The following is a 115,343-nucleotide window of genomic DNA, read 5'->3' on the forward strand; positions in this document are numbered from 1 at the left end:
AGAGTACTCAGGGAATTGCAAAGAGGACTGCGTTGAAAAGCCGCTCCCTATTATAACGAATTGTCCCTACAATTTCGCCCCCGTGTGCGGCTGCAATAAGGTAACCTACCGGAATTCCTGTTTAGCTCAGGCTGCTGGCATTAAAGTAGAGTACTCGGGAAATTGCAAAGAGGACTGCGTCGAAAATCCGCTTCTTCCTCTAACGAATTGCTCCTTTAATAGCGCCCCCGTGTGCGGCTGCAATAATGTAACCTACCTGAATGCCTGCTTTGCTCAGGCGGTAGGTATTAGAGTGGTCTATTCTGGGAGTTGTAGACAGTAGAAATAGTTGTACCACCTAAAACGCCCGGTCATTAGTTGACCGGGCGTTTTAGGTTAAATCATCGTCTTTTTGCCGCTTTTTTTTCATCTCCTCACTCTTCTGGAGTTCCCCGGCTACCCGGTGCTCGTCCGGACGGCCATAGACCTCCAGTCCTTTATCGAACTTTCTGTCTGGCACCACTTTGACCGAGTCGGTACTTAGCAAGAAGGTATTGAAACACAGTTAGTAAAGGTTTTTCGACCAGCCTTCGAACGTAAATTCTCTAGAAGGTTCAGCTCTGTTGCCATCAGCTTTAACCAATAATTGAATTTAGCCAGGGAGAGAACTAATAATTTCTCCCAACCATCGTATTTAGGTTCGCTACGGCAACGGCAACCGAGAGAATTACGCGGTAGGCTTCAAGCCGGATAAGGATAGTTACGCCCTACGCTCTGAGGGCTTTTTTGACTTTCTCTCTGCCCTTACCTACAAAAAGCAACTACGGCCCGAATGCACGACCATTATCCTGAACTCAACAACCAATCTGGTGCAAGCCTTACCGGGCTTAGAAGGGGCTAACCGAATCCATACCTACTTCGATAACGATAAAGCAGGACGTGCGACCTACGGGCAATTACGAAGCGCAAATTTTCCCGTCTATGACCGCTCCTGTCTATACGCAGACTACAATGATTTCAATGATATGATACGGCAACGTCCTGTACAAAATCCTCTATAGGCTAAAATGTGGCTTTTTGAAGGCTTTCGGCGGGCTTTTGCCGGACTATTGAAGGCTTACCGGAGGTCTATCGGAGAGCTTTTAAAGAACTATCAGAGGACTATCGAGTCCAATTCAACACTTAACTTTTGACAAATGGAAGAGCAACACAAAACCAAACCAGTACGGAATTTTAAATATCAGAGAGCCGAACGCTACGGAGCGCGTGTATACTATCATAAGCTTTGTTTACACTGCAACTGCCAATACGAGAGTATACGGATGGATTCGGCTTTCTGCTGTTATCGGTGTGCTAAAGCAGCTCGGAGGAGAAGAGGTGTGAAAATTTGAAATTTGTTAGAATTGTTGATTGAAATAAAAAAGCTTCAATGGAACCATTGAAGCTTTTTTATTTCAATTTTATTGCTAGTTAACTTTAATTCCTTAATATCTGAAGATGGAATAATGATAGATGTTTTACTTTTTTTGTTATATAAGAAATGATAATTTATGCTTGACCCAAGATATAAGTTTAATGAGTCAATTTTATAGATAGTGCTATTTGTTATAATTGTTGAGCCTTTTCTATAGTTTCCTTCTGTTAAGTTATATTTTATCAACAACTCTAGGATTAAATAAAAAATTAAAATTGATAATATATTAGAATAAGCATAAATAGTGATTGACAAATTTTTAGGAAATATTTCCTGTAATTGAAATAAATAACTAAAAAGAGGTGTAGTTGAAGCAATTATGATTAGTATAAATACCATCAAAATTGGTAATTGTATAGTTTTGTTTGCCTCAATACTATCAATAAATAAAAATAACGGTATGATTGCCCCTAAAATCGCCAATAAGTAGAGTGAATAATATCCTACTACTAACCACAGGGCTTTGTTTCTAAATATATAATTGAATATAGAGTTACTAATTTTTTTTGTTACAATTCTTTGCAGAATTGTAACAAAAAATAATATAATAACTAATAAAAAAGGGAGATCATCAAGAAAAGATAAGAGTATTTCGGAAGGTTCAAAGTAGCCAGTTACTTCAATATTATAAATCGAATAAAATAATTTAATTTTTATTGCACTAATAATTGAAATTAGAATAGGTAAAATAGGTAAGTATTTTACAAAATACTCCCAACGATTTTCTGTTTCGGTTGAATGCATATTATACTTTGGTAACAGGGTATACGTTTCTACAATTTGCTAGACTTTATCTGTAGATTGTTACGCATTTAGACTGTATCCTAGCAGAAAATACTAAGTAGGATACTAACTCGGATACAAATCACATAAAAAAAGGCACTCAAATCATTGATTATGAGTGCCTTAGCTTTTCTTTTGCAGAGAGAGAGGGATTCGAACCCCCGGACCTGTTACAGTCAGTGGTTTTCAAGACCACCGCAATCGACCACTCTGCCATCTCTCTTTCTGGGTGCAAATATACGAGTCTTTCGATATTTGTCAACCCACTGCGGGCCATTTTCGGCCAAAAACCGTAGTTTTGCCAATATTCAATGAGCGAATGAATGCATTCGTACCGGCGTAAAATACGGCACTCGCCTATACCAACCAGTATTAACTCATTCATTCACAATTCGCTAACATGGACGCTACTGAATCGCTACCCTCGCTTGAAACGGCCCGGAAATTGGGCGTGCTGCCCGAAGAATTTGACCGGATTGCCGAAATTTTAGGTCGTCGGCCCAATTTTACCGAACTGAGTATCTTCTCGGTGATGTGGTCGGAACACTGTTCCTATAAGAACTCCATCCTCTGGCTGAAAACACTCCCCCGCGATGGCGATCGGATGCTGGCCAAAGCCGGTGAAGAAAATGCGGGTCTGGTCGACATTGGCGATGGGCTGGCCTGTTCGTTCAAGATCGAGTCGCACAACCACCCGTCGGCACTGGAGCCCTATCAGGGGGCGGCAACGGGCGTTGGGGGTATCAACCGCGATATATTTACCATGGGTGCCCGGCCCATAGCCCAGTTGAACTCGCTCCGGTTTGGCGATCTGACTCTGGCCAAAACCAAACGGCTGCTGCGGGGTGTCGTAAAAGGCATCGGCGATTATGGCAATGCCTTCGGTATCCCAACCGTGGGTGGTGAGCTGTTCTTCGACGAGTGCTACAACACCAATCCGCTCGTGAATGCCTTCTCGGCGGGTATCGTAGAAGTGGGTAAATCCGCTAAAGCAACGTCCTACGGGGTGGGTAATCCCGTGTTCATTGTGGGATCGGCCACCGGGAAAGACGGAATTCACGGCGCTACCTTCGCGTCGGAAGATATTTCGGCCGCTTCGACCGACAAGCTGCCAGCGGTACAGGTCGGCGATCCGTTCATGGAAAAACTACTGCTCGAAGCCACCCTCGAAATCATTGCTACCGGCTACGTGATCGGGATTCAGGATATGGGTGCGGCTGGTATCATCTGCTCCACCTCTGAAATGAGCGCGAAGGGCGAGCACGGAATGATCATCGACCTCGATAAAGTACCCACGCGTCAACCCAACATGGCCCCGTTCGAGATCCTGTTGTCGGAGTCGCAGGAGCGGATGCTGGTGGTTATTGAGAAAGGGAAAGAGCATATTATTCAGGGTATTTTCGATAAGTGGGATCTGAACTGCGCGCAGATCGGGGAAGTAACGGCCAAAGGAGAAAATGACCTTGGTCGGCTGCATTTCTACCGCTACGGTCAGCTCGTGGCCGATGTTCCCGCCTACGACCTGGTGTTAGGCGGTGGCGCACCCCAGTACGAGCGGGCGTACAAAGAGCCCGCCTATATTAAGGAGTATGCCAAATTCGATGTGGAGGAGGTTGACGATATCGAAACCGACGACATCAAAAAAATAGCCCAGCACCTGCTGACCCACCCGAACATCTGCTCGCGCAAGTGGGTGTACGAACAATACGATTCAATGGTGGGGACGGCCAACCGCAGTACCAACGCCCCCTCCGATGCGGCCGTTGTGCGGGTGAAAGGCCCCGGCTTACCCGCTACCGATAAATCCATCGTCATTACCGTGGATTGCAACAGCCGCTATGTGAACGCCAATCCGCGTCAGGGGGCAATGATCGCCGTGGCCGAAGCCTGCCGCAACATCGTTTGCTCGGGTGGCGAGCCACTGGCCGTAACCAACAACCTGAACTTCGGGAATCCGTATGTGCCGGAAGTGTACTGGCATTTTGTGGAAGCCGTGCAGGGTATGGGCGAAGCCTGCCGTCGGTTCAGTACCCCGGTTACGGGCGGTAACGTCAGTTTCTACAACCAAAGCTCCGACGATGGCCCCGTTTTCCCGACGCCAACCATCGGCATGCTGGGCCTGATGGAAAACCCCGACGATCTGATGACGCTGAACTTCAAGAACGAAGGCGATCTGATTTACCTGGTGGGCCCATCAACCAACGATATTGCGTCCTCGGAATACCTGTATTCGTACCTGGGCATTAAGGCATCGCCCGCGCCAACCTTTGATTTTGAAACCGAATGGCGCGTTCAGGAAGGTATCAAAACCATGATTCGGCACGGCTGGCTTCAGTCGGCGCACGATGTATCGGATGGTGGCCTGTTCGTAACGCTGGCGGAGTCGGCCATGGCAGGTAACACGGGGTTTGCAATTGCGACCGATACCCGTCACCGCACGGATTCCTTCCTGTTTGGCGAAAGCCAGAGCCGGGTTGTTATTTCGATTTCGCCCGAGCAGCACCAGCATGTGGTTGGTTATCTGGAAGATAGCGTATTGCCGTTCGTGCTGTTAGGAACCGTAACGGCCCAGGACTTTGTGATCGACGAGAACCTAATCCTGAGCGTATCTGAAGCGAAAGGGCTGTACGATACTGCATTAGGGAAAATAATGGCGTAAACATCTAAAAAGGAGTAACCACAGAGGCACAGAGATCACAAAGAACCCAACGACTAAAATCTGGAAAACTCTGTGTTCTTTGTGCCTCTGTGGTTAAACCTCTTTTTCTATTAGGGAGAATTCGCAATAATATGGCAGTTGATTTAGTCGAGATCACCAAAGAAATCTGTACCATCGCCACCGAAGCCGGGGCGTTTCTGCTTCAGGAACGGAGCAAGTTTCAACGCGAATCCATCGAATACAAGGGACTGAATAACCTGGTTTCCTACGTCGATAAAGAAACCGAAAAGCAGTTAGTTGAGAAACTGAGCAAGTTACTGCCCGAAGCGGGGTTTATTACCGAAGAGGGAACCACCGGGCAGGAAGCCGACAAAGAGGCCCTCAACTGGGTGATCGACCCACTGGATGGCACGGCCAATTTCATTCATGATTTACCCGTGTTTTCGGTTAGTATCGGACTCGCCCAGGGCAAAACACCCATTGCCGGCGTCATCTACGACCCCAATCGCAACGAGTGTTTCTCGGCCTGGCAGGGGGGAGGTGCCTATTGCAATGGCAATCGAATTTCGGTTTCGCCCGCTACCCAACTGGGTGAGAGCCTGATTGCGACTGGATTTCCCTACTATCACTTCGAACAGATGCCACAATACCTGCGCATTCTGGAATCACTCATGAAGCAAACGCACGGCCTGCGTCGGTTGGGGTCGGCCGCCATCGATCTGGCCTATGTAGCCTGTGGACGGTTTGAAGCCTTTTATGAATACAACCTCAATTCCTGGGATATGGCAGCGGGTGTGTTGCTCGTTCAGGAGGCCGGTGGCGTGGTAACTGATTTCGAAGGGGGCAATGAGTTTCTATTCCGGGGCGATGTAATAGCCGGTTGCGGAGTTCACCCGGAGTTGATAAAGGCAATTCAGGAATATTGGGGATGATAATGTCTGGGCCAGGCTCAGGCCTGGCCCAGACTGCAAAACCGGACTAGCCAAATTCTGAAAATCGGACGATTTTACCAGACCGACGCCCTACGTTATTTGTGTCCACCATCTTTTGAAAAGCTATGCAGGCTATTGATACCCTCCGTTACCCGATTGGTGATTTTGTGTATGGTCAATCGTTCTCAGTTGACGATACGAACCGGCATATTGCAATCATTGCTGCCCTCCCCCATAAACTAGCTGAACTGGTTAGTGAGTGGGAAGATGATCGGCTCGATACACCCTATCGTCCCGGCGGCTGGACTGTTCGTCAGTTGGTTCATCACATGGCCGATAGCCATATCAACGCCTACGTCCGAACGAAACTGGCGTTAACTGAACCGCATCCAACCATCAGCCCGTATGAAGAAGGCGAATGGGCTAAACTCCCGGATGCCAAACTCGCTATTGCCCCATCGCTGGCTATTCTCAAAAACCTGCATTTACGTTGGGTAACCGTCCTTGAGGCACTTTCGGAGGCCGAATTACAGCGAACGTATTACCACCCCGGTAGCCAGCGCACCTTTTTACTGGCCGAAGTAATTGCCCTGTACGCCTGGCACAGCGAACACCACTATCAACACGCCTATCGGCTAGCGGAAAGGAACGGTTGGGTGTGAAATAATGTATAGCAGGTAGTGTAGAGTGAAAAGTGAAGAATGAATAATAACGCTTTCGTAGGCTATTCTTCACTTTTCACTCTACATTCTTAACTTCTTTAGCTATGCAGGAACTCATCATACTTCTCGTTTTTGCGGCTGCGCTGGCCTATTTAGGTCGACGGGTGTACCGAAGTTTTTCGAAAAAACAGGCGGGTTGCGGAAAAGGATGCGGTTGTGCTACGGATGCGAAACCGACCCTGCACACGACCGAAAAATGAATATGATTATTGGGAGATAACATTTTAGTATTCCGATGGTTCTTGTAGCAATGAATGCTCAACGAATCATCGGTTTTTTAGTTTTACTGACCATAGGTATCGGGTTCATGGGATGTAAGCGTGTTAAACCCACTGCACCCACTGCCGAAGCCTTCGATCCTCCCGTAACAGATCCCGTGTCGTATATGGCCGGGAACCTCACCTTCAACATCCGCGACCTGGAACGAAAGGTCAATAAGGGTCTGTCGACCACACTGGTTACCGAAGAAACATTCGAAGGAAAAAAAGGGGAAGCCTGGCGACTTCGGGTTGAGCGAACCGGCCCCGTGCAGATTCGCTACGAAAATCGACGGGTGTTTTTTTCGGCTCCCCTGCAGGTCTACTACACCAATCCAATTGGTCTTCGTAAAAGCAAGGATCGAAAAAGCCGACCACTGTGTGCGCTGGCGGTAAATTTTACCAGTCCGGTGGGGATAGGACCAAACTGGCGGTTGCAAACAAAAGTCAAATTTGAAGAATATCACTGGACTCTGGAACCCAAGGTTCGGTTGCTGGGGATAAACATCAGCGTGAAAAACATTGCCGAAACGATCCTCGATAAGCGTCGGGCCGATATCGAGCAGGCCATTGATAATGCCGTTCATCGGGGGCTACGCCTGGATAAGGAGGTAAGTAAGATCTGGCGGGATATGCAGAAACCGCTGCGTGTTGCCAAAGTCCCCGAAAATATATGGCTGATTCCAAGGCCGTTTAGCATTGCAGCCGCCCCCGTTTATGGCAATACAAAACAGATTACGGTACCCATTCAAATTGCCTTTCGGGTTGATACGCGCTTAGGCCCCAAACCCGTAGTGGATTCCCTGGAACGCCTTCCCCAACTCTTACGCCGGAATGCATTGCCCGAAGCCTCGCGCCTGGAGGTGTTGGCCTTTATTCCCTATACCGATGTGAACCAGGTGCTGGCCAAGACGCTGGACAAACAGAAGCTGAAGCTAATAGGCGGCAACATAATGATAAAAAATACGACCATGTACGGGAGTGGGAAAAAGCTGATCCTGAAAGCCGATGTGGGCGGAAAGGTGCATGGAACGCTCTATTTTCATGGTACACCGGCCTATGATACACTGACCAACACCTTGCGTATTCAGAACGTAGATTTTGACGTGGATACGGAGGAGCGTCTATTATCTACGGCCGACTGGCTCCTGCATGACCACCTGCGCGATACGATTCAGGCGGCCATGGTTATTCCACTTCGGCAGCCGATTTCATCCATTCCCGAAAAAATAGAAACCGCTTTTTCTAAGGCTAAAGTTGGCCAGAAAACGGCACTCGATATTGATACGTTCAAATTAGTGCCCCAGCGAATCGTTGTCCAGCCCAAAGGGGTTCAGATCCTGATTAAAGTCCAGTCCAAAGTAGCCGTGCAGGTGAAGCGGTTTTAATGTACCGGTTTCCACCGCCATAAATAACGACTCGCTGTGGTGCGGTGCGGTCGCCAGGCATCGGCTATTTCGTGTAAAATTTTGTATAGCGCTTTGCCCGTCAGGCCACTGGTTTGTTCGGGATACGCCAGCAGCATCCGTTGCCGGATAACCAGATCATCAATAGGGAAAACGTCTGGGCGGTCGAGTACGAACATGAGCAACATCTCCACGGTCCATCGGCCCACACCTTTGATCGGAAGTAAATATTGCACCACTTCCTCGTCTGACATAGGATCCAGATGCGCCCGGTTGACTGGATGCTGGAGCGAGAACTCCGCAACACTTTGCAGGTACTTAATTTTCTGGAAGGACAGCCCCGCGCTCCGTAGCTCGTCGGTCGTTTTTAAAAGTAGTAACGAAGCGTCAGGATAGTTTTCGGGGAACAACGCCCGGAAACGGGTAAAAATGGCATCGGCGGCTTTAACGGAGATCTGTTGCGACACGATACTTTCGAGTAGCGCCAGATACACATCATCGGCGTAGTCGTTAAAGACTTTAGGATTGGCCGTCTCGGCAATCAGACGGGCCATAATCGGGTCCTTCGCGAGGTGGGCGAGGGCTGGAGAATTGGTGAGTTGCATGGACGGTTGTTCTTGCCTTACTGAGCAGGCGCTACCTGAACAACAAAGATAACCAGGCAGGTTGAGAGACCCTATTCATGCACTCTGGTCTGTTTTTTCGACAGTTCAGAAACCATTCACTTTCGGTTGAGTGCGGGTTATTGCATCTTTACCGACGATGGAAAAACTGAACGACCGATGGTTGCGACTGGTGGGTGTACCCCTGATTTCAATCGTCTCGAATTTTATATTCTTTCAACCCGATAACGATGCCCGACATATCAGCCGCTGGGTGGCGCTTGGGATAAGCCTGGCCGAATGCGTCCTGATCTGGGAGGTCGCCCGGCTGGGTATTATCCAGGCGCGCCGTCGGTATCCCCGACTGAACCAGACAACAGCGCGTGTGTGCAGGCAACTGGCCTGGTTTGTAATCATAACTGTTGTGCAGCGGGTTGCCCTGGTTTACCTCTATGATGTGACTCAATTTTGGGGCTACCCGATGTCCACCCGATCCTATTGGGTCAATACCCTGATTCCCTTCTTATTTGTTGTTCCACTGGCCGTAATCTACGAGGCCCATTACCTGTATCGACAGTGGTGGGCAACGTATTACGAAGCGGAGCAGCTTAAAAAGGAGGCCCTTCAAAGTCAGCTCGATTCGCTGAAAGCACAGATCAATCCCCATTTTTTATTCAATAGCCTGAGTACACTCTCGTCGCTGGTGACTGAAAACCCGAAACAGGCCGAAACGTTTATCGAGGAACTGGCGTCGGTCTATCGGTATGTGCTTCAAACCAACGAGCAACTGTTAACGTCTTTGGCGAGTGAACTGACGTTTATTCAGGCGTATTTTCATTTGCTGCAAATGCGTTTCGGGCGAAGTGTTGAACTGGACGTTACCGTCGATGAGTCGTATCTCGCCTTTTTTATTCCTCCGCTGACCTTGCAGTTGCTGGTTGAAAATGCGGTTAAACACAACACGGCACTCCCAGCCAAACCGCTGGTCATTCGAATTTATACCGATGCCGACAAGCATCTGGTTGTCAGTAATACACGCCGTCCGAAACAAAACAGAGTCCCGTCGAACCGAACCGGGCTAGCCCATATTACCGCCAAATACCGGTTGCTGGGACAGCCCGATGTGGTGATCAACCAATCAGACGATTGTTTTCAGGTATTGGTGCCCCTCATTCAGGAAACCCGCTATGACTATTCTCATCATTGAAGACGAAGAACCCACCGCCCGAAAGCTACAGCGGTTACTGGGTGACATTGAGCCTGCCATTCGGGTGGTGGGCATGACAGTTAGTGTCGACGAATCGGTGGAGTGGTTGCGGGCGAATCCTCAGCCGGATCTGATCTTTATGGACATTGAACTCGCCGACGGGCAGAGTTTCGATATTTTTAACCAGGTACCTGTAACGAGTCCGGTTATTTTCACAACGGCCTATGATGAATACGCCATTAAGGCATTTAAAGTCAATAGTATCGACTACCTCCTTAAACCTGTAAAAGAAGCGGAGTTACGGCAGGCATTGGCTAAACTACAGTCGATGAAGCAGATTTTGTTGGGTTTGCAGGGGGCAGGGGGCGCGGAGCAGGGTGAAAAAAGCCTGCAGGCATCACTGGTAACCTTGCTTCAACACCTGCAACTATCGTCTCCGTCAGACTCAGTGCCCCCTACTCCGCGCCCCCAGCCCCCCGCAGTTTTCAAAGACCGGTTCCTGATTAAACAGGGGCAGCGTTTGTTTTCGGTGCCAGTAGAGGAGGTTGCCTATTTTTTCAGTCGGAATAAACTGACATTCATCAAAACCCACGACAATCACGACTGGCTCCTTGATCACACCCTCGATGAACTGGCACAACTGCTCGATCCCCGTCATTTTTTTCGGCTTAACCGGCAGGTGATTGCCGACCTGAAGGCGGTTCATAAAGTTTACCTGTATTTCAATGGCAAGCTCAAGATCAATTTACAGCCGGGCTTTGAGGAAGAAGTGGTGGTTAGCCGGGAAAAAGCCAGTGAGTTGAAGCGTTGGTTGGGCGAGTAAAATCGACGTTTCAGTCAGAAAAACCCCCTTTTCGGTCGTTGCTTCGTTTCGGTCGAGTTTTGTTTGGGCCAATTTTGCTTCGTACAAAAAGCAACAGCTAATGAAACGACTCCTGATTATTTCCTTCCTTTTTCTAGCGCAACACCGGGTGCTAATTGGGCAAACTCTGACACCGGAGCAACTCCAAACGGATTTTACCCGCTTCCGAACAGCCCTTAACGAAGTGCACCCGGAGATGTACCGGTACACACCGAAGCCCGTATTCGACTCGCTGTTTTCGGTAACGGCCGCTCAGCTGAACCGCCCCATGGCCCAACAGGAATTTTACGTGACCATGAATCCACTGCTGGTGGCTTTGCGCGATGGGCATATTAAGTGGATTGTTTCGGGAAAAGATGAGCATTACCCCTTTTACGCCGATAAACTGTTTCCGGTAAAGCTTTATGTTCTGGGAGAGAAAGCCTGGGTGACAGGTAACTACGGCTCCGTTACCGTACCGGATGGGGCAGAGGTAACCGCAATAAACGGTAAGCCGATGGCGGATATTATTCGGACGTTACTGCCCAGGATGACCTTTGCCGATGGGAATCGAATAGGTGGAAAACTGGAAGATCTGAATCGGTATTTTTCGGGATACTACGCTACGTTCATTGAGGCTCCAACTACGTTTAACCTGGCCTACCAAATCGGCGGGGAAGCGAAAACCATAACACTCCAACCCGTAACGGAACAGACGATTAAAGCCTATGCCGAGACGCACAAAGCCAGTCCGCAAAAGCCCTTTCGCCTGACGTTTACTGATCCGCAAACGGCCCTGATGACCATCGAACGGTTTATGGGCGATAAAAAAGAGCAGGATTATACTCAGTTTCTGGCCGATTCGTTCCGGGAAATCAAACAGAAAAATGTACAGAACCTGGTACTCGATCTGCGGGATAACGAAGGCGGGGAAGAATCGTGGGGTGTTCAGTTATACCGTTATTTTGCCGGGCAACCCTTCCGTTATTATGATCATATCCGTGTTCGGCAGAAAAAGAGTTACTCGTTCCCCGCCTGGACATCAAAGCTGTACCGAATGGCGAAAGGACTGGCCGTTAAGAAACGCGGAACCGACTATGTGTTTACCTGGCATCGGGGATTGCGTAAAACAAAACCTAAAGCAGATGCCTACCACGGTAACCTCTACGTACTGCTGAATGGTACTAGTTTTTCGGTCACGACGGAGTTTGCGGCCCGCCTTCACGCCGACCGACAACGGCGGCCGGGTGAGACCGTTTTTATCGGGCAGGAGAGTGGGGGTGGGTACAAAGTCAACAGTAGCGGTATTTTCACGATTACCCAATTGCCCAATTCTAAAATTGACCTCGGTATCGGTATGTTTGGTTTCAATATGGCCAACGTAGCAGCCTATCCATACACCGATCGCGGCATCATTCCCGACCATAGGGTTGAACCCACCGTTGATGATGTTCTGAACCACAACGACCGGGTCATGTCATATACATTGACGCTCATTCAATCGAAGAAAGGGGCATTGACCAAGAGCCAATAAATTTATAAAAGGCTTGTCAGGGGTCAGTTGTCAGATACGCCATATCTGCGAGATATGGCGTATCTGACAACTGACCCCTTTTTGCGAACAATTAATCATTTTTATACTTCGACAGGAGTCGCCGGACTACATCGCCGGCCAGTTCATCCCGCATGCTGTCCAGAAGTTGCCAGCGAGAAGGGGGGAACGGAGTGGCCGTTTTCAGCGACTGGCCGTTCAGGGCACGGTCGTCGCCACTGAAAGACTGCCACTCACTTTGCCAGGAACGGCTTTCCCAAACGGGTTCTTCCCACAGTATATTACCCGTTTGCGTGTCCAGGGCCCGCATCCGCAGATCCAGTCCAGCCTGAATTTCGTGCCGGTAGGTTGTCAGAGTGCCCGATACTTTTTCTTTGACATCGACTTTGGTGGAGTCGTTTATTTTCTTCTCACCGACTTTGTACTCCTGATGGCTATACACCGTTGTGGACGAAGAGGAATTGCTTTCGCGGAAGGGCGAGTAGTTGGTTACAACTAGCTGGATAGCCTGGTGAATCGGATAGCCGTCTCCCAACGTGGATTCTCCAGGCGAGTCCACGCCGGGGTGGTAAAGCCGTACAAATTGAGAGGGGGTTGTGTTTCGCCCCAACTGTTGTAAAATCAAACGTTCTAATTCCCGGTTGTCATCAGCGCTCAGTTCAGGGGTTGGGCTTAGGGGTTCAACTACCACACGAAGGATGGCAAAGGGGAGGGATTCAGCCGCTTTTGCATTCGCCTGTTGGTAATTGGGTATCCAGTCAGCCGCTTTTCTAAAGTTCAGGTAGGCATCTTTAGCGGCCAGTCTATTTTCCTGTCGGTAAGCAAATGCCTGTTCAGCAACCTGATAGCGATCAGCCGCGGCCAGCTCACGGGTGGCTTGCTGGCGATCCTGATAAGAGCTTGGGTAGGCCGATAGCCATTCGGCGCAGGTCTCGCACTGCTGGTCGAATCCACGACGGTCGAATCCACGACGGGCATTATCCGTGAGGGCCTGGAGCTGCTCGTATTCCTGATAAACACGTTCCCAGCGAAAAGCCTCGGTGCTGGAAGGGGCCGATAATCGACGAATGGCGGTCTGGTGCTGTTCGTAGGCCTGAACAAACGCCTGCTCCAGAACCTGCGAAGCCATCGTATGCCCACGCTTGCTCAACCCAGGCCGCTGCTGAAGTCGCTTCGATGCTTTTTGAACCGCTAAGTCGAAGTGGTTCCGATTCAGTGCACTTTTGCCGCTGCTACACGATGTAAGGATAGCGGTTGTAAAAAGGAGGAGTAGGATGCAGCGGAACATGGTGTTAAGATACGTTTTTTTGAACTTTTGACAACGCGCCGAGTAGTTGGTTTATCTTTGATGCCAAAAATCAGTGTAGCGTTGCTTCTGGAACAACAAACTACCTATGTCGAAACATAAACGGTACCGTTCTGCCGAGAAAACGCTGGGTACTTCGCCCGGTACGCTAACCTACGTAGGGGCGGAAATTGAGCATGCCACAAAAATTAAACGCATTGAATTCAATGCCTCAGACTATCGCATCGACGATAGTAGTAAACTAAGTGCCTGTCGGCTACCGGGCTTCGAAACACCTTATATCAACTGGATTGATGTGGATGGGATTCATGAGCCGAAAGTGGTTGCGGCTCTGGGGCAGCAGTTTCATTTGCACCCATTATTGCTCGAAGACGTTCTTAATACGGAGCAGAAACCCAAAATAGATATCTATGATGAACCAACACCCGGCAATGGCAATGGGGTTGCTCATCCGGCTGGTACAATTGTGTATGTAACGCTCAAAATGCTGCACCACAGCCGTCAGCGGCAGGAACTGGATGTGGAGCATGTGAGCTTAGTGTTGGGTAAAAATTACCTGATCTCGTTTCAGGAGGAGCGAACCAGGGATATTTTCGAACCCGTCATCGAGCGGATTAAAGCCTCTGCCGGAAAAACCCGGCGGAATGGGGCCGATTATCTGCTCTATGCCCTGATGGACGTCATTGTCGATCACTATTTTCTGATAACGGAACGTATTGGCGAGAAAATGGATGAGCTGGAAGACCAGATCGTACAGGAGCGGGCCAATCAGCAGACCCTGGCGATCCTGTACACCCTGAAGCGTGAACTGGCCTTTATTCGACGAACGGTCTATCCCGTACGCGACATCATCAATACGTTGCTTCGCGAGGAATCCGATGTCATTCAGCACAACACCCTGCCCTACCTGCGCGACCTGGCCGACCATGTTACGCAGGTTATTGAAACGCTGGAATCATATCGGGAATTAACGGCTGGGTTGATGGATGTCTATTACTCGATTGTGAGTAACCGGATGAACTCGGTCATGAAAACACTCACTATTTTTTCGGCGATTTTTATGCCACTGACGTTCATTGTGGGTGTGTATGGGATGAATTTCGATAACATGCCTGAGCTGCATACCCGCAACGGTTATTTCGTGGTGTGGGGGGGTATGTTTTTGGTAACCATAGGTATGGTTGTGTATTTCAGACGGAGACGCTGGATGTAATTTAAAACCTGGGTAACCGGTGGGTGGTCCAGACCGTAGTATGAAAACGAAGAATTTGCAGTTAATAAATCGTCAGTGGTTTACCGATTCCCGGCAAGTGACAGGGAATGCTACGGACGCTGTTTTTTTTGCCATACAGGGCGAACACCATGATGGGCACAACTTTATTGGGGAGCTTTACCAGAAAGGTGTAAGACAGTTTGTGGTGGAACGGTCGGCGCTGACACCCGAGCGCCGAACGGAATTCATTGCGTATGCCGATGCAACGTTCATTGAGGTCGATAGTAGTCTGCAAACAATGCAAACACTGGCCGCTGAACATCGGAAACGGGTTCAAATTCCGATTATTGGCATTACAGGGAGCAACGGCAAAACCATAGTTAAGGAATGGCTGGCTCAATTACTCGATGGAGGGCAGTCGCCGGACGAGTATGTGGTCGTTAAAAGTCCCAAGAGCTATAACTCGCAACTGGGAGTACCGCTGTCGGTTCACCAACTTACCGATAAGCATACCCTGGGAATTTTTGAGGCCGGGATTTCCAAGGTCCATGAGATGCAATCGCTGGAGGCTATTATCCGACCAACAATTGGCATTTTTACCAACATAGGCACGGCCCATGATGAGGGGTTCCGGACCCGGAAACAGAAAATAGCCGAAAAGCTCCGGCTATTTATTCACGCCAATACCCTCATTTACTGTTCCGATTACACCGATATTGACGAAGAAGTACATCTGCTGCTCAAAGCGGTCAATCCAACTATGAACGTCATTACCTGGTCGCTGAATGGGAAACCGGCTACGTATCAGGGTAAGTTGCAGCATGACCAATTGACCTTGACAAGCAAAGAGGGTACGGCTATTCAGCTAAAATTACCCTTTACAGACCCTGCTTCGGTGGAGAATCTGATGCATTGTCTGGTAACGCTCCTGACGCTGCATCCCTGGACTACCGAGGCCCTGCAAGCCCGGTTGAATCGCCTTAGACCGGTTTCAATGCGGCTGGAACAGAAAGAGGGTATCAATAACTGTGTACTGATTGACGATTCGTATAATAATGACGTTGCTGGCTTGCAACTGGCGCTCAGTTTTCTCAATCAACAGAGTACCCGGCCTCGTCGGGTGGTCATTCTGTCGGATGTACTACAGTCGGGTCAGGCCGAACACGATCTGTATGAACAGGTTGGGACACTGATCCGCACCAATGCAATTGACCAATTTATTGGGATTGGCCCGGTCCTGAGTCGGAATGCTCATTTTTTTGCTGATTCCAGTTTATTCTTCGCGACCACGGATGCCTTTTTAACTCAGTTCCCATTCCACGAACTGCGCGACAGTTCTGTATTAGTAAAAGGGGCAAGGCCGTTCTCCTTCGAGCGGATTGTGGCCCGCCTGGAGCGGAAAGTCCACGGGACTGTTCTTGACATAAATCTGGATGCGCTGACGCATAACCTGAACTATTATCGGGACAAAGTAGGGTCCGACACGAAGCTGATGGTCATGGTGAAGGCTTTTGCCTATGGCAGTGGCAGTACGGAAGTGGCACAACTCCTGCAATTTCACCGGGTCGATTACCTGGCGGTTGCCTACGCCGACGAAGGGATAGCGCTTCGGCAAAATGGGATCGAGCTACCCATCATGGTGATGAATCCTGCCCCTGAAACCTTCGATGCGCTGCTGGCGTACAACCTGGAGCCTGAACTGTACAGCATGCGGATTTTGCGGGAGTGGGGTAGGTTTGTGCAGGGAGCGGGGAGCATGGAGCGGGGAGCAGGGGGCAAGGAGCAGGGAGATGGGAGCGACCTAAACCCTGCTCCGCGCTCCATGCCCTCTGCCAAAACCTCCCTGCACCTGAAAATTGACACCGGTATGCATCGGCTGGGGTTTCTGGAAACGGAGCTGGCAGAGGTAGCGAACTACTTGAAAGGCCACGATAATCTGCATGTGGCAACGGTGTTCAGCCATTTGGTTGGTTCCGATGATGCCCGGTTCAATAGTTTCTCAACGCAGCAATATGAAACCTTTCTGCGAAGTACAGCTATACTCGAAGCGGCTTTAGGCTACCGTCCAACGCGCCATCTGCTTAACTCGGCCGGTATTGTACGCTTTCCGGACTATAAACTCGATATGGTTCGCCTGGGTATTGGTCTATACGGAGTTGAAGCCAGTGGGATCAATCAGGCGGCTTTACAGACGGTTGGCACCCTTCGAACGGTGATCAGTCAGATCAAAACCGTTCGGGCAGGGGAGTCGATCGGGTATAGCCGGCGGGGAGTGCTTGATCATGAAGCCCGCATCGCCACCCTGGCCATCGGTTATGCCGACGGTTTCGATCGTCGACTGGGCAATGGCGTTGGTCAGGTTTGGGTAAATGGAACGCGCTGTCCAACCGTTGGCAATGTGTGCATGGATATGACCATGATCGACGTCACGTCGGCAGTGGCTTCGGAAGGGGATGACGTCATAATTTTTGGTCCTGATCTACCCATTACGGAATTGGCAAAACAGATGGACACAATTCCGTATGAGATCCTGACGGGTGTTAGTGAACGGGTAAAACGGGTGTTTTTCAAGGAGGGAAACTAACTATACTGAACATCCTTTGACATACATCGATGCCCGCCAGCGTTTGCCAGGTGTACCATCAGCTAAGCAGGTAGTAAATGCCAAAACCACCTTGATACGAAGTGGCCTGAGTACAAACTTATCAGTAGGGTGGTCGTAGCGAATTGTGTCGTACGATTCGGGATATCCTAAATAGTAACCTTGTCTACACCCGACTCAGCGATACGCTGTACGCTCTCCGGCACATTCGACAATAAATTATACCCCGTCTGTTTCTCCACCTCATCGACGCTGACACGGTAGCTTCCCCAAGCCCCTTCGCCAGTGGTATTAGTATTCGGCATCCAGACTGCAATAACTCGCGTTTGTGCGTTTATCCGATTCACATCATCCGATCCTATCGGCAATACGACAATCACCTTCCAGAGCGCAGCAGGAACGGTTAGCTTGCCACTGGCAATAGTTATAGCCTTGCCGTTATCACCCTCACCACCTTTGCCCGCTGTTCCAGCAATAATATATAGCTCATTACCCTGAGCCACTAGATTACGGCAGTAGTCCTCCAGCCGCAGCCAGGATTGCCGATTCAGTTGAGGTGCCTGGGGCACGATGTTGGTCAGGATGAATGTGGTTTTGTTTTCCTCTGCCGTACTATCCCGATCATCCGAAGGGCATAGGTGTCCCCGGTCGAAGCCTGTATTTGTGTAGTCTGCATGCCTAGCCTGGTACCAACTAGCAGGCAATGACTGATCAGGAATAAAGTTGCCTGCATAACGAGAAGCAGAACCCTTCCAGGCTGAACTTAAATGCCAGCTACACCAGTTGGCAATCCCCGTCGATTGGTTGTAGGAAAGCGAATAAGTGGATCGGGTAATCAGATAAGTGTTCGGACTGAATGCTGACGGCTCAGCTCCATCAGGGTTACCCATTGCCATATTATCGTCACGGGTGGGTGTTGTACTGACTGCACTCCGTACGGACGGTTGCTTACACTGGCCGAGTGAAAAAACTAGAAGTAAACAGATAATGAGTTGTGAAAACGTTTTCATCTATCAAAGATAGATAGCTACGTTTAAGACAACTAGATATTATTTTCTTATCACTATTAACATAATTTGGATATTATTTGTATCCTGAATATGTGTAACGCAGTATAATATATTGACTAATAGTTAGTTAAAGTGATTAATTGCTTTCAAGGAGGAAACAAAGTATACTGAACGAATTTCGGGTTCATAATAAAGCATCCCCATCACCCCTAACAATACATAGTTCGTACGAAGCCATTTAATGAGCCTGCCTGATACAAAACCAGCCCCATCAATGATGATGGGGCTGGTTTTGTATTAATCGTACTGAATATTCCTTTTTCTGACTTGTGATTAGCTGTTGTTTTTCATGCTTTTATGCATTTTTTTCATCGCCTTTCCCGAATCAGCTTTCATCTCATTGCCTTCCTTTTTGCCCTCTTTTTTCATCGCTTTTGCGTCTTTCTTCAGTTGCTTTTGCTCCATTTTAGCTTCCTTCTTGGTTTCATCCTGAGCGAAAGCTGTACCAGACATCAGCAGTATAGCGACAGCAAAAATCATTGCATTTTTCATTGTTTATTCGGAGTAAAGTGACTATACATTACTCATAACTTGTTATAAACTAAATAGTTATTAAACATTCATTAAAGTTGATTTATCAAGCATTTTCCGAACCTTTTTAAAGGACAGGAATCTAACTGGCTTGTAAAATTTCGCATACCTCAGCAGCTTTGTGCTTAATCTGAATCAGTATCTGTTCCTTTTCTTCGTAATTGACCGATTCACTAAACTGTTTATACTCCTCATTAATAGCAGCCTGCATGAGGTTAAATGCGTTCGAATAAATCGCGCTCTCTTCAGCTACTTCGCTCTGCAAGTCTGTCACCAGCGTTTGAATGTGTCTGAACTTGTACTTGATCACTTCTTCATTATCAACCTTTAACGGCATCAGGGCCGTTGTCTCAGCTACGATTTTCTGTTTAATCTGTTCGTTATCCATACTCGTGAAAGGCCGTCAATTTGAGAAGAATAGAGCCTTAGTGGATTAACCCGAAGTACTCCTTAAGGTTTAGCAGGACCAGCCGTAAGTAAGGTAGGAGCTGGTATTCTACTCGTCTCAGTGTACATGACTGGGCAGGAAGGATCACCGACTCCAGGAAGATGGACGGTGCAACGTGTTTCATAAGGAGGTGGCTTCGTTTTACTGACCCTGAACGCAGTTGGTAATGAAATAAGGGCAATAGGTGAAAACTTACTTCACCTATTGCCCTTATTTCACTCACTGACCTACCCTAATTACTCTTCTTCGCCTTCACGGCTTCAACGTTCTTTTTGCGACTTTCCAGTTCAGTGAGCGCTGTAGCCTGATCAGTTTTATTCGTCTCAATATCTTTGTTAAGCTGCTCCAGTTCTTTTGCGTTATCGTCAATGCGCTTCAGAAGCTTCTCTTTTTCTTTGGCATTTTGCTCAATGGCACGTTGGAGCTGTTCGCCTTTTCGCACCATCTTCTGGTGATTTTTCTGAGCATCGTCAAAACTGACTTCCGCTGTTTTGACTTCCTGTCCATACAGGGTGCCGTCGGCAAATCCTTTTAGCAGGGCTTCGGCAGCGGAGTAACCAGTGCCTCCTGTAGTTACGAAGTTACCACTACCGAGGTCGAAGGCAGCAAAAATTGTAGCCGATGTTCTGGACGATTTTACCGTACTCACTAAGTTGATCGGCTCCGACGAAATAGCTGGAATATCAGCATTAGGAACCCGATAGGTACCGCGGGATGACGAGAGCTTGCCGTATTTCTGGAGCTGGGCTTCCCAATCCTTTTCAATCTGCTTTCCATCGCCTTGCAGGGTTAAATACAGGCCGGATACTTTCGCTTTATCAATTGTGCTTTCACCTGCGTAAACAGTTTGAGCATAGGTTGAAGTTGCTAGGGCTAGTAGCCCTATAATCAGGATGTAACGTACTGAAATGTTCATTGTAATAGTTGGTTTGTCCGGTTTATAAGCCGGGATAAAGTGAATTGTTACGATAGGGTTTGGTCAATTTTTCGGGTAATCAACAGGCGTTTTTCGCCATTGAGTAAGGTTGTGGCCAGAATATACACAGAACCACCTTCCCGTAAAGATAATTTTTTCCGCAACTCCGCTACGGTTTGCGGGAAGTTGCGCACGGTAAGGTTTGCTTTTAGGTCTGGAACGGCCATTTTGAGTGCTTTCTGATCGGGTTTGCAAATTTCCTGTAATAAGAATATCCGACCCGGGAAATCGGGCTTTAACTCATTGCTAGTGTATAAATGGCTATTGGGTGCCAGCTTGGTCAGGCCAAACCGGGAGGCTACTAACCGGAATGCACCCGCCTTTAATACGGCTGCGTTCGGCTCATATAGGTAACGTTGGGGATCTCCCAATTGAACGTTCGCTGTAAGTTCGTCCTGCCATTGAAATTGTAACAGAATATCCTTGTCATTTAATAGGTTAACAGTGTTAAATTTTATGTTGTCTTTTGTAATTAACTGATTACTAAGTGTAAACAGAATTTCTTTTACTTCTCCTTGTAGAGCTACAATATGCACAGATTCGACAAAACCGGACAACTGTCTGACGGCTAGATTGATGTCAAGTAACGGGGATGTCTTTATTAAAATTTTTCTGGCCAGCTTTAAGAGGGCGGAAACGGTGCCGGGTTGGGTTATGTCGGGCTCACAGTTTTCCAGACTGACCACCCGCCCGCCCTGTTCGTCGCGCCGATGTGGGTCCAGATAGATCCAGTCAGCCTGTTTTGTTGATGAGCTTACCTGGCTTGTATTCGGCGTGGGATTTTCCAGGAGAGCCAGGCCGTTTCCTGTCTGAACCGTTACATTCTCCAGCCCTAGCAGTGGCAGGTTGTGAGCCGCCAGAGCTGCCAATTCAGGTTGATGCTCTATGTACACTACTTGGTTGACCTGTTGAGCAAATGCCCAGGTATCTACGCCCATACCCCCCGTAAGGTCAACTAACAATTCTCCCTGAACGAGTGAGGCTTTATACCGGGCCGTTCGTTCGGAAGAAGCCTGTTCTACGGATAGGGCAGGTGGAAAAATCAGCTGATCGTTGGCGTACCAGCTAGGCAGTTTTTCTTTTGCTTTTTGCCGGGCTACAATTTGTGATGCGAGCTTTTTTAGGTCTAGTGCAGTCGGGTTCGGGCGTAGCAGTAAAGTCCGTACATCGTCGGTAATATGGGCTTTAATGAACTGACGTTCTGCGGGAGAAAGGAGAGTAGACAACCGTGTATTAATTTCTTTTTAACCTGTTTTTAATTTCTTTTTAATTTAGTGCAACGTTGCTGACTGCCTGAACGTTGCAGACGCATAACGTCGCTGACAAAACTACCGTTTATGAAACAAGTTAGTCCCATTCAAACCCTTACACAGTATAAACTAGCTTTCCTCCGTCGGGATCTGCCCGCCAGTTTATCCGTTTTTTTAGTGGCCTTACCGCTCTGTCTGGGTATTGCCCTGGCCTCGGGAGCCCCCTTGTTCTCGGGCCTGGTTGCGGGTATGATTGGTGGTATTGTGGTTGGCTTGTTGTCTGGTTCCGAAGTCAGTGTGAGTGGCCCGGCGGCTGGGTTAGCGGTCATCGTTGCCGACTCAATTGCAAAAATAGGTTCTTACGAGGCATTTCTGGTGGCCGTTGTGCTGGCTGGCCTGATGCAGTTGGTGCTCGGACTCATTAAAGCCGGTCGTTTCAGCAGCTTTTTCCCGGACAGTGTCATTAAAGGGATGCTCGTTGCCATTGGTATCGTCATTATTCTTAAGCAGATTCCCCATGCATTGGGCCGCGATAATGACTACGAAGGTGAATTTGAATTTCAACAACTGGCCGATGGCGAAAATACAATTTCGGAAATCTACCGCGCTATCGAAACGGCTAGCCCTGGTGCCGTAGTGATCAGCCTTGTTTCTCTGGCCTTTTTAATAAGCTGGGATGCGCTGGCCGGGCGAAGTACCCGAACCGTCTTCAAAAGTTTTCCGGCTGCGCTGGTCGTCGTATGCGGTGGTGTAGCCCTGAATGAGTTTTTTCGGGTGGCCATTCCGGAGTGGTATCTGGGGGATACGGCTCACCAGCACATGGTGCAGATTCCGACCATTGCACCCGGTAAAAGCCTGTTTTCCATTTTCTATTTTCCCGACTTTAGTGTCTTATCTAACCCAAGGGTTTATGGAATTGCAGCTACCATCGCGCTGGTTGCCAGCCTGGAAACGCTCCTAAATCTCGAAGCGTCCGATCGACTCGATTCTGCGAAACGCATCTCATCGACCAATCAGGAGTTAATGGCGCAGGGCGTCGGTAATCTGTTGTCGGGGATGATTGGCGGACTGCCTGTAACATCTGTGGTTGTCCGAACGTCGGCCAATGTCTATGGGGGGGCACGAACCCGGGTGTCGACAATCCTGCATGGGGTATTCCTGCTGCTGGCGGTGTTTTTAGGCGGTGCATTGCTCAATCTGATTCCGTTGTCTTGCCTGGCAACGGTGTTGATTATGGTTGGCTATAAACTAGCCAAACCCGCAATCTTCAAAAAAACGTACCGGGATGGCTGGAGCCAGTTTGTCCCGTTTATCGTCACGGTCGTGGGGATTGTATTTACCGATCTGCTGATTGGTATTGCAATGGGGTCGGTTGTGGGGATTATTTATGTACTCTATACCAACTTTCAATCTACGTTCCAACTGGTCCGTACTGGAAATAAAGTGACGATTGCGTTTGAAAAAGACCTGTATTTCTTAAGCAAGCCACAGTTGAAAGAAGCACTGAATTCGCTCCAGCCTGGCGATGAGGTACTCATTGACGGGACCAAAGCCCCGTTCATTGATCACGACATTTTCAACATGCTTCATGATTACCGGGAAACGGCTACAGTTCAGGGGATTAACTATGAATTGAAGAATGTGCAGTTGAATCGACGGAAGCGAAAACGACAGGCAGTCCATTGATAAATTCAGCACCCAGGGAATTTCAACAGTAGGTTTTGGCAAAATGCGATTTACAGACGGTAGGAGGTTGCCCTAAAACGTGAGCCTCCACATACGTATGTATACCTATTCAATACGGTTCTGGTCGATCAGTTTTTTACTCAGCCTGTTTGTCTCTATTTCAGCTACTAGTTATGGTCAGGTAGCTTCAACGAAACCCCGGTCAGGATCGCCTGAGTCTGGCAAGTCTAATGTAGGGGGTGTCGAGTTTTGGCTGACGGATCCGGTTCGCCCGGTGCTGTTTGTGCGGCAACCTTCGCTTTCCTTTACAGAAGGAAACGCAAAGACACCAACGATTCACATCGATGCCGCACAGACTTACCAAACCATTGATGGATTCGGCTACACCTTAACGGGGGGCAGCGCTATGCTCATCAGCCGAATGGAAAAGACTGCCAAGGCTAAACTACTAACCGAACTGTTTTCAACGGAAGGGAAAAGCATAGGGGTTAGTTATTTACGGCTAAGCATTGGTGCATCGGACCTTGATGAGCAGGTGTTTTCGTATGATGACCTGCCCGCGGGTCAAACAGATCCCACACTGGCTAAATTCAGTCTGGCTCCCGATCAACAGTACCTGATTCCGCTTCTTAACGAGATTCTGGCCATCAATCCGGCCATTAAGATTCTGGGATCGCCCTGGTCGCCACCCACCTGGATGAAGTCGAATGGCAACTCAAAAGGAGGGAGCCTGAAGCTGGAGTTCTATGATACCTATGCCCGCTATTTTGTCAAGTACATTCAGGGCATGGCGAAAGCGGGCATTCGGATTGATGCCGTCACTATACAAAACGAACCGCTGCATCCGGGTAATAACCCCAGCTTGCTGATGCTACCTTCCGAACAGGCATTGTTCATCAAAAAAAGCCTGGGCCCCGCGTTTAAAGCGGCTAAAATCAAAACAAAAGTAATTCTCTACGATCATAACGCCGACCGGCCGGATTACCCCATAACGGTTCTGAATGACCCAGAAGCCCGCCAATACATTGATGGTTCGGCTTTTCACCTGTATGGTGGTCCAATCAGCGCACTTTCGGAAGTACATAAGGCTTACCCTGACAAAAACCTGTATTTTACGGAGCAGTGGATTGGCGCACCCGGAAATCTGAAGGGTGACTTAGCCTGGCATGTTCGCGAACTCATCATTGGAGCCACCCGCAACTGGAGCCGGACGGTGTTACAATGGAACCTGGCCGCCGATCCGAAACAGAATCCACACACGCCCGGCGGCTGCGACCAGTGCCTGGGAGCATTAACGATTGATGGGAATACAGTTAAACGAAATCCGGCCTATTACAATGTGGCTGTAGCGTCTAAATTTGTGCGTCCGGGTTCGGTACGTATCGCATCCGACGAAATCAAAAATTTACCGAATGTCGCCTTCAAAACACCTGATGGACATATCGTGCTGATTGTTTTAAACGATAGCCCATCCGCCCAGAAATTCAGTATAGCTTATCAGGGCAAACAGGCCAGTGCAACCCTGCCGACCGGAGCCGTGGGAACGTATGTGTGGTGATGAAATTTTTAAAAGAATATGACTCGAATTACCTTTTTTCTATCCTGTCTGGTATCCTGCGGATGGGTGTTGTTGGATACTGTGCCAGCTATACCAACCGCTTCATCTGACTTTCCAGCGGAGATTACCCATTTTAAGCCTTATGCGGCCAATCCGGTTTTTAGTGGAACTGGTGCCGATACCTGGGATCAGAAAATTCGGGAGAGGGGCTATATTCTTAAGGAAGGGGATCAATATCATCTCTGGTATACAGGCTACCGGGATGGAAAGGATCAGACCCGGTCGCTGGGGTACGCTACATCTGCGGATGGTCTGACCTGGACACGCTACAAAGGAAATCCAATTCTACCATCAGTCTGGGTAGAAGATATGACGGTTCTCAAATCAGATGGGACGTATTACATGTTTGCCGAGGGAAAAAACGATATAGCGCACCTGTTAACCTCAACAGACCGGGTGAACTGGCAGGAGCGAGGCCCGCTCGATATCCGATATACCAACCACCAGCCCCTCAGCCAGGGACCCTATGGAACACCCGCGATCTGGAAGGAAAACGATACCTGGTATCTGTTTTACGAGCGAAAGGATCAGGCAGTCTGGCTGGCAACCTCCAAAGACCTGAAGGTCTGGACCAATGTACAGGACGAACCCGTTCTGGCGAAAGGCCCAGCCGATTATGACCTCTATGCCGTGGCTATGAACCAGATAATCCGTTACAAAGGCGCTTATTACGCCTATTACCATGCATCAGCCTTTTCGGATTGGCACGAGTGGTCAACTAACGTGGCCGTCTCGAATGATCTGATTCACTGGACCAAGTACTCGGGTAATCCAATTGTAAAGGGAAACAAATCAAGCGGTATTCTGGTGGACGACGGTAACCAGTTTCGGCTGTATACCATGCACCCAGCCGTCAATGTATTTCTACCAGCAAAGTAAAGACGCATCCTTTCGTCTTTACAAGAGCCCATCGGGCCCAACGGCCTCAATTTCAGGCGGTCCATCGGGGTAGTACCGGAAGCTGGTCTTTGCAATGAGGGATGGATAGGGCTTGAACGTAATCCATCGAAGCGGCCATTTACGTAGCCATAGCGCCCCTTCGGTCAGATTAATGAACCAGTCAGCTGGGCGTTGATAGCCAAAAGCCAGCCTGAGTTTGTCAGAAATAAGTGCAGCAAAAGTGGGTTGCACCAGTGGATGCAGAAATTGGGGAAACCAGCCCTGGACGATCTTCACGGTTGCATCGGCAATTTTGCGGTTGCTTTCCGTATAGCGAAAATGCTTGTCTTCATACGCATCCGTAAAGGCACGTAAGTCGGCCAGGGTTTCGGGGAGGTCGCTCAGGTTCATTCGCTTGCCAACCTCCCGAAAGAAATAAAACAAGGCCCGCTCCTCGGCCGCCGTTAGTTTCCGCCAGCCGAATCGATTTAGCCAGTCGATGGGGTAGAAGACAAACGTGGCCAGTACGAACAGGAAATCGGTATTGTCGATGCGATAATGGCCGTGAATCGTATTCATGTGCGCAATGGCCCGCTGGCCTTTGTCGCTGTCGTAACCCGATTCCATAAACTCCGAGATCAGTCGGCTGGTGTCGTCATAGCGTTTCTGTCCGTGGTGCTCAAATTCGCCCGTGCGGGCCAGCAAACCGGATACGCGAGGGCTGGCATAGGTATGAAACAGGGCTAGTTCCAGCGCACGGGTCATATCGAACGGAAATTCGTAGGCCGTTAACAAATGAACCATACGCTGGTGATCGCGAACGGGGTCGAGTGTTTGTAGTTCGGCACGAACCGCCGGGTTCCGGAATAATCCAAACCGTTTGCTGTAGGTATTCTTCATTGTTATTTACTCCGGTGCAATGGTCCCTTCGAAGTCGAGATCGAAAATATAGCGGAGTACTTAAATTTCATTCATTTTTAGAAGACAATGTAAGCGAGAGACCAGACTTGTGCAAACGGGGATTGAGTTGCCGGTAGTTTACCTGAACTTATCCCTTTTAACGTGGATGTTATGGATTGGTGATTAATACCAATTAGGATGCAAATTTCAATTGATTCTTGTATGATGCAAACTGCCTGGGCCAACCGATTTTTCTCGTTTCTCTCGATTTTTCTCTTGCTGATCAGGATCAGTAAAGCGCAAAGTCCCAAAGAAATGTTGCCACCCTGGAAAGCCGGGCATCTGGATATTCATCATATTAATACAGGCCGGGGGAATGCCACGTTTTTTATTTTGCCCGATGGGACAACGATGCTGATCGACGCCGGAGCTCTTGACCCCACGTCAGAACGAACCCTAAGCCCCCGGAATACACCCGCTGTACCCAGTGCCGAAAAGCAACCCGGCGAATGGATTGCCCGGTATATTACAAGGTTCATGACGATGAGCCAGCTTCAGCCGAAGCTGGATTATGCACAGATCACGCACTTTCATAATGACCACATGGGTAGCCCCTCCCGGATTTCGCCGAAATCGGAGAACGGTAACTTCGTGCTGACGGGCATTACGGAGGTGGCCGCGTATTTGCCCATCGACAAGATTATTGATCGGGGCTGGCCGGATTATGCCTATCCGTACCCACTGACCAACCAGATGGTGACGAATTATCGGGCATTTGCCGACTGGCAAACCAAACATAAGGGCACTGTCTTTGAGCGCAGCAAGCCTGGGCGTACGGATCAGATTGTCCTGACGAAAAATCCGAATCAATTCGCTAAAACGGTTGAAATCAGAAACATCATTGCCAACGGAGAGTTGTGGACGGGTTCAGGAACAGAAACACGGCAGCTTTTCCCAGCCCTAACCGGACTATCTCAACAGCAGCTCCCGTCTGAAAATATGTGCAGCATTGGCGTCCGGCTTCGCTACGGCCAGTTTGATTATTTCTCGGGGGGCGATATGCCTGGTGTCCTGCGGTTTGGTGCGCCCACGTGGCATGATGTAGAGACGCCGGTCTCTAAAGTGGTTGGCCCTGTAGATGCCCATATTCTTGATCATCACGGCAATCGGGATTCGCAAAACGACAATCTGTTGGCCGCGCTTCGTCCCAGGGTTGTTATCATTCCGGTCTGGTCGTCGGACCATCCCGGCCACGATGTACTCGACCGTATTTACTCGCAGGAGATATACCCAGGGGAACGGGATGTTTTCGCAACCGGCATGCTGGACGCGAACAAGCTGGTAATCGGGGAGTTACTGAACCGGCTCAAAAGCGATAAAGGTCATATTGTAATTCGTGTTGCACCAGGAGGGGAGCGCTATCAGGTTATAACGCTAGACGACAGTACCGAAAATTTCACAGTTAAAGCTGTCTTCGGGCCTTATCAGGCACGCTAAAAATAAACTCAGTTTAAGGTAAATGGAACCAGAAATTAGTCCTCCTGACCGGGTTTGGCCATTTTTGTCGATCAGTAGGGGGTATAATGATTAATGGCAATTTTGCTAACCTTTCCCTGCGTAAAATGCACCTGGACTTCGTCCTGCTGATCGGGTCCGGTTTTGTACATAAAATACCATTGGGGTGACTGGCTCATGCCCTGGTCATACATAGTTGACAGGTTTTTGGTCTGTAAGGAAATACGCTCAAATTTGTTCGAGTAGGTAGTCATTCCCTTGATAACAGCCAGCTTATCATATAACGTGCCAATCGGATCTCCAACACGAACTGCGGCATTTGCCATCAATAGGACAGGCCATTGAGTGAGCTTCACTCCGCTATTCAAATAGATACTTTTAACCGCTTTATTTTCAATTGTGATTTGTACGCCAGAATCGGTTCCCTGCTGTTGATCCAGGATAATGTATTGGTACAGGGGTATGCGATCCTTTAGCTTCGCGAGATCTGAAAAAATATTGCTGACTACGTTTAAGTACGTCACTCCTTTGGTTTGCTGGAGCGATTGAATAGTCGTATAAACGGGTTCAGCTCCTTCACCGATCGGTATACCCAGATAGGTTCCTGTTAAGACGCTGTCTCGGGTCATGCGAAATGGCACCGGCTCAGGACCCGTTGTTGTGGTAGGTGAAATGGATGGTTCTGTTTGACAACTGGTTATCAGGGCTATGAGTAGCAATACGCCAACTAGATTAGTTTTCATTGAGTAAAAGGGGGCTATTTTAACTGGACAGACCCTTTCTGGGCGGGTTAGGTTGGAAAGGATTGCTTAAACTAAGGGGAATTCTGATGTCGTACCGTCCGGGACGATGGTATGACCAGTAAAAAACCCTACTAGTCTGGAACGGTTAATGAGTTTCCCGATCAAAACAAACGTTGGGGGTTTGGCCACAAACTTGACACGATTTCCCACATTCATTTGCAGGCTAACCTAGCCTAAGGTTCTTTTGAATCAATAAACCCAACGTCTAGTTTATGAAACTCTTTATCTTACTCGCCCTTTTAGGAGCCTTCCCAGCCTGGAGTCAGGTAACGGATTCGACCAGCCAGACTCCCTTTCCGGCAAAAAGCAATTTTAGATCTGGGTTCCTGATGGAGCCTGGATATGCCTACGTGGCTACCCTGATTCCGACGATGAGATCATTCTTTCGCGACAATCATGTTAAGACTGAAAGTAATCTGGACAAGATTATTGTGGCTGGGTTCGGTTATCGCCTATACCGATTCAAAGGGATGATACACTCGTTTGTGGGGCTAGATCAGCGCTTATTACCGCCACCTGAGCCCGCCGGATCAAATCTGGTAGCTCGCCGACAGAACTTGAGCGGGTTAGACGTACACTTGGGCTACGACGTAGCCAATACCCGCAACAAACGTGTGTTTATCAATGCTGGCGTAGGTAGTATACGGTATGAATACAGTCTGTTTCGAACAACCAGTCAGATTGTTCCTTTTCAAACGATCTTCCAATATGCTCCTCCGGCAAGTGTACCATCGCTCTATTTAACCAGCGGGTACTGGGACGTTCATGTGGAAGTGTCTCAACGTGAAAAACGGAAGGATACCTTTCTATGGGTAAGCCGTATTGGCTACCGACGGGGTTTCCAACCCATTGCCTGGCAGTCTGAGGCCTATCAATTGACGGATGCTCCTCGGGACCGGATCAGCCAGTTTTACCTTCAGCTGGGTATTTACTTTTCCCGAAACCGTCTGGATCGTCGGAACCAATGATGCCGGTCCTAGTTGCGCTGCTTGTGTCGCTATTTACAGGAAACGAACAGCGCCCTGCCAACCAACCCGAATCAGCTCAATTGATTCTGTACCGCGAAAAGGAATTTATTTCGGGCCTTGGGAAAGCGTATACCTTCAAAATCAATGAACAGAAGCAGGGCAAACTTTCGCCCAACCGGTTTGTTCAAGTAACCATACCTGTGGGTCGAATTAAAGTGGAGTTTGATAATGATTATTTTACGCATAGTCGGCCACTTTGGTTATCGGTGCAGGCTGGTCAAACCTACTACGTGAAGGCGGCAGTCGAAGTCGATTTCCTGAGCAGTATGATGGTGATGGCACCCGTTGATCCGCAACAGGCCCGCCAGGAGCTTCGTCGTATGAAACCTGAGCAACCCGATTAAGCGAACCTGTTCATGAACCGACGACCTCCACGTTCATCGTTATACGCCAGACTCCTGTTTACAGGCGCTTTGCTAGCCCTGCTCGCCTATTGGGGGTGGCTCCTGTACCGCCTTGTTGGTCCGCACCTAAAGCAACTGATGCCTGATTTAGGTAGCCTGGTTCGCTATTTAACAGGTTTGCTTTTTTTGATCGCCTGCATTGGTTTACTGGGCTATCTGAATTATCGGCTGGCCTTTCGGCGATGGATGCATCAGGATCAAACGCGGCTCTATTACTGGAGCTGGCTATGTTTACTCGCGTATTTGTTGTTTGAGGGGCTGCAATTTCGCACCGACCAGGAACCTGACTTCGTCGACGAAAATATTCTGGTAACCCTGTTGCTGATCGGCATCGTTATCCTGTATGGGTTTATTGCGGATTCTCTGCAAACCCGGCGGCAACAACAGCTGTTGATTCAACAAAAAACGGAAGCTGAATTAACGGCATTAAAGGCGCAGATCAATCCTCACTTTTTGTTCAATTCGCTCAATACGATCTATAATGAAGCGCAGCAATCCGAAAATCAACCCGTTGCCGACCTCATTGAACAATTAGCCAGCATCTTACGATTCACCTTACAGGAATCGACCCGTCCGCTTATTTCCATTGAGCAGGAATTTCAGTTTCTGGAAAAATACCTGGCCCTGCAACGCGCCCGGCTACCTAAACTGGACTCCCTGCAAGTACGATCCCAACTGGACTGGGATGGGCACCCAGCGCAAGTAGCTCCTCTGTTATTAATCCCCTTCGTGGAAAACATGTTTCAGTATGGCGTCAGTCTGAACCATCCGACTACCCTGGAGTTGAATGTGTTGGTCGAAAATCAACGGCTTGTTATGCGGGCAGTCAATACAGTAGGGACCATTACGGGTGCTAAGGGTGGCTCCGGAACCGGGATCAGGAACGCCCGCCAGCGCCTGGCACTATTGTACCCAAACCGGCACGAGTTGCACATTGAACAAACCAGCCAGTTGTTTAGTATAACGTTACGAATAGACCTCTAAAACCCTATGCTTCGTGCCATTGCCATTGATGATGAACCCGCTGCGCTGGATGTGCTGAGCCGCTTTGCCGACAAGGTCCCATTTGTGGAACTGTCGCAAACCTTCATGAATACGACCGAAGCACTCACCTATTTGCACACCCAGCGCGTTGATCTGATTTTCCTGGATATCCGGATGCCGGATCTGTCAGGGACGGATTTTGCTCAGTTGGTGGCTCCACTCAAGAAGTCGATTGTTTTTACGACTGCGTATAGTGATTATGCGTTAGAAGGGTTTGCGCTGAACGCCCTCGACTATCTGCTAAAACCCATTGATTTTGGGCGGTTTCTGCACAGTTGCAATCGGGCGTATACCCAGTTCCTGCTTCAGCAGGGAGAGCCCTCGAGTATTTTTGTGAAAGATGGGTATGACTGGGTTCGGGTCAATCTGGGAGATGTACTCTATATTCATTCGGACACGAACCTGCTCTTTATTCATGAACAGCACCGGCAGGTCAGCACGCGAATGACCTTAGCCGAGATGGTTTCTATGCTGCCGGGCGACCAGTTTATTCGGGTTCACAAATCCTATTTAGTTGCGGTAAAGGCCATTCGAAAACTGGAGCGTCATCAGGTAACGGTTGGGAGCGGGGGGGCAGTCATTCCATTGGCAGCTAGTTACCGCCAACCGCTGGAGCAGCGTCTGTTGGGTAAGTAATTAGTTGGACAACCGTATTTCTACGGATTACGAACTACCTATAAAATTTCGACTTCCCGGTAACGGACCTCCGGTTTTAACCCCAAAATCAGGGCATTCCACCCCCGCAACCAGCCATTCAGCGTACTTAATTTTGAACTAAGATGTTGATTTTTGAAGTTCGAAACTAAATCTAAAAATGCGCATACAGGATGGTATATAGTCGGGAAGTACGTTTTGAAGGGACGCCACCTTCTATCCCTATAATCATCGAACGGGTTCGTCAGCTCACGGGTATTCAGGCAAACTACTTAGCCAACCAATGGCTTCTGGCCAACCCGGTTGATACAAATGACGTATTTAGCCTCTATCAGGAGGGCGAAAACTCGCTCCTGTTATTGGACGAGGGGAAGGAAACCGTTTTACTGCGAGCCACTTTATATACACTATTAGAACTGGGCGGCTATTACGATGATTGGCCTGAAGAAACCCCGAATCCAAATCTAACCAGCAACTAGCGGATGCTACTGTAAGGTTTGTGGTCCAGTAGAAGCGTCTTTCTGCAGATCATATCGTTCACTGAGTAAATTTCCTGGCCGCGTGTTGATTATCGGTTACGTATACTTGAGGAGGTTAGCAATTATTTTTTGTCCAATACAGGCACCACAGTTGACAATTCCCATAAATCCTCGCAATTTCACCTCAGAACATGAATAAGCTGAACCTTTACATGAAAGTGATTCGACTAATAGGGGTGATTTTGCTGCTGGTTGCCATGGGTTGGTTGATGCAAACACTAGAGCATCGCCGATTGGAACGAGTACGGCTGTCAGCCCGGCAGGATTCGATTGACTGGATGAGTACGCACCGAGTGCTGGCAAAATCAAACAGGAAACGTTAACCGCTACCAGGGTTATCTGGCAATCGCTATACTTGGGAGCTTAAACTGTTCAACCTTAGCTGGTAAATCGACATTCGTTCGTTTTAGAGAAGTCAGGAATGACTCTGTATCCGCTCCGTAACTTCGCTGGCTAACTCCGAATAAAAGGATCCCCTTTTTGCCCGATGGGTCGGTAAACGGTTTATATCGGTACACATTTCGTTCAACTATGCTCTGCGATTTCCCATCCGGCGTAGCCTGACTAAGCAAAAAATCGAGCAGGAACTCACCGGTCCCGGGCAGTTCTCTAAGCTGGTAGCTCACCAGCGGATTTTTTCTTTTAGTTTCTTTAATTCCGCCACTTTCGTTCCTACCGCTTCTTGTACAGTAAGAGTGCCTCTCAGCAGGTCAAAGAAAATCATGGATGTAAACCGGGATGGGTCAACACCAACGGCCAAATATTCCTGCTTGTAAAAGGCAGGTGTCGGGTGCGATGTCCAGGCTAAGTGATAGGCCGTTCGCTCGAAGAGAATGGGGCCGGGCACCTGTAAATAATCAATAGGTGATCTGGCGGTCTGCGCTGGTGAAACCAGTGGGAATAGGCAGGCCATCAGGAATAGAAAAAGGAACCGTTTCATGTGTGCTCGTGACGAAAAAATTGTATCCATGGGCTTTGGCCCGTATTTAATTTCAACCCTTCACGGGTAAAACCCATGGGCACAACCTGATCAGGCTTTCACTTTAGGATCGTTGCCGTATTCATTGGCACCCTGAGTGCCTTCTGTGCAGGCCAGAATCAAGTTGTAGATGGGGATCAGCGCATACCAGCCACTCTTGCCTACATCGTGCATACGCCGAACGGCAACCGAAACGGATGGCACCAGAATGGCTAGATTAACCAGCATCAGTAGCCAGCCAATCACCGTTGAGCCACCAAAGAGAAAAATGTTGGTGTAGTTTAAGACCTGGGTAACCACAACGTTAACCAGAAAAAAATACCAGTATTCAGTTCGGCGGGCGCGCCCCTGAAAGTCGCTGTACTTTTTTAGTACCGCAACATAATTGTCAACAATGGAAACACTGGTAGCGGAATTGATTGAGGTGTTCATGAGTAGTAATGAGTTGTTTTAGGATGATGGGTCAAAAATAGAACGTCCGTTGGGGGGTGAACAACTGCCAACTGGTAACAGGTAGGGAAATTCGGGTGGCAGGTAGTCACTTGCCGTTAATTGGCTGACAGGATCTGCTTCTATGGATTCTGCTAATCAGACGCCTAGAATCCCTTAGAATCAAAAGAATCTAGTCTGGGGAAACACTAGCTTTGTAAATTATCATTTTTATGGCAGCAAGCTTCGTATGTTTGTCATGCCTGTTTATAGCTAACTCTATATTCACGTTAACCAAGCAAAATACTGAACTAAAATGAGGAACAGTTTTCTAATGATGCTGGCAAGTACTTCGCTGGCATTAACAGCCTGTGGCCAGGCTACATCCGATAACTCAAAAACCCTTCCATCGGTAGAAACCAAAGAGCCCAATTCTGCTTATAAACCCGCTTTTGCGGGTCAAACCAGAATCGCTGCTGTGAAGTCGGCTACCAACTACGAAGGCAAGGTGCTGACCGAAGCCCTGAAGAGCCCCTGGGGTATTACCAGCCTGCCGGATGGGCGACTGCTGATCACGGAGAAGGAAGGAACGATGCGCATTGTCACCTCTGCCGGTAAGGTAAGTGAGCCGATCACGGGTATTCCGAAGGTAAATCCATCGGGCCAGGGCGGATTGTTAGGGCTTCGGGTTGACCCCGCTTTTCAGACGAACCGGATGGTGTATTGGGTGTTCTCTGAAGCGCTTCCCGAAGGAAATCTGACCGCCGTTGCCAAGGGTAAATTGTCGGCCGATGAAAAAAAGATCGAGGGCGCAACGGTCATTTACCGCGCCACACCGGCTTATAAAGGCAATCTGCATTACGGGGGGCGAATTCTTGTCGATAAAAGCGGTAACCTGCTGATCAGTACCGGAGAACGCTCTGATCTGGCAACCCGGCCACAGGCTCAGTCGCTCAATTCTGGCCTGGGGAAAGTAATCCGGATTACAAAAGACGGTAAACCGGCCCCCGGCAATCCATTTGAAGGTCAGGCCGGTGCCCGCCCCGAACTCTATTCCTATGGGCATCGGAACGTACAGGGACTTGCTATCGATCCGGTAACGGGCGATCTGTGGGAGAATGAATTTGGCCCACGGGGAGGTGATGAAGTCAATCATATTAAGCCCGGCAAGAACTATGGCTGGCCTACGATCACCTATGGCATTGAATACAGTGGCAAACAGGTAGGCGACGCTATCCAGCAAAAGGATGGACTGGAGCAACCGGCTTATTATTGGGATCCTGTTGTATCGCCCAGTGGGTCAACCTTCTACAGCAGTGATCATATTCCTGAATGGAAAAACAACCTCTTTATTGGCGCGCTGAGTGGCATGCACATCGTACGCCTTGTTATTAAGGATGGTAAGATCGTGGGCGAAGAGCGGTTGTTGCCTAATGAGTACCAGCGTTTTCGTGACGTTACAGAAGGAAAAGATGGGGCCTTGTATGCCATTACAGATCAGGGAAGATTGTACCGCATCGATAAAAAGTAAGGTTCGCTTTTATTGATAGCTTATACACAAGGTGCCCCTTTTCCCTGCTAAAACTAGCCAGGGAAAAGGGGCACCTTGTGTATAAACAACCGGGCTAGGCTAGTCTCAGCCAACTCTATCCAGCGCCGATACTACGCTGTTTTATCCCTACGGGTTAACTGGTTTTAAGGCTTGAGGCAATCAATTTTGGTAAGGTCAGAGCTATCAGACTAAAACCTGGGTTCCCAGACCAGATTCGTGTAGTACAGGCCACCAACCGCCGGTCCGCCAATGAAGGTATAATAGTATTTGTTGGTCAGATTAGTGCCACCCACTTTCACCAAAAGATGTATGGGCTGGATGCGGTAACTCACCTGAGCATCCACCGTATTGATGGCCGATACGGTACCTGTAGCCAGTTCCGATTGCCACAAAAACGCATCCTGATGTTTGTAGTTCACCGAGAAGCCCAGTCCACGCCACAGGTTTCCGTTCGAGACGCTCAGGTTCGTGATCCAACGGGGCGTATTGAATGAACTCTCCAATCCATCCCCATTATCGGCCCGGTCAAGTTTGGCAAAGGAGGCATTGCCACCTGCCGACCAGTTTTGGGTCAGGCTGTACCGAAGGCCTAAGCTGGCCCCGTAATTATACACCCGCGTTTGTGAATTGGTCCACAATCGGTACCGATCCTGGGTTGTTGCCGACGAAAAGTAATAAGCCAGCGAATCTGGATTTGATCCTTTTGCAAGGTTGGCATTCACCTGCGCAATGAAGTTCTGATAAGCCGTGTAGTACACATCGGCATCTACATAAAGCCGATTTTTGATTAACAATCCTTTATAACCCAGTTCATAACTATTGACCTGTTCGGGTTTCAGATAGGTATACGGACTCTGTTTCAGAAGCCCTTTGTTTTTCTGGATAGCCTGTTCTGTAGTGAGTTTGTTCGTATTGACATCCGTAGTGATGGCCGCCTGAAAGGCATTGATCGAGGTGACCAGATAGGCGTTTTCATAAATCCCATGCGACATGATCGGTAAGCCTCCAACGCGTTTTACACCGCCCGAGTTGATGTTTGTAAAGCCCTCGAACAAGGATGGAAACCGGTAGCCATTCTGGTACGACAGGCGAATGTTGTGCGTTTCCGAAGGGGAGTAGACCACTGATAATCGGGGATTCAGGCGGGCGTCGAAGTAGGTGTTTTTGTCGACTCGTACTGATCCGGCCACTTTCAGCTTATCATTAAAAAACGTGCGGCTAAGCTGGACAAATCCCCCTGTTTTGCCATAAACAAGGTTTTTTCCCTGCTCGGTGGGGTTGATAAAGTAATTGCCATCCGGGAAAACAACGTATCGTCGGAAATCAAAGCCAGCCTGAATCGTTAGGCCGGTCTGCTGCCGGAACCGCTGCCAGAGGACTTTTGTCGGTTCAACTTGTCCTTCGGCATGGTACATCCACGATTGTACCCGGAGGGCCGCGCCAATGTCCCAGTTGTTAATGTCCCGGAGTTTGGTAATCAGGTCGTTAAAGGTTTGCGTACCCGGAATCGGGCGGCCCTGATCCGCCACGGAGCGAGCATCCCGTAACGCGTCCGTCACCGCTAAACCGGTCTGCGTATCCAGATTAAACCGGTTGGTAAAATCGGTAAACCACTGGTTATCGGTTTTAAACGACTTGTCGATGTTTTCGGCCATTGACCGGATGTTGTAGGAATCGCCCGTGTTTTCACTGCTTCGGTAGGCCCGAATTTGTATTGAAGGTGTGGTAAACGTGATGCTGTGCTGATCGAGCCGGTAGTTATCGAGTCGAAAACGGTTGGTTCGCTGATAAACATTGTCCAGCGTGGCTCCCTGGTACGTATACGCCAGCTCGACGGTGGGCGAGAACCGATAATGCAGGGATAGATCACCCCGCAGATTTTGCAATCCGTAGTCCGTAGACTCCCGTTCATAATAGCCCGTTCGACCAATGCTATAGCGTTTCCCACCCAGTGTTAGCGTTCGGCGGTTGGCTGCTTCATTGCCATATCCGTTGACCGGATCATAGGCCGGATTATCAGCACCGAACAAACCAAGGGATGCATTGCCGTTGGGGTTGAGATCGTCGTGATTGTCGGCCACCCAGTCGTATCCTTTTTGGTAAACCATATTCACCTTGAAGGCGAAGTGGTTACCAAGTTGATGGGCATACCGGATACTGGTTTCATAATACACCTTAGCCGACACACCGGCATCGCCAACGTGATTGAGACCTGTTTTCTGTCCGATACTGAGTCCCTGGGAATCGAATGGGTTTCTCGTTAATATGTTAACTAACCCGTTAAGGGCATTCATTCCGTAAAGCGCCGAAGCCACGCCCGGTACTACTTCAACCTGTTGAATGTCCAGATCCGATGGTGCCAGCGCGCTCGCAATAGGCGCCCCAATGTGCGGAGCCTGGTTATCACGGCCATCTACGAGTTGCACAAAGCGGACGTTGGTGGTGGCGGCAAAGCCCCGGGTATTATAGACTTTAAAACCCAGGCTCGAGGTAAGCAATTGGACGCCTTTAAGATTTTCGATCGCATCAAAATAGGAGGGCTGGGCGGATAAACGGATGCGCCGGGCATCGATCACCTCAATACTAACCGGTGATTTCAGGATACTCTCCGATACGCGGGAAGCAGAGATAACGACCTCATTGAGTTGGATTTTTCGCAGCGAATCAATGGACGTACCCGTGGTGTCCGATTGGCTGATGGCCTGTACGGTTGTAGTAAGAAAGATTAGTAAAAAGAAGAGGTATTTCATGATGAGTCGTTGTATTCAAACAAATATAACGGTTCGCTATGTTTGTTTGAATACAACGACTAAATTTAAACCAGACATGAGATAAACTAACGTGAATTCGGCGTTAAAACAGGAAACCGGCGGCAATCAGTAGATAGGTAAAAACACACTGAAGATTGAGCCCTGGCCGGGTTGACTTCTGGCTATGATTGCGCCCCCATGATTGGCCACTACCTTGTCGCAGATGGCTAGCCCAATGCCGGTTCCGTCAAACTCGCTTTTGCTATGTAGTCGCTGAAAGACTGTGAATATGCGGTCCAGGTATTTCTCCTCGAAACCAATCCCGTCGTCGATGACATCAATGCGATGATAGGCGATGCCTTTTCGATCTGACTTAACAGCCTTTGGAACACTACTGGACGCTACCCATTCGTAGAGGATATGAACCTGAGGAGTAACTCCCGGTTTGTGAAATTTCAGGGCATTGCTCAACAAATTTTGGAACAATTGCTCTAATTGCGAAGGGTCGCCCTCTACCATGGGTAAGTCGCTCACGTGCACAACTGCATTCGTTTCGTCGATGACCCAGTCCAGATTTTTCTCCGCTGACCGAACGATTTCGGTCAGTGATACCATCCTGCTGGTATCCCGTTGGGTGGAAATTCGGGAGAAGCTCAGTAAGTCGCGAATCAGCGTAGACATCCGGTTGGCTGCGGATTGCATGCGTTCAATATAGGTTATCCCTTCGCCCAGCTCAGAGCCGAATTGGGTCTTAAGTAAATCCCCAAATTGCTGCACTTTGCGAAGAGGCTCCTGCAAATCGTGGGAAGCGATATAGGCAAATTGCTGAAGGTTAACATTGGATCGCTTCAAATCCTGAACTGAGTCTTCCAGTTGCTGGGTCCGTTCCTGAACCTGCTGATCGAGGTCCGCCGACAGTTGTCGATAGCGTTCTTCACTGTGTTGGAGCGCCTGGCGATCGGCCACCTGCTGGGTAATTTCGATACCTGTTGCGATGATCCCGTACACGACTCCCTGATGATTTCGGATAGGTTTGAAGGAAAAGTCAAAACAAACCGTCTTTGTGATCCCATCAACGACCATAGTTGCTGGGGTGTTATTGGATGCGAAGGGGATACCCGTCGTAAAAACGTCATCTAATATGCCCAGAAAGGGTTGCCCTTCCATTTCTGGAATGGCCCTGGCTAATGGCAGGCCGATTACTTTATCGCCTTTCCCCCATACTGCCAACTGAGGCTCGTTGGCCACTGTTATGATCAATTCCCGGCCAACCAGTAGGGCAATGGGAATAGGGGATTCCATAACAATGGAACGAAAAATAGCCTCGTCGTTTACTTCTGTCATGAAGGAATAGGTGTAATTTGTTAACTAGCTAACCAGATTTTTCAACTTGGGTTTCATAATAGAAGTGAATTGTGTTCCTATGGGCACTGTGAGGGCGAACGCGTAGCCAGATTCGACGTGTACAGAATCCTAATAAAAAACGGCTGACCTTAGCAAGGCCAGCCGTTTTAGCGATAATTGATAACGAAATTTATTTTTTTGCAGCCGCAATCAGGTCATTGGCCATTTTTACGTAATCTGCATTTTTAGCTTCGGTGGCCAGAGTTACCGTTTTCTCGGCGCTGGCAATAGCAGCCGCTTTTTGGTTTAATTTCTGTTCGATCCGGGCTTTCAGCAACATCACCCAGAAGGCTTTTGGATTTTGTTCGGTGGCCTTGGTCACCCAACCCAGTGCCTGTTTCAAATCCCGGTTAGTGTCGTAATAATAACTGGCTGCTTCAAAATAAGCTGGTTTGTCAGACGCTAACGAGGCCTCAATGTTCTTCACGATCGTTTGATCGATATCGGCAGTAATGGCAACGGGAACGCGGGTTTTATCCCACATGATTTCCAGCACAGCCGAGTTGGGTAGAATATCGGCTAGATTGATGGTAAAGGTTTCTACTTTGTTGGCCAGCGTAGTTGGTTTTACCTGAACCCGTACCACTTCGTTTTCTTTTTTATAATCGCCCACGTTTGCGCCCAGATTAAGGTCTTTGGACAGCATAACTTCCCAACTGGATTTACCCGGAATAGTGAACAGGCCGTAAGTGCCCGCTTTCACATCTTTCCCTTCCAGTTTTACGTCTGTTGAGAACGTAATTTTAGAGGTGGCATTGGCACCAGTCCGCCATACTTTATCATAGGGAACCAGATCGCCGAAGATGGTACGTCCTTTCACGGCGGGTCGGGAGTACTCAAGGGTAATGTCCCCTAAGCCAAAGCTTTGTTTGGTGGTTTGGGCAGGGCTGGCGGCTGGTACTTTAAGCTGCGCCTGCGCAATAGAAAATGAACAAATGGCAAGCAGCATGGCCAGGGCTATTGGCTGGAACTTTAGGCTCTTCATGATGAAGGAATGATGGAGTTAATTGTTGTGCGTTTAGTTAGCGAAACTCAAAGGTACAATTAGCAGACCAGATAGTCTTCTTCTTGTAAGCAAATAAGGACTGCCTATCAAAAGCAAGCAATAGCCCAGCACCATCATGCCTGAACGGCAATTGAAAAAATTAGTCCGTACCTTATTGATAAAATTTCAGGAACGAAAAGTCTGGATGGCGCATCTCCAGTTCGTTCCTGCCTGTTTCAAGCTGAGCTTCTGTAGCATAAACGAACATGTTCTGTTCATAGTCGCTGATCGCGGCTGCCAGGGTGTCAAATTTTCCACTAGTCAGGTTATTGGCTAGAATCATGGCGTCCATCAGTCCAATATTTACCCCCTGACCAGCAAAGGGCGGCATGATGTGCGCGGCATCACCAATAAGGGTTATCGGCAATGGTCGATTCGTTGTCCAGGGTTTATCCAGCGGTATTTTTCTCGTTGGCCAATTCACAAAAGAAGCCGTAGCGCGCACCAATTCTTTGTAGCTCGCATCCCAATCAGAGAGTCTATTTAAGAGGAATGTACGAATGCTGTCCGTATCCTGAAGGTTTACTCCATGTTCTGGACCCCATGCCGAAGGCTGTTTAAACATTACATTGTAGCTCAACAGGTTTCCATTCCTGGGGTTTGCCACGACTAAATTGCCATTGCTGGCGGTCATTAATATGGTATCGTTGCACAGTTGGTAGAACGCCGGGCAAGTCTTTTCCGGTTGAACTACTTCGCCCTGTATAATCAGGGTGCCGGTGTAGTCAATTTCGGCATCTGTAACATATTGTCTTGCCTTCGACATTCCTCCATTAGCACCAATGACAACATCGGTGGTTTCAATCCCATTCTTCTCGAAATGCAAAAGCCATTTTCCGTTCTGGTGGTCAAGTCCGGTAAATTTCCTGTCCCAGACAACCGTATTGGCGGTTAAGCTGTCGAGTAGTAGTTGCCTTAAATCGTTTCGGTTTATCTCCGGATTGTTATATTGCTCGTCGGGTGTCGGTTTTCTAGAGAACAATACGTTTCCCTGTTTGTCGGCCACGGTTCTTCCCATGGGGATGGCCAGTGCATAATAGCGTTCCAATAATCCTGCTTCGTTCAGGGCATCCTGTCCCGACCCTTTGTGCAGGTCAAGTGTACCACCCGAAATTCGGGTGCGGGCGTCTTTATCCCGTTCGTAAACGGTTACGTCTACGCCTTTTTGCTGTAGTAATCTGGCCATTGTTAGCCCAACGGGCCCTGCGCCAAGGATGGCTACTTTTTTATTCGTCAGTAACATGATATTGCCTGGTTGATGTACGATGCAAAATTCCGGAATGCTACTTCCCCAGGCTTGTACAAACGCGACAAAATCAGTGGGTCGGGATCAACAAATCCTCACCGGACCTGCTGCATTTGTTCAATGGCTGTCCATCCTTCCGGCGTTACACCCATGATCTCGGTGGCAACGCCCAGCGTTTGGTAAGTGTCGAAGAAAGCCATTCGTGCAATGGGGTGATCCACTTCGCTGATGAGTGCATACCCTTGTTCGTGCAGATCGCTGGTGATCCGGTCGAATTCGTTAACCGGCAAACGGAACGCAAGGTGCTGGGTGCCGCCTGCGGGATATTGGGCGAGGTAATCGTGGAACATGCTTTGGCCGGAAACAGGCTGGATGAGTTCGAGAAAGCTACCCCCGTTATAGGTCTGCGTGGTCAGCCATTCACCAGCCACAACCTGCCCATGATAGGTCATTCCCAGATCCTGTGCCCGAACATGTTCCGGTTGGGGAAAGCCAGTGATGCCCAGGGCGCTCGAAAGGAATGTTACAGCGACGTGAATGTCTGGGACCACCCAGCCGATTTGTGCGAATTCGAGTCCGGCGATGGTATTGTTGGTCGTGCTCATGGTTGTTTGCTGTCCAGTTATTGGTTGAGTAAAGTTAAGATAGGTGGGCTCCCCACAGCAGGTGCATTTGCGCCAAAAGGAAGGTGGTTTGCGACTAGTTACGCCTTCGGAAAATCGGGCGATTGAAACAAAGGCTCTAGTACAGCACGGTGTGATTCCCCCCAACGCGCAGCAATTTCGATTACCGGTATTAACGTTTCGCCCAGGGGTGTCAGCTCATACATCACTTTGGCTGGTCGCTGATCAAAAATTGTTTTGATCAGGATGCCTTGATCCGTCAGCTGTTTCAGTTGCGTATCAAGCAGCCGCCTGGAAGCTTTAGGTATATGGCGTTGCAACTCACCTGGTCTTTTGATACCACTGTGTATGCACCAGATCAAGTTGATCTTCCATTTCCCATTCATTACTTCCATGAACAGGTGCAGTCCGCAATCCAGTTCTATTGGCAATTTTCGTTCGTACATCCTGCAAATCTCCTCTATTCTGTCATTTTTTTGATACGGCTAAATTTAGCCGTACTTGATTCAACAAGTCTGGCAATCGAATTTTGGATCATGAACTATAAACTAGTTGGAACACACACCGGCTTACCGGCCAGCGAACTTGTATTGGGTGCCGCGAGTCTGGGTAGCCGTAAGGGGTATGGCGCTACGCCCGACGATAGTCAGAAAATTTTGGTAGCTTATGCCGAGGCAGGCGGCAATTTTATAGACGTGGCCGATCAATACCAACTTGGCGAAGCGGAAGAGATCATTGGGCGGTTTATAGCCTCAGAGCGCCACAATTTCATTATCTGTACCAAATACACCCGCAGCAGTGAAACTGAGCCGTTGCCCAGCAATGAGGGTAATCATCGCAAAGCGATGCGTCAATCTGTTGAAGCCAGTTTGAAACGTCTGAAGACAGATTATATTGACCTCTACATGCCGCACTATGATGATGGCCGAACGCCTGTTGAAGAAATTGCACGTGGGCTCGAAGACCTGGTTAAATCCGGTAAAGTGCTGTACACCGGCCTGGCAAATTTTCCGGCGTGGAAAGCTGCTGCCATTGCCAGTACAACTCCATTGAGCGCCTTGCAACTCGAGTATAACCTGGTGCAACGAACAGCCGATCGGGAATTGATGCCTATGGCCAGCTACTTTGGCCTGGGTACGATGCTTTATTCTCCCCTGGCAGGTGGGTTGCTTACCGGCAAATACCGCCAGGGGGCAACAGGGCGCCTGACACGTTCTGCCCCGGAAGGTTATCAGGAGAATATGGGCACCAAAGCCATACTGGACGAATTGGAATTGATTGCTGCCGAAGTTGACGCAACGCCCGGTCAGGTAGCCTTAGGGTGGACGCTGACCAAAAACTGTTTTCCAATCATCGGTGCAAGGGTCCTTGCACATATCACGGAAAGCATAAACGCGCTATCGATCCAACTAAGCCCTGATCAAATTACGCGTTTAGATGCTATCAGCGCTGTAAAAATGGGCTATCCGCATGAGTTGCTTAAAACAGTCCAAAAAGTCTACTAATACTTCATTGTATGACGGCTGGGCCGCAGCCGTCATACAAAATTTCTCTATTCTACTTCTGCTTAATTGGTTACATATTAAAAACCAGCTAGTTGTGTGTTTCGTTTCTGAATAGCTTCTTCGGTTCTTGGCACAAGCAGTTCTAAGCCAACATGAACGGCTTCGGCCTGAACTGCCTCAATAAACGGACGGAAATCGGTATTGTAAGCCTGAAAGGCGGCTTCATAATCTCCATGCTGTTTTTGAAAGGCATCCGCCAGCGCAGCCGCTCCATCTATGGCCAGCGATCCGCCCCGGCCCGCAGCCGGTGAAGCACAATAGCCGGAATCGCCCACCAGCGCCATTCGGCCTTTTGTCCACGATGGCATCTTTACCTGACAGAGTTTATCGAAGTAAAACGTTTTCGAACGCATTACTTCGTCCAGTAGCTCTGTTGTTCGCCAGCCTTCTCCGGCAAACTGTTCCAGAATGATTTTCCGTTGTTGCTCCTCATCCCGATAATCATACGGGATTTCGTTTTCGGAACGGAAACACAGCACAATGTCGGTCTTATTGTTGTACGCGTTCAGCATAATAGCTTTATCGGGCACATTATACATCTGAGCCGTGTCATCGTCGATCAGCAACTTGTTGACAATGGTGATCGAAAAATATTGCTCCAGAAAATGTACGTAGTCGGCTTCATGCCCGAACCAGATTCGTCGTACCGCCGAATGGATTCCGTCGCAGCCAAAAACCAGATCGAAGGCGCGTTGCGGACTATGTTTAAAGGTAGCCTGTACCGTATCCTCTGTTTCGTGTAAGGCTGTGATGCTATCGCTGAAAATAAATTCAACATCCTGTTTGACGAGATCGAATAAAATAGCCAATAACACATCTCGTTCGATTTCGTATTCGTCAGCACGAGTGGGATCGCTGTTTTCTTCCTGGAAGAAGCCCACGGTCAGATCGTCCGCATTTTTAAACTCCATCCGTTTCGGGGCCAATCTGTTTCGCTCAATTTGCGCAAAGATGCCCATGCGCTTAACGACATCTATGGTTTTGCCGCGTATGTCGACAGGCGTACCACCCTTTTTAAGTTCGTTTGAGATTTCAACAACCGTTACCTGATACCCCAATTTGTTCAGCCAATACGCCGTTGACAGGCCGGCAAAACTTGCCCCCGACACGAGGGCGGTTCGTTGGGCGACAGTGTTCCGCCCGATATGATTATCGTTTACTGATTCCATTTTTTATGTGCTTTTACTAGACGATGCAAAGCAACAGCGTCTGGCAGGGATAAAAAACGGCAATACAGCGTAAGTATTGGACTAATCGCGGTTTTTGGTTCGGAACGCCAAAGCCGTCATACCGGTAACTTTAGTAAACAGCCGTGAAAAATAGGGGTAATCGTCATACCCCAGTTCAGCGGAAATTTCTTTCACCGATTTATCGGAATAATACAGTAACCGTTTGGCTTCTAACACAACACGCTGCTGTATGTGATGGGAAACGGAATGGCCTGTTGTGTTTTTAACGCATTCGTTCAGGTAAGACGTAGAGATGTTTAGTCTTTGGGCATACTCAGCCGGGCGTTTGACCCTGGTATAGCTACGCTCCAATAATTCCCTGAAGGCTTTGGTAATCGTATCGAATCGGGAAAGCTTGTCTGTTGATGTTGCTTCGGCTGTATACAGAGAAATAACTAAGGCAATCAGGGCATTGGTACTGTCTTTGAGTAAGGAATGATAGAGTTTATCGGCTTTCCGTTCCGAAAATTTCAAGGCTAACGATACCGCTTCCGAAATAAGGGAAAACGTTTCGTTCGTTAACACCAAGGGTTTGGCAGGGGTGAGGCTTTCCAATAAGTTCAGGTAGTCGGGATTCAGGTTTTCGTTGTTGATGGCCCAACTGCTGACGGTGGCATGGTCAACGATCCGGGTGCGATGGACCTGATCGGGGTGCAGGTAAATAACCGACGAAGCCTCTAGTTTATACGTTTGAAAATCAATGTCGATGTGAACGGTTCCACGTTCGAGCAGAAAGAACGAATGACGGTCGTGCCGATGGGATTGTTCGGCTTCCTGAATCAGGTGTAGATCGTCGATGGTTGTTTTTTCAATGGCAATATCACCACCGAACTCATCAGTCATCGTATTAACAGGAATGGACGTCGTCTTTTTAGGCATTGAGGCTGGTTAAATCGAAGCTGTTTAAACGTTCATTTTCTAGCTATAATTTGCGTGTTTTTGTCATCCCGACGCCAGGAGGGATCTCAAGCTTCATAATAAACGGGCTTGAGATCCCTCCTGGCGTCGGGATGACAAAAACGATTCAGTTTTAACGAAATTTAGAACGTTTAAACAGCTCATTGATAACCTGATTAACACACGAAATTCCGGACTACCCTTGCATCAATCTTTTGTAAACGCGACGAAATCGTAGTTCACCGCCTGTTTCCTGGCCTTTCGGGCGAATGCCGCTGGCGTGGTGCCGCTATAGCGCTTAAACTCCCGGCTGAGGTGCGATTGATCCGTATAGCCCAGCTCATGCGCTAAGCCAGCGAGATTGGCATCTGGATGAAGCCATAAGTGGTTGCGTACCTGTTCAAAGCGAATCAGGCCCGACACGTCTTTCACCGTATAACCAGACGATTGCCTGAACTTTCGTTCCAGCGTACGAACCGTTGCGTGGGCGGCTGCCGCTACGTCGCTGACCGGTAGGGTGCCATTTGCCTCCCGCATGGCAACGCCCGCTTTGAACAGCGTACTATCGACCGCAACCTGCGACCGGGCATCCAGGAAATACTGATTTAGGTGGTTTACTGCTTCGGCTATGTTACCCGTATGGATGCACTCATCCAGCGTAGATTGAAGCCGGGCGATCGGATGCTCAACGATGCGCACGCCGTCTTGCCCGGACGGTAGCCCAAGCAGATCGAATATGGTCCAGGGAAAGCACCGGATACCAATGATTTCTAAGCTGTTTTTTGTGTAAAAAACAGCAGGCTGATTGAGTAACCCCATCATAAATGGGGAGGGCAACGGCTGCAAGCGTCCGTGGTGCGCAAGACTACAGCCGCTTCCGAAATAGAAAATCAATTCTGCGTAACCATCCGGCTGTACCTCGAAACTCGATTCGTGTTCTCCGACCTCTATTCGGTCGTACCAAAAGCACTTGATGGAATCCCGTAGTACTTCAGGAGGGTCAAATTCTACGTGTGCATCCATCCTTGCAATCAACTGCTTCAAAATCATTCATAGAGACACCCAAATCAACGCAGTTAAGCAACGACCTGATTGTTAATTTTGCTCGCGAAGCGCATTGGTAAATCATTTTTATATGGTTGGCAAACCCAACTCTTTTAAAAATTCATTGTGCTTTTCGGTATTCGCCAGAATGCTTTCATTGAGTAGAGCCAGTTTTGCATGTACGGCTTTTAAGTCAATCTGTACCTCGTCAATCGATGTGCTCACATATCTCGAAATGTTTAGGTTGTAGCCGTTCTTTTCAATTTCTTCCAGTGAAACCCGGCGGGCATAGCGCTCAATGTGTTCGGGCCGGTATTTGTACGTATCGACAATTCGACTTATGTGATTTTCGCTTAGACTGTTCTGCCGTTTTCCTTTGTCAAAATTTCCTTCTGAAGTTGCGTTGATAAATAACACATCATCCTGCTTTTTGCATTTTTTCAGGACTAAAATACAAACAGGAATACCCGTTGAATAGAACAAGTTAGACGGCAATCCAATGACTGTGTCAATGTGATTGTCTTTTAACAGTTTAGTACGAATTCGTTCTTCGGCACCGCCACGGAATAAAACGCCGTGTGGCAGGATGATGGCCATTGTTCCTTCTGTTCCCAGAAAGTGAAAGCCGTGTAGCAAGAAAGCAAAATCTGCGGCTGATTTGGGGGCTAAGCCGTAACTCTTGAACCGAAAATCTTCGGCCAAGGTGTCGTTTGGTTCCCAACGCAGGCTGAATGGCGGATTGGCGACAACGGCATCGAACTCGATCTTTTTCGACGGATTTGGCTCGTTGAGTAAATCCCACTGGTTTTCTAAGGTGTCTCCGTGAAATATCTCAAACTCGGTGTCTTTCATACCGTGCAAGAGCATATTCATTCGTGCCAGGTTGTAGGTGGTAATGTTCTTTTCCTGCCCGTAGAGTTTGCCGATATTACCGCCATTGTCCTTGATGCGCTTCCGGACGTTCAGTAGCAAAGAGCCTGAACCACAGGTAAAATCAAGTATCTTATCGAATTTCTTCTTTTTGCCCGAGCTAGGGTCTTGGCTGTCTAAGACGACAATTTCAGACAGGATGGTTGAAATTTGCTGGGGGGTATAAAACTCACCAGCTTTTTTGCCTGAACCGGCGGCAAACTCGCCGATCAAATATTCATAGGCATCGCCGAGGGTGTCTGAATCAGCCGAGAAATCGGCTATGCCTTCGGCAATTTTCTGAATGATGGTGCAGAGCTTTTTATTCCGTTCGGGTGACGTTTTGCCCAGTTTTTCAGAATTCAGGTTGATTTCTGAAAATAGCCCCTGGAAGGCCCGTTCAAACGATTCATTCTCGATGTAGCGAAAACCGGCTTCCAGCGTTACCAATAGCTCCGTGTTTTGCGTTCTGGCTAACTCGGTAATGTTGCTCCACAGGTGTTGGGGTTGTATCACATAATGCACCTTTCTACGCATTTGCTTTTCAAACTCCTGCACATCTGTTTCATTAGCTGCATACCAGACAGATAATGGTGTTCGCTTGTCGGTTCCATCCAATGTAGGATAGTCTGACCCTAATTCTTTTTTTGCCGATTCTTCATAGTTATACGACAGATACCGAAGGAAAAGAAACGAAAGCATATAATCACGGAAATCATCCGCGTTCATAGCCCCACGCAGTTGGTCTGCTATATCCCAAAGAGTTTTGCCCAGTTTTTGTTGTTCTTTAGTTGACATGGTTTGTTTTGTTAATCGGATTATATACGGAATGGGCGTTACCCATTCCTATGGTATTACGCCCTTTCAGGGCTATTATGTATAGCCCTGAAAGGGCCACATCTCTTAACACAGGGTGACAGCCCTGTGCCACGGCAGCTACGGCAAGCAAAACCTATAGCCCTGAAAGGGCGGTATCTCACAGCACAGGGCTGTCACCCTGTGCTGTGATCAATCCCAAACATATCGTTCATCATACTCTACAGCATACTTCTTTAAAAAAGCTCGATATTCATCTTGAAAGGTCTTTTTACTATGATGCTCATGCTGATTGGCGATATAAGCGATTACCGTATCCACTTGAGATGGATTGACCGAAAAAGCACCATATCCATCCTGCCAATAAAAATTACGGTAATCTTCTCCTTTAGTTTTTATCCATTTGGACGAATGTGACTTTACTTCTTCTACCAGTTTCATCAATGCTATTTTTTTGGAGAGTTTACAAAGGATGTGTATATGGTCGATGTAGCCACCCACTTTTATAGGTTGGCATTCCAGCTTATTGCAGATGCCTCCCAGGTAGCTATGTAATTCCTGTTCCACTGGTGGCTGGATGAATGGCAGCCTGTGTTTGGTGCTGAATACTACGTGGATATAATTTTGTACTAATGATTGTCCCATAATTTAGATAGTGTGCTCTATGTTATTACGCCCTTTTAGGGCTTTATGGATGCTGTTCGTTGTTATCGCAGATGGAATGGGTGTTACCCATTCCTATGGTATTATGCCCTTTCAGGGCTTGATGGGTGTTCGTTATTATCGGATGGAATGGGTGTTACCCATTCCTATGGTATTATGCCCTTTCAGGGCTTGATGGGTGAATAGCCCTAAAGGGGCGTAATCTGTTAGCGATGGGCATCGTCCATCGCTGATAAAACAATCCCACACGCGGTCAAGCCCTGAAAGGGCGTAATTATTAGGTAGTTGAATATCCATATTATGATTTTAGAAAATAGCCCTGCATTTTATGCAGGGCTATTTTCTAAAATTGTGCTGGTGGTTGGGATTATGGTCATTTATTTGACATTACGTTAAGCAAATATTTCAGGTAATTGAAAGTTGTGTGTATCCAAAAATGCGTTCAGTATTCTTTTAAATAGGTCTTTATTATCTTCATTCATTTCAGTAGGTTGATAAATGGAGTATTTTCCATGACTTAGCAAATTTAAAGCACGAGAGAACAGTACTTCATCATCCACACCATATATACATTTGGAAAAATCATCGTAACCAAAAAAGGTTGACGTCTTTTCTAAAACACTACGTAACATATTAAAATGATAGGTATTTATTTTTGCTGAATCTGATACCTTTTTTAGTTCGGTCAACAAAGCAACGTGATGAAAAAACGGGGTGTCGTCTGTAGCTCTCAATACATAACCATCTGCTCCATTTTTATGTAAAAAGTGACTTTTGTGTCCAGTACTCCTGAGTTCGTTATACATCACATTGAAAAATAACGAGTGGTGTGTAGAAATAACAACTCTGACTTTTTCTTTTCCTCTTTTTAGTAATTGAGCTAAATCACTGGCCACAGCAATAGCGTTGTTGTCATCAAGTGAAGAAATTGGGTCATCAATATAAATATGTCGAACCCAACTATACGACTCATCACCATCAATGGCTAACTCACATATAGCTAGAAAAATGCACCAAATGAAAATATTTTCTTCTCCTCTTGATACCTTGATATTATCCAGGATTATATATTCTGGCTCTTCTGCTTCTGGTCTAAACTTCGGATTTTTAATTTGCTTTCTAAAAACAATAGTCCAATCATCATAATTTATCGTAAAATTAAAATCGGTGTATCGTTCAAGAAAATTAAAAATCTTTTCTTCAAGTGCCAGTTCCCTGAATCCTTCAAAAAATCTAGAACTTTTGTTGATGATTAGATGCCTTTCGGAGTCATTTTCAAGATCATTGTTCCAATGAAAAAGGTCTTCTGTGTATGCATTGTAGTAGAGGGTATCTGTAACTGGGTTTTTCTTACGTTTCTTACTTATGTCTTTGAATTCCATGGAAAGGCGGGTTTTCCCCGTTCCATTGTAGGCATATAGCAAAACAAAATGATGATTATTTAAATCGTCTCGTAACCTGGTGGCTACTTTGGTTAAATCTTTGTATTTGTATAGTTTTTTTTGATCACTCATTCTCTAATCATTAATTTTTGGAAATAATCCTTGCATCAATCCCTTTTTATGCAACTTTAACTGCTCTATTTTCTCCTCTTGTGCCGTGATTAAAATATCTAACGAAGAAAGGCATTCAGCTATTTTTTGCTGTTCTTTTAGGTTTTCAGGATAAGCAAGAGAAAAACTTCCCATCTGTTCTAAATTCAGATTTGGTTGTGCTCCTACAGAAATACTTTTCTGAATATACCTTTGCATTATTTCAGATTTCAAAATATGTAAGATAAAGTTTTTATTTTCTTTTTCTTTCAATCTTACAATTGCTAGAGCTTGATTTGTATTGGCAGGTAAAATATCTTTTTTGACAATATTTACTTTTCCTATAGTTGCTCCTGCAATAGCGAATAGAATATCACCTTCCTTTAAAATAGAACGTTTTAATTCCTTAGTATGCGTATCTTCATCCACGAACATGCATTTGTCAAGAATAATATGGTTATTTTGAAATGCTTCTATTTTTATGAAGCGAATCCCTGCCTTTGAAAACTTTTGAGGTGTCGTGCCTTTTGTAATTACTTCGCAAATACTTCCCAACTTCTTCTCCTCCCAATCTCCATCCTTCTCAAACTCAGGAAAACGCCATTTAGGAACCGTTTCGCCTTCTTGCGGAAACAAGTTTTGCATCAAGCCTTTTTTGTGCTCTTTTAAGGCGTATAATTTTTGACTGTGAGCGGCAATTACTTCATCTAAGGAAGAAAGGCAATCAGCGATTTTTTGTTGTTCTTCGAGATTTCTAGGGGTTTTAAATTTAAGTTTATTTAAAGCAACCATTGTCAAAGCTTTTTGTGATGAACCAATTGCTGACGCTAAAATCTTTTCTTTTTCTACATCAAGCAAAACTTCTAAAAAGCCTGAATCTATTGTAATATTTTTCATCCAAATCAAATTCCCATCCTTAAAATAGAATTTGTCGTTGTTCTTAACACAATAAACATTAGCCAATGTTCCTACGGCAGTAATCAAAATATCTCCTATTACTGGAACACCATATTTCTCTCTAATTGTATCATATTGCTCTTCTGAGATATACAAAATATCTTCTGGAATATTATTATTTTTTAATTGAGATATTTCCTTTCCTCTGAAAAAGGGAATACCATTTGAAACGTAATCAGCTAAATGAACTCTTTTACTTGATGTTAATTCTGCAATTTCCCCCAATTTTTTCTCCTCCCACTCCCCATCCTTCAAAAACTCAGGAAAACGCAATTCGGGTATTAATTTATTCGTTTGGTTCTCCATTGTTTTGTTGAGTGGCGTTTAATTCGTTCAGTATCAACGTTTGTAAGGCTGCCTGGGGCAGCAGTAGTTGGTACTCCGCAACGCCGATGGGTTTATTGATGTCTTGCAGGGCAATTTCTACGTCGAGGTGGTCTTTATCGGCGCAGAGAATGATGCCGATGGATGGGTTTTCGGTTTCGCTTTTTTCCAGCCGGTCGAGCAGGGAGAGATACAGATTCATTTTCCCTACATATTCGGCTTTGAAGCTACCAATTTTCAATTCAATGGCCACCAGCGAACGAAGGCCCCGGTGAAAGAAAAGCATGTCGACAAAATAGTCCTTGCCATTGTATTCCAGTCGGTATTGGTTGCCAATGAAGCTAAACCCTTTGCCCAATTCTAGAATAAAGGCTCTGATTTTGGCGATGAGTCTGTTTTCTAATTCCAGCTCTTTAACGGGTTCGGTAATGCCCAAAAATCCCAGATTATAGCTGCTTTTGAATACTTCATTGGCATAATCGGCATGGGCCGCCGGCAGCGTCTGATCAAAATTGTGGGTTTTGATTTGTTGCTGCGCCTGCCCAAAACTGTCCAGTTTGATGGCATTGAGCAATAAATCTCTGGACCAGCCTTTCGTCAGGGTTTCGTTGGCGTAGAATTCGACAGCGTCAAGGGATTGTAGCTTATTAAGCAATAGTAAGTTATGACCCCAGGGCAAAACTGCGACAGCTTGTCGCAGTTTTGTATCGGCCTGATGATACCGCTCATAAAAGCGTTTCATGTCCCACAGGTTTCGCGGAGACAAACCCATATTCGGAAACTCGTTTTTCAGGTCTGTGGATAATTGGTTAATTACACCGCTGCCATAGCCCTCTTCCAGTTGTTTTTCAGAAAGCAGCTTTCCCAGATTCCAGTAAACCGATTGCGTACTGCTGTTTACCTGTCGGGCAATCAGGATACGGGCCGTGTGGATTTGGCTAATCGCTTGCTCTACTAGGTCGGCATACGCGGCTTCGGTCAAGGGCGGTGGGGTTAGTTTACTCATTTGTCAGAATTATGATTTTTTGGATTGAACGATTTTAGGATTTTGGGTCATTATTGAAGTTACTCCCGTTATCCCTTAATCATAAAGCTGACTTTTTACTATAGTACTTATTGTCAGGATGATTTACATTATACACTCTTTTAAATTCAAGGCTTTTTGCTCCAAAATTTATTAATAGTCCGATAGCTAAATTATAAGCCTGGCAATAATTCATTGCCTGTGCTAAATGCACATCTTCCAAACGTATTAAAGCTTTTAACTCAACCATTATAGTTTCTTCAACAAAAAAATCAACCCGTCGAGTACCAATATCAAACCCATCGTAGAATATGGTCATCTCCATTTCTCGTTGGTATATCAGTCCTTGTTTTTGCATTTCAATAGCCAGAGCACGTTAATAAATCACTTCCTGAAAGCCATTGCCTAACGTACTATGAACCTTCATCGCACAGCCAATAATTTTATGTGTTAATTCATCAAGTTTCATAGCAATCTTTTCATCCTGTAATCATAAAATCTTAATTCAGACATCATACGCGGCTAACCCGGCTATCTCACGCCCTTCGGCTATTTTCTTTAATTGGGGCACCAGGTCCTCCATTAGGGCCAGTTCTTTGAGTCGGCGTTGTTTCCAGCCAAGTTCCAGCGGCTCCAACAGATCGGTGAGTTTTTCGCCGTCGAAGATCATCCGGCTCATAATGCCATCGACAAAGGCTTTCAGGTCAGCCGTTTGCAAACCGTGTTTGTTGGCAATGACCGCCAGTTCCTTTTCGTTTTTCTCAACTTTAAACGTATCGTAGCCTTTGGTTAACGTAGTCGTATCCTGTCCGCTGTTCCAGTCCAGGCTGTTGATGTAATCCGTTAAGTCTTCCTGCTCGTCCATCAGGTTGGCATTGGCACTCAGCAAACTAATCACCTGCTCTTTGGTCATTTTTTGCCGGGCGGGTTTCTTCTGCGTACTGTCGGCAATCAGGCTCATAATGTAGTCGTAGTCGATCACGGCCGACGCAAACAGCACAAATTCAAAATCCAACTGCTGAATGTCGGGCGGTGCGAAGTCGCCTTCTTTTTGCTGTATTTCCTTAAGCTGTTTAGCGGTTTCCAGATACGAGCTTCTAAACTCCTGCAAGGTTTCTTTAGGCAAAATGGCTTCTATTTTAGCCTGCTGTACCTCGTCTAAATCGGTGTATTGGTCTAGCTGGGTTTTCAGCCGTTGGACTTCCTTAAAGTTTTTCACAAAGGCAATTCGGGCAGCATCTCCTTTCAGGTTGTACACTTCCTGCGGTTCGTTTACCAGATTATGCTGTTGCATGAAGCTGCCTAAGGCTTCAATGGCTTTCTGATATTTTTCAATCACCACAGGCGCAGGGTCAACGAGCCAAATCTCTTTGGCTTGCCCGTTGTCTTCACCAGAAAAGAGGGCAATAGCCTGGTTTACGGCGTCTTGTTGAGAGCGAAAATCTAAAATGTTGCCGTACGGTTTGGTATCGTTCAGCACCCGGTTGGTTCGGGAAAACGCCTGTATCAACCCGTGGTATTTCAGGTTCTTGTCCACATACAAGGTATTCAGGTATTTGGAATCAAACCCGGTTAGCAACATATCCACCACGATGGTAATGTCGATTTTGTTTTTGTGGGGATAGTCTTTGTTGCTGTATTTCTGGTCTTTTATCCGGCTTTGCACATCCTGATAATACAAATCGAACTCGTTGATCGAATGACTGGTACCATATTGCTTGTTGAAATCAGCAATAATTTCGATCAGTGCTTTTTTCTTCTCTTCAGGGTTATGTTTGTTATCTTCTTTCTCCTGCGTTAAATCTTCCTGTAATTGTTTTATATCCGCAGCATTCTTTTGGCTTTGCTGGTCGCCGTCTTTTGCAATGAGCTGCGCCGGTGGAGAGAACACACAGGCAATGTTTAACGGAACATACAGGTCGTCGGCTTCTTTCTTTTTCTTCTGACTATTTTTGAACAGCTGATAATACTCGATGGCGTTATTGATCGAAGCGGTTGCCAATACGGCATTGAAACGCCTTGAATTGGTAGCCGCATTGTGTTTGTTCAAAATAGCTTCTACGACAGCCTGTTGCGCAATCGGTTCACCAGGTTTGGCGTTTTGCGTGCCTTTGCCTTTGAAATAGTCGATATGAAAACGCAATACATTTTTGTCCTCAATGGCGTGGGTAATGGTGTACGCGTGTAATTGCTTCTTAAAAATATCCTGAGTGGTTATATTGGTCTTCTCTTCGCCATCAATTTGCTTGTAAGCCGCATTTTCATCAAAAATAGGTGTACCGGTAAAGCCAAAAAGCTGAGCATTTGGAAAAAACTCCTTGATGGCTTGGTGGTTATCGCCAAACTGCGAACGATGGCATTCGTCAAAGATGAACACCATCCGCTTGTTGCTCAACGGCTCCAGACGCTCTTTGTAATTTTTCTTGTACGTGCCGTCTAACGCTAACCCTAGCTTTTGAATGGTTGTAACTATTACCTTGTCGGCATAATCAGTAGATAATAAACGTCTTACCAATGTTTCTGTATTGGTGTTTTCTTCTACGCTGCCTTCCTGAAATTTATTGAACTCTTCGCGGGTTTGCCGGTCAAGGTCTTTGCGGTCAACAACAAACAAACATTTTTCAATATCGGGATTATCTTTCAGTAGGGTAGAGGCTTTGAACGAAGTCAATGTTTTACCACTGCCGGTCGTGTGCCAGATATAGCCGTTGCCCCGATTTTGATGAATGCAATCGACAATGGCCTTTACCGCGTAAATCTGATAGGGCCGCATCACGAGCAATTTTTGCTCGCTTTCTACCAGCACCATGTACTTGCTAATCATTTCGCCAAGAGTACACTTGGTTAGAAATTTTTCGGTAAATGAGTCAAGCTGCGTTATTTTCTTGTTTTTCTCATCGGCCAATTGATAGATGGGCAAAAACTGTTCATCGGAATTGAAAGCAAAATGCTGATTTTTATTGTTGGCAAAGTAGTAGGTATTGGTTCTGTTGCTCACGATAAACAACTGCATATAGCAAAGCAGCGAGTTTCCATACCCATTACCGGGTTCGTTTTTGTAGTCCACGATTTGCTCCATAGCCTTACGAGCCGTGATGCCTACGTTTTTAAGTTCGATTTGCACGATAGGCAAACCGTTGATTAGCAGAATAATGTCGTACCGTTGATGGCTGTTTTCTGTATTGATGCGTAACTGGCTAATTACTTCAAAATCATTTTTGCACCAGTCTTTATTATTTACCAGTGTGTAATGAAGTGGCGTTCCGTCCTCACGTTGAAAGTAGTTCCGTTCACGCAGAAGTTTTGACGCAGCAAACACATCAGGATTGATGATTTCTTCCCGTAAGCGTAAAAACTCATTCTCTGAAAGCCGGACACGATTAAGTGCTTCAAATTTAGTTTTGAAGTTTTGCTCAAGCGTTTTCCGATCAACAATCTCGGGTCGATAGATGTATTTAAGCTCTGTAAGTTGCTTAATCAGGCCTTCTTCTAGTTGGTTTTCTCTACTCATTCAAACTATAGTCACAAAGTCGCTCAAAGTTACTTTTTACATCTGTTAATCTGTCGGTACGCTGGCTAAAAGTTGCTCCATTTGTTTGAATGAGCGTCGGCTTCGTGTGTTGGGCCAGATATGCCACTTGTGAGGCTTGCTAAGAAGGTCACGAAGCAACTGATAAGCTGCTTGGCTATCTCCCGAAGCCCAAGAAGAAATGTTAGTGGATGTTCGGGAATCGAGAAAGGACGAGAGTCATGGTAATTTTTGGTCACCCAACTACGGAGTCATAACCAACTAGTAGAAACCACTGATACGAATTTATCTTGTTTATAAGTGTTTTTTGTCCTAGGATTATCATGTAATATGTAGATTCTCACTATGGAAATAACCAATTTGAGTACAGTTTACATACAGTAAAACGCAAAAAAGGCCCAAATTCAGCGAATTTGGGCCTTTTAGACAACGTGTCCCGGTAGGAAGTAGCGGGCTCGAACCGCTGACCTCTGCTCTGTCAAAGCAGCGCTCTGAACCAACTGAGCTAACCTCCTTTATTAATGGAAAATGGATAATGTAAAACGTATAATGACAGATCAAGCTCAAGTACATTACCCATTGTTCATTGTACATTATTCATTCCCGAAAGGGAGTGCAAACTTACAAAACTTCCTCTGTTTCCAAATGGGTATGGTAAACTTTTTGTGAGGGAATGCGCCATAACAGCACAAAACCGATCACGAAAAGCACCAGCAGGGCCAGAATACTGTTGCGCATGCTCCCCGTAATCTGTTCAATCAGGCCATACACTAGTGTACCTAATACGATGGAGGTTTTTTCGGTCACGTCGTAGAAGCTGAAATACGACGCGGTGTCGGTAGTTGCGGGAATGAGCTTGGAATAGGTGGAGCGGGAAAGGGATTGAATACCGCCCATGACCAGCCCAACCACGCCCGCCAGTACGAAAAACTGCGATTCAGTTTGTACGTAGTAGGCGGCTGCGCAAATGCCAATCCAGATCAGTACCGCCGTCATCAGTGCGTACGTATTACCAATGATTCCCGATAATCTGGAGAAGCCATACGCACCCGGAATGGCCACTAATTGAATGAGCAAAATGGTGATAATCAGGCTCTGTCCGGGGAGCCGTAACTCGTCGCTGCCAAAAATGGTCGCTACGTACATCACGGTTTGAACCGCCATGTTATAGACGAAGAACGATACCAGAAATCGCTTGGCTAAGGGGCGCTCCTGTAAGTCGTTCCAGACATGCCGCAATTCCTTAAACCCATTTAACAGGTAATTGCCCGACTGAGCCGCCTTTTTCGTGCCATCGGGCAGCCGGCTGAAGGGTATCTGAGCGAAACCAACCCACCACAAACCAACGGTCAGAAAGGCAATTCGAGACGCCATAGCTTCGGAGATATTGCCGAACCACTCGCGTTTCAGAATCACCAGCAGGTTAACCACCATGAGCAGAACGCTCCCCAAATACCCCATCGAAAAACCCCGCGCACTCACCCGGTCGTACTGGTCTTCGGTGGCAATGTCGGGCAGGTACGAATTATAGAACACGATACTGCCACTCCAGCCAATCAGGCTGATCCAGAAGCAGATAACAGCAAAGGTGGTGGTTTCCTTCGTGAAGAAATACAGCAGACTGCAACTGATAGCGCCCGTGTAGCAAAACACTTTCATAAATGTTTTCTTCTTCCCACTATAATCGGCAATGGCTGTACATAGGGGCGACAGCAGGGCCGTAAACAGAAAAGCTGCCGAAATGGTGTAGGAAAACAGGACCGAGTTTTTGATGGAGAGTCCCAGGAAATTTATAACGGGTCCGCCTTCACTATTGAGTGCAGTGGCCGAAAAGTAAACCGGGAAAATACTGGAGACAATAACCAGGGAGTGAACCGAATTCGCCCAGTCGTAAAATGTCCAGGCAGTCAGGGTACGGGGGTTGTTTTTCATTTACCAAGGTGTATTGGGTGGAGTGAGTTAAGTTGGTGGAGTAAGTTAACTAGGTGAAGTGAGTTATTCGTTAGCGTACAACAAACATACTACACATACAACACTATTTACCTACTCCACTAACTCCACTTAAAAACTCAATAACGGCTCGTGTAAACGCATGATTTGAATCTCCGGCTACCATATGGCCAGCGTCGGCTACGCTTACACTTTGCACATGCGGAACGGCATCTAAAAATTCTGCCATTACTTTTTCGCTCACCACATCGCTGATGCCTCCCCGAACAATGAGCGTTGGCACCGTGAGGGCATTGGCCGCCCGGTATAATCGCTCTTCATTTTGTATCTGTTTGTCAGGACTGGTTGTGTGTCGCCAGACGGAGAGCATGGTTGGGTCCCAGTGCCAGTAGTAGCGCAATTCGCCGGTTGGGCTTTGACGTAGTCGCAGGTTTTTCTCCAGACGACTGTGATCCGAGGGGCGTGGCCGGTGGGGGAGATAGGCCGCCACGGCTTCGGCCGCTTCGGTTAAACTGGCAAAGCCATCCTGATTATTGCTCATAAACGCAAATATCCGTTCAATGCCTTTCTGCTCCGTGCGGGGGGCAATATCGACCAGCACAATAGCGGTGCAGATCGATTCCGTTCCGGCTGGACGTTCGCCTTCCGCTATCAGGGCCGTCATACCGCCCATCGATGCCCCAACAAGGGCCGGTTTCTGATCGAGCTGGGCCACAACAGCCCGGAGGTCTTTAGCCAGGTAATCAATTGTATACTGCCCATCCGCCGACCAGTCGCTGTCGCCATGTCCGCGGGCATCGAGGGCTATGGCATACCAACCCGCATCGGCCAGCCAACGGGCGGTGTCGCCCCAGGAATGGCGCGTTTGGCCACCGCCGTGAAGGAGTAGCACAGGCGGATTTGAGGGATCACCCCAGGCATCGGCGGTTAGAAAAAAATTGGGTTCAGTTTCAAAACGAAGTGATTTCATATAGGGGATTCTCGTGTTCTCGCTTGGCTTAGCCGAGTGAGGACTATTGGTTCAAGGGCCTCTGGCCCGTTTTGGACATTTTTCTTTATTGCACCGGCCGGAAGCCGTTAAAAATATAGCCCTCACTCGGCTAAGCCAAGCGAGAACGATAGGCTATATTTTTGTCGTGGTGTCAGTTTCTTAAAACCGACACCACCAAACTACCCTACGAGCTTAACCTGACTAGTATGATGAGGACATAGACTGAGGATTCGAATCCAACTTGGTCAAACGTTACTTACGTGTTGGTTAACTCCGTAATAAGTTCCTGATTACGGAGAGGTTGCTGTTGCAGTAAGTGATAGTCAGAGGCCGTAAACAACTTGCCATAGGATTCCAGATCGGTGGGCCGGTGAAGATCTGATCCAATAAAATCGACCCATTTATTGGTTAAAAAACGATGTGCCTGCGCCTGTACCCGACGGCCATAACGTCCGGTCATTGATCCCCAGTTGAGTTGAAACAGACAGCCTGCATTCCGTAAATCAGCGAGTAGTTTCAGGTCACTGTGGTAATAGGTATAGCGTTCAGGGTGCGCCAGTAAAGGCTGGTAGCCCTGCCCCAGTAAATGAAAGACAATTTCATGCAGAAAATTTGGCGCGGCTGCCCAGCCTGTTTCAAAAAGCACGTACTTCTGTTTCCCGAAACTCGACAACTGGTCGGCACGGAGCAGGTCCAGGAATAAATCGTCGAGCAGATATTCCGCAGCTACCTGGATCGTTATCGGAATCTGATGTTCCTTTACCAGGTTCTGTAGCATACGCTGACCTTTTAAAAGATCCTCCTGCCTGTTTGGGTACCAGTCCTGACTAACGTGTGGGGTTGTAATAACCCGTTGAATACCCCAGGCCGAAAGCTGTTGCAGACAAACAAGGGCTTCTTCCGGGCTGGATACACCATCATCGACTCCCGGAAGCAAGTGAGAATGAATGTCGGCCTGCCAGTAACAGCCCGGTTGATCCGGTGGTTGATTGGACTGATTTCTGAACGGGGCAAGTAATCGGTTGAGTAACTTATTCACGCTAGTCATTGACGAAAACGATAACTACACCGTCAAGGGTTGTATTTATCGGTGTGTAAAGGTACGGGTAAACGGCTTTGAGATGGTTCGTTCGTACATGTTACTTTTTACCAATTCGGCGTCTACCAACTGACTGTTTACCGAACGGTTTTTGTTATGATTCTCTCCGGTGCCCCCGATTCACGATCACCTCAGTCTGTCCGAAAGAATGTTGTTAGCCTGGAGATAAGCCTCAGTTCATACCAACAGTTTATACAGGACATACTGCAAGCCGCTTGTCTGCGTAAGTCGGGTTACGCCTGTTTTGCCAATGCCCATATGATCGTTGAAGCGGTTCGCGATCCGGCGTTTGCAGAGATGGTTAACAGGGCTACCTGGACAACTGCCGATGGGGTGCCGGTAGCCTGGGCAATACGCCTGTTATACGGACGTCGACAGGAGCGTATTACAGGACTCGATGTATTACCTGCACTACTTCAGGAGGCACCCCGGCACGATGTTTCGGTTTATGTCTACGGGTCTACACCGGCAGTGCTCGAACGTTGTGCCGATTACTGTGCGCAACATCACCCGGAACTGTCCATTTCGGGTCTATATGCTCCTCCGTTTCGGGCATTGACAGCCGGGGAAGAAGAGGAGGTTGTTGAACGTATCCGGACGTCGGGTGCCGGGCTTGTTTTTGTCGCACTGGGTTGCCCCAAACAGGAGAAATGGATGGCTGCCCTGTCGCATCGGATTCCAGCTGTTTTGCTGGGCGTCGGAGGGGCGCTGCCCGTTACAGTTGGCGTACAAAAACGGGCACCCAACTGGATGCAATTTGCTGGTTTAGAGTGGTTGTATCGATTCTTTCAGGAGCCTCGCCGACTGTTCTCCCGCTATTTTAGTACGAACTCCCTGTTTGTATTTTACCTCACCCGGCAATGGATTCGTCAGTGGCTCCAGGCGGATAACTAATACATCATACACCTTACCTCATATATCTGGCATATGCCTGCTCCCATTGTTTTATTTGCCTATAAACGTGCCAGCGAACTTCAACGAACAGTAACCGCGCTTCAGGCCAACTACCTGGCGGACCAAAGCGAGTTGTATGTTTTTGTCGATGGGCCCCGGCCCGGACGTGCCGATGAGTTGGCTAAAGTAGACGCTGTACGGGCCGTTCTGGATAATCTTACTGGATTTCGACGCATCCACCGGCTATATCGGGAGCAGAATATGGGCTGCGCCAACTCGATTATTGCGGGGGTAACGGCTGTACTGCAAACCCATCCGTCTGTTATTGTGCTGGAAGATGACATAGTAACCAGTCGCAATTTTCTGGATTATATGAATCAGTGCCTAGAGCGATACGCCGATACGCCGACGGTTTTTTCGATTGGGGGCTACACGTTTCCGTTTCCACGACCTCAAGGCTATGAATCGGATGTGTATTTTTTCGGGCGGACCTGCGCCTGGGGGTGGGGCATCTGGGCCGATCGCTGGGAACAGGTCGATTGGGCGTTGAGGGATTTTGATACGTTTATTACCGATGAATCGGCCTGTAAAGCGTTCAATGCCAATGGCCAGGATCGGGTTCGCATGTTGAAACGAGCCTATACAAAAGAAATTGATGCCTGGGATATTCGCCTGTGTTACAGCGAGTTTAAATGGGGTGGCGTAACGGTCTATCCTACCATTTCCAAGACAATCAATATCGGCATCGACTCGGTCGATTCAACTACGGAGGTTGTATACAATCGGTATAAAACGGTGCTGGATAATAGCCTACCCCGGCGGCTTCAACTACCGGCCGATGTGTCGGTTAACCCAGCGTATGCACGGCGGTTTCGCCGGAAGTTTAGTGTTCCGGTGCGGATGTGGAACAAACTAAAAACCTTCCTGCTGGCAAGTCGTCTGGCTATCGGAAAGCGCGCAGGCGTTGGTAAACCGGTGGAACAATAGCCATGCGCGTATTACTGATTCATAATTTTTACCAGCAGGCGGGAGGAGAAGATACTGTGTTTCAACAGGAAGCAGCTATGCTTCGGGAAAACGGGGTAGACGTAGAAATGTTGACGTTTACTAACGAAAATTTCGAGGGAACATTACTCAACAAGTTTGGAGCAGCTACCCGGTCGATGTATAGTACGGATTCAGGCGACCGGGCCGGGCAGGTGATCGACCGGTTTCGACCCGATGTCGTTCATATTCACAACCTGTTTTATACCGCAACGGCCGCTGTCATTCGGGTGGCAAAGCAACGGGGCGTGCCTGTGGTGATGACCTTACATAACTACCGGTTAGTTTGTGTTAGCGGCCTGTTGATGCGCGAGGGGAAGATTCCCTGCGAAACCTGCCTCACCCAACTGGTACCGTTGGCGGGTATACGTCATGCCTGTTTCCGACAATCGCACCTGCAATCGGCGCAGTTAAGCCTGATTACTATGCTTCATAAACTATCTGGAATCTGGCGACGTGTAGACCGGTTTGTAGTACTGACGGAATTTGCACGCCAGAAAATTTTGTCGTCATCCCTGGATCTTTCACCCACTCAAGTAGTGGTCAAACCCAATTTTGTGCCCGATGCAGGCTACGCTGAGCCTGGGCAACGACAGGATCAATTTCTGTTCATCGGTCGACTTTCGCCTGAAAAGGGGATCCGAGTCATACTGGAAGCGGCCCGAAAAAAGCCGTTTAACCTACGAATTATTGGCGATGGTCCCCTGGCAGATGAAGTGAAAGAGGCCGTTGCTTCGTTACCGCATGTGGAGTTTACGGGCTGGCAGAATCGGTCCACTGTTCTGGCCGCTCTGAAAACCTGCCGGGCCGTACTGGTACCGTCCGTCTGGTATGAGGGATTACCAACGGTTATTCTGGAAGCTTTCTCGACAGGTACCCCCATCATTTGCTCCGATCAGGAAAATCTGAACCAGATTGTTAAGGATGAGCAGACCGGACTCCTGTTTAAAACCGGCAACAGCGACGACCTGAACCGGGTCATTGAGCGAATGAATCAGCAGCCGGAATTAGTCAGTCGATTGGCACAGGCCAGTAGAGGAGAATTCCCTCATTATTCAAAAGAAACGGCGTACAAGGCTACGATGAAGCTTTATGATGAATTGGTTAAGCAAAATTTATTGTCCACAGAGGCACAGAGAATACAGAGGTAAAAAAAGTTAAAAATTACCAATTTATAATCTCTGTGTTCGCTGTGTCTCCGTGGACAATAAATTTTGTGCGATTAACCATCGTACAGGCGCTCCTGTGCCCAGTTTATATTGTCTTTCAGTAGTTTAGCTGGGTTTCCTCCGATGATGATTCCCTCCTGATCGAACGATTTGGTTAGGACGGAGCGCGTAGCGACAATGGAATTTTTTCGGATGCGGACGCCTTTTAGAATGCTGCAATGGGCGGCTATCCAGACGTGATCATCAATAACAACATCTTTAGCATAGTTGATTCGTTGCCCGGTTGTGGCATCCAGAATCGAATGCGAATCGCCGGTACGCACATCTATATCGTAGGCCAACAAACAATCCTCGCCGATCCGTATGCTGGAACCAGGCTCCGTAACTGCCACATGAACATCTTCGATCATCGTGCGCGTGCCAATACTAATTTCGCCCCGTTCATCTTCGATCCACAGACTACCCCCTCGTTTAAACCGAACCTGTTTGGCAATATGAATCCGATTCGAATTGCCCCGGATGTATACCGTGAGTCCATGCAGACGGGCACCCTCTTCAATAAGAATCGTGTTATCATTACCATCAATATCGATCGTACAGTTTACACAAAATGCCGACCGGCTAATGGAGAGCTTATTCCGCTTACCTTGGATCGTTTTCGTAACGGTGGATTTGAAAAACGAACCTGACTTAATCACTAATGCCAGTTTCAGAAGCATCGGATGCTGCTTGATAAATTCGTAGACTCGTTGCTTCATGCCCTTAGTGTCATTGGATACTTGATTGGGGTAGACCTGTTGTTGAGATACGGATTAGTCGTTCATCAGTTTCCTGCGTACGTACCCGCCGAAGATCCGGGCCAAGTCAAAGGTCAGGTAGATTAGAAAAGCGGGTGCGTGAATACGGGCAAAGTGATACCTGGTCTTTAGGTTAATGGGTGATCGTGTCGTGAACAAAGCCCTTAAAAACTGTCGTATTGAGGTGGACTTGTTAAGGGCTAACCCAGTGGCCTCGGCATGTTCATAGACCACACAATTTGTGGCCACAAATAATGAAAAACCTGCTTTTCGGGCACGGATCGAAAAGTCGAGGTCGGCCATATGGTGCTGAAAATGAAGTTCATCGAGCAAACCGATTTTGCTAAATACTGAGATCGGTATCAGCATACCCCTGCCTGGCAGGCAATCGGAGGGAATATAGTGTGGGCCGGTTGCTAACAGAGCCTGTTGCTGTTTGAAACGGGTTTTGGCCAAATCCCGAATTTTCGCAAACGACATGTCAATATGGGTTCCTGCATACAGAAGTCGGCCAGGCTCCCGGATATCGACAGATACTGAGCCGATTATACAGGGTTGCTTAGCAGAATAGGCATTGAGCAGATTGGCCAGATAATTGGGGGCAATTTCCGTATCATCGTTTAAGGTCAACAGGAAGTCATTGGGTTGGCTTTTCAGGTGATCCAGTACATATTGAATACCCAGATTGGTGCCGCCCGCCCACCAGAGCGAGCCTGTACCCATGCGAACAAGTACGTTGGGAAATTCGGCCTGTATCATATCCGCCGTTCCGTCCGTTGATCCATCATCAACCACAACAACCTGATGAGCCTGCTCCGTTTGATCCCTCAAACAGGCCAGGCATTTTCGGGTATACTGCTTTCGATTATGGACCGGAATAACAACGTAAATCATACCCTCAGATTTCAGATTAGCGGATAGGAGCGTTGAGGTGTGATAGCCCATCCTGAGAAACATTGTTAACGGAGTCTATCGAAACGGTCAGACGAATCGTTGGTCTGGCCAGCCGTATTACGATGTGCAGATAGAACAAAACGGTTAACGAGCCTGCCGTAACGGAACTTTGCCCAAATACGGTGAGCATGAGCAGCGAAAAGATAATGATCAGCAGAATCATATTGGATTTCATTTTGGCATGGAGCATGGCATACGAGACATAGCTGACTACATAGCCGAAGGCAAGCATGACAATAAGCCCGTAAAAGTCGTACGCGAAGTACAGTTCCGAAATCAGCCCGGTTCGAATACCCATTGTGTTATCGGGATCGAACAGGGTCATAAACGTGAGCGCACTATCTTTTGTAATGAGGTCGGCTTTATTGATTCCTGCAATACTTAGGATGCCCGAATTGATAAAGTTGGCCAGGGTGCTCGCTGTCAGATCATAACCCGGTATTTCTCCCGGTTTAAACTCGTTCACGGCTCGGATATATTCCCGGAATTCGACCCCCATGGGTAATCCTTCCCGGGCAAACTGTGAGGATGAACTGCTGCCAAGCCGTAGATTTTGCAGGCTAACATAGAGGATGGCGGCTACCACGATCATGACGATGGATCGTGTATTGATGGTGAACTTCCCGGCCATTATTTTTTCGTAGAAGAAAATAGACCCGATCGAAATGAGCAGAAACAGGCGTTTACTGTCAATGGAGGTAATGAGAATTGCCAGAATCGTCAGGGACAGCCAGACTACTTTTTCGGGTGTTCGCTGACTTCTCAGGAAACGATCATACAGCAATACGGCCGACACACAGTTAAAGAAGCCAAAATTATAGACGTATCCATAGTCGATATGGTACATTTTCTCGGTTACGTCGCTGCCGGAAAAGATAGGAATATAGCCCACATTACGGATGAAATCGACAAACCAGATGAGTGGGAAAAGTAGTAATGGATATTCAAGCCAGGTTAAATCGGTATACAGGGGACGGCCTTTTTCCTGATGCTCTGGTGTGATGGATGGAACGGTACAGTTAATGTCGTAAATAAACATGCCAATGCTCATGGCAATGAGAAAACTATTGTAAATGATACAACCTTCATCCATGGAGATGAAGTATGGATTAATGGCGTAGTAGTTCAGTATTTTAAGTTCTCCAATGTAAAGCCACAGAATCCAGAACGTGAGAAAGGCTTTGGTGAAACGGTTCTTCAGGTGGAATAAGATGAAGATTGGAATAATCAAGAGCGTATGGCTCAGGAGGGAGGGATAAATAAAGTACTCCGTATAGCCAAATACAGCCTGATAGACCAGGGGCGTAACCTGCGCGGCTATACAACACATGATTAGCAGGAAGTACTTTTTCATCGTGTTGAGTCGGTCAATAGATCGTTTATGTACCTGGCAGGGTTACCAGCCCATATCTGGTTGGCCGGAACGCTTTTCGTGACAACCGAGCCCGCTCCAATTACGGCATGATGGCCAATGGTAACACCCTTCAAAATAGTCACGTGTGCACCGATGAAGGCACCGTCCTGAATAACCACGGGTGCAGTAGCCGCCAGTGCATTGTCTGCATAGCCTGCCCGCTGGCGTACATCCAGACTATGAAAGTCCGTGTCATAAATAACGGTGTTTCCGCCAATGGTAACGTGATTGCCTATCGTAATGGACTCGTGGCAAACCAGGGCGGTGGCACTCATACCTACGTGATTGCCGATGTGTATTTGTCCGCCCAGATTCGCAATGAAAAAGCAGGGCTGTTGTCGCCCGATTCGATTACTGTAATTCATGCCGTTGATGAAAACAAAGGATTCCCCAATCACCAGTTGGCTACCATCCGTAATATCAACAACCGGAATCCCATAACTCCTCATGCCTTTACCGTAGACTACACCATTGAGGTAAAAATAGAGCCGGGTCAGCAGGGTTTGACCAACGTACCAGATCCGTCGTTTTATGAACCGGATGGTGCGATATAGTAGCCTGCTAATCCTGAAGAGCATAGTTCGCGGGTTCATGGCTCAATGTGTTCATAATCTGACGGTATTGCCGCATACATATCACCAGCAGAAAGCAATTCCACAGCGTACCGGCAATGACAACACTGGCGGGGCCTGCATTGGTAAACTGAAAAAGAACATAGTTTAGGGGGAAGTATAACACAATGCCCACCAGTGATGCTTGTACCAGTGTTTTAATCTGGCCGACGCCGTTGATAAAGTAGTTGTAGTTACTCAGGAAGATAAAACTGATGACGTAGGCCGTCAACCAGATGGAAAGACTGGTTGGAACCTGGATTTTGTGACCTATCCATAATGAAAAAACTAGTTGAGCTACCGCAAGCATCAGGAGGGCCAGGATGGCCATACCCGCACAGATCAGATTGAGTCGCCGGATAGTAGCCCGTATCCAACGAGTGTCTCGTTTGATGTACGCATCGGTAAAGGCCGACCAATACGGGGTGATGAAAATGCCGTACAGGAATGGCAATACACTGAAGTATTTATTGGCAATACTATACGGAGCCACGCTGTTGGACCCCAGATAATATGAAATGAAAAGCCCTCCGGAAGTGAACACAATAATGCTCACCAGTTGAAGAAAAAAAAACTGCCCGCTTATCGTCACTAACTTTTTGATCAACGAAACGTCGATGTAGGAAATACCGGGGGCGAGTCGGGCGTAAGTCGTGCGAAAAAAATAAACGGAAACTCCACCAAAGACTAGTACGGGAACCAGGTTATAGATATGGGCAATAACCACCAGAGAGGCATGGAGAAAAACCGAAGCGGCATAGATCAGCAAGATGACGGCCACATTGACGATCAATAAAATCCACGCCACAGCTGCGGCCCGCTGGTCGGCCAGTAAAATGGAGTTGATCGGCTTCAGCAGAAGTTGAATGCTGAAACTTATCAATGTATAGGTAATTATTGTGTTAATGAGTGCGGGCTGGTCGCTGTCAATATTAAGCAGGCTAGTCCAGTCCAGGAAAAAGTGTAGGGTGCCAAAAATCACACAGAACATAAGGGCAAATGCGCCCGAAAGAAAATACAGGGTACTAACGTAGTTTTTGGCGGCCGCATCATTCCCGGTATCAAAAAAGAGGACCAAACTATTTCGGAGACCGTTGCCAAAACTTACATCTACTAAGCTGAACCAACTGGTCAGAAAGGTAATGGTCATCCAGATGCCAAAGTCCTTGACACTGATGAACTGAACGGTTAATGTTACGGTCAGAAACCCAATTACCACACCAGCCCCTTTCAGAAAGATCGACTCGATCACGTTTCGATAGACGATCAGGCTTCGAGCATCAATACGGTGATGTTTACTCAATTTAACCACAAGCGGAGTTTTAAAAGTTATGCATACCTATCAACTTAGGTATACCCTGGATCGTTAAGTGGTGGATATTAGGTTATCTGTTATTTACTAATAATTTGATAGTCAACTAAATAGCTGCTAATGTTTGCTCAATTAATTAAAATGCATCTGTGTTACCCGTAAACATGGCTGCCAGCGTTTGGAAGCATATGTAGATATCGAATAAAAAAGACGCTTTCTGAATGTAGAACAGGTCGTAGCGAACCCGGTGTTTCATCATCAATGGATAGGTCATTCCTCCCCGACATCCACTAACCTGCGCCAGCCCCGTAATACCCGGACGAATGCCGTTTCGTAATGAATAGGTAGGTAGGACGTGCCAATATTCAGCATCTAACCCAAGTGGATGGGGGCGGGGCCCTACCAGACTCATGTCGCCCAGGAGTACGTTCAGGAACTGGGGCATCTCGTCCAGATTTGTCCGGCGCAATAGACGGCCAAGGGGAGTTACACGCGGGTCATTTTTCGCGGCTTGACGAAAAACGCTTGTACCGGATGGTGGGGTGTACATTGTCCGGAATTTTAAACACCTGAACTGCTGCCCGTTTCGGCCTGACCGAAGCTGCACGAAAATAGCTGGCCCCGGCGAAGTAAGCCGGATAGCCAAGCAAATAAGTGGAATCATCCAACTTAACAAGAGTAGAGTGACCAACGCACTCATAACCAGATCGACGATTCGTTTGGCTGGATAGCCACTGGTTTGGGTTGCAATGAAAGGGATGACTCGTTTCTCAAGCCTTTGGGAGTTAATTGCTTCGGAGACCATACGATTCCAGAATTAATTAGGATTGAACCGACTGAGAAAAGACTTTTTTTTCTGCACTCCTTTGGTCTGGTACAAATCGCTTTTGTAGCCGCCATAACTATAGTAGCTGGATGCGTCGTTCTGTACAGCGTTGAGTATAACATTGAGTTTATTGAATCGCTTCTCCCGATATAACGAGTCCAGCATTTTCAGGCAGTTCTTCGGCGTAACATCGTGCCGAACAATGTAGAGAGTTGCATCAGCATGCTGGGCAATCAACTGGGCATCGGTCACTAATCCCACTGGGGGCGCATCGATCAGAATATAATCGAAGTGACGCCGAAGATCCATAATGAGCTGCTGTAGTCGGGGGCTGCTCAATACTTCCGACGGATTGGGGGGAAGTGGGCCACTTGTAATGATGAAATAATTTGGTTTATCGGGCAGAGGAGTGACAATTTGGGGTAAGCTTGTTTCGCCCGAGAGGTAATTGCTTAGCCCAGGACCATCGGGCAAATTAAGCGACTGGCGAAGCCGGGGTTTACGAAGATCCATCTCCAGAATTACGGTCCGCATACCCACTAACGCCAGACTTGCACCGAGGTTCAATGAGATAAATGACTTCCCTTCTCCCTCAATGCTGGACGTAAAGAGCAATACCTGACTACTATCCTGGCTACTTCGGAGGTAATTTAAATTAGTTCGCAGCATCCGAATCTGCTCGGCAATAACGGTATTGCTCCGGTTGGCAACGACAAGTGCTTCGGACTGCTTTTTCTTGACGATCTCACCCAGAATTGGAACCTGTGTGCCTTCTTCAACATCTGATCGGTGCATGACCCGGTTATTGACCAGATCGTACACGGCCAGAAAAGCCGCTGGCAAGACTAAGCCCGCTAGCCCAAACAGTAGAAATAGTAAGGATTTATTGGGCTTTATAGGCTTCTCATCCGTCAGGGCGGCATCAATAACACGGGAGTCTGATATAGCCGATGCGTAGGAAACCGCCGTTTCTTCCCGTTTTCTTAGTAAATAGGTATATAAATCATTTTTAATAGCCTGTTGCCGGGTGATATTCAATAGGATACGCTCCTTGGCAGGAATTGTGCGGATAACGCTTTCTATTTTATGATTTTTGGCTAAGAACTGCTGTTGGGCTCCGGCTAGGATTTTCTGCATCGTCCCAATGTTTTCTGAAATATTGGACCTGACCGTTTGAAGCTGGCTGTTGACCGTTTGTAACAATGGATTCTTCTCCGAGGTTGTCCGCATTAATTGATCACGCTGGGCTTCCAGTTTTGTGAACGTTTCGAAAAGACCGAGCAAGGTGGGGTCATTCAAGCCGAGTGTGGCTGGTGTGCCACTGCGGTACGCCGGTTGGCTATTCACATACTTTTGAACGTCGTTCAGCGCCTGTAACTGAATGGTTACCTGACTCAGTTCGGTGTCGTTTTGCTGGGCACTTTCAAGGAAACCCTTCGCTTGAAGGCCCAGGTCTGTGATTCCTTCCGATGATTTATAGGTCTCTACCCCTTTTTCAACCGTTTGCAATTCGCCTGACACCAACTGAAGTCGATCATCAATAAAATTCAGTGTATTGGAAGCCACCCGGTTCTTATCTAATACGGAGGCCTTGGTATACAGGTCGATTAATCGATTTAAAATTGCTTCTCCTTTATCGGGAACGCCCGTTTCTATTGAAAGCATGATGACTGTGGACGCCTTACTGGTTGGCTCGGCTTTCAGTACCCTGAGGTAGTTTTTGGCAGTTTTATGGCGGGGAGCTACCTGAATCAGCAGGGGCTCAGTACTGGCCGATATTGCCTGTCGGGGAAAGAAGCGCAACCTGCCCATTGAAGTCTGAATACTCGTATTCAGTGGATACAGTTTATTCTCTACTTTAATGGAGTTGTTGTCGATAAACTGGATCGTAAATGGCTTCTCCTGATACAGGGCGCTGGTCGGTTGCTCGATAATCAGTCGAATGGGGGACTGCTGAAATAACTCCCGTGGGCCATAAGGTGTATCATGGAAATACGTTACATCCAGACCGAGTTCCTGAACGACCTGATTCATGAGGGTGTACGATTTGAACACCTCAATCTCGTTTTCGACAATTTTTTTAGGCGCAAAAATTTCAAGGTCTTTTAAAATATTGTCGGAGTCCAGCCCTTTCTTTTCATCCTTGATCAACAAACTGCTTTGACTCAGATAGATTGGTTGCTTAAACTGCAAATAAACGTAAGCGGCCAACAGCATTAGGCCGAGGGTTATCAGGAACCAATACCAGTGACGAACATAACGGAGCAGGGTGGTCCGGAAGGCGCTGTCTGTATCCATCACCTGGTAGGGTACGTAGGAATAGTTGGATGAATTAGACATAGCAGACTCGGATTGATTTAATTACGGGTGAGTAGGATTGCAATGAATGATAACGCACTTAGTACGGTGGGAACAATCAGGTAAAACCGATCTGCATTTGCCACACGTGCTTTGCCTGGTTCCACATATACAATGTCGTTTGGATGTAGGTAGTAATAGGGCGACCGAAACAAATTGCGCTGGGTTAAGTCAACGCGCGAAAATGTTTTTTTGCCGCTTTCTTCCCGGATAACCAGCACATTATCGCGCCGACCATAAATGGTTGCATCGCCCGCTAAACTTAGGGCTTCTATTAAGGTAACCTGATCGTTGGGAATTGTGAAGAGGGCTGGACGCGTTACTTCGCCCAAAACTGAAATTCGGAAATTCTGATTACGCACATTCACCGTCGGCTCTTTTAAAAAAGGGCTCAATTTTTGCTTGATGAGCGCACTACATTCGCTAACGGTCAGATCACCAACGGAGAGCCGACCTACTAAGGGTAATTCAATTTCGCCCGATGCAGCTACCAGATAACCTGCCATTTCGGGAAGGCCGCTGGTGTTGGCTTGTTGCTGCGTACGCCCAGTTGAGAGTGTGGTGAGAGCGTGCGGGTTAAAAAAAGCGGATGCATCGGCATTGAGGCTACTCACCTGAATCGATAGTACATCACCCTGTTTAATACGGGGGACATAGGATTCGGCGATTGGGACACTGCCTTTTGCACCGGAATTGTCCTGAAAATAAACGACTTGCCTAGACGAAACACAGCTCAATTCCCCGAAGCAAACTCCGCAAAAACATGCTATAACAACGAACATATGGCTTGTAGGGATGCTTAAAGCCCAACGGTTACTCGTATTCAGAGGGTTGTTACAGAGGTGAATCATAAACGGGTAAAAATTTTCCAGACTCAGCATTCCCAAAATAAATTCTTGGCTAAAAAGCTAAATCAGGGTAGACGTGCTTCAGCAGCAGGAATGAGAGTAGAGCATTGAATGCTTGTCTACGGCTAGTAATTTAACCATGAAGTAGCCTTAATCAAGCAAAATTTATACCAATGAATAATCATTTTTTGTTTCTACTGTAATTAAGTGTATACATGTTTTAGTAGGATGGGATAAATAGCTTTTAGACGCTATTTAGGCATATGGTAACTGATCAATTTGGCCACTACTGTGCTAGTATGCCTGTTGGTAGATAATATATACTTGACGGGTTGCCTTCTATAATCAATTTTATACAGATCATTCTGGCTACTAAGGGGTAGAATAAAGGCCCACTTCAATCAACAAAAATTGACTTCTATACACGCTTAAGATCGACGACAAGGCTTTAATCTGGATGCTGTATCGATTGAAGGGTATAGATTCGCCACCCATGCAATCAGATACTGGCAAGTTCTGGGGAACCGCTTCGAAACTGAATACCAGACGAAAAGTAAAAGCCATTAATCCGTGTCACAAGCAGAACCTGTGACACGGATTAATGGCTAAGGGGATTTGACTTATTTAGATTCGCGAGCTAATACGAATACTCGCGTCTTGACTGGAGAGTTGAGGACCTTATTATAAGGTAGGGTCAAATTCAAGATTGATATCAGCATCTTTCCCATCTACGGGTGCACGCTGCCGAAGGATGAGTTTACTCTTGGTCAACTGAATAATCGGGAAGTTGCCTTTGAAACCAGATACATCTACATCGATCGATTTGTTGTCGGTAGCAAGTGTCCAGGTGCCGCCATTGATAACGGAATTGGATTGTTTTGGGTCAAGAGCGCGGACGGTACCATCATTTCTAAACTGCATGTTGAGGTCATACAAAACCTGGGTCGCTAAATTCAGGCGGCTTTTGTTGACGGCCTGTCCATCGGGTGTCGATACCTGAACGGTTCGCCAGTTATTGGCTACCAGCAATTCGGTTTGTGATGCCTCGGTAGGCGTTGGGTTGTTGCCATCGTCCTTTTTACAATGGGTAAGCGTTAGTAGCAGCGTGGTACACACCAGCAGAAGTCGGATTGGATTCATAACGAGATAAAGCCGTTTTGTACGTACTTGTTTACATGAATAACGAGAAGCGTTTGCCAATTCGTTTAGTAACCGGGTCGCTTTACGCCCCTAAAATTCCGTAGTTTTGGCGAAACTTCAAGCAATGCAGGGTTCATTTGGCAGTTTGTTTGTCTGGGTCGTTGGCTTTTGGCTGAATTATTATCCAGTAGCCAGCGCTCAGGAGTGTGCTGATCGGCTTAATTTTACGCCCGTTAGCCAGCCTAATCAGATTGAGTGGAGTAAATTTCCGGATTTTACACTCCCATTTCCTATTATCTATGGTGGTCCCCGGTTTGCCGATGTACAGGCGAGCCCATTACGGCATGGATTTAGTCATCTGGTTGATGTAAAAGATAGTGAATACGGCTCACTGGTACAGGCAAAGCAACGTGCATTGGTGTATTACGGGTTTGCAACAGGGCTGAATCAGCCGTGGGAAACCCTCGAAAGCCCCTGGGCAAATGACCTGGCAGCCTACCGTGCCAAGTGGGATCGCTTTTTGTCGGATTTGGCCGGGGGACAGAAAAACTCGGCTGGCTTATATGTTCTCCCGGTAAACCGGCTCTCCTTAGATATTGAACGATTTCTGGAAACGGATAGCCGGATTCTGAAAATCAAAACCGATACCCGTGTTCCCGAAATCTACCGGGCCCTTTCTGACGCCGACTTTGTGGCCGCCTATAAAAAAGCAATGCGCAACCTCTACGCGGAAGGGTTACGCTATGTTCGCCAGCATGCCGATCTGACCGGTATCAGCGTGAGTAGTTACGCCGATACTCCCGTATTAAATACCTACCTGAACGTACCAACTTTCACCTGGACTGATTGGACGACCAACCTCAGCCGGACAAATTACATGGTCCAGGATTCACTTGGGCGCGGTATAGGTGGCCCGTACTATGATCAATTAGACGCTTTGTCGCCCTCAGCCTATTATTATTACGACTATCCGAACCCACTGGCGAAAGACTATCTGGCGTATCTGCTGTTTCAGATCGAAGTGAATCGGGCCTGGAGTACGAAACCAGTGGTCCCCTGGGTCTGGCTGCGGTACCATGATAGTTCGAGTAGTTTCCCAAACTTCATCCAGCCCTTTATGGCGGAGGCTACGGCTATATTCCCTTTTTTTTCGGGGGCATCCGGCTTGTGGCTTTGGGAAAATCCTACCCTGACAGGTACCCGAACCGATACCTATGCCGCCTATGAATACTTTACGCATGGACTGTATCGGCTATCACACTTTGCCGATATGTTTCAGGGGAACTATGAACTCGTGATTGAGACCACCGCCCGGGATTTAATGGATAAGCAACTGCCAGTTTGGCGGGGGGTTGCCAAAGAAAACAAAATCCTGATAGCCGCCCAAAACCCTTACGCGGCCGATGGCGTGAAAACCAGCCTGACGGTACGGTATAAGACCTGGCAACAGACCATTGAGCTTACCGGCCGTGAGGTGTATCTATGCCGTTTTGATATAGGCACGGTGACTGCTAACGAACCCGCTTTAGCTGATGTTAGCGTGTTTCCCAATCCAGCTCAAACAATCCTAATGGTGTCGTTCGGGCAATTACCCACATCAGCAACAAGCCTTGTTTTATTAAACACAAACGGCCAATCCGTCGTTAGGAGAGTGGTTAACAGTGTTAAGGAGTACATAAACGTGACGCATTTACCCGCCGGGCTCTATGTGCTCCGAATCCAAAATGAAACCGGAAGCCAAACGAAAAAAATAGTCATTACGAGTCATTAGGTGGTCATTCCTAATGACCACAACCTATCATGCCCAATCAACTCCAATACGAAACCAGCCCATACTTGCTTCAGCACGCCGAAAATCCTGTTGACTGGTACCCTTGGGGCGATGAAGCCCTGACTAAAGCCGTTGCAGAAGATAAACCAATTCTGGTTAGTATTGGCTATTCGGCCTGCCACTGGTGCCATGTTATGGAACGGGAGTCATTTGAAAAGGAAGACGTAGCCTTGTTGATGAACCAGCATTTCGTGTGTATTAAAGTTGACCGTGAGGAGCGCCCGGATGTTGACGCCATTTACATGGATGCCGTTCAGGCAATGGGTGTGCAGGGGGGCTGGCCGCTCAACGTGTTTTTGATGCCTGATGCCAAGCCATTTTATGGACTCACATACCTACCTAAAAAGAACTGGATGAATTTGCTGGATAGCGTTCGATCTGCTTTCGACGAACACCGACAGGATCTTGTCCAGTCGGCGGATGGGTTCGCGCGGGAGTTGAACCTATCCGATGCCGAACGCTATGGACTGACGCAGAATGACCCACTTTTTGCGCCTGAAACGGTAGATGTACTGTACCGAAAAGTAGCAGTTAAGGCCGATGATGAAAAGGGGGGCATGCGTCGTGCCCCAAAGTTTCCAATGCCGAGCATCTGGCGATTTTTACTTCGTTACTACGATGCCACTGGCAACGAAGCAGCCCTACATCAAGTCAAACTGACGCTTGATCGGATGGCGCTGGGTGGAATTTACGATCAGCTTGGCGGGGGATTTGCCCGCTATTCAACGGATGCTGATTGGTTCGCACCCCATTTTGAGAAGATGTTGTATGATAATGGTCAACTTCTTACGCTTTACGCTGAAGCGTACAGTCTGACCAAAAGTCCGCTCTACAAACATGTTGTTTATCAAACCATTGGTTTTGCTCAGCGTGAATTATTGAGTCCCGAAGGCGGATTCTATTCCGCTCTCGATGCGGATAGTGAAGGTGTAGAAGGTAAATTTTACACCTTCACTACACCCGAGCTACAGGAGATTCTGGGGGGCGAGTACGACTGGTTTGCCGAACTCAATAATCTGACAGAAGCGGGTAACTGGGAACACGGACTGAACATTCTGCACCGCACGGAGTCCGATGAATCATTTGCCGAACGTATGGGCTGGTCACTTGCCGAGCTGAATGTACGTCTGGATGCTACGCACACCCGACTATTAAGGGTACGCACGGAACGTATTCGGCCGGGATTAGACGATAAGATTCTGTGCTCCTGGAATGGTCTGATGCTAAAAGGGCTGGCTACGGCTTATCGGGTTTTTGGCGAGCCAGAGTTTTTAACCCTCGCTTTACGGCTGGCGTTCTTTTTGCTGAAAAAGATGCGGGACAGTCGAAATGGCCGACTTTGGCATACCTATAAACTGGGCAGGGCCCGCCAGGCCGGATTCCTGGACGATTATGCCGCGGTTATTGATGGACTTGTGGCACTCTATCAGGCCACCTTCACCGAAAGCTGGTTGACAGAAGCAGACCAGCTCATGCAGTATGTATTGGCTAATTTTAGCGATGATACAGTCGATGAGTTGACCGGCCCGGAACCGCTCTTTTTCTTTACCGACAAAAATGGAGAGGAGCTTATTGCCAGGCGCAAAGAGCTGTTCGATAATGTGATTCCTGCATCGAACTCAATGATGGCCGAAAACCTGTACACGCTGAGTTTGTTACTGGAACGACCCAATTATGCTGACCGTGCCGACCAGATGCTGGGGCGGGTACAACCACTGGTTCAGCAAAACGCCGATTACCTGACCAACTGGGCCGCTCAATTTGCCCTTCGGGCACGTCCTACTGCCGAAATCGCTATTGTCGGCCCCCAAGCAGATCAGTTCAGAGCCGAACTAGATGCTGAGTATTACCCTAATAAAGTGCTCTGCGGTACTGCCGGTACGAGTGAATTACCCCTATTACACCAACGAAACATGCTTGATGGACAAACGGCTATATACGTCTGTTACAATAGGGCTTGTCAGTTACCGGTTACCAGTGTGGCAGAGGTATGGCAGATGCTACATTAATTTTCCATTAAAATATGACCGTTTTATAAATTCATACAATTATTCCAAGTTTTTATTGTGATGAAAATAGGAAATTAATAGAATGGAAAATACCTTCATGGCGGTTTAGCATAGTACGGGTTAACTAAAGGGAGATAATGTATAGTATTGATTATTAGTCTTTTAGTTGCCAAGTTGCTGATTGTTAGATTCATCAATAGTACCTTATCACTATAACGCTATGAACACCACACGTTTACTCCATTGCTTTGCTTATTTATTTCTGCTAATTGGTTTTTGGGGATGTACAGACCATCGAATTCCGGTTGCGCCAGGAGCCAGTCGTTTACGGGTTAAAACAATAATTCAGGAAGGGCCAAACGGCACATCGAAGATCAGTGCGTTCAACTACGATTCACAGGGTCGGCTGAGTTTGATTATCGGCTATCAGGCACCTGATAGCAGTACCACACCCGTAGAGAATACGGTTTTTCAATACGATGGCCAAAATCGACTGACCCAGGCACGGCGTGAGGTTGTCCGACGAGCAAGCAGTTCACCAAATCCGTTTGAACTCTACCGATATGGCTATAATGGAGCTGGTCTGGTAGATGGGGTTGGATTCTCTTCAAGCAGCATGGGCGCTGTCACTCGCTGGAATGCAACTCTTCAATATAATGGTGCCAACAAAGCGGTGGGCAGTTCTGAATTCTTTGATATCCCTGGGGTTACAATTACGAGTAATAGTTCGTACGTCTACACCGGCAACAATATAACGTCCGTCACTACGACATCAACGCTTTTTCGAAACACACCCTTCACCACCACCAGCACAACAACCTATGCATTTGACACGAATGTAAATCCGTTCTATGGGGTATTTGTCATTCCTAAGCTTGCGCAGTTTGCGTTTCCACCAAGCGCAAGTCTTAATGACAACACCTACTTCGGGGGACTTCGTTTTCTGTCAACGTTAAGCCAGAATAACATACTTTCTGCCATAGATGGTGGGGGAGGAGTCACCTTATATTCGTATACCTACAACGCGGCTAATCTGCCAACCAAACGCGTTACGGCCGCTGGTAATAGTGTTTTGGAAACTTTATACTTCGAGTATGAAAACTACTAAGAGACAGGCCCAAGTTCAAACATAATAGCTTATTACCACAACCCTATGAATACTACACGTTTACGTCAAGGCTTGAGCATTTTACTGCTTATTATTGGTTTTTGGGGATGCACAGATCACCGAATTCCTGTTGTTACGCCAGGAGCCAGTCGTTTACGGGTTAAAACAATAACCCAGGAAGGGCCAAACGGCACATCGAAGATCAGTGCGTTCAACTACGATTCACAGGGTCGGCTGAGTTTGATTATCGGCTATCAGGCACCTGATAGCAGCACCACACCCGTTGAGAACACAGTTTTTCAATACGATGGCCAAAATCGACTGACCCAGGCTCTGCACTCGGAAGTTCGACGTGGATCAAGATCTGAAACATACACGCTTGCTTATAATGCAGCAGGCCAGTTGTCGGGAATTGGTAACTCGCCCTCCACATTTGGTGTAGGTCTCCAATACAACACCCCTAATCAGATCACATATAATAAAGGAATAAATGTGGGTGGTCTTCAATCCAGCGGAGGTGGTTCGTTCACCTTTACGGGAAATAACCTGACTTCGTCTACTGATGTATTTTCTATAATCCGCTTAGGAGGGCCTAACATACCGGTTTACAATAGGTCGATCAGTACTACCTATGCATTCGATGAGAAAATAAATCCATTTTATGGCGCATTTGTCATTCCCGCGCCGGGTGTATTTCTTCCTCCTGCCGGTGTGGGATCATTTGGGCCTTTCTACACCTATTACGGAGGCATTGATAATCAGTTTAACTTTAGTCAGAACAATGTGGCCTCGGCTATAACCGGGGGGGGCGTTACTCTTTACTCATATCTTTACAATGCCGCTAATCTGCCAACCAAGCGTGTTACGGCCACTGGCAACAGCGTGGTGGAGACGTTGTATTTTGAGTATGAAAACTATTGAACGCTAGACTAACGATATGTACATGCCCAAGGCACCCTTGACAAGGAACCTTGGGCATGTACATGTTAAGATGTCAACAAAAAGAAATGAATTTTGTGAAATCATTCATCATTCATCATTCATCATTCATCAAATCTCCCCAGGCCGTCAAAACCAGCGTCCGGCTACCGCCATCATTTCGGTGCTCGCCGAGGTAAATTCCCTGCCACGTCCCTAAATTCAGCCGTCCATTCGTGATTGGAATCGTCACTGAATGGCCCAACATGGCCGTTTTCAGGTGGGCTGGCATATCGTCGGAGCCTTCATAGTCGTGCTGGTAATAGGGTGCATTTTCTGGTACGGTCTTATTGAAAAATCGCTCGAAATCCCCTCTTACCGTTGGGTCAGCATTTTCGTTGATGGTCAGGCTGGCCGATGTATGCTGGATGAAGACCTGTAATATCCCTGTTCGAATCTGCTGTAAGGCCGTAAATTCCCGTTCAATACTACGAGTTATCAAGTGGAAACCGCGTGGGTAGGGTGGTAAATGAATCGTATGTTGAATGATCGTCATGGGAAAGGGGAGTAGTTCATTTGTGGAAGAATAACTATCTTAGGGAGCAATCAGTTTGTCATTCCAGAAGGCTTCTATTTCTGAAAAAATGAGGATTATGCCCTTTGGGAAGTGCTTGATGACCATCATACACTTCCTGCTGTTTTGTTTATTCCATCCATACGTTCACGCACAGGCGGATACTACAATACGTAGCAAACTTGCCTATACGGTGCGTCATGAGTTTGCCGATTATGACGAAGAGATTTTGTACTACGGTAAACATGATCAGTATTTTACCGTTCGGATTTATCGAAAAAATGGCGTATTGTTCCGAACCGATTCCTACATCGTATTACCCAAAACGCTCTCAAATGGGTTCCAATTAGATAGTATCAGCCGGATTGCTCATCATGGGCCAACTAAAATCATGTACCCGTCGGGTCAGGTATATGTGAGCTGCGAATATAAAGAGAATATACTGCACGGGCCTTTTATGGCCTTTTATGAGGACGGTACTATTAAGCGCAAGGATTTCTACCGACATGGGCGCCTTAGTCGGAGTCAGTGCTATTCGCTGGAGGGGAATATACAAAAATGCGAACCCTTTTATCAGGCCGCTAAATTTCTGGGTAAAACACAGGATCTACAGGCGTATTTAAATCAGAAATTAAGCTCAGTTCTGGATGGGGAGCGTGTCCGGCGAGTCAATGCATCATTAACAATTAACGAGATTGGGCAGGTCATTCGGGTGAGTGTGTCCGTTTATACGGCGCCATATGCTGAAAGTCAGGTCCCGATAGTTGGGAATTATGTACAGCAGATTATTCGTAATATGCCTGAATGGATGCCCGATCAGTTTAACTGGAAACCCGCTGTCAATGACGGCAAAACGATTACATCGACTTGCATCATGACGATATTCAGAACAAATGGGGGGATTCAGTATAATCTGTTCTATCGAATGTAACAGAGGCTGTTTAAAGAGGAACTTCCAGTATCATAAGTACCGCATCGTTGGATAGAGCTTCGAACTCCACTTCTCCATTGTGTATAGTTGTCAACGCCAGACCATCCCGTGCGTGTAAAAGCCTGTTCTGAACCTCAAAAGCACCACTCAGAATAAATACAAAAACTCCATTTGTGGTATCGGTTATGGAATAAACATCGTCTTTCCTGCCATCATACGTACCAATAAAGCTATGCCATTGAGCGTACCCATGCTGACCTGCTTCGTGTATTGAGAAAAGGGGGAGGAGTTTATTTTTATTGGTGAGGTCAAACTGAGTTTGGTGCCCTTCAGGGGTGAACTTGCTTGACTGATTGGTGAGCCAAATCTCTAAAAAATTGATAAGCTCAGTCTCGTAAGGATTACTGATTTCGTATTTCATGGCGGCCGACAGCGATAAAGTCTGAGCCTGTCCCGCTTCCAGAAAACCAGTTCCAATAGGGCTATTGTATTCCAGACCACCAACTAGCGGAAGAAGGATAACATCGGTATTTAGCTCAACCTGCATGCCGATACGACAGCCAGCTTTAAGGGTGTTATCATTCAGTAGCTGTAATGCGCCGAAAGGCGTTCTGCTTTCCTCAAGATAGGTGCCAAAATTAAAGCCGTGAAAACTTCGAAAATAATCAGCTTGTGAGCAGCCTCGCTGATCGGACAAATACAGTTGAGCCTGAGTTTGTGTATCCATAAGACCTTACTTTGAAAAATTCGGTAACTGCAAAGACGAAATGCTCAGATAAGGCTGTAGCGCAATCAGGTCGGTTTCCACTTCGTTGCCAGCCTGTAAGGCATCAAGCTGGTCGCCATAAGCAATCAGGAACCGATCGGAAAAGGTATCGATCCAGGTAAGCGGTTCGCTGTAAAAGATGATGGCAATTTTGTGGGCATTTTTATTCTGCACGTGCGACTGTATAATCTCGAATTTGAATTGCGTAAAAGGAAGGCACAGTTTACCGGAGCTATTGACAATATCAGGAATGAGTTTGTTTAACTGACGAATGTAGCCAATAGCAGCCCCACTGGTCAGGTGATGGAGTCGGTCGGCATTGGGGACGTTATCCAGTAATTCCTGAAACGTACTGTATTTGTTTTCCTGATTATAGAATTGAGCCTGCATATAAAACTCCAGGTAGGTATCCTCAAAAACGAACTTGTCCCACGGTTTCTGGGAGGTTACGTCAATGATTTTCCGATAACTCAGGCGAATAAGTCCTTTTATCATAGTAGAGACACCATCTGGTATGTCTAAACACTGAGCCACAGAGAACAATGAAAAAAATAGTCTAAAAACTCTGTATTCTCTGTGACTCAGTGTTTAACGTAATTACGCGCTGACAACAATTGTATGGGTGAGTGTGTAGCCGCCAGAGATACTCCCCGAAACGGTCGCTAACTCCGTGGTGAAACCATCCGAGAATACATTATCAGATTCGTTCTTCGTATCCTGTACCCCTTTCGTATAGCCATACGACTGGGCTGTTGTATACACCGTGGTCGTTATATCATACGGGAACGCTATTTGTGTAACCAACAGCGACTTCCCGGCGGAATTATAAATATGAACGTGAATGTGCGGGGCTCTGCCCGAATACCAGCCCGGAAAAATTGAGGTAAATGAAGCTAAGCCATTGGCATCGGTCGTCTGCCGACCCCGTAGAAAATCGACCGTCGTGAAATTCACACTCTGCATACCCGTTCCACCGTATTCTGAATAATAGCCGTCTTTATCGCAATGCCAGACATCGACCAGTGCACCCGATAAAGCCGCACAACTGCTATTCGCATTTTTGATGGTGATGTTCATGGTAAACGCGACTCCTGTCCGACCATCCGTAATGTCTTTCCGTACGAAATTGGCAGGCACTTTTGTTGGGAAAGGCCCTTCGGTTTCACTGGGGGTAACGGAACAATTACTGGACGAACTGCCATTGGTTGAACCGGTTGATGTTGACGTGCCAGTTGTTGTGGTTGAAACCGGATCAACTGTCGACGATGAGCAACCACCAACGAGTGGTGTAACGGCTGCGATGCCGAGTAAACTACCGAAACCACGTTTCAAAAATTCGTTGCGTTCCATACTAAAAGAGAAAACAGGGATTTGATGTATAGTAGTTTGTACGCAACGGTCCGGGCGAATGTTGCTTTTCCAGAGGGGTTTGCGGTAAACGCACGGATTGTGTCGGTAAATAAAACGTTTATTGGCCTAACCGATTGAGCAGGTCGGCCTCGTAACTAGAACCAATCGGGATCTCATGCCCGGCTACTAGAATAGTTTTGTTCCGTATGGCCTCAATACGTGTCAAGGGCACAATATAGGAACGATGTACCCGACAAAACTCATGGTTGGGAAGCCGTTCCATCATCACTTTCAGGGTCATGCGGGCTACAAGTGGGCGGGGCACACTAGCCTGGTTCCGGCCGTCTTTATCGGTCCGGAGATGAATTTTAACATAATCATCTAAGCCCTCAATGAACAGAATATCGGCTAAGGCAATCTTGTGAAGGCTATAGTCAGCCCGAACGTACAAATAGGCTTCGCTGGCTTTGTCAGAACGTTGCTGCCACCGGTATAAATCAGCCGCTTTATTGGCAGCTTGTAAAAAACGATCAAACGTAAACGGTTTCAATAAGTAGTCGACCGCGTTCAGTGTAAACCCTTCTACGGCAAATTCAGCGTACGCCGTCGTAAAAATAACCATCAGCGGCTGCGACTCATTTGCCGATGTAGACCCAATTACTTTATAAAAATCAATCCCAGACATGGAAGGCATATTGATGTCCAGAAATAACAGGTCGACCGGGAATTGCTCCAGGTACTTCAGGGCCTCATCGGTGCGCGTAAAGGTTTTTTGTAAGTCAATAAAGTCCACTTGCTGGCAGAAGTGGGCCAGGACCCGTAAGGCCGGGGGTTCATCATCTAGAGCAATGGCGCGAATCATGACAAGGTAATGGATAAATCGATGGTAAAGGTATCGGGTTTGTCGCTGATAACCAGTTGATGCCGCTCAGGATAGAGGAGTTGCAAACGAGCTTTGGTATTGGTTAACCCAATGCCACTGGCCACCGCCGTTGGCTGGAATACCCGAACCTTATTATTAGCTACGTGGCAGTGCAGTTCATCACCAGTAATCGAGATGTGGATTTGAATGGTGGAGGGCTCTTCGGGACTTACGCCGTATTTAAATGCGTTTTCGATAAAGGAAATCAGAAGGAGTGGGACAATTTGCCTTCCATTGGCCTGTCCCTCGACCGTAAAATCAATTTGTGCGGTATCACCCAAGCGCAGTTGTTGCAAAGCAATATACTGACCAATGTAGTCTAGTTCGTTTATGAGCGAAACCTGATTTTCCTGCGATTCCTGAATGACGTATCGCAGAAATGAGGATAGTTTGATCAGGGCATCGGCCGTTTGGGGCGATTCGATGATAGCCAGCGAATAAATGCTATTGAGCGTATTAAACAGAAAATGAGGATTAATCTGTGCCTTTAAATAAGAGAGCTGTGTCTGAATTTTTTCCCGTTCGGTTTCGCGCCAACGGTTATTTACACGCAGGGCAAGCGCCAGGAGAAAGCCGACCAGCGTCAAAAAAAACGTTTGACTGAGTTCTGATGGTAGCCCCGGTTGTTCGGGCCTTGCCCCCTGATAATTGCCATCCGGAATGGGCGGTTGTGGTCCATCTGGAAACGAAGGTGGTGGCCTATGCTCCAGTTGATAAGGTGGCGGACCTGGTTGCTGGGTTGGAGGTACTAACCCATTTCGATTGATAACGACCAGCGCGCTCTCAATGAGTAGAAAGCAACCCAACGAGCCGAGGGCATAGAGGCTGTACTTCCGGTGAAAATATAGCTTTGGAATCAGGATATAATAATTGGCGTAAAAAAAGGCAATCGTCAGCAGGTACGAGACCAGATTGCGCTGCTCGTGCGGATTGTGGGGGAGCTCGGTTAGTTTTGCAACCCCATTTGATGCAAAGATATAAGGGAGTGCCAGAAAGGTTAGACAACCCAGTAGGTGAATGGTAAGGCGCGAAATCCGGGTATTCATGGAGGGAAATTACTCCTGAATCAGCTAAATCAATTACATAGTAATCGGAATTGGGGCAAGAGGGCAGAATGTGCCGGTAAATAGAACAATCAATTACATCACCCGCCCTGAATTCTCACTGACAAAGGCACCCCAGGCCCCTTTTTTGGTCTTTTTGCCAGGGGCAACCGGTAGGGCATTTTCGTGAAAGTGATGGCAAATGGCAATGGCTAGTGCATCCGTAGCATCGAAAAACTGAGGGTCTAAGCTTTCTTTCAGTAAGTGACCAACCATTTGAGAAACCTGATCTTTGGTGGCATTTCCATTTCCCGTCACGGATTGTTTAATTCGTCTCGGGGCATACTCCACAATGGGAATATTTCGGGATAATGCAGCGGCCATTACTACGCCCTGCGCCCGACCCAGCTTGAGCATGGCCTGTACATTTTTGCCGAAAAACGGGTCTTCAATTGCCATCTCATCCGGGTGGTATTCCTCAATCAACCGGATGATGGTTTCGTAGAGTTTCTGAAGCTTCAGTTGATAGGTGCTATATTTGGACAACTGAACCACACCATACTGAATCATGGTCATGACGCCTGCTTTCACCGAAATGATGCCATAACCAGCAACTTGGGTTCCAGGATCGACACCAAGAATAATTTTTTCTTTGGTGAGGGTAGATGAAATAGGCGTGATAATCATGAATTGGGCGTTAGGCTCTTGTACAAAGTAACGTGTTCTCCTACGTTTTGTCGCTTAAACCAGATAAAAAAATCATCTTTTGGGCCAAAATCGTCGTTTTTGCCGGGCTCGTAGCCTATATCGGTTATGTAGTACGGCAACAACCCTTCAATTGGGAGACGGTTCAAACGCAACTTCGCTCGGTTGAGAACCCTGAACGCTGGGTAGCTGGTTTACTGCTATTAACCCCAATTAATTGGGGATTTGAGGCTATAAAATGGCAGATTCTACTCCAACGGGTTGAAAAAATATCATTCTGGGAGGCTTACCAGGGCGTTTTAACCGGGCTGACATTAGGATTTGCCTTGCCCGCCCAATTAGGCGATACGGCCGGACGGATTCTGTCGCTTCGTTCCAATCGAGCCGAAGCAATTGGTGCTTCTTTGGTGTCGGGTGGTATGCAGTTCTATGTCGCCCTGGTATTTGGCGCTGTCGCCTGGGCGCACCATCTGACGGTTGCACCGGAGCGAAATACGCCAACCGGGCAGTGGCTGCTTATTATTTTGAGTGTACTGTCGTTAGGAGGAGTCTGGTTTGGGTTGGTTCGTCGCAGACTGGTTGAATGGGTTTCCACCCGACCAGCATTGGCGCGCTTTGCAACCTATTGGCAGGTAGCCGGCTTGTATTCAGACTCAGAAATTGGGTTTGCCCTGAGCGCAGCAACGGTTCGGTACCTGGTTTTTTCGGCGCAGTTCTACTTCGCCCTACGACTGGTAGGTATCCTGTTGCCGCTAGATAGCTCAGCTTCGGGCATTGGACTGGTTTTTCTGGTAAAAACCGTAACCCCTGCCTTCAACCTGTTGAGTGATCTGGGCGTTCGGGAAGCGGCATCCTTGTGGGTATTCGCGCCATTTGACCAGGGCGATGGATTGGTTGCGGCTCCTGTACTGCTTACCGCAACGCTGACCCTTTGGTTTGCCAATATTCTGACTCCTGTACTGGTTGGATTAATCTGGGTATGGAAAATTAAGGTTAAGCATTTATAGCCATTTTTTATCATTCGCATGGCGTCATTCTTGGCGTAAACCCCGATAGACTAACACAAAATGACAATCAATGACTATTAATGACAATCAATGACTATTATTTTATTAACGGTTAGTTTCCTGTATGCACTCTTTACGTTCATCCTTTGGCTGACCTGGCTGAGGATTCCCTTGGTTCAGAGCGAAGACCTGTTAACTAATAAGCCATTTATTACCGTTGTTATTCCAGTGCGTAATGAGGCTGGAAAGATCGAGAAATTGATGGATGACCTGAGTCAACAGGTCTACCGCCAGTTTGAGGTAATTGTTGCTGATGATGCCTCGACCGATGATACCTGGAAAATTATTCAGTCATACGCTCAACATGCTCCCTTTGCCCTCCACCCTTTGCCCTTAGCCAATGAACAAACGGCTTCCCCCAAAAAGCGGGCAATTACCCAAAGTATAGCGATGGCAATGGGTAATCTTATTGTCACAACCGATGGCGATTGCCGGGTTGGTCCCAATTGGCTGTTTGCAATTGCTGCTTTTTACCAGCAAACGGGTGCCCGGCTGATTTCTGGGCCGGTAACCTTTACAACCGAACAGACGATTTTTGACTCCTTACAAACAGTTGAATTTTCCAGCCTGATTGGCACGGGTGCCTGTACTATGTCGCTTGGTTTTCCAACCATGTGCAACGGTGCTAACCTTTGCTACGTAAAGGAGGTATTTAGCGAAGTGGGCGGTTTTACGGGTGTCGATCATCTGGCTTCGGGCGACGATGAATTTCTGATGCACAAGATTGCTAGTCGGTACCCAGATGGGGTTCGGTTTTTAAAAAGTACGGATGCTATTGTTCGAACACAGTCCCATCGGTCGTTGCGTGTATTTTATAATCAGCGCAAACGATGGGCTAGTAAGTGGCGGGCCTACGAGAGCTATTTGCCCTCGTTATTGGCCATCTTCGTTTTTTTGAGCAATGCCGCCCCGGTAGTGGCTGTAGTAGCCTGGTGGGCAGGATTTTTAAACGGAAATGTTACTCTTGTAGTTATAGGATTAAAAGCAATACCTGAGTTTTTGTTTTTACGACAGATTCTTGTTTTTTTACAAAAAAAATCGTCGGTAAGGGTAATTCCATTGACACAGTTAATCTATCCATTCTATGTACTTTTCTTCGGCTTGGCCGCTCAGGGGAAAGGGTACATCTGGAAAGATCGCAAGTTGAGCTGAACAGGTTTGGTTTTCAGTTTACGGGTTATCAAAAAGCCATTAACTGTAAACCGTAAACTATAAACCGTAAACTATTTTGTCATTTTTTCTTCACAAGTCTAACTTTCTGCTCCGAACGGTCTACCCTGAGTGCTGGTGGAAGATCGAAGAGGAGAGCGAACCGACGATCTATCTGACGTTCGATGACGGGCCTATTCCCGAAGTGACAGAGTTTGTGCTGGGCCAATTGGATAAATTTTCAGCGCAGGCAACGTTTTTTTGTATTGGTGACAATGTTCGTAAGCATCGGGATATGCTTTATAAAGTACTCGAAGCGGGACATATGGTCGGCAATCATACGTTTAATCACCTCAATGGCTGGAAAACGGATGATTCAGTTTATCTGGAAAATATCCAAAAATGCCAGGAGCAGTTAGGTGTTGAAACATCGCTGTTTCGTCCGCCTTATGGCCGGATTAAAAAGACACAGGTAGCCCAGGTCATGGAAAATTATTCAATCGTGATGTGGGATGTCTTAACGGGCGATTTTGACCGTAAGCTACCCGCTGATGTGTGCCTGAAGAAAACCCTTCAATACACCAAGCCTGGCTCAATTGTGGTCTTTCATGATAGCCTGAAAGCCTGGCCGACCATGCGGTATGTATTGCCCCGAATGTTAACTCATTTTGCGGAACGGGGTTACTCATTCCGGGCTGTTCCTCAACCTGTTTATGCTGGATACTGACCAGCCAGGCCCGCACCAGCCGTTGATTAGTATTCTGATTGCCGCCCGCAACGAAGAAGTTACTATGCTGGATTGCCTGCAGGCTATTGACCAACTCAAGTACCTTCCCGGCACCGTTGAGGTTCTGATTGGAAATGACCAGTCTACTGACCAGACTGGTCTTATTGTCTCTGCTTTTAGTCAGAACCACCCTGATGTTAGGTTACTAACCATCACGGAACCTGTTGCTGGATTACGGGGTAAAGCCAATGTACTGGCCCAATTAGCGCAACAGGCCCGAGGACAGACCCTCTTCTTTACGGATGCCGATACACAAGTGCCACCCGACTGGCTTGTCGAAATCGGGCGGAGTTTTACGGGCAATACAGGCATCGTTACGGGGGTTACGCTTCCTGAAGGCCCATCGCTTTTCCATAAACTCCAGAAAATTGACTGGCTATATAATCTGACATTGACGCATTTGGTCAGTAGCGTTGGTATTCCCGTCACAGCTATGGGTAACAACATGGCGGTGAGCCGAACCGCTTATGAGGCTGTTGGCGGCTATGAGTCGATACCATTCTCAATTACCGAAGACTATGCACTGTTTCGGGCTATTGTTAAGCAGGGGTTCGGGTTTAGGAATCTACTGGACCAGAGGGTGTTGGCCCACACAAAACCTGTTGAGACCAGTAACGCATTCCTTCAACAGCGCAAGCGCTGGATGCGTGGCGCAACTAATTTGCCGCTCTGGATGGTGATTATGCTCTATATACAGTATCTGGCTGGCCCACTCTTGCTCGCATTGGGATGGTTTGCGCCTGTACTCGCCCTGGCACTCTATCTGAGTAAACTATTGATTCAAACGTTGGTACTTTCAATTGGATTAGCCCGATTAAATCAAACCAAGTTAGGGGCGTATGCGTTGCTGTTTGAAATTTACCAGCTCATTATTGGCCCATTAGCTGTCCTGTATTACCTGTTTCCAACGACGATTGAGTGGAAAGGAAGAAAGTACGTGACGTAAGTGGAGTGGGTGAAATGAGTAAATTAAGTGCAGTAGGCCGTCCGTTGATAAACTACCGATTACACGACCTACTCCACTTAGCTCACGTACTTCACCTACTGCACTTATCTCACCTAGACCACTCATTCCACTTAATTACCGCACGATGACACTTGTCGATACCCACGCCCATATTTACGACGCGCAGTTTGCCGATGATCAGACAGACATGCTTCAGCGGGCCGAAGCACAACAAATTAGTCAGATTTGGATGCCAAACTGCGCCAATGAAACAATATCAGGTATGATGGCCCTTGCCGACCAATACCCGGATCGATGCCTGCCCATGATGGGCTTGCACCCAGCCTATGTTACCGATACGGTTGAGGAAGAACTGGCTGTGGTTCAGGACCAGCTTAATCGACGTGCCTTCATGGCCGTGGGTGAAATTGGACTTGACTTCTACTGGGACATGACCTTCGTAGATCAGCAGTTTATGGCTTTTGAAACACAGCTACGCTGGGCGGCTGAACAAAAATTACCTGTGTCCATGCACACCCGCTCCGGTCATGATCGGAATGCATTTGCTGAAGCCGCTGACCTGATTGAGAAGCTAGCGTTGCCTGAATTAACCGGCATTTTTCACTGCTTCGTTGGAACGCTCGATGAAGCCCATCGGGCAATTTCGATGGGCTTCAAGTTAGGTATTGGGGGCGTATCAACATTTAAAAATGGTGGTATCGATAAAGTGCTGCCTCATATTGGTTTAGAACACCTCGTTCTCGAAACTGATGCTCCATATCTGGCACCCGTACCATACCGGGGCAAACGCAACGAACCTGCTTACCTGCGACTCATTGCACAGCGCATCGCTGATATCAAAGAGGTGGGTATTGACGATGTAGCACGTCATACGACTGCCAACGCCCTATCGCTACTACCTGCCTTGTACGCGAACTTGCTGCCAGGATGAAAAAGAATAATGTACAATGAATACTGTAAAATGTACGATCAGTGATGTGAAATAGAATAGGTGAAGGCATTCATTATCCATTTTACAGTATTCATTATCCAGTTAAAGTCAATGCCTTACAGAACCATTCGTATAAATCCGATTTCGGTCAAAAGCTCTCGCGCATCCGTACTAGTTATTTATACCGGAGGAACATTCGGGATGGTCTATGACCCACAGGCCAGTCAGCTTGTCCCGTTCGATTTCGAGCGGGTACTCGACCGGCTCCCAGAACTCAATCGACTTGATTTCGAGATAACCTTATTGACCTTACCTGAGATCATTGATTCGTCGAATATGACACCCGCTATCTGGGTTGAGTTAGCGCGAATTATCCAGAAAAATTACGACCAGTACAGCAGTTTTGTAATTCTTCATGGTACGGATACGATGGCCTACACGGCCTCGGCACTGAGTTTTATGCTGGTTGGCTTAAACAAACCAGTCATTCTAACGGGAGCGCAACTTCCAATTGGGGTAGCACGTAGTGATGCCCGTGAGAATTTTATCACAGCCCTTGAAATAGCGGCCGCCGTGGATTCGGCCGCCGAATCCACGGCGGCCGTAGACTCAACTACTGCGACTGCGTCAGGTGAGGAAGGTAATCGCCCAATGGTGCCCGAAGTATGCGTCTATTTCAATTCATTGCTGTTGCGGGGAAACCGATCTACGAAGCGGGAAAGCGTTCAGTTCAATGCATTTTCGTCGGAGAATTACCCTCATTTAGCAACGGCTGGCGTTCGTATCGACTACAACCGCCCTTTTATCCGTCCCTATCAGCCGAATCAACCACTGCGTATCCGGACGGTCTTAAACCCGAATGTGACGATATTAAAACTATTCCCGGGTATTACCCAACCCGTTGTGGAATCTATCGTGAACATTCCCAACCTTCGGGGTATCGTACTCGAAACATTTGGAGCCGGAAATGCCCCAACGGATAGCTGGTTTCTGGATACGCTTAAGGAGGCTATTGATCGGGGTGTGTTGATCTTCAACGTGTCGCAGTGCGAAGGGGGGCGGGTTACGCAGGGGCAGTACCAAACCAGTAAGCAACTACTGCAAATTGGTGTTATCAGTGGAGCCGATATCACCACAGAAGCCGCTATTACCAAACTGATGGTGTTGCTAGGCAGCGAAAATGACCGTGGACCTGAAGCCATAAATCGCTTGCGGACACTTCTAGCTCAGTCACTTAGTGGCGAACTGAGCGACTAGCTAGTTGGGTAAATCAGCGTTTTTTAGGCTAGTTGTTGCTTTTTTATCAGCAATCCTACATCTTTGCACTCCGATTCGCGTCGGACGACCAAATACCAAAGAGAGCTGCCAGAGTGGTCGAATGGGTCTGATTCGAAATCAGAAGTACTCGCAAGGGTACCGGGGGTTCGAATCCCTCGCTCTCTGCCGGAAGTCAGCAAACCTACTTGCTGACTTCGTTTTTAGAGAGGTGTCCGAGTGGTTGAAGGAGCACGCCTGGAAAGTGTGTATGCGGGTAACCGTATCGAGAGTTCGAATCTCTTCCTCTCTGCATAGTACGTTTGAAAGTGACCAGGTGCCCGGAACGAACCCGTTTCGGGCTTTTTTTTTGTTCTTTTTTTGCGGTATGGACTATTTTCTACAGTCTAGTATCAAATCTGGTGACGCACCACAACAACTGGTGACGCACCCATGAAATTTTATCACCTTTTTAAATTATATAATTATACCGTTTGCTAATGTAAATATATTGATTTGTACCTTTAAGTAAGGTGGCTACCGGCCACTCAGGTTAAGGTCACAACTGGTTACAAAAATTGTCCACACCCGCGCTGTACTAAACACACAGCGCTATGAAAATTAAACGAATGGAGATTAGCTTTTGGCGACGTAAGAGTCGCTAGGCGGGGAAAATTCAAATCTATTGTCGCATATCCGTAGGAGGGGAGCGGGTCGACCTGGGCAGCACCGGCATTATGACCTATCATGACTACTGGGACGAAGATCAAAAACAAATTACCAGTCAGGACCCCGAAGCCTTTTTTAAAAACGAACAGCTGGACATTATGCGCAACCAGCTCCGGGCAACGTTCAATGATTTATTCCGAAAGAAGGAAAAAATAACGGCCGCTAAAGTTCGCCGGGCCTTTTTGGGAGAAAACACCCAATATACCCCACTGGATGCCTTTCAAATGTACCTTAAAGACAGTGCAGCTGATACCGATCGGGATCTGGAGAAAACCACCCTGGGCGTTTATGACAACGTGCGCAAGAAGCTCACTGACTTTCTGATCAGTGAGAAAGCCACGGATTTACTCATCGAAGACTTTGACCTTGTGTGGGTTAAAAAGTTTCGTCGCTGTATGAAGCAGGTGCCGCTGGGTGTGGGCCAGATCGGCCACGCCGATTCCTACATAATTAAGCAAACTCAGACGATTAAGAACGTGCTGATCTGGGCCAAGCTGCACAAGTTAGCCGACTCGAATCCACGGGAGGGAAGGCGGATTAAAGGTCCCGAGTGGGACGATCTCGTCTTTCTATCCCTGGAGCAGTTTGAGCAGCTGCGGGCCCACACATTTGAGAACCAAAGCATGCAGCAGGTGGCCGACGTGTTTATCATTCTGTGCCGATGCGGGTTCCACTATGGCGATCTTGAGGATTTTAGACTTGCAACAAACCACTGGACAAGTTTTTAAGCAACATTTTGCAGTTGCCCATTATAATAGTCAAAAGGGGAAAGATAGCCTAACGCCGAATGCCTCCGTTGACGGTTATACCGCACGGGCGGCCCCGCAGACTTCAATATATTCAAAAACAGCCTGTTTAGCCATGGCTTGCGTTTGAAAATCCTGCTGATAAACCAACTCCGACTTGAGGCTCTTGAATCGGATCGCCGAAGCGAAAGCTTTCGGCCACCGCATTGTCTCAACAGTTACCTTTCCCGCTCATGCTTTGTACAACCAGTGGGTGTTTTTTCAACAGTTTTGTAAAGGCATGACAAGCATACTGCACTCCTCGATCAGACCGGGGCGCCGGAGCGATGAAAGATTAAGTCCCGCTCAATAGGCCGGTTTTTAAGGGCCATCTGCCAAGCTGGAATGGTCGTTTCTGACGCCTTCATTGACTTACTCAAAGCCCAGCCAATCACTTTCCGATCATACAAATCCATAATCATAGTCAGGTAGAGCCAGCCTTCACCCGTACGAATATAACGGGGCCGCCCGTGCGGTCAGATCAGAAACCCAGGCCTGGCCCGGTTTTACCGGATTGAATTGGCGGTTCAAATGGTTTTCGGCTACGGGGTAAGTGTGCTTTGAATCCGTAGTGGTGATCACATACTTCTTCTGAATGACACTTTTCAGATTAGCCTGCTTCATGAGTCTGGCCACCCGGGGACGGGATACGTTTACGCCCTGAGCCTTCAGATCTCGCGTGATTTTTGGACTACCATACCGCCCTTTACTGGCTTGTGAATAAGCTGCTGATTAATTGAGTGATAGCTTCATTTTCACTTGCCCGTTTGGTGGGTCGTTGGGCTAGCCAATAATAATAGCTACTACGGCTCACCAGTAGGACTTTACATATCCGCACCGGCGGACCGGTCTCAACGGGAAACTCACGTTGGTGAGCTTTTATAAATCTGAATATTTCCCGTCGCTCCTGGAGAAGATGCCGACCGCCTTTTTTAAGATATCGCGTCGCTTCGGCGATCCGATCTAACTCGGCCTGTTTAAGCTCCTTTTTCAGGCGTATTATTTCTTGTTGCTCTTGGCTTACCTGGGCCCGGCTAACGGCTGGAGTACCTGGAGTCACCACTCGTTCTCTGCGCCATCGGGTTAGAATTTGTGGGGTAATGCCTAACTCTTCAGCGGTTGCTTTTAAAGAACCTTTTGCCTCTGAAAGCTCCACGGCCATCTTCTTGAATTCTTCCGGGGCCGCCCGTGCGGTCGTACTGTCTCCTTGATTTCATGGTCTACTAAGTTAGATCGTCCTTAACTTAATGTCCAGTCAAATGTAGCAGCTCCAAATTGTAAACCAAACGTTTTATTGGACGTAGACAATGCCTCATAGACCCTTCCTGTTTGGCTAGATAAAGCGAAAAATTGGCTTATGGATATTTGCCAGTATTACCAAATCTCACCTGCGGAAGCCGCCCTGTTTTTTATCAATGAATACGAACAGTAAATGAAAATCGGCTACGCCAGAGCCGCGACGCTCGATCATCATCTATACATTTAACTCATATACTCCAGGCCCCTGACTGCGAGAAAGTCTATCAAGAGAAATTCAGTGGAGCCTGTAAAGAGCGGCCCCAACCGGAGGAACCGTTGAAATCATTACGACCAGGTGACGAAGTAGTTGTCTGGAAACTGAACCGTCTAGGCCTGGGTTAAACCATTATCTTCAATGGCTGGGACGATTCACCAAGCCGCCCCTGTTCCATTCCTCTACAATCCACTGATGACACGGGCGTAAACATTGTTGATCAGGTTGCTATCATAACCCACCGTCAAATCATCCGCCACATTCACAGTAATATTCCCAACACTGCCCGAGTTCGCAACCGTCCGGGTGATGCTGAAACCTAAACTCGATGCGCCACCACCACTGATAAAAGCGCCTGAGTTCATCGTCAAGCTCAACTGCCGATTGGCCACAGATTGACTCACCATCCACTGTGCATTATTGACGGTAACCGGATTGTGTTCTCCGCCCGACACATTTATACTGGTCAGACCCATATCAAAAGCGAGAGTGTAGCCAACCGGTGCAGTGATGGTAATCCTGATATTGCCCGAAGAGGTGGGCAGCCCAGCCAATTCGAAGATATTGACCACGAAATTTTCAATACTACCTGAACTGGCGAAGTTAGCCTGGGGTAAGTCCAAATTAATGGTTAAATCGGAGCCGATGACGGGCACGCTGGCACTGGCCTTACAGCCGCTGGCATTAGTGAGAGTGACCGAGTAAGTGCCACTGGCAGTGGCCGAGATGACCTGCGTAGTTGCCCCGTTGGACCAAAGATAAGTACCGCTTCCCACCGCAGTCAGGCTGACCGGAGGGCTGGCATTAGTCAGTGTAGTAGAGCTGGGGGTAATGCTCACAGACGGAGCAGGGTTGACCGTAACAGTAGTCGAAGCAGTCGCAAAACAACCCTCTACGGCTACTACCTGTCCCCCAGAAACACCAGTTTGACCTACTGGGCCAGTCGTTCCAGAGACGCTCACCGAATAGGTTCCTGTGGAGGTCACACTGATTATCGCTGTGGTTTGTCCACTGTTCCACTGATAAACACTGCCACCCGAAGCGGTCAACGAAACGATTGCACCTTCACAAACCGTGAGGGCGGCCGGACTGATGCTGGCTATGGGAGCTGCATTCACCGTTACACTCACTAGGGTGGTAATGCTGGGTGAAGCGTCCGAAGGTGCTACTGTAACGGTAAAGGTTTGCACTCCACTCAAGCCCATCCCAATACTAGCCGAGACCACGCTGGTGGAGGTAGCTGACAAGGTGATGCCCGCTGGGGCCGCCCAAGTATAGGAGTAGGATGCCGTGCCGACCGAAGCTGTCACCGATAAGGCTGTCGTAGTCCCCGCACAAACCGGATTGGTGCTAGCCGACGTTCTCAGTTGTAGGGGGCTTAATTTGCTTACAAAGATATTACCTCCGTCCTCTGAAGTTAGGTTGGTAACCTGCTGACCGGGATCAAAATCAGCCGTACCATTAAATAAGCCCGTTGTGTAAACATTGCCCAACCCATCCACCGCCACTGAGGTGCCGGCATCAACATCACTGCCACCCATACGTTTAGCCCAGACGAAGTTGCCGTTCGCATCGAGCTTGCTCACAAAGATGTCACTCTCCCCCGCCGAAGTCAGGTTAACTACCCCTGGGCCGGGATCAAAATCAGCCGTACCATTAAACGAACCCGTTGTGTAGACATTGCCCGACCCATCCACCGCCACCGAGGTACCGGCATCACCACTGGTGCCACCCATTCCTTTAGCCCAGACGAAGTTACCCACCTCATCGAGTTTGCACAAAAACATGTTACTCCCCCCGGCCGAGATCAGATTGGTTACCTGCTCGCCGGGATCAAAATCAGCCGTATCTACAAAATAACCGGTGGTATAGACATTGCCCAACCCATCCACAGCTACCGAAGCGCTGGCATCAGCATTAGTGCCGCCCATACCTTTAGCCCAGACGAAGTTACCGTCTGCGTCGAGCTTGCTCACAAAAACGTTACTCTCCCCCGTCGAAGTCAGGTTAACTACCCCTGGGCCGGGATCAAAATCGGCCGTACCATTAAACGAGCCCGTTGTGTAGACATTGTCCGACCCATCCACCGCCACCGAGGTACCGGCATCAACATCACTGCCACCCATACGTTTAGCCCAGACGAAGTTACCGTCTGTATCGAGCTTGCTTACAAAGATGTCACTTCCCCCCGCCGAAGTCAGGTTAACTACCCCTGGGCCGGGATCAAAATCAGCCGTACCATTAAACGAACCCGTTGTGTAGACATTGCCCGACCCATCCACCGCCACCGAGGTACCGGCATCACCACTGGTGCCACCCATTCCTTTAGCCCAGACGAAGTTACCCACCTCATCGAGTTTGCACAAAAACATGTTACTCCCCCCGGCCGAGATCAGATTGGTAACCTGCTGACCGGGATCAAAATCAGCCGTACCATTAAATAAGCCCGTTGTGTAAACATTGCCCAACCCATCCACCGCCACTGAGGTGCCGGCATCAACATCACTGCCACCCATACGTTTAGCCCAGACGAAGTTGCCGTTCGCATCGAGCTTGCTTACAAAGATGTCACTCTCCCCCGCCGAAGTCAGGTTAACTACCCCTGGGCCGGGATCAAAATCAGCCGTACCATTAAACGAACCCGTTGTGTAGACATTGCCCAACCCATCCACCGCCACCGAGGAGCCTTCATCATTACTGGTGCCACCCATTCCTTTAGCCCAGACAAAGTTCTGGGCTTGGGTAGATTGGGGCAACCCTAGCAGCAACCAGAAGAGTCCCATCAGGCAGGGGCTATACCAGGTGGATGGGCGGGCGAAATGGTTGACCCTGCCATCTGCTTTCGGTCGCCGAAATCCTGCCCCCAGCCTATGAACCGGAGCGGACATTAAAAAGGAAGCGTAATTAACAGTCATAGTGAATTGGCTTGAGGAATAAAAAGTCAGTTAAAGTTAATCGACATAAAGCTAGGTAACTAGGTGTATAATTCAGGCAGATATATATTAATTTAAGTTGTGAGATAGTCATTCCTCCAAACATCCATTGATGGTGAAGGCCAAGAGGAACAAAAATAATTTCAGTAAAAAGCCTTCGGCAGTGACGGCATGAATCTTACGCGGAAATAGATTGGTGATCTGGCTAAAAACGTTCTCTATCGGCTTGCCAAAGTGCTTCTTGAGAAACACATCCCAAGCTTCATCAGGCCGTAAGCTGTTCTTTTTTCGGTGAATCTTGAGGTAGATTTGGTCACACTCGGCATAAAAATCCTCTTGCTCGTAGTCAGTGTAGCCACTATCGCCATAGAGTTCACTACCGGCGGGTAAATCGACTTGCATTGCCTGTAAGGCTGTACTGTCATGAAAGCTGCCAGCAGTGATAAAGTAATCGACTGGCTGCTTGTCAACTGTGGTAATGACCTGGACTTTAAAGCCATAGAACGGGGCCGCCCTTTAGGTTTGGCCTTTGGTAAGATTCCAAGATTGGAATAGCTTGCCGATAAGTAAACAGGGCGGGTTTCCCTAAGGGGCCGCAGAGTACCATCTCTATGCGCGGATTCAGGCCCCGCCCTGTCTTTACTTGCCAAAAGCTCAACCGGGTGGCCGGAGCCATGGAAATTCGGGGGAAAGCCCCATTAGCAAGGGTTTGAGCAGTTGGGCAAGCCACTTATTGCACTTCTAAACTCGCAATAGGCATGGACATTTCCTATTTCATTGGCATTGATATTTCCAAAGCAACACTCGATTGGGCTGTCTTTGATGGAAAGCACATTGTTTTACAGACGCAGTCAGAAAACACGGAAACGGGGATCAAAGCAGCTATCAAATTCATCAAAACCCTACCCAATTTTAAGGTTACGCAAACGGTGTGCTGTATGGAGCAGACAGGGATTTACACCGCTCATCTGTTAGCCTGTCTTCATAAACTTTCTTTTCCCATTTGGTTAGAGTCTTCTTTGCAAATCAAAAAAGCAGGCGGTCTGCAGCGGGGCAAGAACGACACAATAGACGCCCAGCGCATCGCTGAATATGCCTTTCGCTTTCGCGATCAGACTCGTCTTTGGCAACCTGCCCGCCCAGTGATGCAGAAGATAGCTGCTTTAAGTGCTATGCGTCAACGGCTTATAGGCGTTCGCCAGCAACTTCAACAGCCTCTGACCGAACAAGCTGGTTTTGTCGAGTCATCCCTTCAAAAGCAACTCACTAAAAACTGTCAGGCTTCCCTCAAAGCAATTAACGCTGATCTGGAAGCGGTTGATAAACAGATTGATGAACTCATTCAAGGTGATGATCGGCTCAAAGAACTCTTTGGTTTGATTACTTCTATCCCTGGTGTTGGCAGTGCCAGTGCAACCGAAGTATTAGTAGCAACCGACGAGTTCAAGGCAATCAACAATGCCAAGAAATTAGCTTGCCATGCTGGTGTCGCCCCTTTTGAATACCGATCTGGTAGCAGCGTCCGAGGCAAAACTCGCGTGAGTCAACATGCTCGATTACGCTTGAAATCAGTTTTTCATCTGGGAGCTATGTCTGCCATCCGCATGGAGGGCGAGCTACGAGATTACTGTCAGCGCAAGGTTAGGGAGGGCAAGAATAAAATGCTTGTCTTGAACGCGGTACGCAATAAGCTCATCCATCGGGTCTGCTCGGTGGTGGCGCGGGGTCAAAAATATGACAAAAATTATAAGCCAGTGCTTGCATAAACCATGGAAATCCGCGCGGTACTCTTTTTTAGCCTCATTATAGCCGTGATAAGCCTTGCCTTTCAAGAGTTTACAGACGGGTATACGACAGTTTCGACAGACAGCAACCGGAAATGATTCGATCATATAACGAACACTGGTGTTGAGTTCTTTAAGACTGGCACCCAGTGCGCGGAAGATGGCGAAGAGCGTGGCCTGGAGCCTATGTAGTCGCCGATTGAAGCCAGACTTGTCGAGTATTCTCATGCCATAGTGCTTTTGCATGTACCCGCAGGCAGCGGCTTGATTGCCATAAAAGGAAATGGCTGCCATAATGGCGATAGTGGCCACTTCAGCATCATTGAGTTTACAATGTGGGTCATTTTTTGGTCCCATTACTTTGAAGAGGTCATCGAAGAATCGGAGCGCCGAAGCGACAGTAAATTGCAATGGTTTTGTCAGTCATCTTGTAAGTGGTTTAGAGCGTGAGATACTCTAAAATTACCCAAGTGGCTTGCAAAGCCTATATCTCGCAACTTGAATTAATTATAGGATTTTTTTTTTGTAGTTGTACTTCTACTTCTAATGGAGCCTTGAGATAGTAAGAGTTACCATAATGTTTAAGGAGAGCAGTTGTAAACTGGTAGAGTTCATTCATCTGTTGGTGTACCCGAATTTTACAAGCACTGCCATTCCATTCTGATTCCTGGAAATTAACTACTATAGTCCCATCTTTTTGCAATGCCGCATTAAAAAAAATAATATCGCTGCTAAGTTTCTCGCCCAAAATGAAAATATTGGGTGAATAAGGTCCACCCAGGAACTTATCAACCAGGACAACAACGGTCCCTCCTTGTTGCAGTACCGATTTGGATTTCTGCAAGACAAAAGGCCCTGTACGAATGGCCGGTATCTTTTCGATACTCCCCCAAACAGCAATAGAATCGATTACACCTGGATTACCGGCTATGGCGACGGTTGGTGTGAAGCCTTGCTCTATTAAGTAACGTAAAGCTACTTTCGAAAGAGGGATATGGGTTGAACAAAGAATCAACCCATTAGGTCTTTGTTTAAGAAACAACTCTAATCCTTGAGCGAGAACAGGAATCGGAAAAGGTTTGCCCTTACGAGTCATTATGGCTAATAAGCCATTTAACTTGCCTGCACGACTCATGGCGAGTGTGTTTTTATACTTATATTTTTCGTGTGGACGCAAAAACGCAAGTATACCGGACGCTAAGTATGCCGCTTCATACCATTTTTTAGGGGGAAATACAACTGTGATTATATTGGCAATATGTGCTTTGACACTAGTAAAAGAGATCATGATTACTAACCAGACAGTGAATTGAAGATCGCTTTTAGTAGGTTAGTTGAGCTTACAAATGCATCATTTAAGCTATCAAACGTTCAATTTCCGTAGGGCTTAAAATTAATAAAAAATTATACTGTTATGGTATTTAGATTACAAAAAGAATTTTCTTAGGATGAATATTAAATATGAGGTAACATAAGTTATATTTATAGCTAATTTTGGTATATAATCTAGGTGAGTCCTTATTTGGTTCGCCCTTATGACTTCAAATGGTCTTGACAGCTTTTCTAAATTTAAACCTTTAGGCTGATTGAGCTGAGTAACAAGACCATCAGCCAGGTTCGCTTAACCAGCCTTTCACTGCGGTTTCACTCCAGCCTTGTTCCCTGGCAAGTGAATCCAGGGTTGTCAGTGAATTGAATAAGGCGCGTTTGTCTTTAACATCCCCTGTATTGAAGACCTGAAAGCTTCGCCAGTTCACAAAAGCCACATTCGTATCCTGATCCAGAACACCTGCCTGCTGAATTGTATCCAGCTTGGGTAAATAAATGACTGTGAGCGTTATGGATTGCTCTCCTTTAGGGTAAAATGTCCAGGTGAGTTTCATTCGACAAATTTACCGAAATACTTCACCAAATAGGCCTTCGCCTGGATGGGTTGGTCCTGGTAGCCAATTCTGTTACTTTATTGTGACTTTTTATTACTGATTGGCAAGCTTTTGGGCGATACGTGGAGTAGAGAACTCCTTGCCAGCATGCTCAATAAACCAGTCAGTCAAACTCTTCTCAAGGAGTATATAAAGACGCTTACAGCTACAGAGGTAGTATACCATGGTCTGCTTCCCCGCCATTGGAGAACCCTGCTTTATTGGATCAATATCAATCCTTGTTGAATTGAAACAAACAAAGCTTTTAGGCTTAAGTGGTTAGGACGGCTCAACATTTTAATGCAATGTGCTTTCCAGCTACAAATTGTACTCAATTGCTGCCGTATGCGGGTTTATGTAACTACTAATTCTCCTGATTTCGGTTGGTAATGGTTCAGGAAGAGGTAGATTTGAGAACGTTAAGAGCTTCTCAATAGAACTGAATTCAACATAGATCAACATGGTAGACCCAGAAGAGATGATAAGTCAGTTTAACAGGTATGCCAGCGACAAGCTTATTGAACGAATAAAGGAAGTACTATCGGAGAAGGACCCAACCCTCGATTGGACAACAATCAGGGTCATTGCCAACTTTAATGAGAACCGATTCTATTTCGAATCGAAAGATCCGCAGATCGAGGAGCGGCTTCGAATCGTGTATGAAAAGTTAAGCGAAGCATTGCCAGATAAACCAGCCATTACCCGTTAAAAAAGGAGTTTTCAGGAGCTGGCATAAGAACTAAATCAACAACAGTGTCTAATTTAAACAGTAACCGCGACGTACACTGCAACGCTTGTTCAGCAGTAAGCGTATCTGAATTTGGTGGAGTGCAATCCAGCAAATGGTTTGTGCAATGATTAGAATTTGAGAACAGGAAACGCTGACTCTACTAGAGTCGGCGTTTTTTTTGAACAACGGAAGGGTTGGTAAGGCAATTGATTAATTAGTAGGTCATTGGTGATAAAAACAGCCGCCATCGAAGCAGACGACGGCTGTACGCCCCCACCGTAATTACTTGTACTCATCAATCAACTTGCCGTAATGAGATCTGGTTAGTTGAGCGATTAGATGATGAGGAAATGGAACCGTATAATCAATAAGTTACCAATTGATAATATCTAAATCTAATTTGTTACCATGCCGATGAGAACGGCTGGAAAAAGGGGTATCTAAACGCTGGCACTGGTAGGGTCAGCGTTTTTTGTTTCATTACTTGTTACTCACAAGTTCGTTTGCCTTTTAAAATAGCTGGTCAGGCTGTCAGAAGGTAGGGGTTAGGAGCGCTTAAGGTTCATCTTGATGGAATAGGTTTAAGAGGACGAGAAGCCAATCTTTTTTTCAAAACAGTCAGCGGGCAAAGCGGTTCTTACAGGAGCATAAACTACTAACTTTATACCCTATGTGGCAGGAACAGGATAATCAACTCACTCGTGATTTTCAGTTCGCTGATTTTAGCGAAGCCTTTGCGTTTATGACCCGCGTGGCACTTCTTGCTGAAAAAATGAACCATCATCCCTGGTGGTCAAATGTGTATAATCAAATCACAATCAAGCTCTCCACGCATGATGCGGGGAATATCGTGACCGATAAAGATCGCAAACTGGCAGCAGCGATTGATAAACTATAGTTTCAGTTTACGGTTTGAGGTTTATGGTTGGCTGACGCATAAGGTTGGTGATGCGTCGGCCAACCATAAACCTCAAACCGTAAACTGAAAACTGTAAACTATCTTGCGGCATGAAATTGTACCTCGTGCCGACTCCTATCGGTAATCTTGACGACATCACGCTACGAGCCATTAAAATTTTGCAAAGCGTTGATGCCATTCTGGCTGAAGATACCCGTACATCGGGTGTGTTATTACGCCACCTGAACATCAGTAAGCCACTTCATAGCTACCATATTTTTAACGAACACCAAACCGTACAACGATTGGTGAGCCAGTTGAAAGAGGGGAAAACACTCGCACTCGTGTCGGATGCGGGCACACCGGGCATCTCGGATCCTGGTTTTTTGCTTGTCCGGGAGTGCATTAAAAACGATATTCCCGTTGAATGTTTGCCAGGCCCTACGGCATTCGTGCCGGCGCTGGTTAATTCAGGATTACCCAATGACCGTTTTACCTTCGAGGGATTTTTACCCCATAAAAAAGGCCGTCAAACGCGGCTGGCCGAACTGGCAGGGGAGGAGCGTACGATGGTTTTCTACGAATCGCCCCATCGTCTGCTGAAAACCCTTCAGCAATTTGCTGATCTGTTCGGTGCTGACCGACCAGCCAGCGTCTCCCGCGAACTCACCAAATTATTCGAGGAAAATCAGCGCGGGCCATTGTCCGAACTTATTGCGTATTTTGCCCAAAAAACGATTAAAGGCGAACTAGTCATCTGTGTTCAGGGAAAAGAACCGGTTCGAGCCAAGGCCAAACGAGTGTATGACAATAATGTTGATGAAGAGGATGACGACGAATAGAGAGCAGGTAGCGCGGGGCTCGGGGCTCGGGGCTCGGGGCAGGGAGCAGGGGAGCAAAAAATGGTTCATTTGCTTACTCCTTGTTTTTTATTCATCAGTCATCAGCCATCATTCATCATTCAGTCAAACGCTCTCCCCGGCCGCACGGGTTAGTTTGATCACGTATGGATCGGGGGATGATGATATATCGTCGGCGTTTGGGCATACGGAGATCCGACTTGTTGATCCGATGCTGGGTATGGATCGGGATTATAGTTACGGTGGCTTTGATTATCGGGCCGACTATTTTATCCTTAAATTTTTGCGAGGTACGCTGCCCTATTTTCTGACGGTTCATAATCTATATCAGGTCATTTATTATTATCAGCAGACCAACCGCAGTGTCCGGGAGCAGCAGTTGAACCTGTCGCCTATACAGCGGCAACGACTGTTCGTGGCTCTGGAAAAGAACTATTTGCCCCAGAACCGGGAGTATAGGTATAAATTCTACTACGATAATTGCTCCACTCGCCCTCGCGACATGATTGCCGATGTTTGTGGGGATAGCTTAACAATTCCATCCCGTTCGCTGATGACCGGTAAATCGTACCGCGATCTGATGAACGATTATCTGAATGAAAAGCCCTGGTATCAATTAGGAATGAATCTTGCCATTGGCTGGCCAGCTAATGAACAGACCGACGGTTGGCTAGCCATGTACCTGCCCGACCAGGTGCACGACCAGTTTGCCCACGCTACAGTTCGCCAGGCAAATGGACAGTCGATTCCGTTGGTGCAAAGCGAACAGACTATATTTGCGGCTCAAAAAACCTTTCGGCAGCAAGTGCCCCTGTATTTAGATCCCGACGTGGTGTTTACCGTATTGGGCCTTCTGGTTGCCCTATTTACCATCCGGCGATACGTTGTAGCCGGCAAAGTTGATCGCTGGTTTGATCGGCTCCTGTTTGGGGTTTCTGGGTTTCTGGGTTGGTTTTTGTTCGTACTATGGATGATACGGGATGACGGTGTTACGGGTTGGAATCCAACCCTGTTGTACCTGATGCCCTTACACTTACCCTTGATTTACTGGGCTACCCGTTCAACAGCTACTGCCCAGCGCCGGACACGTTATTTTGGTGCTACAGCTGTTCTGCTCCTGCTTGGCATGGCGTTATCGAAGATACCAGGCGGTTTCGATGTGATTTTTCCATTAACGCTGTTGATCCGGTGCGTTGTCAATATGCAGCCCGTCTGGCGAAACGAACAAACGCCCATGCGGGTTGCCTGATTATGTTTTTGATAGAATCGGGCTGGTTATAATTCCCGTAGAAGTTGCTTTATGTGAATGATCGAAAATCCTTCGCGCTACATTCCATGAAAAAACTATTTCTTCCCGGTTTACTGGTCATTTGGTTTACAAACGCGCTGGCTCAACCTGTTGAGCGGCTCGTAAAAGTGATTGTCACTCCCGACCATGCCGACTGGCTCTATAAAATTGGTGAACCCGTCAAATTTACGATTTCGGTTTACAAGAGTAATGTGCTGTTACGTGGGGCAAAACTGCGCTACGAAGTCGGCCCGGAGAAAATGGAGCCAACTAAAAAAGAAACCGTCACACTGAAAGATGGGACGCTGGCACTAGAGGGCGGTTCGATGAAAACTGGGGGCTTCCTGCGGTGCATTGCTACCGTTGAACTGGATGGAAAGGAGTACCGGGGGCTCACAACGGCTGGTTTTGAACCACAAACAATCCAGCCTACCGTAGCAAACCCCACCGATTTTAAGGCCTTTTGGGACAATGCAAAGGCCGATTTAGCCAAGGTGCCCATAGATGCCCGCCTGACGCTCTTACCCGAACGATGCACCGAACTTACCAACGTGTACCACCTGAATCTACAGAACATTAACAACTCCCGCTTCTACGGAATTTTGTGTGTACCGAAGAAAGAGGGGAAATACCCAGCTATTTTACGGGTACCAGGGGCGGGAGTAAGGCCCTATAACGGCATGATTGCCGAAGCGGAGAAGGGGTTTATAACCCTCGAAGTAGGTATTCACGGAGTGCCTGTTACTATGGACCCAATTGTGTATGAAAACCTGGCGCGTGGCCCACTTAACGGCTACCAATCGGCTAATCTTGATGACCGCGACCGGTATTATTATAAGCGGGTGTATCTGGGCTGCGTGAGAGCCGTGGATTTTCTGACGAGTATGCCGCAATATGATGGGCAGAATCTGGCCGTTACGGGCGGAAGTCAGGGTGGTGCCTTGTCAATTGTAACCGCTGGCCTGGACTCGCGTATCAAGTGGTTGGGGGCGTTCTATCCGGCTCTGGCCGACGTGACCGGCTACCTTAACGGGCGGGCAGGCGGCTGGCCGCATCTCTTCACCGGAAATGAGCTGGCATTCAATAACAAGCCTGATCGCATTAAAACAACGGGTTATTATGATGTAGTTAATTTTGCCCGGCTGGTCAACGTGCCGGGTCGATATGCCTGGGGCTTTAACGACGAAACCTGTCCGCCCACCTCGATGTACGCTGCTTACAATGTGATCCCTGGCCAGAAAACGCTGGATATATCGTTTATCGACACTGGACACTGGACATACCCTGAAGAAACCGAGAAAATGACCAATTGGCTGCTGGCGAAGTTAAAAGGCTGGAAGTAAGAATTTATTTAAACACAAAGAGCGCAAAGGACATCGCCAAGGTCGCAAGGCTATAAATTCTTTGCGTTCTTTGCGATGTCCTTTGCGCTCATTGCGTTTAAACATTATGCAACTCTTTGTCAATTCCAACCTCAACGATACGCTTAAAGCGGAACTTCAACAGCAACTTTCTTCCGACCAATTTGCTGGAGCGGAACCAATAACCATTGTATATCGGGATGAGCTCCCTAAAGCCGAACAGGAAGCGGCCTTGCAGTCGGCAAACCTCATCATGGGTAATCCACCGGCGGCCTGGTTTGCCAAGGCCTTACCCAATCTAAAATTCTGGCAGTTGGACTCCGCAGGGTTCGATGGGTATAAATCGGTTCAGCTTACGGCCACCATCGCCAACATGGGTAACTATTTTGCACTCCCCTGTGCCGAAACAATGGTGGCCGGCATTCTGGCGGTCTATCGGTGTATACCTGAATTGACACTACTGCAAGCTCGCTCTGAATGGGTGGGTGCTCCCATTCGGGCCCGCACCAATTTGTTGTGGAAGAAGCGAGTGGTTATTCTGGGAACCGGAACCATTGGTCAGTCCGTGCGCCAGATGCTAACCGGTTTTCAGTGCGAGCTGTACATGCTGGCCCGTACCGATCCGCAAGCCGATTTACACACGGCCGATGAACTCAAAGCGCTCCTGCCAAAGATTGATATTGTTGTCAATTGCCTGCCCGGTACTGCAACCGGTTTTTTCTCTGCCGATCTGATCACCGCAATGAAGCCCGGTAGTCTATACGCAAATGTGGGCAGAGGCAGTACTACCGACGAGCCAGCCCTGATAAGCGCGCTACAGTCGGGCCATCTGGGGGGGGCTGTACTTGATGTCACGGCAACCGAACCCCTTCCTGCTGATAACCCGCTCTGGACACTGCCGAATGTGGTTCTCACTCAGCATACGGGCGGTGGGCAGCCCAATGAAGATGCTGGAAAGGTCGATCAGTTCCTCCGAAATCTAGCGCTTTTTCTGGCTGGTAAGCCCGTTGAAACTGCCGTGGAACTGGGACGGGGTTATTGAGATGGACACTAAACTTATTTTGCGGGATTAGCCTTTTAATGGCTACTATGCCCGTTTTTTCAAGTTTTTTTTGTATATTTAAGGAGCCGAACGAGTAGTGAATCGTTCGGTTAATTTGCGTACTTATCCACTGGAACAGTTCCTGAAGCAAGTCAATGACAAACGAAGAAAATGAACAGCCGATTGAGGACGATAGCCAGCAACCAGAAGGATTTCCATCTGCCGATGGAACCGAGCTGACCGACGGTCCTCTGCCGGAACAACCACTCACTGAACCTACCAATGAAGTCCTGCATGATCAGACCGTTGTGTCAGGATTGTACGAAAACTACTTTCTCGATTACGCATCTTACGTTATTCTTGAGCGGGCCGTTCCTGCCGTTGAAGATGGGTTGAAACCCGTTCAGCGCCGGATTCTGCATGCCCTGAAAGAAATGGACGATGGGCGGTTTAATAAAGTGGCCAATGTAATTGGTCAGACGATGCAGTTCCACCCCCATGGCGATGCGTCCATTGGCGAAGCCCTCGTCAACATTGGTCAGAAGGAACTCCTCTTTGATACCCAGGGGAGCTGGGGAGATGTGCGCACTGGCGACGGAGCAGCAGCCCCACGATATATTGAAGTGCGACTGTCGAAGTTTGCGCAGGATGCCATTTACAATGATAAAACGACCGAGTGGCAACTATCTTACGATGGACGTAAACGCGAACCGGTTACACTACCCGTAAAGTTTCCCTTGTTGCTGGCTCAGGGCGTTGAGGGCATTGCGGTTGGTCTGTCGACCAAAATCCTGCCTCACAACTTCAATGAACTGATTGATGCTTCCATTCAGATTCTGAAAGACAAACCCGTATCGCTCTTTCCCGATTTTCAGACGGGAGGGCATATTGATGTTAGCAATTACAATGACGGACACCGAGGGGGTAAGGTGCGGGTGCGGGCTAAAATTGAAGAAATCGATAAAAAAATCCTGGCTATCCGAGATGTGCCCTATGGGATCACAACCTCGCAGTTGATCGACTCGATTGTTAAGGCAGCTGAGCTGGGTAAAATTCGGATTAAAGCCCCGAGCCGAAACGTGGCAGCTGTAGTTGATAACACAGCGAAGGATGTTGAGATTCTGGTTCACCTACAGCCGGGTGTTTCGCCTGATGTGTCCATTGATGCACTCTACGCCTTTACAGATTGTGAGGTGTCTATTTCACCCAATGCCTGCGTGATCATTGGCGACAAACCCCATTTTGTTAGCGTAACGGACATTCTCCGGGTCAATACCCACCAAACCGTTCAGTTGCTGCAACGCGAGCTGGAAATACGGCGTAGTGAGTTAATGGAACGGTTGCTGTACAGCTCGCTCGAAAAGATTTTTATAGAGAACCGCATTTACCGAAAAATTGAGGAGTGCGAGACCTTTGAAGCGGTGCTGGAAACCATCGACAAAGCACTCAAACCGTTTAAAAAGCAATTTTACAGGGCTATTACGCAGGATGATCTGATCCGTTTGACCGAGATCAAAATTAAGCGGATTTCAAAATACGATGGATTCAAAGCGGAGGAGTTAATGCGTCGACTGGAGCAGGAATTAGCCGAAACGGAAGATAACCTGGCTAACATCACCCGCTACGCCATTAACTATTACAAGGATCTGCAGAAGAAGTACGGCAAAGGCCGGGAGCGAAAAACGGAAATTCGGGCCTTTAACACGATTGCCGCCAGCGTGGTAGCAGCCGCCAATCAGAAACTATACGTTGACCGGGAAGGTGGATTTATTGGGTACGGATTGAAGAAAGAAGAATACGTTTGTGATTGCTCCGACATCGACGATATCATCGTATTTCGGCGTGATGGCAAATGCATGGTCACGAAAATTCAGGATAAGGTATTTGTCGGCAAGGATATTGTACATGTGTCGGTATTCAAGAAAAACGACGAACGCAAGATTTATAACCTGATTTACCTGGATGGGAAATCGGGCATTTCGATGGCCAAGCGATTCCCCGTGACTGGCGTTACCCGCGACCGCGAGTATGACTTGACGATGGGAAATCCCAAATCGAAAGTAACGTATTTTAGTGCGAACGATAATGGGGAAGCCGAAGTGATAACCATTAACCTGACAGCACAAAGTTCGGCGAAGATCAAGCAGTTCGATTATGACTTTGCTTCGGTCGGGATTAAGAATCGCTCGGCTCAGGGTAATATTCTGACCAAGTATCCGGTTCGGAAAATCACCCAGAAAACGGGCGGTGTTTCTACCCTCGGCGGAGTTGATATCTGGTACGATGAGCACCTGGGTCGACTCAACCGCGACGAACGGGGTAAGTTGCTGGGGAATTTCGATGCAAAAGACAGTATTCTGGTCGTCTACAAAGATGGCCAGTACGAACTGACCAGTTTTGACCTTACGAACCGTTACGAACCGAATGATATAAGTATTCTCATAAAGTTTGACCCTGAAACGGTACTGTCGGCGGTGTATTACGAAGCGAATCAGAAAGCCTGGTACGTAAAACGATTTAAGGTTGAAACGAGCACGCTGGATAAGAAATTCAGTTTTATTGGTGATACCAAAGGGTCGAAGTCACTGACCATTACTGCTGATCGACACCCACGCATTGAGGTCATTCATCAGGTAAAAGACCGGGGACCGCTGGAAAAGATGATTCTGGAGCCAGAAGGGTTTATTGATGTTCGGGGCTGGAAGGCGTTGGGTAATAAATTGCCGTTCGCCAAAGTTAAAGAGGTTAAACTCCTGGCACCTAAGATCGTCAAAGAGGCCGTGAAAGTCGCGCCACTCCTTGAGTCGATTGACGCTGGAACCGCTGAGACCGATGAGAAAGAACCAGTGCAGTTGGGCTTGTTTTCATAAGGTATTCGGTTTTTGGTTTACGGTAGGCTGACGCATGAACTAAACTATTCTTGCGTCAGCCTACCGTAAACCAAAAACCGTAAACCGAATACCACCTAATAGATTACGTTTAGCAATGGCAGATACGAAATTTTTAGGATTACGGACGGTAATTTATGCTGCTCCCAATCTTAGCGAAACCAAAGAGTGGTACACGAAGGCGTTTGGTATTGCCCCGTATTTCGATCAGCCCTTCTATGTTGGTTTTAATATTGGCGGCTATGAACTGGGTCTTGATCCCAATGCACAGCTTGTTGAGGGAAGTACACTAACGTATTGGGGTGTTTCCAACATTGAGGATAGCATGCAGCACTTACTGGCTTTGGGTGCTACACCCCATGCTGATATACAGGATGTGGGGGATGAGATCAAAGTTGCTTCCATCCGTGATCCCTTTGGGAATCTGATTGGCGTCATTGAGAATCCGCATTTTAGTTTGTAATAGATGAACACGACCTTGGCTACTGACTACAGCGACGATATACACCGCGAAGCGGCTGGTGTTCGTGTAGCCAAGCGTGTGATCAAAGTGCTGATTGGTTTCCTGTTTACTGGGGCAATGGCTGTGTTGCTAAGTAACTGGTGGGTTGTTTATAATACGAAAGACCAGATTTATTTTGATATCAATGAGTTGCCTGCCAATGATTTCGGATTGGTGTTAGGTACGAGTAAGTTTGTGCGTACGGGTAAAGAAAACCTGTTCTTTCGATATCGGATGGAGGCTACCGCCCGACTTTGGAAAGAGGGAAAAGTGAAGTACCTCATTTTAAGCGGTAACAACGACTCTGAATATTACAATGAACCGGTAGATATGCAACGGGCCCTGGTCAAACTCGGCGTGCCTGCGTCAGTTATGCAACTGGATTATGCAGGTTTCCGGACCTTCGATTCGGTGGTCCGATGCAAGGACGAGTTCAACCAGGAAAAGATTACGATTATCTCTCAAAATTTCCACAATGCCCGTGCCCTCTACATCGGAAACCATGAGGGTATGGAAGCCATTGCATTTGCTGCTCAGGACGTACCAGACGGTTATTCCCTTCGCACACTTGTTCGGGAGTATCTGGCCCGCCCTTATGCACTCCTCGATGTGCATATATTCCGTCCGCAACCGGAGAAGGGAAACTGGCAGCGAAAACGCAAATAGCCATTGCTGGTCGATCAGCGAAATTCTTATTCTGGGTCAACCGGTTTCCGGCGTTTACTCTGGCCTTCCTTCCGAATCCCGATAAAAAAGCCCATACTATTGTCGTAGAGGTCACCAATATCGGTGGCAACAGACGCATTGGCCGTTACCCCATTGAGGATAGCGAGTGGAGCCGAAACCGAAAGTACAGACGAAAATTGACGAACCGGTTTATCAAATGGTATCTCATAGGTGCCCAGATTTTCACTGTAGGAGGCTTTCAGTTGAAACCGAAAGAAATCGAGTACCTGTCCAGAAAGACCCAGGTGCATTACGGATACCCGGTTGTTATTGGTGAACGCATACCTGGGTAAATTACTTCGACTGTCAACCGTTGGGCTGATAAACGGGGTTCCCATGGTCAGGCCATAGCGTGACCACCCATCCTGATACTGCGAATGATTGAAATAATTGTCGCGCCCCCGCTGGGCATCCGTTTCTAAAAACAAATCTCCTCCCTGACTTTCCGTGTAGAGGTACTCCAGCAGAATGTTCTGAACCTGCAGGCCATTGGGATTAGGGGGCCTGCGATTACGGATGCGGAGCCCATTTAAACCGTCCTGAAGGTTTGTGAAGTGGAAGAGCGATCCATCTTCGTAGATATTTTGCCGATAGGCAAAGATTGAAAATGAACGGCCTGTGTACTCAAAGGCTAGATCGACCGTTCCCAGATGATTTCCAATACGATTCTTCCGGTCGAACTCACTAACCCGATTTGTATCGATATCAGTGCGGTTCCCCAGCGTAGTAGCAGTTACCACATTGACATAATCACTAAACTGATTCGGTAATTGATTATTTTTTATAACTGAACCAGGTAATCGTTCTGTGTTACCTCCCCACATTACTTCATGGTTAATGCCAGCAAAAAGCTTCAACCGCCAATGAGGCCGCCCAAATCGGCCATAAAGCGCTTTCTGGTGAAGCATTACATTATTGATAAAGCGTTCCTCCTCAAACCAGCCATGTGCGTAAAACCCTTTGAAGCCGAATAATCCGTTCCGGGGTAGATAGTCAGTAACGGCAAGCTGGATTTTCGCCATCGGCAGGGTATTCCCGGACCAGGCATAAGAGCCCGATGTGAGGGTAGAGTCGACCAGGCCGATGAGTTCCCGACGGCGACCCGCCCAGACTTCCAGACTTTTGCCAAACTTCACTTTTACATAGGCTTCCGGAATCAGTAACTTGTACGCATAGCCTGCATTCAGTACGGCTTCGGCACCCCATCCCCAGTCAATTCGTCGATTGGCAGCCCGAAGGCTATCGAGTTTCGTTTTGGGGCTATCATGATAATCAACCCGTAATCCCTGCCTAAGGGTCAGAAATGCCTGATCTTTCGGAACAATGCCGTATTGATTGGCCCGGAGCCAGAATGGGGTTTGACCGGATGTGGCGAAATAAGTACCCACTTCCGTGCGATACCGTAGTGGTTTATCTACCTGACCATAACAGAAAGATACCCATAGTAGGCAAGGGAAAAGCAGACGTGTTGTACTAAATGGAATCATAAATCTAATTCTTCATCCCTTGAGTCTTTACTTTTTGCATGGAGTCACTTTGTATCGACAAAAATTCTTAATTAGTTGCGTACATAAAACATGCCACTCTAGTCGCGGTTCTTATTTATTGATCTTCATACATGAATTAGGCAATGTTGATCGTGTGTTTGATTGGTTTTTTTCGGAAGGCCATCAATATTGGCTACCTTTGCTGATGCAATCAGATAGAGGCAGGCTGCTTGTGAACACCGTACTCAACCTGAGTTACAAATTAACGTGAACGCGAGGAAGCCAGCAGAACGTAATCTGAGCAAGCCAACTAACAAAATTTAACCAATAAACAGATTCCATGGGTAGAGGCTCTATTTGTGACGATAAGTAGCCTACGTACGGCTCTATCTTTTGCATTTAATCACTCAACCATTCATTGAACTATGGTACCAAACGACGAACTGATCCGCATCATTGACCTTCTGAATACGACATATGAAGGCGAGGAAGCCTGGCATGGCCCATCGGTAGTTGATGTGTTGCGGGGCGTTACGCCCGATATGGCCGGACAGCGGATTGCACCGAATACGCACAGTATTGCCGAACTCGTCTTTCACATGACCAGCTGGCGAATATTCTGTGTTAAAAAGATGCAGGGCGATGAGACGTTTGATATTACGACTCCTGACAAAAATTTTGGTGCCCTTCCCGATAAAATTGATGATTTCGAGTGGGAAGCCCTCGAAATGGAACTGAGCCTGAGCCAGGAAGAACTTATTAACGAACTCGACAAACGA

The 115,343-nt window shown here is 47.5% G+C and carries 103 protein-coding genes, 4 tRNA genes and 3 pseudogenes (2 of these 110 cut by a window edge); 53 read left to right on the plus strand and 57 right to left on the minus strand.

Features of this window, described 5'->3' with window-relative positions:
- On the plus strand, positions 1-322 hold the 3' portion of the coding sequence (locus EXU85_RS36165; protein ID WP_142773087.1) for a Kazal-type serine protease inhibitor domain-containing protein. It extends 275 nt beyond the left edge of the window; only the last 322 of its 597 coding nucleotides appear in the window; the start codon falls outside the window, past its left edge; it ends in the stop codon at positions 320-322.
- Positions 323-370: 48 nt separating this feature from the next.
- Here EXU85_RS36165 and EXU85_RS35385 read toward each other — a convergent pair whose 3' ends face one another.
- Positions 371-526 (minus strand): hypothetical protein, encoded by a 156-nt coding sequence (locus EXU85_RS35385; RefSeq protein WP_168207805.1) that lies wholly within the window; start codon positions 524-526, stop codon positions 371-373.
- Positions 527-815: 289 nt separating this feature from the next.
- Here EXU85_RS35385 and EXU85_RS36170 point away from each other — a divergent pair.
- A pseudogene (locus EXU85_RS36170) lies at positions 816-1,040 on the plus strand (hypothetical protein); the annotation flags it as partial.
- Between the two features lie 365 nt (positions 1,041-1,405).
- Here the strand turns inward: EXU85_RS36170 and EXU85_RS16215 are convergent.
- Positions 1,406-2,197 (minus strand): hypothetical protein, encoded by a 792-nt coding sequence (locus tag EXU85_RS16215; RefSeq protein WP_142773089.1) that lies wholly within the window; start codon positions 2,195-2,197, stop codon positions 1,406-1,408.
- Positions 2,198-2,374: 177 nt separating this feature from the next.
- Positions 2,375-2,459 (minus strand) — tRNA-Ser (locus EXU85_RS16220).
- A gap of 177 nt (positions 2,460-2,636) precedes the next feature.
- On the opposite strand from EXU85_RS16220, the gene purL reads away from it, so the two are divergent.
- From purL to EXU85_RS16245, 5 genes are all read left to right on the plus strand, one after another.
- Positions 2,637-4,895, plus strand: coding sequence for a phosphoribosylformylglycinamidine synthase subunit PurL (purL, locus tag EXU85_RS16225; protein WP_142773090.1), 2,259 nt, complete (start codon positions 2,637-2,639; stop codon positions 4,893-4,895).
- 131 nt (positions 4,896-5,026) lie between these two features.
- The gene (locus EXU85_RS16230; RefSeq protein ID WP_142773091.1) at positions 5,027-5,827 is read left to right on the plus strand and encodes an inositol monophosphatase family protein; all 801 of its coding nucleotides are present in this window, start codon (positions 5,027-5,029) and stop codon (positions 5,825-5,827) included.
- 125 nt (positions 5,828-5,952) lie between these two features.
- Positions 5,953-6,489 (plus strand): YfiT family bacillithiol transferase, encoded by a 537-nt coding sequence (locus EXU85_RS16235; protein WP_142773092.1) that lies wholly within the window; start codon positions 5,953-5,955, stop codon positions 6,487-6,489.
- Positions 6,490-6,593: 104 nt separating this feature from the next.
- Positions 6,594-6,749, plus strand: a complete 156-nt coding sequence (locus tag EXU85_RS16240) for a FeoB-associated Cys-rich membrane protein (RefSeq protein ID WP_142773093.1) — start codon at positions 6,594-6,596, stop codon at positions 6,747-6,749.
- Between the two features lie 50 nt (positions 6,750-6,799).
- Complete coding sequence (locus EXU85_RS16245; RefSeq protein WP_142773094.1) at positions 6,800-8,194, plus strand: DUF4403 family protein; 1,395 nt, start codon at positions 6,800-6,802, stop codon at positions 8,192-8,194.
- Here the strand turns inward: EXU85_RS16245 and EXU85_RS16250 are convergent.
- Positions 8,191-8,817 carry a DNA-3-methyladenine glycosylase gene (locus EXU85_RS16250; protein WP_142773095.1) on the minus strand — a complete coding sequence of 209 codons (627 nt, stop codon included), beginning with the start codon at positions 8,815-8,817 and terminating at the stop codon, positions 8,191-8,193. The genes EXU85_RS16245 and EXU85_RS16250 overlap by 4 nt on opposite strands.
- 157 nt (positions 8,818-8,974) lie before the next feature.
- Between EXU85_RS16250 and EXU85_RS16255 the strand changes: the two genes are divergently transcribed.
- The 3 genes from EXU85_RS16255 (at position 8,975) to EXU85_RS16265 (ending at position 12,396) form a co-directional block, all read left to right on the plus strand.
- Positions 8,975-10,021, plus strand: a complete 1,047-nt coding sequence (locus EXU85_RS16255) for a sensor histidine kinase (protein ID WP_142773096.1) — start codon at positions 8,975-8,977, stop codon at positions 10,019-10,021.
- Positions 10,002-10,844, plus strand: a complete 843-nt coding sequence (locus EXU85_RS16260) for a LytTR family DNA-binding domain-containing protein (RefSeq protein WP_142773097.1) — start codon at positions 10,002-10,004, stop codon at positions 10,842-10,844. The genes EXU85_RS16255 and EXU85_RS16260 overlap by 20 nt, the downstream gene beginning before the upstream one ends.
- Before the next feature lie 100 nt (positions 10,845-10,944).
- Positions 10,945-12,396 carry a S41 family peptidase gene (locus tag EXU85_RS16265; RefSeq protein WP_142773098.1) on the plus strand — a complete coding sequence of 484 codons (1,452 nt, stop codon included), beginning with the start codon at positions 10,945-10,947 and terminating at the stop codon, positions 12,394-12,396.
- A gap of 91 nt (positions 12,397-12,487) precedes the next feature.
- On the opposite strand, the gene EXU85_RS16270 is transcribed toward EXU85_RS16265, so the two are convergent.
- Positions 12,488-13,702 (minus strand): hypothetical protein, encoded by a 1,215-nt coding sequence (locus EXU85_RS16270; protein WP_142773099.1) that lies wholly within the window; start codon positions 13,700-13,702, stop codon positions 12,488-12,490.
- Between the two features lie 106 nt (positions 13,703-13,808).
- On the opposite strand from EXU85_RS16270, the gene corA reads away from it, so the two are divergent.
- Together corA and EXU85_RS16280 are read left to right on the plus strand one after the other, a co-directional pair.
- A complete protein-coding gene (corA, locus tag EXU85_RS16275) occupies positions 13,809-14,933 on the plus strand; it encodes a magnesium/cobalt transporter CorA (protein ID WP_142773100.1) in 1,125 nt (374 codons plus the stop codon).
- Between the two features lie 40 nt (positions 14,934-14,973).
- A complete protein-coding gene (locus EXU85_RS16280) occupies positions 14,974-17,517 on the plus strand; it encodes a bifunctional UDP-N-acetylmuramoyl-tripeptide:D-alanyl-D-alanine ligase/alanine racemase (protein ID WP_142773101.1) in 2,544 nt (847 codons plus the stop codon).
- Between the two features lie 167 nt (positions 17,518-17,684).
- Here EXU85_RS16280 and EXU85_RS16285 read toward each other — a convergent pair whose 3' ends face one another.
- The 5 genes from EXU85_RS16285 to EXU85_RS16305 all read right to left on the minus strand — a co-directional run bounded on the left by EXU85_RS16285 (position 17,685) and on the right by EXU85_RS16305 (position 21,786).
- Entirely contained in the window at positions 17,685-18,545 is an 861-nt protein-coding gene (locus EXU85_RS16285; protein ID WP_168207806.1) for a DNA/RNA non-specific endonuclease, read from the minus strand.
- 333 nt (positions 18,546-18,878) lie between these two features.
- Positions 18,879-19,097, minus strand: a complete 219-nt coding sequence (locus tag EXU85_RS16290; RefSeq protein ID WP_142773102.1) for a hypothetical protein — start codon at positions 19,095-19,097, stop codon at positions 18,879-18,881.
- Positions 19,098-19,218: 121 nt separating this feature from the next.
- Positions 19,219-19,524, minus strand: a complete 306-nt coding sequence (locus EXU85_RS16295) for a hypothetical protein (RefSeq protein WP_142773103.1) — start codon at positions 19,522-19,524, stop codon at positions 19,219-19,221.
- Between the two features lie 292 nt (positions 19,525-19,816).
- Complete coding sequence (locus EXU85_RS16300; protein ID WP_142773104.1) at positions 19,817-20,500, minus strand: hypothetical protein; 684 nt, start codon at positions 20,498-20,500, stop codon at positions 19,817-19,819.
- 47 nt (positions 20,501-20,547) lie between these two features.
- Entirely contained in the window at positions 20,548-21,786 is a 1,239-nt protein-coding gene (locus EXU85_RS16305; RefSeq protein WP_246859579.1) for an SAM-dependent methyltransferase, read from the minus strand.
- 111 nt (positions 21,787-21,897) lie between these two features.
- Here EXU85_RS16305 and EXU85_RS16310 point away from each other — a divergent pair, with 111 nt between their 5' ends.
- From EXU85_RS16310 to EXU85_RS16320, 3 genes are all read left to right on the plus strand, one after another.
- The gene (locus EXU85_RS16310; protein WP_142773105.1) at positions 21,898-23,496 is read left to right on the plus strand and encodes a SulP family inorganic anion transporter; all 1,599 of its coding nucleotides are present in this window, start codon (positions 21,898-21,900) and stop codon (positions 23,494-23,496) included.
- 97 nt (positions 23,497-23,593) lie between these two features.
- Positions 23,594-25,054 carry a glycoside hydrolase family 30 beta sandwich domain-containing protein gene (locus EXU85_RS16315; protein ID WP_142773106.1) on the plus strand — a complete coding sequence of 487 codons (1,461 nt, stop codon included), beginning with the start codon at positions 23,594-23,596 and terminating at the stop codon, positions 25,052-25,054.
- Positions 25,055-25,072: 18 nt separating this feature from the next.
- Positions 25,073-25,993 (plus strand): glycosylase, encoded by a 921-nt coding sequence (locus tag EXU85_RS16320; RefSeq protein WP_142773107.1) that lies wholly within the window; start codon positions 25,073-25,075, stop codon positions 25,991-25,993.
- Between the two features lie 18 nt (positions 25,994-26,011).
- Here the strand turns inward: EXU85_RS16320 and EXU85_RS16325 are convergent, their stop codons facing one another.
- The gene (locus EXU85_RS16325) at positions 26,012-26,893 is read right to left on the minus strand and encodes an oxygenase MpaB family protein (RefSeq protein WP_142773108.1); all 882 of its coding nucleotides are present in this window, start codon (positions 26,891-26,893) and stop codon (positions 26,012-26,014) included.
- Positions 26,894-27,115: 222 nt separating this feature from the next.
- On the opposite strand from EXU85_RS16325, the gene EXU85_RS16330 reads away from it, so the two are divergent.
- On the plus strand, positions 27,116-28,390 hold the full coding sequence (locus EXU85_RS16330) for a ComEC/Rec2 family competence protein (protein WP_246859580.1): 1,275 nt from the start codon (positions 27,116-27,118) through the stop codon (positions 28,388-28,390).
- Positions 28,391-28,461: 71 nt separating this feature from the next.
- Here the strand turns inward: EXU85_RS16330 and EXU85_RS16335 are convergent, their stop codons facing one another.
- Positions 28,462-29,151, minus strand: coding sequence for a hypothetical protein (locus EXU85_RS16335; protein WP_142773109.1), 690 nt, complete (start codon positions 29,149-29,151; stop codon positions 28,462-28,464).
- Between the two features lie 272 nt (positions 29,152-29,423).
- Between EXU85_RS16335 and EXU85_RS16340 the strand changes: the two genes are divergently transcribed.
- The 6 genes from EXU85_RS16340 to EXU85_RS16365 all read left to right on the plus strand — a co-directional run bounded on the left by EXU85_RS16340 (position 29,424) and on the right by EXU85_RS16365 (position 33,203).
- Positions 29,424-30,179 (plus strand): hypothetical protein, encoded by a 756-nt coding sequence (locus EXU85_RS16340; protein ID WP_142773110.1) that lies wholly within the window; start codon positions 29,424-29,426, stop codon positions 30,177-30,179.
- Positions 30,176-30,583 carry a DUF2846 domain-containing protein gene (locus EXU85_RS16345; RefSeq protein ID WP_142773111.1) on the plus strand — a complete coding sequence of 136 codons (408 nt, stop codon included), beginning with the start codon at positions 30,176-30,178 and terminating at the stop codon, positions 30,581-30,583. The genes EXU85_RS16340 and EXU85_RS16345 overlap by 4 nt, the downstream gene beginning before the upstream one ends.
- Before the next feature lie 12 nt (positions 30,584-30,595).
- Positions 30,596-31,627, plus strand: coding sequence for a sensor histidine kinase (locus tag EXU85_RS16350; RefSeq protein WP_142773112.1), 1,032 nt, complete (start codon positions 30,596-30,598; stop codon positions 31,625-31,627).
- Positions 31,628-31,633: 6 nt separating this feature from the next.
- On the plus strand, positions 31,634-32,323 hold the full coding sequence (locus EXU85_RS16355; RefSeq protein WP_142773113.1) for a LytTR family DNA-binding domain-containing protein: 690 nt from the start codon (positions 31,634-31,636) through the stop codon (positions 32,321-32,323).
- 191 nt (positions 32,324-32,514) lie between these two features.
- A complete protein-coding gene (locus EXU85_RS16360) occupies positions 32,515-32,820 on the plus strand; it encodes a hypothetical protein (RefSeq protein ID WP_142773114.1) in 306 nt (101 codons plus the stop codon).
- Positions 32,821-33,011: 191 nt separating this feature from the next.
- Positions 33,012-33,203, plus strand: coding sequence for a hypothetical protein (locus tag EXU85_RS16365; protein ID WP_142773115.1), 192 nt, complete (start codon positions 33,012-33,014; stop codon positions 33,201-33,203).
- A gap of 12 nt (positions 33,204-33,215) precedes the next feature.
- On the opposite strand, the gene EXU85_RS16370 is transcribed toward EXU85_RS16365, so the two are convergent.
- From EXU85_RS16370 to EXU85_RS16380, 3 genes are all read right to left on the minus strand, one after another.
- Positions 33,216-33,506 (minus strand): hypothetical protein, encoded by a 291-nt coding sequence (locus tag EXU85_RS16370; protein WP_142773116.1) that lies wholly within the window; start codon positions 33,504-33,506, stop codon positions 33,216-33,218.
- Positions 33,503-33,820, minus strand: coding sequence for a hypothetical protein (locus EXU85_RS16375; protein WP_142773117.1), 318 nt, complete (start codon positions 33,818-33,820; stop codon positions 33,503-33,505). The genes EXU85_RS16370 and EXU85_RS16375 overlap by 4 nt, the downstream gene beginning before the upstream one ends.
- 90 nt (positions 33,821-33,910) lie before the next feature.
- Positions 33,911-34,291: a DUF805 domain-containing protein gene (locus EXU85_RS16380; RefSeq protein ID WP_142773118.1), complete on the minus strand. Its 381-nt coding sequence runs from the start codon at positions 34,289-34,291 to the stop codon at positions 33,911-33,913.
- A 313-nt stretch (positions 34,292-34,604) separates the two neighbouring features.
- Between EXU85_RS16380 and EXU85_RS16385 the strand changes: the two genes are divergently transcribed.
- Positions 34,605-35,819 carry a PQQ-dependent sugar dehydrogenase gene (locus EXU85_RS16385; protein WP_142773119.1) on the plus strand — a complete coding sequence of 405 codons (1,215 nt, stop codon included), beginning with the start codon at positions 34,605-34,607 and terminating at the stop codon, positions 35,817-35,819.
- A gap of 209 nt (positions 35,820-36,028) precedes the next feature.
- On the opposite strand, the gene EXU85_RS16390 is transcribed toward EXU85_RS16385, so the two are convergent.
- The 6 genes from EXU85_RS16390 to EXU85_RS16415 form a co-directional block, all read right to left on the minus strand.
- Positions 36,029-38,590: a TonB-dependent receptor gene (locus EXU85_RS16390; RefSeq protein ID WP_142773120.1), complete on the minus strand. Its 2,562-nt coding sequence runs from the start codon at positions 38,588-38,590 to the stop codon at positions 36,029-36,031.
- 126 nt (positions 38,591-38,716) lie between these two features.
- A complete protein-coding gene (locus tag EXU85_RS16395; RefSeq protein WP_142773121.1) occupies positions 38,717-39,934 on the minus strand; it encodes an ATP-binding protein in 1,218 nt (405 codons plus the stop codon).
- Between the two features lie 190 nt (positions 39,935-40,124).
- Positions 40,125-40,979, minus strand: coding sequence for a DUF2911 domain-containing protein (locus EXU85_RS16400; protein WP_142773122.1), 855 nt, complete (start codon positions 40,977-40,979; stop codon positions 40,125-40,127).
- Between the two features lie 172 nt (positions 40,980-41,151).
- Positions 41,152-42,282, minus strand: coding sequence for an NAD(P)/FAD-dependent oxidoreductase (locus EXU85_RS16405; RefSeq protein WP_142773123.1), 1,131 nt, complete (start codon positions 42,280-42,282; stop codon positions 41,152-41,154).
- Positions 42,283-42,380: 98 nt separating this feature from the next.
- On the minus strand, positions 42,381-42,836 hold the full coding sequence (locus tag EXU85_RS16410; RefSeq protein WP_168207807.1) for a VOC family protein: 456 nt from the start codon (positions 42,834-42,836) through the stop codon (positions 42,381-42,383).
- Positions 42,837-42,988: 152 nt separating this feature from the next.
- Positions 42,989-43,354, minus strand: coding sequence for a helix-turn-helix domain-containing protein (locus tag EXU85_RS16415; RefSeq protein WP_142773125.1), 366 nt, complete (start codon positions 43,352-43,354; stop codon positions 42,989-42,991).
- Positions 43,355-43,444: 90 nt separating this feature from the next.
- Here EXU85_RS16415 and EXU85_RS16420 point away from each other — a divergent pair, with 90 nt between their 5' ends.
- Complete coding sequence (locus tag EXU85_RS16420; RefSeq protein WP_142773126.1) at positions 43,445-44,413, plus strand: aldo/keto reductase; 969 nt, start codon at positions 43,445-43,447, stop codon at positions 44,411-44,413.
- Between the two features lie 77 nt (positions 44,414-44,490).
- On the opposite strand, the gene EXU85_RS16425 is transcribed toward EXU85_RS16420, so the two are convergent.
- The 14 genes and pseudogenes from EXU85_RS16425 to EXU85_RS16495 all read right to left on the minus strand — a co-directional run bounded on the left by EXU85_RS16425 (position 44,491) and on the right by EXU85_RS16495 (position 61,377).
- Positions 44,491-45,642, minus strand: a complete 1,152-nt coding sequence (locus EXU85_RS16425; RefSeq protein ID WP_142773127.1) for an FAD-dependent monooxygenase — start codon at positions 45,640-45,642, stop codon at positions 44,491-44,493.
- An 81-nt stretch (positions 45,643-45,723) separates the two neighbouring features.
- Complete coding sequence (locus EXU85_RS16430) at positions 45,724-46,581, minus strand: AraC family transcriptional regulator (protein WP_142773128.1); 858 nt, start codon at positions 46,579-46,581, stop codon at positions 45,724-45,726.
- 225 nt (positions 46,582-46,806) lie between these two features.
- Positions 46,807-47,622 (minus strand): AraC family transcriptional regulator, encoded by an 816-nt coding sequence (locus EXU85_RS16435; protein WP_142773129.1) that lies wholly within the window; start codon positions 47,620-47,622, stop codon positions 46,807-46,809.
- Positions 47,623-47,730: 108 nt separating this feature from the next.
- Complete coding sequence (locus tag EXU85_RS16440) at positions 47,731-49,350, minus strand: type I restriction-modification system subunit M (protein ID WP_142773130.1); 1,620 nt, start codon at positions 49,348-49,350, stop codon at positions 47,731-47,733.
- A 210-nt stretch (positions 49,351-49,560) separates the two neighbouring features.
- A complete protein-coding gene (gene tnpA, locus EXU85_RS16445) occupies positions 49,561-50,013 on the minus strand; it encodes an IS200/IS605 family transposase (RefSeq protein ID WP_142773131.1) in 453 nt (150 codons plus the stop codon).
- A 410-nt stretch (positions 50,014-50,423) separates the two neighbouring features.
- Positions 50,424-51,545 carry an AAA family ATPase gene (locus EXU85_RS16455; RefSeq protein ID WP_142773133.1) on the minus strand — a complete coding sequence of 374 codons (1,122 nt, stop codon included), beginning with the start codon at positions 51,543-51,545 and terminating at the stop codon, positions 50,424-50,426.
- A gap of 3 nt (positions 51,546-51,548) precedes the next feature.
- Complete coding sequence (locus EXU85_RS16460; protein ID WP_142773134.1) at positions 51,549-52,826, minus strand: restriction endonuclease subunit S; 1,278 nt, start codon at positions 52,824-52,826, stop codon at positions 51,549-51,551.
- Positions 52,807-53,850, minus strand: coding sequence for a YhcG family protein (locus tag EXU85_RS16465; protein WP_142773135.1), 1,044 nt, complete (start codon positions 53,848-53,850; stop codon positions 52,807-52,809). The genes EXU85_RS16460 and EXU85_RS16465 overlap by 20 nt, the downstream gene beginning before the upstream one ends.
- A gap of 79 nt (positions 53,851-53,929) precedes the next feature.
- A pseudogene (locus EXU85_RS16470) lies at positions 53,930-54,337 on the minus strand (GxxExxY protein).
- 36 nt (positions 54,338-54,373) lie between these two features.
- Complete coding sequence (locus tag EXU85_RS16475) at positions 54,374-57,379, minus strand: type I restriction endonuclease subunit R (protein ID WP_142773136.1); 3,006 nt, start codon at positions 57,377-57,379, stop codon at positions 54,374-54,376.
- Between the two features lie 458 nt (positions 57,380-57,837).
- Positions 57,838-57,912: transfer RNA gene (locus EXU85_RS16480), tRNA-Val, on the minus strand.
- Positions 57,913-58,018: 106 nt separating this feature from the next.
- On the minus strand, positions 58,019-59,329 hold the full coding sequence (locus EXU85_RS16485) for an MFS transporter (protein WP_142773137.1): 1,311 nt from the start codon (positions 59,327-59,329) through the stop codon (positions 58,019-58,021).
- A gap of 103 nt (positions 59,330-59,432) precedes the next feature.
- Complete coding sequence (locus tag EXU85_RS16490) at positions 59,433-60,317, minus strand: alpha/beta fold hydrolase (protein ID WP_142773138.1); 885 nt, start codon at positions 60,315-60,317, stop codon at positions 59,433-59,435.
- Positions 60,318-60,594: 277 nt separating this feature from the next.
- On the minus strand, positions 60,595-61,377 hold the full coding sequence (locus EXU85_RS16495) for a tyrosine-protein phosphatase (protein ID WP_371732023.1): 783 nt from the start codon (positions 61,375-61,377) through the stop codon (positions 60,595-60,597).
- 156 nt (positions 61,378-61,533) lie between these two features.
- On the opposite strand from EXU85_RS16495, the gene EXU85_RS16500 reads away from it, so the two are divergent.
- Genes EXU85_RS16500 through EXU85_RS16510 form a run of 3 tightly spaced genes read left to right on the plus strand, consistent with a single transcriptional unit; the run spans position 61,534 to position 64,526 of the window.
- Positions 61,534-62,331 carry a WecB/TagA/CpsF family glycosyltransferase gene (locus EXU85_RS16500; protein ID WP_142773139.1) on the plus strand — a complete coding sequence of 266 codons (798 nt, stop codon included), beginning with the start codon at positions 61,534-61,536 and terminating at the stop codon, positions 62,329-62,331.
- 33 nt (positions 62,332-62,364) lie between these two features.
- Positions 62,365-63,318 (plus strand): glycosyltransferase, encoded by a 954-nt coding sequence (locus EXU85_RS16505; RefSeq protein ID WP_142773140.1) that lies wholly within the window; start codon positions 62,365-62,367, stop codon positions 63,316-63,318.
- Between the two features lie 2 nt (positions 63,319-63,320).
- Entirely contained in the window at positions 63,321-64,526 is a 1,206-nt protein-coding gene (locus EXU85_RS16510; protein ID WP_142773141.1) for a glycosyltransferase family 4 protein, read from the plus strand.
- 71 nt (positions 64,527-64,597) lie between these two features.
- Here the strand turns inward: EXU85_RS16510 and EXU85_RS16515 are convergent, their stop codons facing one another.
- The 9 genes from EXU85_RS16515 to EXU85_RS16555 form a co-directional block, all read right to left on the minus strand.
- Positions 64,598-65,302 (minus strand): acyltransferase, encoded by a 705-nt coding sequence (locus EXU85_RS16515; protein ID WP_142773142.1) that lies wholly within the window; start codon positions 65,300-65,302, stop codon positions 64,598-64,600.
- A gap of 54 nt (positions 65,303-65,356) precedes the next feature.
- Positions 65,357-66,235: a glycosyltransferase family 2 protein gene (locus tag EXU85_RS16520; protein WP_142776737.1), complete on the minus strand. Its 879-nt coding sequence runs from the start codon at positions 66,233-66,235 to the stop codon at positions 65,357-65,359.
- 16 nt (positions 66,236-66,251) lie between these two features.
- Positions 66,252-67,649: a hypothetical protein gene (locus tag EXU85_RS16525; protein WP_142773143.1), complete on the minus strand. Its 1,398-nt coding sequence runs from the start codon at positions 67,647-67,649 to the stop codon at positions 66,252-66,254.
- Positions 67,646-68,302: a DapH/DapD/GlmU-related protein gene (locus EXU85_RS16530; protein ID WP_246859584.1), complete on the minus strand. Its 657-nt coding sequence runs from the start codon at positions 68,300-68,302 to the stop codon at positions 67,646-67,648. Before EXU85_RS16530 ends, EXU85_RS16525 begins: the two co-directional genes overlap by 4 nt.
- A complete protein-coding gene (locus tag EXU85_RS16535) occupies positions 68,271-69,623 on the minus strand; it encodes an oligosaccharide flippase family protein (protein WP_168207808.1) in 1,353 nt (450 codons plus the stop codon). Before EXU85_RS16535 ends, EXU85_RS16530 begins: the two co-directional genes overlap by 32 nt.
- 145 nt (positions 69,624-69,768) lie before the next feature.
- Positions 69,769-70,437: a sugar transferase gene (locus EXU85_RS16540; protein ID WP_142773145.1), complete on the minus strand. Its 669-nt coding sequence runs from the start codon at positions 70,435-70,437 to the stop codon at positions 69,769-69,771.
- 12 nt (positions 70,438-70,449) lie between these two features.
- Entirely contained in the window at positions 70,450-72,798 is a 2,349-nt protein-coding gene (locus EXU85_RS16545) for a tyrosine-protein kinase (RefSeq protein WP_142773146.1), read from the minus strand.
- A 17-nt stretch (positions 72,799-72,815) separates the two neighbouring features.
- Entirely contained in the window at positions 72,816-73,598 is a 783-nt protein-coding gene (locus EXU85_RS16550; RefSeq protein WP_142773147.1) for a polysaccharide biosynthesis/export family protein, read from the minus strand.
- A gap of 747 nt (positions 73,599-74,345) precedes the next feature.
- Entirely contained in the window at positions 74,346-74,804 is a 459-nt protein-coding gene (locus EXU85_RS16555; protein WP_142773148.1) for a hypothetical protein, read from the minus strand.
- A 124-nt stretch (positions 74,805-74,928) separates the two neighbouring features.
- Here EXU85_RS16555 and EXU85_RS16560 point away from each other — a divergent pair, with 124 nt between their 5' ends.
- From EXU85_RS16560 to EXU85_RS16575, 4 genes are all read left to right on the plus strand, one after another.
- A complete protein-coding gene (locus tag EXU85_RS16560; protein WP_142776739.1) occupies positions 74,929-76,575 on the plus strand; it encodes a T9SS type A sorting domain-containing protein in 1,647 nt (548 codons plus the stop codon).
- Positions 76,576-76,604: 29 nt separating this feature from the next.
- Positions 76,605-78,644, plus strand: a complete 2,040-nt coding sequence (locus tag EXU85_RS16565) for a thioredoxin domain-containing protein (protein WP_142773149.1) — start codon at positions 76,605-76,607, stop codon at positions 78,642-78,644.
- 220 nt (positions 78,645-78,864) lie between these two features.
- Positions 78,865-79,752 (plus strand): hypothetical protein, encoded by an 888-nt coding sequence (locus tag EXU85_RS16570; RefSeq protein WP_142773150.1) that lies wholly within the window; start codon positions 78,865-78,867, stop codon positions 79,750-79,752.
- A gap of 45 nt (positions 79,753-79,797) precedes the next feature.
- Positions 79,798-80,673 carry a hypothetical protein gene (locus EXU85_RS16575; RefSeq protein ID WP_142773151.1) on the plus strand — a complete coding sequence of 292 codons (876 nt, stop codon included), beginning with the start codon at positions 79,798-79,800 and terminating at the stop codon, positions 80,671-80,673.
- A gap of 115 nt (positions 80,674-80,788) precedes the next feature.
- Here the strand turns inward: EXU85_RS16575 and EXU85_RS16580 are convergent, their stop codons facing one another.
- Positions 80,789-81,226 carry a secondary thiamine-phosphate synthase enzyme YjbQ gene (locus EXU85_RS16580; RefSeq protein ID WP_142773152.1) on the minus strand — a complete coding sequence of 146 codons (438 nt, stop codon included), beginning with the start codon at positions 81,224-81,226 and terminating at the stop codon, positions 80,789-80,791.
- 118 nt (positions 81,227-81,344) lie between these two features.
- On the opposite strand from EXU85_RS16580, the gene EXU85_RS16585 reads away from it, so the two are divergent.
- Complete coding sequence (locus EXU85_RS16585) at positions 81,345-82,175, plus strand: toxin-antitoxin system YwqK family antitoxin (protein WP_142773153.1); 831 nt, start codon at positions 81,345-81,347, stop codon at positions 82,173-82,175.
- 10 nt (positions 82,176-82,185) lie between these two features.
- Here the strand turns inward: EXU85_RS16585 and EXU85_RS16590 are convergent, their stop codons facing one another.
- From EXU85_RS16590 to ruvC, 6 genes are all read right to left on the minus strand, one after another.
- Complete coding sequence (locus EXU85_RS16590) at positions 82,186-82,902, minus strand: pirin (protein WP_142773154.1); 717 nt, start codon at positions 82,900-82,902, stop codon at positions 82,186-82,188.
- A gap of 6 nt (positions 82,903-82,908) precedes the next feature.
- Complete coding sequence (locus tag EXU85_RS16595) at positions 82,909-83,436, minus strand: hypothetical protein (protein ID WP_142773155.1); 528 nt, start codon at positions 83,434-83,436, stop codon at positions 82,909-82,911.
- Positions 83,437-83,538: 102 nt separating this feature from the next.
- A complete protein-coding gene (locus EXU85_RS16600) occupies positions 83,539-84,291 on the minus strand; it encodes an intradiol ring-cleavage dioxygenase (protein WP_142773156.1) in 753 nt (250 codons plus the stop codon).
- 118 nt (positions 84,292-84,409) lie between these two features.
- Positions 84,410-85,153 (minus strand): LytTR family DNA-binding domain-containing protein, encoded by a 744-nt coding sequence (locus EXU85_RS16605; RefSeq protein ID WP_142773157.1) that lies wholly within the window; start codon positions 85,151-85,153, stop codon positions 84,410-84,412.
- A complete protein-coding gene (locus EXU85_RS16610) occupies positions 85,150-86,259 on the minus strand; it encodes a sensor histidine kinase (RefSeq protein ID WP_142773158.1) in 1,110 nt (369 codons plus the stop codon). The genes EXU85_RS16605 and EXU85_RS16610 overlap by 4 nt, the downstream gene beginning before the upstream one ends.
- Positions 86,260-86,352: 93 nt before the next feature.
- Positions 86,353-86,943 carry a crossover junction endodeoxyribonuclease RuvC gene (gene ruvC / locus EXU85_RS16615; RefSeq protein WP_142773159.1) on the minus strand — a complete coding sequence of 197 codons (591 nt, stop codon included), beginning with the start codon at positions 86,941-86,943 and terminating at the stop codon, positions 86,353-86,355.
- Positions 86,944-86,975: 32 nt separating this feature from the next.
- Here ruvC and EXU85_RS16620 point away from each other — a divergent pair, with 32 nt between their 5' ends.
- The 9 genes from EXU85_RS16620 to EXU85_RS16660 all read left to right on the plus strand — a co-directional run bounded on the left by EXU85_RS16620 (position 86,976) and on the right by EXU85_RS16660 (position 94,573).
- Positions 86,976-87,968, plus strand: coding sequence for a lysylphosphatidylglycerol synthase domain-containing protein (locus tag EXU85_RS16620; RefSeq protein ID WP_246859585.1), 993 nt, complete (start codon positions 86,976-86,978; stop codon positions 87,966-87,968).
- A 90-nt stretch (positions 87,969-88,058) separates the two neighbouring features.
- Positions 88,059-89,180, plus strand: a complete 1,122-nt coding sequence (locus EXU85_RS16625; RefSeq protein WP_142773161.1) for a glycosyltransferase — start codon at positions 88,059-88,061, stop codon at positions 89,178-89,180.
- Positions 89,181-89,256: 76 nt separating this feature from the next.
- A complete protein-coding gene (locus EXU85_RS16630; RefSeq protein ID WP_142773162.1) occupies positions 89,257-89,904 on the plus strand; it encodes a polysaccharide deacetylase family protein in 648 nt (215 codons plus the stop codon).
- A complete protein-coding gene (locus EXU85_RS16635; RefSeq protein WP_142773163.1) occupies positions 89,891-90,910 on the plus strand; it encodes a glycosyltransferase family 2 protein in 1,020 nt (339 codons plus the stop codon). The genes EXU85_RS16630 and EXU85_RS16635 overlap by 14 nt, the downstream gene beginning before the upstream one ends.
- A 145-nt stretch (positions 90,911-91,055) precedes the next feature.
- Complete coding sequence (locus tag EXU85_RS16640; RefSeq protein ID WP_142773164.1) at positions 91,056-91,862, plus strand: TatD family hydrolase; 807 nt, start codon at positions 91,056-91,058, stop codon at positions 91,860-91,862.
- 111 nt (positions 91,863-91,973) lie between these two features.
- Positions 91,974-93,119, plus strand: a complete 1,146-nt coding sequence (locus EXU85_RS16645) for an asparaginase (RefSeq protein ID WP_142773165.1) — start codon at positions 91,974-91,976, stop codon at positions 93,117-93,119.
- 99 nt (positions 93,120-93,218) lie between these two features.
- Positions 93,219-93,305: transfer RNA gene (locus EXU85_RS16650), tRNA-Ser, on the plus strand.
- Between the two features lie 37 nt (positions 93,306-93,342).
- Positions 93,343-93,429, plus strand: a tRNA-Ser gene (locus EXU85_RS16655).
- A 406-nt stretch (positions 93,430-93,835) separates the two neighbouring features.
- Complete coding sequence (locus tag EXU85_RS16660; protein ID WP_246859631.1) at positions 93,836-94,573, plus strand: phage integrase SAM-like domain-containing protein; 738 nt, start codon at positions 93,836-93,838, stop codon at positions 94,571-94,573.
- Here EXU85_RS16660 and EXU85_RS36175 read toward each other — a convergent pair.
- Positions 94,570-95,804, minus strand: a pseudogene (locus EXU85_RS36175) (IS3 family transposase); the annotation flags it as partial. The gene EXU85_RS16660 and the pseudogene EXU85_RS36175 sit on opposite strands and share 4 nt — an antisense overlap.
- Positions 95,805-96,121: 317 nt before the next feature.
- Here EXU85_RS36175 and EXU85_RS36180 point away from each other — a divergent pair.
- Positions 96,122-96,271 (plus strand): recombinase family protein, encoded by a 150-nt coding sequence (locus tag EXU85_RS36180; RefSeq protein WP_371732047.1) that lies wholly within the window; start codon positions 96,122-96,124, stop codon positions 96,269-96,271.
- A 54-nt stretch (positions 96,272-96,325) separates the two neighbouring features.
- On the opposite strand, the gene EXU85_RS16685 is transcribed toward EXU85_RS36180, so the two are convergent.
- Together EXU85_RS16685 and EXU85_RS16690 are read right to left on the minus strand one after the other, a co-directional pair.
- Positions 96,326-99,058, minus strand: a complete 2,733-nt coding sequence (locus EXU85_RS16685) for an SBBP repeat-containing protein (RefSeq protein ID WP_142773170.1) — start codon at positions 99,056-99,058, stop codon at positions 96,326-96,328.
- Positions 99,059-99,166: 108 nt separating this feature from the next.
- Positions 99,167-99,556 carry a hypothetical protein gene (locus EXU85_RS16690; RefSeq protein WP_142773171.1) on the minus strand — a complete coding sequence of 130 codons (390 nt, stop codon included), beginning with the start codon at positions 99,554-99,556 and terminating at the stop codon, positions 99,167-99,169.
- 278 nt (positions 99,557-99,834) lie between these two features.
- Here EXU85_RS16690 and EXU85_RS16695 point away from each other — a divergent pair, with 278 nt between their 5' ends.
- Positions 99,835-100,842 (plus strand): IS110 family transposase, encoded by a 1,008-nt coding sequence (locus tag EXU85_RS16695; protein ID WP_142773172.1) that lies wholly within the window; start codon positions 99,835-99,837, stop codon positions 100,840-100,842.
- Positions 100,843-101,344: 502 nt separating this feature from the next.
- Here EXU85_RS16695 and EXU85_RS16700 read toward each other — a convergent pair.
- Together EXU85_RS16700 and EXU85_RS16705 are read right to left on the minus strand one after the other, a co-directional pair.
- Positions 101,345-102,148 carry a hypothetical protein gene (locus tag EXU85_RS16700; protein WP_142773173.1) on the minus strand — a complete coding sequence of 268 codons (804 nt, stop codon included), beginning with the start codon at positions 102,146-102,148 and terminating at the stop codon, positions 101,345-101,347.
- Between the two features lie 319 nt (positions 102,149-102,467).
- Entirely contained in the window at positions 102,468-102,743 is a 276-nt protein-coding gene (locus EXU85_RS16705; RefSeq protein WP_210422471.1) for a hypothetical protein, read from the minus strand.
- A 499-nt stretch (positions 102,744-103,242) separates the two neighbouring features.
- Here EXU85_RS16705 and EXU85_RS16710 point away from each other — a divergent pair, with 499 nt between their 5' ends.
- From EXU85_RS16710 to EXU85_RS16750, 9 genes are all read left to right on the plus strand, one after another.
- The gene (locus tag EXU85_RS16710; protein WP_142773174.1) at positions 103,243-103,491 is read left to right on the plus strand and encodes a hypothetical protein; all 249 of its coding nucleotides are present in this window, start codon (positions 103,243-103,245) and stop codon (positions 103,489-103,491) included.
- Between the two features lie 691 nt (positions 103,492-104,182).
- On the plus strand, positions 104,183-104,410 hold the full coding sequence (locus tag EXU85_RS16715) for a 4a-hydroxytetrahydrobiopterin dehydratase (protein WP_142773175.1): 228 nt from the start codon (positions 104,183-104,185) through the stop codon (positions 104,408-104,410).
- Between the two features lie 110 nt (positions 104,411-104,520).
- Positions 104,521-105,252, plus strand: a complete 732-nt coding sequence (gene rsmI, locus EXU85_RS16720) for a 16S rRNA (cytidine(1402)-2'-O)-methyltransferase (RefSeq protein ID WP_142773176.1) — start codon at positions 104,521-104,523, stop codon at positions 105,250-105,252.
- A complete protein-coding gene (locus EXU85_RS16725) occupies positions 105,239-106,519 on the plus strand; it encodes a DUF4105 domain-containing protein (RefSeq protein ID WP_142773177.1) in 1,281 nt (426 codons plus the stop codon). Before rsmI ends, EXU85_RS16725 begins: the two co-directional genes overlap by 14 nt.
- Positions 106,520-106,605: 86 nt before the next feature.
- Positions 106,606-107,901 (plus strand): acetylxylan esterase, encoded by a 1,296-nt coding sequence (locus EXU85_RS16730; protein WP_142773178.1) that lies wholly within the window; start codon positions 106,606-106,608, stop codon positions 107,899-107,901.
- A gap of 106 nt (positions 107,902-108,007) precedes the next feature.
- Positions 108,008-108,961, plus strand: a complete 954-nt coding sequence (locus EXU85_RS16735) for a D-2-hydroxyacid dehydrogenase (protein ID WP_142773179.1) — start codon at positions 108,008-108,010, stop codon at positions 108,959-108,961.
- Positions 108,962-109,116: 155 nt separating this feature from the next.
- A complete protein-coding gene (locus EXU85_RS16740) occupies positions 109,117-111,831 on the plus strand; it encodes a DNA gyrase/topoisomerase IV subunit A (protein WP_142773180.1) in 2,715 nt (904 codons plus the stop codon).
- Between the two features lie 115 nt (positions 111,832-111,946).
- Entirely contained in the window at positions 111,947-112,312 is a 366-nt protein-coding gene (locus EXU85_RS16745) for a VOC family protein (protein ID WP_142773181.1), read from the plus strand.
- 3 nt (positions 112,313-112,315) lie between these two features.
- The gene (locus tag EXU85_RS16750; RefSeq protein ID WP_142773182.1) at positions 112,316-113,017 is read left to right on the plus strand and encodes a vancomycin high temperature exclusion protein; all 702 of its coding nucleotides are present in this window, start codon (positions 112,316-112,318) and stop codon (positions 113,015-113,017) included.
- A 26-nt stretch (positions 113,018-113,043) separates the two neighbouring features.
- Here EXU85_RS16750 and EXU85_RS16755 read toward each other — a convergent pair whose 3' ends face one another.
- Entirely contained in the window at positions 113,044-114,564 is a 1,521-nt protein-coding gene (locus EXU85_RS16755; protein WP_142773183.1) for a capsule assembly Wzi family protein, read from the minus strand.
- A 425-nt stretch (positions 114,565-114,989) separates the two neighbouring features.
- Between EXU85_RS16755 and EXU85_RS16760 the strand changes: the two genes are divergently transcribed.
- Positions 114,990-115,343, plus strand: partial view of a DinB family protein gene (locus tag EXU85_RS16760; protein WP_142773184.1) — the 5' portion only. 222 nt of this gene lie beyond the right edge of the window; the window shows 354 of its 576 coding nt (coding positions 1-354); it begins with the start codon at positions 114,990-114,992; the stop codon falls past the right edge of the window.

Origin of the sequence: Spirosoma sp. KCTC 42546, assembly GCF_006965485.1 — a bacterium.
Lineage (GTDB): Bacteria > Bacteroidota > Bacteroidia > Cytophagales > Spirosomataceae > Spirosoma.

What these genes read in the sequence shown, in the direction of transcription:
- EXU85_RS16325 (WP_142773108.1), bottom strand. Translation starts at nt 26,893, where the DNA reads ATGAAGAATACCTACAGCAAACGGTTTGGATTATTCCGGAACCCGGCG.
- EXU85_RS16390 (WP_142773120.1), bottom strand. Translation starts at nt 38,590, where the DNA reads ATGAAATACCTCTTCTTTTTACTAATCTTTCTTACTACAACCGTACAG.
- EXU85_RS16425 (WP_142773127.1), bottom strand. Translation starts at nt 45,642, where the DNA reads ATGGAATCAGTAAACGATAATCATATCGGGCGGAACACTGTCGCCCAA.
- EXU85_RS16755 (WP_142773183.1), bottom strand. Translation starts at nt 114,564, where the DNA reads ATGATTCCATTTAGTACAACACGTCTGCTTTTCCCTTGCCTACTATGG.
- EXU85_RS16430 (WP_142773128.1), bottom strand. Translation starts at nt 46,581, where the DNA reads ATGCCTAAAAAGACGACGTCCATTCCTGTTAATACGATGACTGATGAG.
- EXU85_RS16350 (WP_142773112.1), top strand. Translation starts at nt 30,596, where the DNA reads ATGAACCGACGACCTCCACGTTCATCGTTATACGCCAGACTCCTGTTT.
- EXU85_RS16400 (WP_142773122.1), bottom strand. Translation starts at nt 40,979, where the DNA reads ATGAAGAGCCTAAAGTTCCAGCCAATAGCCCTGGCCATGCTGCTTGCC.
- EXU85_RS16460 (WP_142773134.1), bottom strand. Translation starts at nt 52,826, where the DNA reads ATGGAGAACCAAACGAATAAATTAATACCCGAATTGCGTTTTCCTGAG.
- EXU85_RS16265 (WP_142773098.1), top strand. Translation starts at nt 10,945, where the DNA reads ATGAAACGACTCCTGATTATTTCCTTCCTTTTTCTAGCGCAACACCGG.
- EXU85_RS16530 (WP_246859584.1), bottom strand. Translation starts at nt 68,302, where the DNA reads ATGAACCCGCGAACTATGCTCTTCAGGATTAGCAGGCTACTATATCGC.
- EXU85_RS16355 (WP_142773113.1), top strand. Translation starts at nt 31,634, where the DNA reads ATGCTTCGTGCCATTGCCATTGATGATGAACCCGCTGCGCTGGATGTG.
- EXU85_RS16600 (WP_142773156.1), bottom strand. Translation starts at nt 84,291, where the DNA reads ATGGAACGCAACGAATTTTTGAAACGTGGTTTCGGTAGTTTACTCGGC.
- EXU85_RS16525 (WP_142773143.1), bottom strand. Translation starts at nt 67,649, where the DNA reads ATGAAAAAGTACTTCCTGCTAATCATGTGTTGTATAGCCGCGCAGGTT.
- EXU85_RS16610 (WP_142773158.1), bottom strand. Translation starts at nt 86,259, where the DNA reads ATGAATACCCGGATTTCGCGCCTTACCATTCACCTACTGGGTTGTCTA.
- EXU85_RS16585 (WP_142773153.1), top strand. Translation starts at nt 81,345, where the DNA reads ATGACCATCATACACTTCCTGCTGTTTTGTTTATTCCATCCATACGTT.
- EXU85_RS16295 (WP_142773103.1), bottom strand. Translation starts at nt 19,524, where the DNA reads ATGGATAACGAACAGATTAAACAGAAAATCGTAGCTGAGACAACGGCC.
- EXU85_RS16485 (WP_142773137.1), bottom strand. Translation starts at nt 59,329, where the DNA reads ATGAAAAACAACCCCCGTACCCTGACTGCCTGGACATTTTACGACTGG.
- EXU85_RS16260 (WP_142773097.1), top strand. Translation starts at nt 10,002, where the DNA reads ATGACTATTCTCATCATTGAAGACGAAGAACCCACCGCCCGAAAGCTA.
- EXU85_RS16715 (WP_142773175.1), top strand. Translation starts at nt 104,183, where the DNA reads ATGTGGCAGGAACAGGATAATCAACTCACTCGTGATTTTCAGTTCGCT.
- EXU85_RS16625 (WP_142773161.1), top strand. Translation starts at nt 88,059, where the DNA reads ATGACTATTATTTTATTAACGGTTAGTTTCCTGTATGCACTCTTTACG.
- EXU85_RS16645 (WP_142773165.1), top strand. Translation starts at nt 91,974, where the DNA reads ATGCCTTACAGAACCATTCGTATAAATCCGATTTCGGTCAAAAGCTCT.
- EXU85_RS16315 (WP_142773106.1), top strand. Translation starts at nt 23,594, where the DNA reads ATGTATACCTATTCAATACGGTTCTGGTCGATCAGTTTTTTACTCAGC.
- EXU85_RS16605 (WP_142773157.1), bottom strand. Translation starts at nt 85,153, where the DNA reads ATGATTCGCGCCATTGCTCTAGATGATGAACCCCCGGCCTTACGGGTC.
- purL (WP_142773090.1), top strand. Translation starts at nt 2,637, where the DNA reads ATGGACGCTACTGAATCGCTACCCTCGCTTGAAACGGCCCGGAAATTG.
- EXU85_RS16465 (WP_142773135.1), bottom strand. Translation starts at nt 53,850, where the DNA reads ATGAGTAAACTAACCCCACCGCCCTTGACCGAAGCCGCGTATGCCGAC.
- EXU85_RS16725 (WP_142773177.1), top strand. Translation starts at nt 105,239, where the DNA reads ATGACGACGAATAGAGAGCAGGTAGCGCGGGGCTCGGGGCTCGGGGCT.
- EXU85_RS16635 (WP_142773163.1), top strand. Translation starts at nt 89,891, where the DNA reads ATGCTGGATACTGACCAGCCAGGCCCGCACCAGCCGTTGATTAGTATT.
- EXU85_RS16640 (WP_142773164.1), top strand. Translation starts at nt 91,056, where the DNA reads ATGACACTTGTCGATACCCACGCCCATATTTACGACGCGCAGTTTGCC.
- EXU85_RS16360 (WP_142773114.1), top strand. Translation starts at nt 32,515, where the DNA reads ATGGTATATAGTCGGGAAGTACGTTTTGAAGGGACGCCACCTTCTATC.
- EXU85_RS16320 (WP_142773107.1), top strand. Translation starts at nt 25,073, where the DNA reads ATGACTCGAATTACCTTTTTTCTATCCTGTCTGGTATCCTGCGGATGG.
- EXU85_RS16330 (WP_246859580.1), top strand. Translation starts at nt 27,116, where the DNA reads ATGATGCAAACTGCCTGGGCCAACCGATTTTTCTCGTTTCTCTCGATT.
- corA (WP_142773100.1), top strand. Translation starts at nt 13,809, where the DNA reads ATGTCGAAACATAAACGGTACCGTTCTGCCGAGAAAACGCTGGGTACT.
- EXU85_RS16475 (WP_142773136.1), bottom strand. Translation starts at nt 57,379, where the DNA reads ATGAGTAGAGAAAACCAACTAGAAGAAGGCCTGATTAAGCAACTTACA.
- EXU85_RS16740 (WP_142773180.1), top strand. Translation starts at nt 109,117, where the DNA reads ATGACAAACGAAGAAAATGAACAGCCGATTGAGGACGATAGCCAGCAA.
- tnpA (WP_142773131.1), bottom strand. Translation starts at nt 50,013, where the DNA reads ATGGGACAATCATTAGTACAAAATTATATCCACGTAGTATTCAGCACC.
- EXU85_RS16540 (WP_142773145.1), bottom strand. Translation starts at nt 70,437, where the DNA reads ATGGTCTCCGAAGCAATTAACTCCCAAAGGCTTGAGAAACGAGTCATC.
- EXU85_RS16255 (WP_142773096.1), top strand. Translation starts at nt 8,975, where the DNA reads ATGGAAAAACTGAACGACCGATGGTTGCGACTGGTGGGTGTACCCCTG.
- EXU85_RS16505 (WP_142773140.1), top strand. Translation starts at nt 62,365, where the DNA reads ATGCCTGCTCCCATTGTTTTATTTGCCTATAAACGTGCCAGCGAACTT.
- EXU85_RS16730 (WP_142773178.1), top strand. Translation starts at nt 106,606, where the DNA reads ATGAAAAAACTATTTCTTCCCGGTTTACTGGTCATTTGGTTTACAAAC.
- EXU85_RS16375 (WP_142773117.1), bottom strand. Translation starts at nt 33,820, where the DNA reads ATGAAACGGTTCCTTTTTCTATTCCTGATGGCCTGCCTATTCCCACTG.
- EXU85_RS16550 (WP_142773147.1), bottom strand. Translation starts at nt 73,598, where the DNA reads ATGTTCGTTGTTATAGCATGTTTTTGCGGAGTTTGCTTCGGGGAATTG.
- EXU85_RS16595 (WP_142773155.1), bottom strand. Translation starts at nt 83,436, where the DNA reads ATGATAAAAGGACTTATTCGCCTGAGTTATCGGAAAATCATTGACGTA.
- EXU85_RS16385 (WP_142773119.1), top strand. Translation starts at nt 34,605, where the DNA reads ATGAGGAACAGTTTTCTAATGATGCTGGCAAGTACTTCGCTGGCATTA.
- EXU85_RS16750 (WP_142773182.1), top strand. Translation starts at nt 112,316, where the DNA reads ATGAACACGACCTTGGCTACTGACTACAGCGACGATATACACCGCGAA.
- EXU85_RS16705 (WP_210422471.1), bottom strand. Translation starts at nt 102,743, where the DNA reads ATGAAACTCACCTGGACATTTTACCCTAAAGGAGAGCAATCCATAACG.
- EXU85_RS16685 (WP_142773170.1), bottom strand. Translation starts at nt 99,058, where the DNA reads ATGACTGTTAATTACGCTTCCTTTTTAATGTCCGCTCCGGTTCATAGG.
- EXU85_RS16215 (WP_142773089.1), bottom strand. Translation starts at nt 2,197, where the DNA reads ATGCATTCAACCGAAACAGAAAATCGTTGGGAGTATTTTGTAAAATAC.
- EXU85_RS16745 (WP_142773181.1), top strand. Translation starts at nt 111,947, where the DNA reads ATGGCAGATACGAAATTTTTAGGATTACGGACGGTAATTTATGCTGCT.
- EXU85_RS16570 (WP_142773150.1), top strand. Translation starts at nt 78,865, where the DNA reads ATGAACACCACACGTTTACTCCATTGCTTTGCTTATTTATTTCTGCTA.
- rsmI (WP_142773176.1), top strand. Translation starts at nt 104,521, where the DNA reads ATGAAATTGTACCTCGTGCCGACTCCTATCGGTAATCTTGACGACATC.
- EXU85_RS16365 (WP_142773115.1), top strand. Translation starts at nt 33,012, where the DNA reads ATGAATAAGCTGAACCTTTACATGAAAGTGATTCGACTAATAGGGGTG.
- EXU85_RS16435 (WP_142773129.1), bottom strand. Translation starts at nt 47,622, where the DNA reads ATGGATGCACACGTAGAATTTGACCCTCCTGAAGTACTACGGGATTCC.
- EXU85_RS16345 (WP_142773111.1), top strand. Translation starts at nt 30,176, where the DNA reads ATGATGCCGGTCCTAGTTGCGCTGCTTGTGTCGCTATTTACAGGAAAC.
- ruvC (WP_142773159.1), bottom strand. Translation starts at nt 86,943, where the DNA reads ATGATTATCACGCCTATTTCATCTACCCTCACCAAAGAAAAAATTATT.
- EXU85_RS16520 (WP_142776737.1), bottom strand. Translation starts at nt 66,235, where the DNA reads ATGATTTACGTTGTTATTCCGGTCCATAATCGAAAGCAGTATACCCGA.
- EXU85_RS16735 (WP_142773179.1), top strand. Translation starts at nt 108,008, where the DNA reads ATGCAACTCTTTGTCAATTCCAACCTCAACGATACGCTTAAAGCGGAA.
- EXU85_RS16575 (WP_142773151.1), top strand. Translation starts at nt 79,798, where the DNA reads ATGAATACTACACGTTTACGTCAAGGCTTGAGCATTTTACTGCTTATT.
- EXU85_RS16490 (WP_142773138.1), bottom strand. Translation starts at nt 60,317, where the DNA reads ATGAAATCACTTCGTTTTGAAACTGAACCCAATTTTTTTCTAACCGCC.
- EXU85_RS16395 (WP_142773121.1), bottom strand. Translation starts at nt 39,934, where the DNA reads ATGACAGAAGTAAACGACGAGGCTATTTTTCGTTCCATTGTTATGGAA.
- EXU85_RS16240 (WP_142773093.1), top strand. Translation starts at nt 6,594, where the DNA reads ATGCAGGAACTCATCATACTTCTCGTTTTTGCGGCTGCGCTGGCCTAT.
- EXU85_RS16335 (WP_142773109.1), bottom strand. Translation starts at nt 29,151, where the DNA reads ATGAAAACTAATCTAGTTGGCGTATTGCTACTCATAGCCCTGATAACC.
- EXU85_RS16510 (WP_142773141.1), top strand. Translation starts at nt 63,321, where the DNA reads ATGCGCGTATTACTGATTCATAATTTTTACCAGCAGGCGGGAGGAGAA.
- EXU85_RS16700 (WP_142773173.1), bottom strand. Translation starts at nt 102,148, where the DNA reads ATGATCTCTTTTACTAGTGTCAAAGCACATATTGCCAATATAATCACA.
- EXU85_RS16710 (WP_142773174.1), top strand. Translation starts at nt 103,243, where the DNA reads ATGGTAGACCCAGAAGAGATGATAAGTCAGTTTAACAGGTATGCCAGC.
- EXU85_RS16565 (WP_142773149.1), top strand. Translation starts at nt 76,605, where the DNA reads ATGCCCAATCAACTCCAATACGAAACCAGCCCATACTTGCTTCAGCAC.
- EXU85_RS16545 (WP_142773146.1), bottom strand. Translation starts at nt 72,798, where the DNA reads ATGTCTAATTCATCCAACTATTCCTACGTACCCTACCAGGTGATGGAT.
- EXU85_RS16515 (WP_142773142.1), bottom strand. Translation starts at nt 65,302, where the DNA reads ATGAAGCAACGAGTCTACGAATTTATCAAGCAGCATCCGATGCTTCTG.
- EXU85_RS16380 (WP_142773118.1), bottom strand. Translation starts at nt 34,291, where the DNA reads ATGAACACCTCAATCAATTCCGCTACCAGTGTTTCCATTGTTGACAAT.
- EXU85_RS16405 (WP_142773123.1), bottom strand. Translation starts at nt 42,282, where the DNA reads ATGTTACTGACGAATAAAAAAGTAGCCATCCTTGGCGCAGGGCCCGTT.
- EXU85_RS16245 (WP_142773094.1), top strand. Translation starts at nt 6,800, where the DNA reads ATGAATGCTCAACGAATCATCGGTTTTTTAGTTTTACTGACCATAGGT.
- EXU85_RS16230 (WP_142773091.1), top strand. Translation starts at nt 5,027, where the DNA reads ATGGCAGTTGATTTAGTCGAGATCACCAAAGAAATCTGTACCATCGCC.
- EXU85_RS16590 (WP_142773154.1), bottom strand. Translation starts at nt 82,902, where the DNA reads ATGGATACACAAACTCAGGCTCAACTGTATTTGTCCGATCAGCGAGGC.
- EXU85_RS16455 (WP_142773133.1), bottom strand. Translation starts at nt 51,545, where the DNA reads ATGAGTGATCAAAAAAAACTATACAAATACAAAGATTTAACCAAAGTA.
- EXU85_RS16500 (WP_142773139.1), top strand. Translation starts at nt 61,534, where the DNA reads ATGATTCTCTCCGGTGCCCCCGATTCACGATCACCTCAGTCTGTCCGA.
- EXU85_RS16270 (WP_142773099.1), bottom strand. Translation starts at nt 13,702, where the DNA reads ATGTTCCGCTGCATCCTACTCCTCCTTTTTACAACCGCTATCCTTACA.
- EXU85_RS16250 (WP_142773095.1), bottom strand. Translation starts at nt 8,817, where the DNA reads ATGCAACTCACCAATTCTCCAGCCCTCGCCCACCTCGCGAAGGACCCG.
- EXU85_RS16695 (WP_142773172.1), top strand. Translation starts at nt 99,835, where the DNA reads ATGGACATTTCCTATTTCATTGGCATTGATATTTCCAAAGCAACACTC.
- EXU85_RS16580 (WP_142773152.1), bottom strand. Translation starts at nt 81,226, where the DNA reads ATGACGATCATTCAACATACGATTCATTTACCACCCTACCCACGCGGT.
- EXU85_RS16280 (WP_142773101.1), top strand. Translation starts at nt 14,974, where the DNA reads ATGAAAACGAAGAATTTGCAGTTAATAAATCGTCAGTGGTTTACCGAT.
- EXU85_RS16300 (WP_142773104.1), bottom strand. Translation starts at nt 20,500, where the DNA reads ATGAACATTTCAGTACGTTACATCCTGATTATAGGGCTACTAGCCCTA.
- EXU85_RS16420 (WP_142773126.1), top strand. Translation starts at nt 43,445, where the DNA reads ATGAACTATAAACTAGTTGGAACACACACCGGCTTACCGGCCAGCGAA.
- EXU85_RS16285 (WP_168207806.1), bottom strand. Translation starts at nt 18,545, where the DNA reads ATGAAAACGTTTTCACAACTCATTATCTGTTTACTTCTAGTTTTTTCA.
- EXU85_RS16235 (WP_142773092.1), top strand. Translation starts at nt 5,953, where the DNA reads ATGCAGGCTATTGATACCCTCCGTTACCCGATTGGTGATTTTGTGTAT.
- EXU85_RS16340 (WP_142773110.1), top strand. Translation starts at nt 29,424, where the DNA reads ATGAAACTCTTTATCTTACTCGCCCTTTTAGGAGCCTTCCCAGCCTGG.
- EXU85_RS16555 (WP_142773148.1), bottom strand. Translation starts at nt 74,804, where the DNA reads ATGAATCCAATCCGACTTCTGCTGGTGTGTACCACGCTGCTACTAACG.
- EXU85_RS16560 (WP_142776739.1), top strand. Translation starts at nt 74,929, where the DNA reads ATGCAGGGTTCATTTGGCAGTTTGTTTGTCTGGGTCGTTGGCTTTTGG.
- EXU85_RS16290 (WP_142773102.1), bottom strand. Translation starts at nt 19,097, where the DNA reads ATGAAAAATGCAATGATTTTTGCTGTCGCTATACTGCTGATGTCTGGT.
- EXU85_RS16310 (WP_142773105.1), top strand. Translation starts at nt 21,898, where the DNA reads ATGAAACAAGTTAGTCCCATTCAAACCCTTACACAGTATAAACTAGCT.
- EXU85_RS16415 (WP_142773125.1), bottom strand. Translation starts at nt 43,354, where the DNA reads ATGTACGAACGAAAATTGCCAATAGAACTGGATTGCGGACTGCACCTG.
- EXU85_RS16440 (WP_142773130.1), bottom strand. Translation starts at nt 49,350, where the DNA reads ATGTCAACTAAAGAACAACAAAAACTGGGCAAAACTCTTTGGGATATA.